This window comes from Pseudoalteromonas aquimarina, assembly GCF_049257255.1.
GTDB lineage: Bacteria > Pseudomonadota > Gammaproteobacteria > Enterobacterales > Alteromonadaceae > Pseudoalteromonas.
In genome coordinates, this window is record NZ_JBMMUG010000004.1 from 461,372 (window position 1) to 547,425 (window position 86,054).

Below are 86,054 nucleotides of genomic sequence, written 5' to 3' on the forward strand. Positions count from 1 at the left end.
CGCAGGTAAGGTAAGTTCGCGCATTGGACTTGCCGCTGATGCGTCATTGTTCTCACCTGAATCAAATCTAATTGATGAAATAGCCACCAAACATGCCATCAAAAAAATTGATTGTGTTTTAATTGATGAAGCGCAATTTTTAACTAAGAAACAAGTTGAAGAATTGTGTTTAGTGGTAGATAGATTAAAAATTCCTGTGCTGTGCTACGGCTTAAGAACCGATTTCTTAGGCGAATTGTTTGTAGGTGCACAGTATTTATTGGCGTGGGCAGACAAACTGATTGAACTTAAAACGGTTTGCCACTGTGGGCGTAAAGCTAATATGGTGCTTCGAACAAATGAGCAAGGTGTGCCTATTACACAGGGTGAACAAGTTGAAATAGGCGGTAACGATCGTTATGTTTCAGTTTGCCGTAAGCACTATTTTGAAGGCTTGGAAAATCAATTAGCTGTACCTAATTAATTTTTTACTTAGATGGGCTCAATTATTTATTGAGTCCATCTAGTATTTATCACAATCAATTCAGTTACACGTTAAATTGCCAACACAATAAGTGCATAAGTTTTTGCCCATGCGCTAAAGGTAAAACTTGATAACTGCAGTCATCTAACTTTTCTAACGCTTTTGTTAACAAAGGTAAATTTTCCTTCTTTGAAATCAGAGAAGTAAAAATACCTACTTGAGATTTAAACAATTCACTTTCTTTAATCATGTTACGTAAGAAAGAGAGCTCGCCACCTTCACACCACAATTCTGCTTTTTGCCCTGAAAAATTAAAGCCTTTAGTGTCGTTTTTATCTAAATTTCGCCACTTACGTTGATTAGCCTTTTTGGCATCTTCTAAAGAGCCATGAAAAGGGGGGTTACAGCAAGTGATATCAAAATAGTCATTTTCTTTAATAATGCCCCGAAATATACGTTGGGACTCTTTTTGTAATTTCAGTTTTATCGGCAATTGGTTAAATGTTGCAAGGTTTTTAGCCTGTTTTAATGAGTTATTATCAATATCACTAGCAGTTGCTTTCCAACCGTAAATTTTATGCGCCAAAATAGGGTAAATTAAAGACGCTCCCGTACCAATATCGAGTAAGTGAATTTTCTTGCCTGTTGGTATATCGCCACTATGCTTTGTTGCAAGTAAATCCGCTAAGGTATGGATAAGATCAGCACGTCCTGGCACTGCAGGGCATAAATTAACATCAGGAATGTCCCAAACAGCAACTTTATAATCTTCGACTAACAGTGCTTGGTTAAGCGCTTTAACAGCAATTGCATCGCTAAAATCTAGTGATGTTTTATCATACTCATTTTTAATTAATTGTGCTTTGAGCAAAGGGGAGTTCTTAGCTAAACGCTCTAAATCATAGCCATTAAGATGAATGTTCCGTGGATGGTGTTTTTTGGATGTCATAGTCGTTTCAGTCTTTACTGATAATCTCCCTATTTTAACACGCTCTTGCGTAACTCTTGCAAAAACAAGCTTAAGTTTTTAGTATTTGGGTGGTATGACCAGATAAAAGCAATAAATATGATTAAACAAGAGTCTCACCTAATAACGATGGCAAATGGCGACAAGGTTCATTTAAGGCAAATTTACACCAATGCTAAAGGACCTGTTGTGTTTTTTATGCATGGCGCTGTAGAAAATGGCCGAATATTTTATACCCATTCTAATAAAGGATTAGCACCGTTTTTAGCTGAATCAGGTTTTAATTGTTTTGTGGCAGACCTCAGAGGTAGAGGAAATAGCGAACCTAAAATTTCAAGTGACAGTAAAACTGGTCAACGAGATTCTATCGTCGAAGAAATACCTGCCATGCTGGATTTTATCGCAAAGACAACTAAGCAACCCATTTCCTATTTTTGTGCTCATTCTTGGGGCGGCGTTTTGCTTAATTCTGTGCTGGCACGTTTTCCACAGTACCAAAATGAGTTAAAAGCATGCGTCTATTTTGCATCAAAACGAACGATTTATAATAATCACCCAAGTAAATATTTACAGGCAAATTTAGTTTGGTATTTTATTTCGCCAATTTTAATCAGAATGTATGGCTATTTACCTGCCAAGCGTTTTGGTTTTGGTTCTGACGATGAAACACGTTTATCTCATAAAGAGGGCGTTGAATGGGTAAAAAGAAACCCTTGGGTATGCCCATTTGATGGCTTTGACTATAGCAAAGCACTGTCAGAACGAGCTTTACCGCCAACACTTCACATTGGTGCTGTAAATGACAAGGCTTTAGCGCAGAAAATAGATATTGAAGCGTTTATCAAAGAAAGTGGTCAAGGCAAACAGTTATTAAATATGTATGGTAAAAAACATAACCACTTAATCGACTACGATCATATAAATATATTAACGGCTACAGAGGCCAAAGCCGAAACATTCCAAGATACTTTAGAGTGGTTTAAACAACACTCCTAATACAAAGGAATTTAAATCAACAACTTTTTACAGAAATCGTTTATACCTTTTGTATTTCATGTGCGAAAATATATGTATGCGAACGATGAAATATTTCCATAAAGCACCTGTGCGTGTGCTTAAAATAAAACAACAAAGAAGCCGATTAAAAGTTCGTCGTCAAATGTTGCAAGTAAAACATGCACTCGCTCAAGAAAAAAAAGAAACGATTGATATGCTAATCACTTATCGTAATTATACGCAAGGTAAAGCGAGCAAAAGTGAATTGAAAGAAGCAAATCAACAGTTTCTTGATGTGCTAAAAGGGGTTGGATTAGGCATTTTTGCTGTCTTACCTTTTGCACCTATTACAATTCCGCTCATTGTTAAATTGGGCAAAATGGTTGGCGTTGAAGTACTGCCAAGTGCCTTTAACAAATCAGAAAATAAGTAAATTTCTTAACGTTTAAATCAGACATTCAATTCAAATGTTTGTTATGCTATTACGCATAATTTAAAACAAATGAAGGTCTTTAAATATGACGCAAGCCCTAGTTCACCAATCTGAAGGGACTCCGCTTACAATTCTTGCATCAAGCGAATTTAACGCTTGGCAACAAAGGCAAACCACCGTTATTCAAAATTGGCTTAATGCGATAAGTTTTGAAGGCAAAGGTGTATTACTAGTACCTAATTTTACAGATGGGAAATTGGAACAGGCAGTGTTCTTCACAAAAAGCACAGAGTCGCTTTGGGCATGTGGTGATCTTGCTAGCCAGTTACCTGATGGCACATATTTATTAACCAACGATAAAGATACTAGCAAACTAATCGCGACTAGTTTTGCGTTAGGCTGTTACGATTTTGCACCCTATAAGCAATCTAAAACCCAATCGGTAAAATTAGCAATCGCTGACAAAACTGTTTTCGATGAAGTAGTGACCTATGTGAAAGGAGTTAGCATTGTTCGCGACTTAGTAAATATGCCAGCGGGTGATATGATGCCACAGCATATGGCTGAATTTATGTCTGATATGGCCGATGAGTTTTCTGGTACTTTTTCACAAATTGTAGGTGATGAATTACTTGAACAAAACTATCCAACCATTCACGCTGTTGGACGTGCAAGCGCTAATAAACCAAGACTGCTCGACTTACGTTGGGGCGATGAAAATGCGCCTAAAGTTACTTTAGTCGGTAAAGGCGTTTGTTTTGATTCTGGTGGTTTAGATTTAAAACCTGCATCAGGCATGCGTTTAATGAAAAAAGACATGGGCGGTGCAGCGCATGTGTTAGGTTTGGCGCATATGATCATGGCATTTAAATTACCTGTTCACTTGCGCGTAATGATCCCTGCGGTTGAAAATGCGGTTTCTGATAATGCGCTACGTCCAGGCGATGTAATAAAAACACGTAAAGGCATTACTGTTGAAATTGATAATACAGATGCAGAAGGGCGCTTAGTGCTTTGTGATGCATTAGCTGAGGCTGTGAACGATAAACCTGATACACTTATTGATTTCGCAACTTTAACAGGCGCTTGTCGTATTGCATTAGGAACGGAATTACCAGGATTTTTCAGTGATGATAAAGCGTTAGTATCAGGCTTAGAAGCTGCTGCAGAAGATGTACAAGATCCAGTTTGGCACTTACCGCTTTATCAAGATTATAAAGATTTATTAAACAGCACAGTCGCTGATATGACGAACTGTGCGCCAGGTCCATTTGGTGGTGCCATTACTGCTGCTCTTTATTTACAAGAGTTTGTTGATGACAACATTTCATGGGTTCACTTTGATGTAATGGCGTGGAACTTAAGAAAGTTACCAGGCCGTCCTGTTGGTGGCGAAGCCTTTGGTGTGCGTGCTGTATTGAAGTACTTACAGGATAAGTATCAATAAATTTATTTAGTATCGATATGATCAAGTAAAGCATCTAAGCTGAGATCATCCCCTTGTGCAAGCTCGTTTATTAACAGTCTTAATATATAAGATTTAGATAAACCAGAATGTTTTGAGATCTCGTCTAGCTGCTTAATATGATCTGGCGAAAGGGTGAAAGTCGCATTTTTGAACTTTCGCCCTTTTTTAATATGTCTTTTATTATCATGGGTATTGGACTTACCTTGAGCATATAAATTAGCTTGCTCAATAAATTCATCCACCGAAATCTTTTCTTTTTGATTTCGTCCTTTATTTTTTTTTAAATCAATTAAACTCATGACCATGAACCACTTCCATTGTTAATAATTCATCAACAATGGCTTTAATTTCTTGAGCTGCTTTACCATCTGGATCGCGCTCGATAACAGACTGCCCGTTTTCTTCACTATCATCATATATGTTTCTGCTGAATGTAACAGCATTTAAAACTGGAATACCATAAGAAGCACATACTTCTTTCGCTTCGATAATGCGATTAGCCTGATTTGGCAGAGAAGGGCATTGAGTAATTACAAATGCCGCATTTAATTTTGGATTAACCATTTTACAAGTTGTTAAAATGTCTTCCATATGCGGTACCGTTTTGAGATCACGGCGTTTCGGTCTAAGTGGGATCAGGGTATGATCTGCAACTGACATGGCGGCACGTAACGCAAGATTATCTTGTCCGCCACAATCGACAATGACATAGTCATAATGATTTTCTAAACTAAGTAAATCATTTCTAATTTTGCCATAAAGCTGAACACAGTTAATACAAGGAAGTTGAGGATTAGTATTACGGGCTTGGATCCAATCCGATGAAGTTCGTTGCGGATCACAATCAACTATTAAAACTGTAAAATTTTGAAGTGTTAAATAAACAGCGACATTTTGCGCTAAACAGCTCTTGCCACTACCACCTTTTTCGCCTCCAACAAGAATAATCATTTGTCACCCCCTTGCTCGACAAATTCCATTGCAACATCAAACCAATCATGCACCTCAGTTTCTCTTATTACCTTTGCATAAACTGAGTTTGTGGTGCCTTGTTTATCTCGGAATGTAACTTTTACAGGATTTTCGGTATTGATAGGGCGGTCAATATTTACTTTTAGCCCACCATTGGATACATCAATACACATTGCTTGGCGTTTAATGATATTCCCATTTTCACATTGCCATTCTAAGCCGATAAGCTCTTTTTCCATGTCAAGTCGTAATGAGCGTCTTTGTTCTATTGCGGAAGTATGCTCATGCATAGTAGTACCCTTTAACATTCGCAAAATTGCAATCCATCACATGCGTTATGGCGCGTCTTAATATTTAAAGCGTAGTGTTAAAAGGAAAATTTGCAAATAAGAAAGCCTGCATAAATGCAGGCTTAATAAGAGGTTACTGACAATGTGCTATAGCATGTTGGATTAATTCAAGTCCAGTATGATCGCAATCTGATAATGTGTGTGAAGGAGCTGTTATAGGAGTCGTGCGCTCTCCCCATTGAATATAACTTGCAGCCCATGTTAAACCAGCACCAAATGCCGCTGAAATAATACTGCTCTTGGGTTTAATTAAACCACATTCAACTGCTTCACACAGCGCAATAGGAATGGTCGCAGCAGAGGTATTTCCGTACTTATCTATATTCACCATAACAGATTCATCAGGTAACTTAACTTTAGTTTGAATTGCTTGGATTATGCGTAAATTTGCCTGATGCGGGATAAGTACATCAATATCAGATATATCACTGCCTACTTGCTGCAATACATCATCCACTGCGGTTGTCATACCTTTTACTGCGCGTTTAAAGATTTCGCGCCCTTCAAATAAAATATCAGAAGGTCCTACTGCTTGGTATTTATCAATGTCAGTACCAAAATTACGAATATGAAGAATTTCACGGTCTTCACTATCACAGCCAGTTTTTGTTCCAAGTAGTCCTGATTTATCATCGCTTGCTTCAAGGACGACCGCACCTGCACCGTCACCGAATAATACAGCACTATCACGGCGCTGCCAGTTAACGTACCAAGTCATTCGTTCAGCACCAATTACTACCGCTTTTTTAATCATGCCAGCTTGAATTTGCGCCGTGGCATTTTGTAATGCATACAAAAACCCTGAACATGCGGCGTTTACATCACATGCAGCAGCCCCTTTGGCACCAATATTTTTTTGAACTTGCGAAGCGGTATTTGCAACTAGAGTTGTTGGTGTGCACGTCGCAAGCAGAACTAAATCAATATCACTTGCATCGGTAATGCCGGCACAATCAAGGGCATTACGTGCTGCTATAGTTGCTAAATCAGCGGTACTTTGATGAGAAATACGACGCTCTTTAATGCCAGTACGAGATGTAATCCATTCATCATTAGTTTCCATTATTTGGCTTAGATCATCATTTGTGAGTGTTACCGGTGGAATGCATTTCCCCCAGCCGGTAATTTTGGCATACTTCATTAGCAACCCTTACGTTCATTTCTTAGTGTGTTGAACTGGTTATACCAGATACAGTGCGATTTGTCTTTGTTTAAACGAGTTACATATGACTTTGCTTGCTAAATTTATTAGTGCAGAACCTTCATTAGCTTATCGAAAGCCAATTAGTCGATTATTATTTTTACGAACAGTATCAATTGCTATTCAATTGCTCAGTGTCATAGTGCTGCACTTTTCAATGGGAACGCATGATTATATTGGTGTATTGCTGTTGATTATTGCATTCGAAACCTTGTTTCACCTCTCAAGTATTGTTTATTTTTCGAGACTAAATGCGACGAACCTTGCACTTGCATTACAGATCCTGGCAGATATCACTTTCTTAAGTTTAATGCTGCTTTATAGTGGCGGGGCAACGAATGCTTTTGTTTCGCTATTACTTTTACCGCTGATTATTGCCGCAGTCTGCTTACCGTTACGCTGGCTAGCGCTTTGCTCTTTTACCGCTGTTGGATTTTACACGTTACTGGTATTTAACATGCCAAAACATGAAATGCACCATATGGATATGCAAGAACACTTCCTTGGTATGTGGCTTAATTTTGTTTTATCCGCTTTGGTAGTAACTACAACAATAAGCGCACTCGTTAAAGCAAATACCAATAAAGAAAGGCAAATGGCTATTCAACGTGAAGAAACGCTAAGAAGTGAACAGCTTATGGCACTTGGCACAGCAGCTGCTCAAGTAACACATCACCTTGCAACGCCGATTGCTAACCTGCAAATGATTTATGAAGACTTAGAAGAAGAAATTGGTGGTAATAATTCACTTGTGAAAGAGATGGCAGCGCCGTTATTGCAATGTACACAGCAACTTGCTTATTTTCGTGATTATGCAAGCCAGATTAAAGCGAATAAAATAGCACCAATTTTTATAAATAACTTACTTAATGAATTTTATGATGCCTGTTTATTGCATTTCCCAGAACAACAGATTGAGCTTAACAATCAAACCCGTCCTGAAAGTAAAATAAATGCGGATAGCTTACTTTTGTCGGCATTAATTAATGTAGTGCAAAACGCGGTTGATGCGAATAAACAAGCTGCCAAACAGACAATTCAAATTAATGTTTTTGAAAAGTCTGATTTGTTGAACATTGAAATAACCGATCAGGGTAATGGTTTTGATTTAGACTTACTTGATTCACTCGGGCACGAAACCATTAAAAGTCAAAAGGGAATGGGGATCGCACTTTTCTTATCGAATACCACGGTAAATAAACTCGGTGGTGAACTAATCATTGAAAATAACCAACAGACAGTTGAAAAACATGGCGCTAAAGTAACAGTAAGGTTACCTCTATTATGAATCTACTCATTGTTGAAGACGATGTTGCCTATGGGCAAACCTTGTCGCGAAGAATGCATAAGCAAGGCTTTAATGTCGAACTCGTATCAAGTGCAGACGAAGTACTACTAGCAGCTAGGCGATTTGAACCAAAGTACATATTACTTGATATGAAACTCGGCAATCAGACAAGCTTACCATTGATAAAACCACTACGTTCGCTGTTGCCAGAAAGTTCGATAGTGCTATTAACCGGGTTTGCCAGCATTGCCACGGCGGTAGAAGCAATAAGACAAGGCGCAAATGATTATTTAGCAAAACCTGTGGATACACAGTCTGTCGTTGCAACCTTAACAGGTAAAAAAGCGGTAGTGGAAGTGGATGAATCACCTTTATCTAGCGAACAGATGGAGTGGGAACATATTAATCAAGTACTTAAAACAAATAACGGTAATGTGTCCGAAACCGCGCGGCAATTAGGCATGCACCGTAGAACACTGCAACGTAAATTGCAGAAGAAACCACTATTGGTGAAAGTTGAACATTATGGCTAAACCAAATAAGCGTTTGCCGGAACGTGTAGTTGATATTATATGTGCGTCATGTAAAACACGCCTTTACAAGTACCATAAAAATGGCAAAGGTGCGTTAGTTAAATGTTTTAAAGAGCGTATTGCCAAAGACTTTTGCGATGTAAGTTGTATTTGCCCAACGTGTGGTCAAGAGTTTGCCCGAGAGCAAATGATTCGAGGTAGTGCGGCTTATAAAATAATTGGCGGTAAGGCCAAAACAAGTTAATTACTTTAACTCTATGTCAAGGACAAAAGTGTTTGCATGCGATTTTTAAATCATTAGAATAATCGCGACTGAGGGTTCTCCTCAACTACAAGCTGTTTCATGGAATGAAAATCGCCCTCCCCACGGACCGGGCCAGCATATTTGGGCGCATAAGCTTGGAGTTATCAATTGATCTCAATTATTTTCGATATTATCGGCATGACCGGTACATTTCTTGTTGTCGGTGCGTTCTTTTTATTGCAATTAGATAAAGTTAAACCCACAGGTATTGCTTATAATCTAATGAACCTGTCTGGCGCAATTCTTTTACTTATAAGTCTCTGTTATAATTTCAATTTAGCGAGTTTTGTAATTGAATTATTTTGGATTGCAGCATCATTAATTGGACTTTATAAATACTATAAAGCACCTAAAAAAGTTGCAATCTAGTAACTGACTAAGGAAAGGGAATGTTGTTAAACCATATGTATCGTGTAGGTTACTTGGTATTAATAACAGTCCCTTTTTTATCCTTTTCAAATTCTTCTGCCAATACACAACCAACGCCCAGTCAAATTGAATCGATAAGTGCTGAACTCAAAAATGAAGTCACTGAAAGTGCGACATTATTTCGTTCGCGTTTAAATACGCATATGCAAAATTCAGCGCAATGGCTTGATAAATTGGTTAAAGATGATAATGCAAAAGGGGATATTGCAAGTGCAAAAGGCTATATATCATTAGGTTTTGCACCCCGTGCAAGAGATCTACTCGATTTCGATAATCAATTCAAAGTGTCTTTAGATTTACCAAATTGGGAAGAGAAAGTGAGCCTGATTATCGATAACGATGAAGAGGAAGAAGATAGGCTACCCCTACAAAGTATTTCTACTGAACAAAATAATAACATTAACGCAGCGTTAAACTGGTATATGGTTCAGCGTAAGCGCTGGAATGTTGAGCATCGTATTGGTTTTAGCCGTTCAAACTTATTTGCCCAAACACGACTTAAATTCCGTCACACTATAAATGATTGGCGATTTTCAGTCAGTCCCAGTATTGAGTATTATTTAGAGGACGGTGTTGGTGCACGCCTGTACACTCGTGCAGATGTAAAACTAACACCACACCAAATATTAAACTTTGCATTTAATACGCGTTATGTTGAAAGTGAACCGACAAAGCGTGTATCCATTGGGGTGTTTCATAGCCAAACCTATAATCAGGATCAAGCCGGTGTAATTGGGGCTTGGGCAAATGACAGTTTTAGTGGAGAACGCAGTTACTACGCATCTTATCGCTGGCGCATGCGTTTTTTTGAACATTGGCTGTTTTTTGAAGCAGAACCATTTGTTGAATTTAGAGAGCGTTATGATTTTGACGATGAACCTGGAATTGCATTAAGGCTCATCGCTTACTATGGTGTTTAACGCTTTTATAACTAATCTATAACTTCGAGTAGTTCAATTTCAAAAATAAGTAATGATGCTGGTGGAATTTTCCCTACAGCACGTTTTCCATATGCCAAGTTATACGGAATAACCGCTTTGACTTTCTCACCCGTTTTCATAAGCTGAAGAACTTCAGTCCAACCCGGAATAACTTGATTCAGTGAAAAGGAAAGAGGTGTATTTCTTTCTACAGATGAGTCGAAAACAGTACCGTCAATTAATGTACCATGGTAATGACATTTAACCTTGCTTGTTTTTCTAGGTTGTTGCCCATTAGAATTAGTAACAAGCATTTCATATTGTAGGCCTGTAACAGTTTCAATCACGCCTGACCCTAGTTTGTTCTCTGTTAGATATTGATTTTGTAATTCAATGTTTTGTTTAGCTATTTTTGCATTGTTAAGTGAAGATTTAACAATTAAAAAAATGAGGGCAATTATGATACATAAAAGGAAAAGATTAAGCACAGGCGGTTTCCAAAAATAGAAACCATGCCTGTAAATAAGTTAAAAAGCAATTAGATGCGACGTTCATCACCGTAATATTTACCAGCTAGAATTTTTTGGTATAGTTCGTTGGCCTTTTCTTTTGCTTCTTCTACTTGCGAAGGAGACATTTTACGTTCATCTAACTTGCGACTGTGGCTTGCATCTTTATGGCCATTAAATTCAGCAACTGAATTCCAGATAAAAGACATTTCTAAGCTTTTATCTACGCCTTGTCCTTCGAAGTAGAGAAGCGCGAGGTTAAATTGTGCAGCAGCATAATTTTGTGCAGCGGCTTTTGTGTACCAGTCTTTTGCTTGGAAAAAATCTTGGATTACGCCAGTACCATTTGCATACATAACACCTAAATTAAATTGCGCAGCAGCAAGGCCTTTTTGTGCTGATTGTTCGTAAAGAGAAACTGCTTTTTGTAAATCTTTTTTAACCCCTTTACCGTCTTGATAAAGTGTACCTAAGGCGAACATGGCATCTTCTTCGCCAAGCGCTACCCCTTTTTCATAGAGCTCTGCTGCTTTTTTTGGGTCGCGAGCGATACCATATCCAAACTCATGCATTTGACCAAGATGATACATAGCGGGGCCATAGTTGTTTTCAACTAAATAGTTAAAATGATAAAGGGCAGTTTCAAAATCACCCTCATTAGCCGCATCGATACCTTGTTGTAAATCCGCTTTTGCAAAGAATGTGACGAAAACTAAGCTTATTATTAATGTCTTCAATGTGATTTTCATAAATGTGTTCCTACTATACGGAATGAAGTTTGGTTCTTGTTGCTGGTTCATTTTCAGGTAGCCAGATATTGGTACCTGTGGCTGCTATATGATTTAAATTTGTTCTTAATACTTTTGTGCCAACAGTATTGGATGTTTCAGGTTTAGATACAAGGTAACCCTGCACACATTGGATCCCCATTTTGCGTACAAGTTCAAATTGTTCTGCACATTCAACGCCTTCAGCTACAACTTTAAGGTTTAATTGATGCCCAAGTTCACTGATAGAATGAAGTATTTTATTATATTTAGGGTTGTCATTGGCTTGATCAATAAACAGTTTATCAATCTTGATAACATCGACCGGAAGCTCAGCTAATGTACACAATGAACTAAAACCTGTACCAAAGTCATCAATTGCAATGGTTATGCCTTCACTACGTAGTTTTTGAAGGCTTTCAATGGTGTTTTTTGATGCTTCAATAAAACATGATTCTGTAATTTCTAACATCAGCGCCTTAGGAGGTAAGCCCACTTTAGTTAGGGTATCCATAACCCATTCGTGAAGGTTTCGATGTTTTAGTTGCACACCAGAAATGTTCACAGATATTCTAACTCGTGTCATACCCGCATTATACCACGCTGACATTTGGCGGCATGCTTCAAATAATATCCAGTCACCTAGCTCTAAAATTAAATTTGATTCTTCAGCAATAGGGATAAACTCGGTTGGAGTAATTGTTCCCTCTACTGGGTGATGCCACCTAACTAAGCATTCAAAGTAATCAATACTACAATCATCAACATGAACAATAGGTTGAAACGAAAGTGTGAAATTATTACTACCAAGGGCTAAACGCATTTCTTCAAGTAAATAATGATAGCGTCGCATTTTACTGCCCATCTCTGGGGAGTAGACTCGAAATATGCCGCGGCCATCTGTTTTGGCGCGATACATTGCAACATCAGCCATTTGTAATAGGGCAAATGGACTTGAAGCACTATCTGGGTAAATAGCAATACCAATACTGGCGCCGATTTTTACCACTTTGTTGCCAAGCACAAAATCCCGTTCGATTTCATGTAATACGTTCTGGGCGACATTCACGGCAAGTGAAGGATCAATTAAATCATTTATAAATATTGAAAACTCATCACCACCAAGACGTGAAAGGTTTTGCTCAATACCGTTAATAGGATGCTGACAAGATAGGCTGTGATTGCGCACAATTGTGCGTAATCGTTCGGCTACTTGGATCAGCACTTCATCACCAAAACTGTGACCAAAAGAATCATTAACTTGCTTAAACCCGTCTAAGTCGATAAATAAAAGTGCCTGTTTTTTATCAGTCTTTTCTGCGTGTGCAAGTTGTTCTTTTAAGTGGCTTAAATAAGCATGCCTGTCAGCAAGCCCGGTTAATTTGTCTTGAAAGATACTTGTTTCGGTGTCGCGCTTATAACGTTCAACAGCTTCACTTAGTGAGTTTATTGAATGATTTAAGCGTGCAAGATTATTTTCTGTCTCATATTTAGGTAAATCGAGATTAAATGCACTTAATAGATTGTCGGTTTTACTATTTAAAATGGTAATCGATTTATTTAGTCTTTTTTGCTTTTTATTAAATACAAATAAGGGAATGATGAGTGTTAACGTTAACAAAAACAGTAACGGGAAATTCGAAAACAACAGCATTTCAGTTAACAGTGTTTTAACGGGAATTGCGCTAATTTTGTTATCTCTTTTTTCAACTTGAATATAGATTTTATCGCCGCTGTTAACAAAGTCGATGTAACTGAACAACGACGACATAACGGTGGCATTTTGAGGCTCTAATTTATTGGCATCAAGAATAACTTGGTTTATCTGTGAATCTTTGTGATGTGATAGTGCAACACCCTGAGTTAATGACAAGGCTAGTATTAAATAGATAGCAATAATAAACCCTATTGTAACCACAACAAATCGGGAAAAATTTTTCATATTTTGCACTTTATAATCCTGCTAAACCTTCGCAAAATTCCATAAGCTGACCTAAACAGTATAGTTTATGGACAAAGTGTTACCAGTTTTTATTTATGTCGAAAATACTATCACGGATCTAAAAATAAATCTTTAAGATCAGAGAGTTTATTGATGCACATTTCAAAAAGTGCATCAATACTAATGATTATTCTGAGCGCTCTTGGTGTATTTGAAACATCGCATTTTTAAGCGCATTTGCCCAGCTGCGATAAATAGTACGCACATCACTCCAATTAAATACTTGTGTATTTAAACGCCAATTATCATGTGCTGCCGCTCTGTCAATTGAGGTTGCAATCACTTCATTAGATTCACCGTCAAGTATGACTGCTTTAAGTACCATAGACCCAGCATTTTGCGTGTAGGAGCGACCATTAATGTTTTGATTTCTTCTTGATGACTCGATTGGAGCAGAGAGCCGAATATCAGTTATTTCTATATGTAAAACTAGGGTGTTTGCGTCCACACTATCTTTGTACTGCCAAGGCTGTTCATCATCAAAAGTGTTTTTTGCCATGGATATAAATTCAGCTTCAAGCTTTTTAAGGCCTGATTCTGGAATGTCAAAAGTTGCATTATACCCATCCCATTTTTTATCAATTTTTGGCGGCTTATAATTCTCTGGATGGTTGTTATCTGCTGTAATTTTTGCGATATGGATAGCATTGTACTTTTGCCAATCAACATTTCGCTTAACAAAAGACAGATCCATCTTGGAATTTTCGATTTTAATTAAATCACCAAATGCAATATCGTTATCAGCTTGTGACAGCGTTAAAGGCTTAGATGCACAGCCTAGCATTGCTGCAGCGGTTAAAAGGGGGAGTAAAGTACGCATGGTCATCCTTAATTTTATAATTAATTATTTACACTTAGGTAACTAGAATTAAATATTTGTGTCAAGCGGACATTTGACCTTATTATAGGAAAGCAGCAATCGGTAGTGTTAACTGCCTTTTTAAAAGTTTAATTTGCTAATATGACAACAATTCAGCAATTTGAATCGGCAATATCAGAATATACCGAACGCAAATCTTATCTAACAAGTGATGAAGTGACTCACTTAGCCTCTCTATTTGACACTAAAAAAAGCTTCTTTGATGTTCTTTTGAAATGGGTGTCTGGTTATGCAATCGCGCCAGTTTCAAACTTTCACGTTGCAGCACTTGCTCTTGAAGCAGGCGAGCAGGGGCGCTTATTTTTTGGTGCAAATTTAGAATTTAAAGATGAAGCATTAAGTCTTGTAGTCCACGGAGAGCAAAGTGCTATTCACAATGCATTAATCCATGGCGCTGCAAAAATTGAAAAACTAATTATTAATGCATCGCCTTGTGGTTTTTGCCGTCAGTTTATCAATGAGATCAAATTAGAGAATCAACCACAAATCTCAGTTGATGATACGACAAAATCAATCCAAGATTATTTGCCAGATGCGTTTGGTCCAAGTGATTTAGATAATAATGCACCGCTATTTTCAAAGCCCTTTAAACAAAGTGTGTCCATTGACGATTTTTTTGCCCAAAGTTATGCACCTTATTCTGGCAACAATGCAGCGTGTGAAATAACAACTTCGAATAATCAACAATACTTTGGTGTTTACTTAGAAAATGCAGCATATAGTCCAAGCTTATCACCTTTGCAAGCAGCTTTAAGTCAAATGCAATTGCATAATAGGCATTCGGGTATTAATGGTATTAAGTCAATCTTAATAAAACAGCGAAAAGACAAGGCTAATCAAAATGGGGTTACTTTAGCTGTGGCGAATAGTTTAGATAAAGCGATAGATGTGGTGTTTGAGGAAGTATAATACTTCCTCAAATTACCGCCTAAATGAGAATTTCAGCAGTCTTTAATACTGCTTTTACTGCAATTTTTTCTACTTTTTGATGATCGATATCAGGAATTTCACTGCGAGTTCTGTTAACTAAAACACCTGCAACACATGCCGCTTTTAGTCCAAGAGCAGAACACATGGTAAATAATGTTGCAGATTCCATTTCGTAATTCATTACGCCCAGTTTTTGCCATTCATCAAAACTTCCTTGGAACGCTTTTGTTACATAACCTGAGTAAGTGTCATAACGTTCTTGACCAGGATAGAAAGTATCAGAAGAAGCCGTAATGCCTAAATGATATGTTGCACCTAACTCATCACAGGCATTAACCATAGCTTGAGTTGCAAAAAAGTCTGCAACAGCAGGGTATTGAATTGGTGCGAAATGTTGACTTGCACCGTCTAAACGTACTGATGCATGACTAATTAATAAATCACCTTCATTAATACCAGGCTGAATAGCGCCTGTTGTACCAACGCGTAAAAAAGTTTGTATACCTAGCTGGGCTAATTCTTCAACGGCAATGGAGGTACTTGGACCACCAATACCGGTTGAACATACAACTACCGGTGTTTGTTTTAAAAAGCCTAAATAGACATGATATTCACGTGTTTTAGCCAGTGCTGTTGGGTTTTCAAGAAACTCTGCAATGCGTTCAGCGCGGGCTGGATCGCCTGGTACAATTGCAAGTGTAGCCCCTTGCAGTGCGTCTTTATCTAAACCTAAGTGAAATACTTTTTTCATCCTTAATGCTCATACTTAGCAAATATTAATAACAGTCTGAATTATGGCGCTAATTTGTAAAGGACAATGGTCCGTAAATTTGATAGTGTGCAGCAAATTTGAAGTTTGAGAACACTATGAAAGCAAAGCAAACATTGATGGTACAAGGCACAACATCTGACGCAGGAAAAAGTATCTTAGTTGCTGCATTGTGCAGAATTTTATCTAATCATAATGTTCGCGTTGCACCTTTTAAACCACAAAATATGGCGTTAAATAGCGCTGTTACAAAAGATGGTGGCGAAATAGGCAGAGCGCAAGCTGTTCAAGCGGAGGCTGCAAGAGTTGAAGCTAGTGTTGATATGAACCCTGTGTTACTTAAACCAAATTCAGACATTGGTGCACAAGTGATTGTGCATGGGAAATCAATAGGCAATTCCGATGCGGTTGATTACCATCAGATGAAGCCTAAATTATTAAGCGCTGTACTTGAGTCTCATCATAAATTAGCGAATCTATATGATGCTGTCATTGTCGAAGGTGCGGGTTCCCCTGCAGAAATAAACTTAAGAGATCGCGATATTGCAAATATGGGATTTGCAGAGGCGGCTGATTGCCCAGTCATAATTGTTGCAGACATTGATAAAGGTGGTGTTTTTGCACATCTAGTGGGTACATACGAATTATTATCTGAATCAGAAAAAGCGCGAATTAAAGGGTTTGTCATCAATAAGTTCAGAGGTGACATAGCGCTATTAAAACCTGGGAACGATTGGTTGGAACAAAAATTAGGTATTCCTGTACTTGCAACGATCCCTTATATTCCAAACCTTTATATCGAGCCTGAGGATGCGCTTGATTTCAACCAAATTGTAAACGCAGATACTGTTTTGCATGTTACTGTGGTTGTTTACCCTCGAATCTCAAATCATACGGATTTTGATGTATTACGTTTACACCCAAATGTAGAACTGAGTTACGCGCGTACTCCAAATGAAGTGAAAAAATGCGATTTGCTAATTTTGCCAGGCTCTAAAAGTGTGATATCAGACTTCAAATTTTTAGAACAAGAAAAATGGCAAGATCACATAGTTAAGCACCTACGTTATGGTGGCAAAGTGTTCGGTATTTGTGGTGGGATGCAAATGTTAGGGCAAGATATATTTGACCCAAATGGTATTGAGTCAACGTTACCCGAACAAAAAGGTTTAGGTTATTTACCAATTAAAACAACTTTAATGCCCATAAAAACACTCAGTAAAACGAATGCTAAATGTTTAAAAACAGAGGTTGCGGTATCTGGTTATGAGATCCACGCAGGTGTAAGTGAAGCTACTGAGCACTGTGATCGTTTATTTATATTAGATAATGGTGAATTTGAAGGTTTTAAAAGTGCTGATAATCAAATTCAAGCAACGTATTTACATGGTATTTTTGATAACAGCCAATACCTTACTGAAATCTTAACTTGGGCAGGTTTAAATGATGCTCAAACTTTTGATTATGCGAAGGAAAGAGATGCACAAATAGAAAAGCTAGCAAGTGAAGTTGAAGCTGTTTTATCTATCGAAACAATAAAAGATTTACTCTCTTTACCAAGGTAAACGCCTAAGTAAAATGTCGCGAAACATTAACCAATCGCAAACAAAACTGTATAGCGGGTATTGAAAGGTCGCAGGTTTGTTTTTTTCAAAAACAAAGTGTCCAATCCAAGCAAATAAATAACCAAATACTAAACCTAAAAAGATATAGTAGGGAACTTGTAAAATAATAGCAGCTGCCAAACATGCAAGCCCTAAAAGCGAGCCTACAAAGTGTAATCTGCGGCATACCGTGTTTTGATGTTGAGATAAATAAAAGGGATAAAATGCTTTTAAGGATGTGTATTTAGATGTCATTTTGCTTATGCACTAAAAGAGCAATTTCATTATTGTTGATTTTTAAACAGTAAATGAATTTGGCACTGTATGCAATTAATTGCTTCATCAACACTGTCTGCTTTGGTTGATACATTCATATAAGCATGAACGGCTCAATAAGTAATAAATTTCATTTTCAGCAACAGGGTAATGAGCCCTAACTGAATGTGATAGTCGACGTTTAACTTTTATTAATGCACAGGCTGTTAAGTTTTACTTGTTCATTTTGTTTTTCTTTAACTCACCTACAAACTACCATAATCACCAGCTTAAATTGCTTTCAATATATATTGTTGATATGAACACTGATGAACTAAATAGAGTAAATTCATAATGAGCGTTACAGACTGATTTGCTAAAAAAGATGTAAATAACATCAAAAATTAACTTGATAGCTTGGAGTATGAAAGCTTTGATTGAAATCTCTAACAGCAACTTAAACACCGTTAGAGAATTTTAAAAATTATTATTGTTGCGAATTGAAGTTCTTTGCTTTTTCAATGCGCTCTACAATGGCAGGGTGTGAACTTAGGTATTTAAAAATACTTTCTGCGGTATCTACTTTTTCTTCATTAAAACTTTCCATAGCATCAGCAAACGCCGCCGGTTCATAACCTAACTTTCCTAGGTGGCTAAGCGCAAAATTATCAGCTTCTGTTTCCATGTCACGAGAAAAATTGGCTTGAATAACTGCAGAACTTGCACCAACCATTAATTCACCAACCGTTTCTAAATCACCCAGCAATAGAGCAAACACAATGGCGTTTGATAACGATTGGGCAACTAACCTTAGACTATGTTTGGCTTCTACATGACCAATCTCATGGAGAATTATTGCCATTAGCATACTATCAAATGTGGCTGTCTTTTGTGTTTTTTCAAATTCCATTAACTGGGTTATTAGCCCATCAGTAACAATCACTGTACCGTTCGGAAGTGCTAATGCATTTGCGCCAAAGTAGTCACTTTGTTTAATTAATAATTGATAGTCTTCATTATTTAATTGCAGGGTTTGAAGCGCTTTATCGAACAGAGAATTTACACTATTTTTTGTATTGTCATCGAGTGTGGATGGCGATAGAAATGCCTCATCTATAATGGTGAATGATTGTTCGCCCATATAGGCTGGAATACTCTCAGGTAACCATTCAACACTTTTACTCGCAAGCGCTGGCATTGCAACCATAATCAGCCAGTAAACGAGAATGGGTGCTAAAATAATAGAAGAAACGACTGTTAGCCAATTGCTTTCCAGCTGACTTAACAGAGAGCCACTTTGTTTATTTAAACGCCAGTTTTTGTCGGCTGGAATAAACATATCACCATTAGGCAAGCGTATTTCGGCTGCTATACCTGGAATAGCATCGCTTAAGTTTACTTCAGTTAAGTTATATGAACATTGCTCTGTACCATTTGAAATGATGCTCAGATGATGCTCAGTTACAACTAATTGGGCAGCACACGCATGTGAGCTGCCCGAACCGTATAATGTACCATCAATGATCTGTGACATCAGGTAATCGCGATATCTAAATCAAATACATCAGCGATTTCTTCACCAATTGCTGATTTTTCGTCTGTCATATCATCAATAATATGATCTGCATTAGGGTGAATTTCAACAAAGGTACCATTCGCTAAATAACGTGCTTTACGAATTTTTGCCCATGGGTAGGCAAGACCAAGTGATAAACCAATAGCAATTAGGTTAAAGAACACTAAACGTGTAAATTGCATTTCAGTAATTGTTGATTTGAACTGAACAACGTCTTTAATTTCACTGTTAGCAAAGTTATGAGCACGAATACGAGACTGATAGATACCCGTAATTAAACTAAACATTCCCACATATAAAAGTGCACTTATTGGGCCCATAATAAACATCGCAGCGCTTAACCCATTTGGATCTAAGTTTGTTGTATCAACTGTTGCACCAAAAATCGCCGCACCAATACCAATCACAATGCCAAAACCAAACATTGCACCGACTGATATTGCAACTACCAGTAAAAAGGCAATGTAATAGTCAGTAGCCGATAAATCGGTTTCAATTTGACGATCACCATATGTAGTGTTGCCAATAATATATTCATTAACTTTTTTAATTACCCAAGGCATTAGCAAGTAAAGAGTGAATACCGCTAGTACTGGTAAAATAATAAAAACTAAAAATGCCTCACCATAACTACCTTTAAAGCCAAAGCGTACATTACGGTAACTGGTCATTTTATTTTGAAAACGCATACTGCGATTGATCACCCATGGCATTAAAAACATGGCAATTAGCATGATAAAAAGGCCTAGTATTGGCACAAATTGTACTGAACCCATGTAAATTATAAACAATACAACGGCAATAATACGACCAATTAATATTTGAATTGGGTTTGCTAAGTAAGTGAATTGATGGCCTTCAATACTCGTATTGCTATAAAAATAGCGATGAGTACGTACTTTGGCCCATGCTGAATAAATACCAAAAGTAAGGATTGTTAAAACGATATTAACTATCCAAATTTTGAAGAATTGTCCTGTCTCACCTGAAAATTGAACTTGTGAACGACGTATTTGCTCCGTTGTGTTTAGTTCCATTAAACTTTTCCTAATTATTATTTGTTTTAAGATTGCCATTGTAAATCATTTAGTTACAAAGTTGAACTTGAAGATTTTTGAAAGCCTATGCAGTTAGAGTGCATAGAATAACGTTTATATCCTGGTTTTAAGGGAGCAGAGATTTGACATTTAAATATGAAAACTCTATGTAAGGGACATGTAGATTAATGCTTTACCAAACAACTTTAAATAATCGTTTTATTTACAAAGCTTTAAACCGATTGGTTAAGACGCAACGAACTAGATTTATGATATTTACAAGTCGTTAAGTGATGTTTTTACGTAAAGCACGAATATAATTTTATAATGCATAATTATATTGAAGTTATGTTTAGCCAGGAGCAAATAATGAGCGACGCTAAGAACACCTTTATTGAAAAAGTTTCCAACTGTCTTTGTCCACCAGGTAACGGTGTTTTCACTGTAAATACAGCAAAAGAGAGAAAAGAAGCATTACACCAATCAATTTATGGACAAACAGAAAATATTGATGCTCTTTGGCGTGATAGCTTAGCCAACATTGATGCAAGTGAATATAAAGCGGTTACTTTAGGCATCAGCTCAGATTGTGGTGGTGGCATTTTACGTGGTGCAAACTGGGGTCCTTTGTTTCTTCGCAGCACGCTGATGGAGCAACAACCTAACTCGAAAACTTTTGACCTTGGTGATGTACGTGTAATACCGCATCTGCTTCATGATAAATATTTAAATGGTGGCACTATTTCGAATTGTCAAAAAGCACTTTACCAAGATGAACAAAGTGAATACCCAGTAAGCCCACTATCAATTACTGAAGATGTATGTGACGATTTTTATGCAAATTTCCCAACAAAGGGGATTTTTGGCATCGGTGGCGATCACTCAATCAGTTACCCATTAACCAAGTCTTACTTAAAAGCAAAGCGTGCAGCAGGTAAACGCACGGCTATTATCCATTTTGATGCTCACACAGATTTACTGGTTGAGCGATTAGGCATTGATCTGTGTTTTGGCTCTTGGTGTACGCATATTTTAGAATTTTTACCAGCGCCACATCACCTTATTCAATTTGGTATTCGCTCAAGCGGTAAAGATAAAACACATTGGGAATCAACCTTTGGTGTGAAACAACATTGGGCACATGAAATTCGCGAGCAAGGCGCGCAAGCAATTGTTGATGGTGTAATTGCCCAATTGAAAGCGGATCAGGTAGATGAGCTATACGTAAGTTTTGATATTGATGCGTTAGATGCAACGTTTGCAGCCGCAACTGGTACACCTGAATATGATGGTATGACGCCTGATGAAGCGGTACTCATTTTAAGTGCTCTTGCTAAAGAGTTTCCGATTACTGGTGCAGATATGATGGAAATTGCCCCATTTACGGATGCATCTCATAGTGGTAAACAAGCATCAGAAAGCACATTGCGTGAAGGTGCAAAAATATCAGCATTGTTAATAGATGCGATGAACAGTGTGAAATAATAGTACTGAGTAAAAATAAAAAAGGTGCCGCTTGGCACCTTTTTTATTTCATGAGTTTCTAAACATAAGAACACAGGTTACACTTAACATTATGAAAGGCCGCAAATTATAGAACAGGCGCTAATGTTTAATCGCTATACCGTATTTATTTCACTGATTGTGTTAATGCCGTTTATGGCATTTGGCAAAATAACGGTGTTCAGCGAAAACTTAAGTGGTTATCAATATCATAATGAACACGGCGAATTTGTCGGGCCAAACTTTGAGCGTGTAAAAAAAGCATTGGCCGAAGCTAATGTTGAGTATGATCTTAATGTACTTGCTTGGTCACTTGCATATAATGGCGTATTACGTGACACAAACTCGTGTATTTTCTCTCTCGCGCGCTTGCCAATGCGTGAACCAAATTTCCAATGGATTGCCAAGTTAAGCCGATTTACTGCCTACTTTTATGCGTTGCCAGAAAAACACATCGAATTAGATTCCATCAGTGCAGCTAAAAACTATAAAACTGCAGTTATCGAAAATAACTTTAGTCATCATTATTTAAAACAACACGGTTTTGAATTAGGGGCACAATTGTTAGTAATTGAGAATGTAGATAAGCTCTTTCATATCATGCGACAGCGTAAAAACTTACTGGACTTAATTGTACTTAACGAAACGCAGTACAAAACAAAACGCCAACTTGATACTACAACACCCCAATTAACAAAGGTGTTAAAAATTAAAGAAGATGCGACCAGTTTATATTTTGCTTGTAACAAAGATATGAATGAAGTAATGGTAAACAAATTAAAATTAGGGTTTACTAACACAAACCCGAAATAAGTTAGTTTTAATCGAATAAAGCGACGGTTTGTCTGCTCATTGCAATTAACTCTCCATCCTGATTATAAATATTTGCTTCCTCACACGCATAGCCATCTCGGCTGTGATGGGTAAATGCATCAAATGCAAGCCAATCATCAGCCTTTAATTGTTCATGTGGTAAAAACTCAATGTACCAAGACATTGAGCTTGCAGGAGCTACCTTTGAATACATTTGAAGCTGAGCTGGAGGCCATGCATCTGTTAGAGCAAGAATATGCGCCACTGAAAGTTCTTTTGGTGTTTCTTTTAAACGCATCCATCCAGCTAATTCGCCACTAAGAGATTTGGTAAAAGGTAATGCACCTTTTTGGATATTAAAGCTCATATGCTGAAAAAACTGTGGAGTAACGCCTTCAGTATAAGGAATTAGGTGATTCACATTTACAGGTGATAAAGGGCACGTTTGTTTATTTTCTACAATCACATTGGAATCACGCTTTATTGCAAAACAGCCAAGTGCAATTACAGCAACGTGATTATTTTGTAAAATACGTGCCTCTATCTGAGTTGCATTTTTACCTTCGCGCAAAATAGTCAGTGAAATATCAAAGGGTGTATCTGCAATTAAAGGACCAACAAAGTTAGTGCTTAAAGATAAGAGTTCACGTTCAGTTGATATCGCATTTCGCATCGCACTGAAAAGCATTGCTGCTGAAAGGCCACCAAATGCAGTTCTTCCTTGGCACCAGTTAGCAGGAAAAGACAAGTTATTAAGAGATTGAGATACCGTGTTTATTAGTTCATCAAAGTGCATAGGGAATTCTTATTTGTTTTATGTAAGGCGTTGTTTATAACAAATGTATCGTGGTATGACCAGTTGGCTGTGCTAAAAATGTTCGATTGCAAAAAAATTTCAATATTTTAAAAAAAATTTACGTTTTACAGTTGAATTGTCTTTTGGCCACCCCTATTAAGTAACCATCTAAACGAATTAATCATTTTTTGATACAGAATTAAAGAAGTAGGAGACGTTCCATGGGTAAGATTATTGGTATCGACTTAGGCACAACAAACTCATGTGTTGCAGTATTAGACGGCGATAAGCCACGCGTAATTGAAAACGCTGAAGGCGATCGTACAACCCCATCAATCATCGCATATACAGATGAAGGTGAAACGCTTGTAGGTCAACCTGCAAAGCGTCAGGCAGTTACAAACCCAACTAACACATTATTCGCAATTAAGCGTTTAATTGGTCGTCGTTTTGAAGACGAAGAAGTACAACGTGATATCGACATCATGCCATTCAAAATTGTTAAAGCAGACAATGGTGATGCATGGGTTGAAGCAAAAGGCGAAAAGCGTGCTGCACCGCAGATCTCTGCTGAAGTTCTTAAGAAAATGAAGAAAACAGCTGAAGATTTCTTAGGTGAAGAAGTAACAGGTGCTGTAATTACTGTTCCTGCATACTTTAACGATTCTCAGCGTCAAGCAACTAAAGATGCTGGTCGTATCGCGGGTCTTGATGTTAAACGTATTATCAACGAACCAACTGCTGCAGCACTTGCTTACGGCATGGATAAGAAGCAAGGCGACAATGTAGTTGCTGTTTACGACTTAGGTGGTGGTACATTCGATATCTCTATCATCGAAATCGATGAAGTAGAAGGTGAGCACACGTTTGAAGTACTTGCTACAAATGGTGACACGCACTTAGGTGGTGAAGATTTCGATAACCGTGTTATCAACTACCTAGTTGAAGAATTTAAGAAAGATCAAGGTATCAACTTAAAGACTGATCCACTTGCAATGCAGCGTGTTAAAGAAGCCGCTGAAAAAGCAAAAATTGAACTTTCAAGTGCACAACAAACAGAAGTTAACCTTCCGTATGTAACTGCTGATGCAACTGGTCCTAAGCACATGAACGTTAAACTAACACGTGCTAAGTTAGAATCACTAGTTGAAGATTTAGTAACACAATCACTTGAGCCACTTAAAAAAGCACTAGCTGATGCAGATCTTTCAGTAAGTGACGTAAATGATGTAATTCTAGTGGGTGGTCAAACACGTATGCCACTAGTACAAAAAGCAGTTACTGACTTCTTTGGTAAAGAGCCACGTAAAGACGTAAACCCTGATGAAGCAGTAGCTATGGGTGCTGCAGTTCAAGGTGGTGTTTTAGCGGGTGAAGTTAAAGACGTACTTCTACTTGACGTTATCCCACTTTCTCTAGGTATTGAGACAATGGGTCAGGTAATGACTGCGCTAATCGAGAAAAACACAACGATTCCAACTAAGAAATCACAAGTATTCTCAACTGCTGAAGATAACCAAAGTGCGGTAACAATTCATGTACTTCAAGGTGAGCGTAAGCAATCAAGTGCTAACAAATCACTTGGTCAGTTCAACCTAGAAGGTATCCGCCCTGCACAGCGCGGTGTACCACAAATCGAAGTAACATTCGATGTTGATGCTGATGGTATCTTACACGTATCTGCGAAAGATAAAGACACAGGTAAAGAGCAGAAGATCACAATTCAAGCGTCTTCAGGTCTGAGCGACGATGAAATCGAAGCAATGGTTCGTGATGCAGAAGCTAATGCAGAAGAAGATAAGAAGTTTGAAGAACTAGTGCAAGCGCGTAACCAAGCTGATGCAATGGTTCACGGTACACGTAAGCAAATCGAAGAAGCAGGTGATGATCTTCCAGCTGACGACAAAGCAGCGATTGAAGCAGCACTTTCAGAGCTAGAAACAGCAGTTAAAGGCGATGATAAAGCGGAAATCGAAGCTAAGACACAAGCATTAATTGAAAAGTCTCAAAAACTAATGGAAATCGCGCAAGCGAATGCACAAGCGCAACAAGCAGGTGCAGATGCGGGCCAACAGCAAGCTAAGCAAGATGACGATGTTGTTGATGCTGAGTTTGAAGAAGTAAAAGACGATAAAAAGTAATTTACTTTAACTAGGGCGCGCGGGTTTCGACTCAGACGCGCCCTTAGTGTATCTAAAGGTTTTATGAAATTGAGGCTAAAGACCCCGGTCGGGGCAATGCAAATGCAGTTAGCCAGTAAACGGGGAAAGCAGTAATTATGTCAAAACGCGATTATTATGAAGTATTAGGCGTCGCTAAGGACGCTAGCGATCGTGATATTAAAAAGGCATACAAACGCCTTGCAATGAAGTATCACCCAGACCGTACCGCAGGCGACAAAGACTTAGAAGTAAAATTCAAAGAAGTTAAAGAAGCCTATGAAATTCTAGGTGATAGTCAAAAACGCCAGACTTATGACCAATTTGGTCACGCAGCCTTTGAACAAGGTGGTGGTGGCGGTCACGGTGGCTTTGGCGGTGGCGCAGACTTTGGTGATATTTTCGGCGATGTTTTTGGCGATATTTTTGGTGGCGGTGGTGGCCGACGTCAATCACGTCAACAACGTGGTGCTGACTTACGTTACAACTTAGACCTGAGTCTTGAAGAAGCCGTTCGCGGTAAAGAAGTAGAAATTAAAGTACCTACTTGGGTATTATGTGAGCCGTGTGATGGTTCTGGTGCCAAAAAAGGTTCTAAACCACAAACATGTGGTACTTGTAATGGTCATGGCCAAGTTCAAATGCGCCAAGGTTTCTTCGCTGTACAACAAACCTGTCCAACATGTAATGGTCGTGGTCAAATTATTTCTGATCCATGTAATAAATGTCATGGTCAGGGCCGTGTTGAAAAGACTAAAACACTGTCAGTTAAAATTCCAGCAGGCGTTGATACAGGCGATCGTATTCGTTTATCAGGGGAAGGCGAAGCAGGGCAACATGGTGCACCAGCGGGGGATTTATACGTTCAAGTATCAGTACGCGAACACCCAATCTTTGTACGCGATGGCAGCAATCTTTATTGTGAAGTACCACTTAGCTTTACTACAGCAGCTCTTGGCGGTGAAATTGAAGTGCCGACACTTGATGGCCGCGCTAAACTAAAAATTCCATCAGAGTGTCAAACAGACAAAATGTTCCGCATGCGTGGTAAAGGCGTTAAATCTGTACGCGGTGGTGCTGTTGGTGATCTTATCTGTAAGGTGATTATTGAAACACCTGTCAACCTCAATGATCGTCAAAAAGAATTATTACGTGAATTAGATGAAAGTATGGGCGGTAATAGCTCGCGCCATCGTCCAAAAGAGCAAGGCTTTTTTGATGGTGTTAAAAAGTTCTTTGATGATTTAACTAAGTAATTCAGAACATTAAAAAAGAGCTCAAATTGAGCTCTTTTTTTTAACTAAAATTCTTTATCAATTAGTTGTTAACTAAGTCGCCAACTTCAAAAGATGTTTGCCAAGTTTTGCGATACTTCGCTAACGTCTTTCCGCTTTGAATACTAATTAGAGCCTGATGTTGAGGGTTCTTGAATGTTACGCGGTTGCTCTCATTTTGCACAAACTCAGTTGCTTGCCAATCTGCTCCTAAACAACTCGTTACTTTTTCAATTGCCCAATTAAATGATTCACGACTTTGTGATTCTTCATCGTATTGCTCTGAACATTTATAAGCCATTCTATTCGAATTAAATCCAATTATTTGGCAGCTATTACCAAGTAGGTGGTATTTTGGTGTCCAGACATCACTAAAATTATTTTGCACACGAGTTGCTTTTAAAGGCTCAAAGCCATTTGCAAAACTGTCAACTAGCCCTTGAATTTTTTCACAAGGTGTTAAATTGTCCACATACGCATTTTGCTCAGGGGATAGCGTTGAACCACACCCAGTAATTGCAATTAGAAGCGTTGCAGCAGAGATTTTACGTAACATAACTTTATCCCTAAAAATTTGTTTCAGCATAACGATAGTAAAATAAAAAATCCATGGAAATTAACGATTAGCCAAATAAATACTGACCATTTAAATAGGTTGAATAAAATCTAAACACAAATTTGCGTAACAATTGTTCTGGAAATAAGTATTCAGCAATTTTAAGAACAACATCTACACTTATACAACAGGTTAAGTTCATAAAGTAATGAACAAAAAACAGATATATAACGTATTAGTCAAAGTTTTATACCGTTATTAGTAGGTGTTTATCATGAATTATCCATGGATTGAAAAAGCAAACAGAATTTTTTCAGCCGTATTGATTGGTCAATTTATATTGACGCTAATTATTGCGTTTTTTACGCAGACCTGGCTTGAGGGGATCATCGTAGGCCTAATAATTATGGCGCTTCCTCTTTTTCTTATTCAAACGTCACCATTTGCTGCTGTAACACGGCATGCTGTAGCCATTGCAGTTCAATTATTTGCTGCACTTCATATTCAGCAAACGATGGGGCTGACAGAATTTCATTTTGAAATCTTTGTAATGTTAGCTTTTTTAAGCTGTTACAGAGATTGGAAAGTCATATTAACAAGTGTGTTGTTTGTTGCAGTTCATCATGTTTTATTTTTTGTAGTACAAAGTCAAAGTGCAGGTTTATATATATTTGAAGAAGGGCACCTTCATTTTTACATTCTGGTTATACATGCTTTGTTTGCCGTAACTGAAGGTGCAGTTTTAATGTATGTAGCAAAACATGCTCATAACGAGTCAGTTAAAGGGTTCGATTTATCGTCATCAGTGCATCAGATATTAAGTAAGGATGGTAAATTTGACTTAACTGCTTTCTCAAACAACCAAACGGATGATACTGATTTTAATAAATTAATGACATCTTTTACTCGGTTTATAAAACAAACAAAAGAAGTCAGCACGGGTGTACTTGACCGTTCACAAATAGTTGCTTCATTAAGTAATGAAGTTGAAAATGCAACTGAAGAAAATGTAAGTCAAATAAACCTTATAGCAACAGCAACTGAAGAGATGACCGTTGCTAATGCTAATGTTGCTTCACAAGCAAGCGAAGCCAATGACAGTGCTTCAGACGCCTTTACACGTACCGATAAAACTAAGCAGATTATTGATAATTCAACATGCAACATTGAAAACTTAAAAGGTGACTTATCAGCTACTTCACAAACTATTGGCGAATTAGCGCTAAAATGTAATCAAATTGAAGAAGTTATGAACGCTATTAAGTCTATTTCTGATCAAACAAATTTACTTGCACTTAATGCTGCAATTGAATCGGCGCGTGCAGGTGAGCATGGTCGTGGCTTTGCAGTTGTAGCCGATGAAGTTAGGCAACTTGCAATGAAGACAAGGCAAAATGCTGAGCAGATATCTGAAATCACAGCTGCGCTAATTAATGAAGCATCCTCATCAGTTGATCAAATGGATAAGTGTTTAATTCGTGCAGAAGATACTGTTACCCAGGCAAAAGAAGCATCATCTATGATGATGGGTGTTGTCGATAATATAGAGAGCATGGTTAACAATATGGCATCAGTTGCAAGTGCTGCGAGTGAACAAGCAACTGTGTCAGCAAGTATTTCAGAATCTACTCAAACACTGTCGCAAAACTCAGAACAATTAAAAGTAAATAGCAATGAGTCCAGTAAGCGCTTTCAAGAAATGAAACACGATATTGAAAATTTAAACAGTGAGCTTGCGCGTTTTGAATTATAAACCCCATTGGATCATTGTATGTGTATGGAGTGTGTTGTTATCGGTGAGTGTTTTGTTTTTATCTGTATTAAAAATTAATACTTTCGATAATTACGGCGAATTAACAAAACGTGCAATGGACACTAACTTTGATAAAGAGTTTGTTAAACAGCTAGCATCGATATTAGGGGATGTATCCGGTTCAGTGATCCATTTTGAAGCGGAAGATTGCTTTTGTCAGACTGTTGCAAATGACCATGTTAGCTCAGTTAAAAAATTAGCCATCAATCAAAATTTTAAAAATCATAACCTTGTAGTAAATAACACGGATGGATTATTTTTACCTTCTGTACCTGCAGTCGCAGTGATAAATAAACGAGGAGCGCTTAGTTATCTGGGTCCTTACGCTAGCGGTATGTTTTGTGCCGAGGGCAATGGTCTTGTTGAACCTTACCTTTTAAAGAAAAACCCCGAACAAAGTATGTTCGGGGCTACAATTTTAACAGAAGCCAAAGGCTGTTACTGTAATATTAGTTAAGTGTTATTTATGACGATTTTTAAGTACTGTGATAACTTCACTAATATCTAAGTTTTGGCGTTGTAATAATACAAGTAAATGATAAAGCAGATCAGCTGATTCATTGAGTAGCTCTACATTGTCATTTTTCATTGCAGCAAGGGCTACTTCAACACCCTCTTCACCCACTTTCTGACAGCTTCTGCTGAGCTCTTTGGCAAATAAACTTGCAGTATAGCTTTCATTTGGATCATCGTGCTTACGTTTAGCGATAACCTTATTTAAAGTGCCTAAAAAAGCTAAATCGGATGATGCATCAGCAAAACAACTTTGTGTTCCTAAATGGCATGTCGGGCCTTTGGGATTTGCTAACATAAGTAAAGAGTCTTGATCACAATCAGTGTGAACAGAAACCAACTCCAGGTAATTCTCAGAGCTCTCACCTTTAGTCCATAAGCGTTGTTTTGAACGGCTGTAAAAAGTAACTTTACCAATCTCAAGGCTGGTTTGTACTGCTTCAGCATTACAAAATCCTTGCATTAAAATCTGCCCGGTATGCGCATCCTGTACAATTGCAGGAATTAAATCACTTTTGTTAAAGTCCAGCGCTGAAATATTGGTTAAATCTATCTTCATAGTCTTACTGCTATTTCCTGTTTATTTAATTCGGCTTTAAGTTCGCTAATGTCTATTAGGCCTTTGTGAAAAACAGATGCTGCAAGCGCACCGTCAACATTGCTGAGTGTGAATACATCTGCAAAGTCTTGAATTTTGCCAGCGCCACCAGAGGCAATAAGTGGTACATCACATAATTCACGTATTTTACTCAGTTGGGCGTTGTCATATCCATTGCGAACACCATCTTGGTTCATACAATTAAGTACAATCTCACCAGCACCTAGATCTTGCACACGTTTAACCCACTCTTCAGTTTTATAACGTGTTTGACTCGCTGCATTTGGATCGCCTGTTAATTGATATACTAAATATTGATCAGTATCTTTATCATAAAAACTATCAATGCCAACTACGACGCATTGTTTTCCAAACTCATCATGCAGCTCTTTGATAAGTTCTGGTCGAGCGATAGCTGGGCTGTTTATACTAATTTTGTCTGCACCCATTTCGAGTACCTTAGCTGCATCAGCTACAGATTTTATGCCGCCTGCAACACAAAATGGAATATTAATATAACGCGCAATTTGCTCAACCCAAGCTACATCCAATAAACGTTTTTCGACACTCGCGGTAATTTCATAGAAAACTAATTCATCTGCACCTGCTTTTGAATAGGCCTCTGCAAGTTGTAAAATATCACCAACAATTTCATGCTCTTTGAATTTTACACCTTTAACCACCTGGTTATTTTTAACATCAAGGCAGGGGATTATGCGTTTTGATAACATGAAACCGCCTCCTCAGCTGTAAAGGCATTATCTAGTAAAGATTTACCTAAAATTACACCACCTACACCTAATGCCTTAAGTTGCTTAATATCTTCAAGGGAGCTTACGCCACCAGACGCTTGCACGCGAATGTCGTCAAACTTTGCAAGAATATCTTGGTATAAGCCAAAAGAAGGGCCTGTCATTGTACCGTCTTTACTAATATCAGTGCATAAGAAGTCTTTTACACCTAATGCTCTATAAAATTCGATAAATTCGAACAAGTCATAGGGAGATTTTTCTAGCCAACCATGGGTTGCAGGGCGCCATGTATCTGCGTCTTTATTGACATCCAAAGCAATGACAAATTTAGTCGCGCCAAATTTTTCTATCCAGCTCTTTACTTGGCTCTTGTCCGTCACTGCCTTCGAGCCAATCACCACTTGATGTACGCCGGCGTTCAGCCATGTGGATATGTCGGACTCGCTTCGAATGCCGCCGCCGATTTGAAAGGGTAGTTTGAGCGCGTTTGATGCTTCTTGAATGAACTGCCATTGCTTTTTATCCGGATCTCTTGCGCCTTCTAAATCCACGATGTGAATGCGTTCAGCGCCTGAATTAGCATACTCAGTTAAACGAGTTTTAAAGTCAAAATCGTAAAACTGTGCGGTGTCATACTTGCCTTGGTATAGTCTAACAATTCGATTTTGTAAAATATCTAATGCGGGAATAATCATCATTGTTCCTATAATGCTAAAAAGTTTTTAAGCAAGCGCTCGCCTACATCAGCGGACTTTTCAGGGTGAAATTGCATGCCTATAAAATTGTCTTTTGCGATTATGGCTGAAAATTCTGCACCATAGTCACTTGTTGCCAACGTATATTGGTTTGGCTGATGGGCAAAGCTGTGAACATAATAAACTTGATCATTCGCATCAATGCCATTCAAAATAGGGTGGCTAGATTTTAAATTTAAATTATTCCACCCCATATGTGGCAAGGTTAAATTATCACTTTTAAGCGCACCTAGCTTTCCAGGAATAAGGCCAAGTGCTGTCACATTTCCTTCCTCCGTCTCATCACACATTAATTGCATGCCTAAACAGATACCAAGAAGTGGTTTGTTAAAGTTTTTAATTGCGTCTTGCCAGTTATTGTCAATTAAGCGTTTCATAGCAACGGATGCGTGGCCCACGCCAGGTAACACTGCTCGTGGGAAATTTTTTAGTTTTTCGGGCTCAGTGATTATTTCAACCTGAGCGCCTAATCGTTCAAACGCAAAACGCACAGAGTTGATATTTGCACAACCGGTATTGATTATTGCAATCATAAACACCCCTTAGAACTTGCTGTGGTTTGCGAAGTATCTTTTGCGATGGCCATTCTAAGTGCACGTGAAAATGCTTTGAACAAGCCTTCAACTTGGTGATGGCAATTACCCTCAGACACACTCAAAATTAAGCTAATTGTCGCGTTGTCAGTGAGACTTTTGAAAAAGTGTTCCACCATTTGAACATCCATATCGCCCACTTTTTCTCGGCTGAAATTAGCATTTAACACAAAAGAAGCTCGGCCTGATAAATCAATTTGCGCTTCTGCTTTACACTCATCCATAGGTAATGAAAAACCATAGCGACCAATTTGTGCTTTAGCACCGAGCGCTTGTTTAAGGGCTTGACCCAGTGCAATGCCAACATCTTCAACAAGGTGGTGTTCATCAATATGTAAATCACCTTTGGCATTTACAGAAAGGCCAATGTTGCTGTGGGTACGAATTTGGTCAAGCATGTGGTCAAAGAAACCCAGCCCAGTCATTACCTCACCTTGTTTTTCAGAATCAAGGTTTAACCTTACAGAAATTTGAGTTTCGTTAGTGTTACGAACTACTTCACCAGTACGATTTTGCGTTGTTAATTTAGTAACAATTTCTGGCCAATTGCCAGTATATAAAATACCTTCACAAGATAGGTTTTCAGCGAGTTGAATATCGGTTTGACGATCGCCTATAACATAAGAATTGGCTAAATCTACTTTACCCGAGCGCATTAGCTCTTTTAGTAACCCAGTCTTTGGTTTGCGACAAGCACAGTTTTCATCATCAAAATGCGGACAGATTAGTACGTCGTCAAATGTAATGTTTGATGATGTAAACACTTGCATCATTTTGTTATGAGGTGCATCAAAATCAGCTTGTGGAAAGCTGTCAGTTCCAAGACCATCTTGGTTCGATACCATAACTAAACGGTAGCCTGCTGCTTGCAATTGTAATAGGGCAGGAATAACACCTGGTTCAAAGACTAATTTCTCTAACGTGTCTAATTGTTTATCAATGGCAGGTTCTTCAACTAAAGTGCCATCACGATCTATAAATAAGTAAGGAACTGCCATAAATTATCCGTTTATTTCCATTAGCCAATTGAATACAACATTAAGTTCTTGTTCTGAACCGATACTAATACGTAACCAGTCATCTTCCCCATAAAGTGTAAAGGGGCGCATAATTAAACCGCTTGCCATCGCTTTAGTGATATAACACTTATCACTTAATTTGATGGTGACAAAGTTAGCAAAACTAGGAAGTATCTTTACTACTTTGCTACAGTGTTTAAGTTTACTTATCAGCGTTTCACGATTGTTATTTAAAATCGTAACTTGACGTTTCATACTATTAATATTGCAAGGTGAGAGTGCTTGTTCTGCAATAGATGCAACAACAGTTGAAACAGGATAGGGCGCAAGTACTTTTCGCATTGTATTAATCAGTTTTTGATTACTTAGAACAAAGCCAGTGCGAAGCCCTGCAAGTGCAAACGCTTTTGATAAAGTACGTAACACGACAACATTCTCATGCGAATTGATCAGTGGCGTCGCACTAAGCTCATCACAAAATTCTATATACGCTTCATCCACAACCACAATTGCTTTATCTTTAAATGCTTTAGCAATTTCGTCTATACGCTTAAGTGGAACAACGCCGCCAGTTGGGTTATTTGGATTGCAAATAAACACTAGTTTGGCATTTAGCGCTTTCTCAACTAATTCAGTCGTTGATGCTTCTAGCAAATCACTTTGCGTTAGATTGATAAGCGCAACATTGGCGCTTTCAGCAGTTACTTTATACATACCATAGGTAGGAATAAACTGAGCTATTGCATCAACACCGCCTTGGCAAAATGTGCTAACGAGAAGTTCAATTCCTTCGTCTGCACCGCGCGTCATCAACACATTGCTAGTCGCTAAATTAGCGTAGTTCGCATATGCTGATATTACAGCCTCTGGTTGCGGATCAGGGTAACGATTAAGATTTGTTAAATTAAATTCAAACTCATTAGTAAAAGGGCTTTCGTTTGCATTTAACCATGTCGAACCACTAAGCTTTTCGCTTTTAGCTGAGCTATAAGCTGTTAATGAAGCAATATAGTCAGGTGTGTAATTATCACTCATTAACTTAACTCCTCTAGACGGATTTTTACTGCATTAGCGTGAGCATCTAAACCTTCGGCATCTGCCAGTGGTAAAATACTTTTCGAAAGTTCACTTAATCCTTTTTGCGAAATAGTCTGAACTGTATAAGTTCTAAAAAAATCCATTAAATTAAGTGCTGAATACACTTGACTGTAACCATAGGTAGGCAAAACATGGTTTGTGCCCGATGCATAATCACCTGCTGATTCAGGGGTATAATCGCCAACGAAAATGGAACCGACATTGTAAAATTTATCAACAAGATCATTAGCGTCACGCGTCTGAACAATCAGGTGCTCTGGGCCATATTGGTTTGATACTTCAATTGCTTGCTCTATGTTCTCAACGAGAATAAAAGGCGAATTTAATAATGCTTTTTCTGCGATATTTCGTCTTGATAACACTTGAAGCTGTTTTTCTACTTCTATCTTTGTTGCATTAATTAATGTTTCACTATCGCTAAGTAAAACCACTTGCGAGTCTTCACCGTGCTCTGCTTGAGATAACAGATCAGCTGCTACAAACCTTGGATTAGCGCCACTATCTGCGATTACTAATACCTCTGAAGGACCTGCAGGCATATCAATCGCAACACCATTGGCTTGTTGCGCGACGAGCTGTTTAGCCATAGTCACATAACTATTACCAGGGCCAAAAATTTTATTTACTTTAGGAACTGACTGCGTTCCAAATGCCATTGCAGCAATTACACCAGCACCACCAGACTTTACTAATGTAGTTACACCGCAGAGTTTTGCTGCGTAAAGAATGGCTGGGTTAATTTGCTCATCACCCTTTACTGGTGTTGCAAGCACGATTGTTTGTGCCCCACTTAATTTTGCCAGTGCACCTTGCATTAACACCGATGATGGCAATGGTGCAGTACCACCAGGTACATAAATACCAACCGCATTAATTGCTTGGTAACGAAGCTCGCACACCACACCAGGCTGTGTTTCTATGACTTTTCGCTGTGGTAACTGTGCTTTATGGAATGTAGTAATATTTTTAAATGCGATATCGATGGCTGCTTTAAGCTCTGTGCTCAATAGCGCTTCTGAATTTTGTATTTCAGTATTTGATACAATCAGTTCATCAGCATAATTATTATCAAATTCTTGATTGTATTGTAAAAGCGCTGTGTCACCATTAGCTTTTACATTATCAATAATTAATTGAACACGAGACTGTAATTGGTCTGACGCTTGTTGGGCAGGCCTTGAAAGCAGCAAGCCTTGTGCTGCTTTTGATAATTGAGACCAAGTTTCCACCGATTACTCCATCATTTTTTCGATTGGCATCACAAGAATTGAGCTTGCACCTTTCTCTTTAAGCGCTTCCATTGTTTCCCAAAATAATGTTTCGCTTGAAACCATGTGCAGCGCTACTAAATCATCAGTACCAGCGAGTGAAAGCACTGTTGGCTTGCCAGTACCTGGAAGCAATTCACAGATTTCATCAAGACGCGATTTAGGTGCGTGTAGCATGATGTACTTACTTTCTTTCGCTTGACGAACCGCTTTTAAGCGAGGCAGTAATGTTTCGAGAAGCGCCTGTTTTTGTTGGCTATCCATATTTGGGTTTTGAATTAAACACGCATTTGATTCTAAAATTGTTTCGCCTTGTAATAGGCCATTTGCTTCTAAAGTTGCGCCGGTAGATACAAGGTCACAGATTGCATCAGCAAGACCAGCACGAGGTGCCACCTCGACTGAGCCCGATAATAATACTGTAGATGCATTAATACCTTGTGATTTAAGAAACTGCTTTAAAATTTCAGGATAAGTTGTAGCGATTTTTTTGCCTTCAAACCAACTAAGTGGCTGTTGACCCAATTCTTGAGGCCATGCTAATGCCAATCTGCAATAGCCAAAATCAAGTTTAGCTAGCTTAGTGACGTTTGCATTTAGGTTTTGTGCTTTACGTTCAGCTTGGCTTTCAACTAACACGTTTTCACCTACGATCCCTAAGTCACAGACACCGTCCATTACAAGTCCTGGTATGTCATCATCACGAACTCGCAATACATCAATAGGCATATTGGTTGCGTGGGCAATTAATCGCTGTTCTCTTAAATTAAGTTTTACGCCAAGTTGTTTTAATAACTCTTGGCAGTCTTTAGAAAGACGCCCTGATTTTTGAATAGCGATACGAAGACGGTTGTTATCACTCATTTTTCTCATTCCCAATTAAATTTGTTTCAATAATTTAGTTTTGTTTAGGGCTAAAACAAAAACAGCCCGAGGATGTCCCCGGGCTGTTATGTAAAAATCTGTTAGCCAGAGGACGTATTTTCGGAATAGCCCTCCAGCGAAATACCTGAAAGCTACTCCGTTGTATGATGGTGGTGAATAGTGTTCAGTGTATTAAGCATTCGTTTATAACCTATATATGTAAAACATGTGCCAAATGGCTTGCGTATTTATAGAAAAACATGTTTTTTCAGGGTTTGCAACAAAAAACATAATTAAAAATGTGAATACTATATTTCAAAAAATAAAAGATATTAAATAACAATGACATATAGACTGTGTGTGCATGGCTAAAGTTAGCTTGTATAGGCCTGTATATACAAGTAAGACTGTGTTTTAAAGTGCTTTTTGTTTCTAAATTATGTCTAAGCCTTGTTTTTGCTAGTTTGGAGGTTTGAGGGCTTTTTAAATTACGCTGGGTGCTTTTATTTTTTAATGAAGCTAGGTATTTATAAATAAAAATCGGTTTTTGACTTATTGAGTGTAACGTTTTATGTAGTGATAAACATTTTGAATTAAGCATATAATTGTTAGGCTTTTACATTATTGGTTTTATACCACATTGTATCGCTCTTACTTACGCTAGTTCGGAACTAAAGAGTTTATAAAAATTGCCGTTAAATAGGTATAGTAGTGGAGTAGATTATGGATATTTTAACCCCTTTTTTGCCGCGGATAAATTTTATTCACCCAGTTGATAAATCGACATTATTTGTTGCTGGTGTAAGCGATAATAAAACCACCAAAATTCGTTTAAAGAAAAACGAAGCAACACTCTCTGAGTTAAAAAAACAAAAAGAGAATTCATCTTCTGAAAATCATGAGGAAGATGATAAAGATGAGCACATCGACACATGGGCATAGACTACCATTAAACCCGTCATATCGCCTTTAAGCATTATTTCTACCTGATTCGTTAGAATATTTATAAACTCCACTTAAATATTGATTGGAGTTAATAATGAACTGTGTATGTAAAAAACACACATTACAAGTGTGGAAAGGATACGGCGGGGTGGGATATGGTTGTCATTGTGGCATGTCATTTCTTCCGACTAAATATTTCGCTACGTTAAAGGGGCAAGGTACATTTCATTACGAGCAATTTATAAAGACACTAACTAGCGTGAAAGGAATATGCTCGGAACATAATTGCCCACAATGCAGAACGATTTTAAAACAAAAGGTAGTTGATAATATTGTTTTAGCACATTGTGACCACTGCCATGGACTTTTATTTTCTACCAATCAATCTCGTGCATTTTTTACTAAATACAAACTGCCTAAAAATGATGAAAACCTAATGGGCTTATTAATTGATTTACCATTTATTGGCTTATTATTAAGTTAAAGAACACATCATACTAAATGTATTGAAAAGTTAGTCGGGGCAACTGAGTTAAATTAAAGAGTAGGTAATCAAATAAGACGGGTGTATGGTTTATAACACATGCAGACAGAAACTATAGTAATTATTAAATTTGGTAAGGTTAATAAAAAAGGCCCAAGCTTGAGGTAATTCGGAATCTTAAAAGTTGGGCCTTTAGGGTTTAATTACTTACCTTGGTCGGGGTGGTAAACAGTAAAATCAAATAATAACAAAACAAGCTCAAAAAGGTTTGTCATAACTTTTTCAGTTTGTGAAAAAGTGTAGTAAATAATTAACCTGCTTTTTGGAGCTTAATAGGGTTATTCATATTTAACCAAATCAATCCAAAACCTATTAAGTAATTTTCTAGTTTATGTTTTTGTACAAGGTGCTTTAATGTACAAAATTCTGAGTCATTATCTGTAATTAGACGCAAAGTATCATCCAATACATTTGCGTTTAGATGATGATAACCATATAGATACATAGGTTTAGATGCTTTACCGTAAGCTGCATTTAACTTTATCTTTGTTGCAAGACCTGGATATTTTTCTGAAAAATTAAGCCCTTTTTTAAGTGGTTTTTGTGTTTTATCCCAAGGTAAATTAGCAAGCTTTGGTGATACGTCGGCAATAAATTGACGATGAAATGTGCTGTGCAGTTTAAGTTTTGCCGGAAGATGTAGCATGGTTTTAACTACATCATGATTAAGAAATGGATGCGAACGATTATAATAGCTATCTAGCAATTGTTGACCTGCAACAACCATTCTTTGACATCGTGTAGTCAAATAAAATATATCCGCTTGTTTTGTTGCTGGTAATAATGGGTTTATATAACGTTCGAAAACAGGTTCAATTTTTTCTTCGATAGATTTATGTCCAAGCAACGGTGCTAAAAGCGGGTGTGTTTGCTTTAAGAATTCTTCTTGTATATAACGCTTAATTCTGGGTGTCGACCAGTTGTTCAGTAAAGATAAGTCAAAAAAATTAAATCCAGGCATTCCACGGTCGTAATAAAATGCACGATAAGACTCAGCCCCCGTACCCGTAATAATGCTTCTACCTAGTGTTTTATTGAGAATTTTATCATCAATTAATGCGTGTGCATGATGAAAGGGAACTTCTCCCATACTCGCTTTGCTTACACGGTGTATGACTGAATCTGTTATATTTGTTTTTAAGTTTGTTGGGTGGTGAAGTATTAAACCACAACTGTTTGCAAGTAATTTTGCGTAGTTAACGTCGGTACTATTAGCAACCCCATAACATAAAGCATCTGGTTTTAAGTTAAGTAAATCGCATGCTGCGAGTATTGCTCGTGAATCAAGCCCACCTGATAGTGATATTAGAGGATTAATGCCGCTGTTAACACTCATTCGAACAGCTTCAATGAGTGCCTCTTTTGCATCGCTGTATTTAGTTTTCAGATTGCTGTTGAATATCTCATTTTTATTACTTTTTTGTGTAAAGTCAGAATTTTTAATAGTTAAAGTCGCTTGCGTATTGCCCATAAAGTGGGTGGTATTTTTTAATATTGAATTGCTTGAAAATAATTGGCCTAACACAACGATTTCTTTAAGTGAGTGTTTGTTAAGTTCAAGTGGTTTTTTTAAAGATTGATTGAGCGCTGTACGTGAACTTGCAAGTACAATATCGTTGTTATTTTTGTAATATAAAATAGGGAAGGCGCCGTAGGTATCGGTGGCAAAATTAATTATGCGCGATTTATTATTTATTGCTATCCAAGATCTTCCACAGTAACTCTCAAATCGATTATTTAAAATTTCTGAAGTTATCTGTCTATCTAGGTGACGATAAGCAATATCACCCCATATAAAAATGTCTAAGGTGCTAGTTGTATGACGTGTTACGCAAATACTTTGTCTAAAATCTTCAATATTTGCGTTGTACCAGGTGTCTGCTGAAAGCTCTTCTGTGTTAAATAGAATACTTAATTGCGCCATGATAAGGTCTCTAAAAGATAACTTTTCTTTATAGCAGCAAACAACGTGCCTTATTTAACTTGCTGAATTACATGTTTTATTTTACTTGTTGAAAGTTGTTTTTTGCAAAATGCAAAGCTTAATAGTAATTCATTGAGTTAATCACTTACGGTTAACAAGCGATAAGTATCATAGGCAAATTGATCAGTCATGTTTGCAATAAAGTCTTGAATTAACCTTGCTCGATAATAAAACTCAAATATGGGATCTGTTTGGTTACTTTGTATTTGAGAAACTGACTTTTTATAAACCGCTATATATTTAGATGAAATTCGTTTTAATAATCGCGATTCAATAGTGAAGCCTAATTCACCCTCTAATAATTTTGTGAATTCTGATTGTGACATATTTAATAAACACGAAAATTCATTAAGTAGGGTTGTTATTATTTTGTGACCCTGTATTTCTAATTTTTCAACTTCGTGATGGCTAAATACATGTTTAATAGCAATTGCTTTTAAGGTTTTGGTAATTGCATGATGATAACTGTTATCTTCTATCAATGGTGCATTGAAACTACCATGATATATATCCTCAATATTATCGCAAAAACGTGTCGCACTATGTTTAATAAGTGGATGAAGCAGGTTAACTCTTAATCGAATAAAAAAAGCGTTGTCAAAATTGAAGTCTTCTTTTGATGCGTGAAGATAAGCGTTTTCACATTTTTCACGCATAAAGTTAATTAGTTTTGTATCAGTAATATCAAAAGAATGAATAATTTTTTCATACTGTTCAATTAGTAACTGCTTTAGTAAGGTAACAGTAATAAGGCCTTTTTCCACCGCATCTTCGATATCAGCTAAACAATAGGCAATATCATCAGCTGCCTCCATAATATAACTTGCTGGATGCCGGTTACCTGGTGCTATATTTAGCACTTCGCAAATTTGGTTTATAAACTCAGACTCACTAAAGTAAAAACCTACTTTTTTCATTAGGTAATTGTTACTTTCAGGTATCTGCTGCTTTGGTAACGTACCACAACGGGTGTATTTTAAAATGCTAGCAGCCTGAGAGTAAGTTAAGTTTAACGCAAGTAGAGTATGAACATTACGAATTGCTTGAGCATTACCCTCAAAATTTGTGAGTTCAAATAACAGTGATGAGGTGAGCGATAGTGGCTCTTTTAATTCGTCATCACTAGGGAAATGTGTTTTAAAAATATCATGCTGCTTTAGATATTTTTCAAACCAATTATTAATTGCCGATTCACCAAAGTGACCAAAGGCAGGGTTTCCAATATCGTGCATTAAACACGCCATTTCAACGAGAGATTCGAATTCTCTTTCTAAGTTATTTAAACCACTTGCGGTTGTTACTTCATTTGGCAACATATTTAAAATGGTATGAACGATAAAGCGACCATTTTGCTGCACTTCTAAAGAGTGTGTTAAGCGAGATCTAACAGCTGCGTTTCGCTCTAAAGGAAACACTTGCGTCTTTTGTTGTAATCGTCTTATTCCAGCACTATTGATTATTCTGCCCCGATCACTTTCTAGAGCTGTTCGTACATTTGTGGTTTCATTAAATTGACGACGTGCATTAATTTTTTGATTAAAGTTCATGGTATCTTATTTTCTTGCTTATTAACGGGCTCGGACTATTTGGTATTTATAAAAGTTCTCAATACGAACAGTTCATAATACGTTCATTTCAAAAATATAATAATTAGAATACTTAATGAGCCACTCCGCAATTAAGTTTGTATCCCGAGTATTTATGAAGTTACATTAAAACAAAAACCCGCTGGGCTAGCGGGTTTTTTATTTCTTAATTTGTAACAGTTAAATTAACTTCATGCACTGTAAATGAACCGTTTCCATTATCAAGTTGGCATTTAACCCGGTTACTTCCAGTGGATTTAGCCGTTATGAATCCAGTGGATGAAAGCTCAACTATATTTGATGAGTAACCAAGCGCCCATTGTGCTTGTGTAGTTACATTAATACGTTGTTGTACTGAAGTATCATCAACTAATGCATAAATCGCATAGCAAGCAAGTTGCTTTGATTGACCAACGCGCATTGATATTGGATCAGGATCTATTTCCATAAAGTAGAGTGAAAACTCCGATACAGTTAATTTAGCTTGTCCAGAAACGCCATTAGCGCTTGCAATAACATTTGTTATGCCACGCTGTTTTGTTGTCACGCGACCATTAGCTGCATTTACAGTAGCAACTGTTTCGTCATCAACAGTCCATGTAACTGAATCGGTAATATCAAGCTCTGTTCCATTAGCATATACACCTTTGGCTCTGTATTGGATTGTTTGTGATTCAGGTACCACTTCATTATCTGGGGTGACAATGATTTCTTTAAGCTCAGATGCATATACTTCTACATCTGCACTATCACTCATCCCAGAATAATTGAATAGAAGTTGAGTGTTACCTTCACTTACACCGACCACAAAAATATTTGGTCCTTGCGTATTTACAGAAGCGATAGATTCATCAGCCATACGCCATTGCCCATCGAGAGTTACATCAATCGTATTGCCATCAGAGAATTCGGCATAAGCCTTAGCTTTAACTTCAGACTTACCGTCAGCACTCACATGAACTGAAAATAAACTAGGATCAATGTAAACATTTGATAATGTTGGGCCTGTTACGGTTACCATTGTGGTATCAAAGGCACCTTTAAAGCTCGCTTTAATTTCTGATTCACCTACTTTTAATGCACTGGCATTTCCGCCATCAACACCTGTAGGGACAATAGACACGACAGAAGCATCGGATGAAGACCAAGTTGCTTTTTCAGTTACATCTTCAATGTTTCCAGAAACGTAAGCAGCAATAACAGTAAAACGACCAATTGTTTCTACAGGTACTTCTGGATGATTTGGTGATACCTCAAGATATTCGATAGGGTCATCTAACACCGTTATCATCGCTGCGCCTGAAACCCCTTGATAAGTTGCAGTAACTTGGGTTTTACCAACTGCTGTACCGTTTACAAGTCCTGGTGTTGATATAAAAGCAAGTGATCCATCATCAATTGTCCAGTCACTGCTATTTGTGACATCTACTAAGTTAGTTACATCATTATCATAAACTGCATATGCGGTAAGTTTACGAGTGTCGTTGATATAAACACTAGAGTCGGCAGGTTCAACAAGTAAGCCTGTCAATTGAGGAGGAAGTTCTAACACAGTAAGTTGACCATTACCCGTTAGCCCAGCATAAGTGGCAGAAATTCTAGCAACACCATCATTATTACCGGTCGCGAGGCCGCCGTCTGCACCAGAGGTAATTACTGTAGCAACACCTGTATTATCCGATTGCCATGTAGCAAGTGTTGTAACATTGGTAAAAGAACCATCAGGGTGAATTGCTTGTGCTTGAAAGTTAAAGGTTTCACCTTCATTAATTTGTTTTAAGAATGGTGTAACAGATATACGGTCAATTGCTTTGCCTGTTACTGTGATATCTGCAAGAACAATTTCACCGTTATATTCAGCTTGTACTTGGGTGCTACCTTGCTGATTTGCTGTAACTAGACCTGATGGTGAAACAGTAGCAATAGAAGTATCTATGATTTGCCAATTCGAACTGTTAGTAACTTCCAAACTGGTACCATTTGAAAAATTTGCAAATGTTTTAAATTGTTTTGTTTCACTCACATTGAGCTCAGCGCTAACTGGCGAAATAGTTAAAGACTCAATAATTGCGGCTGTAACTATCAGCTCACCAGTAGATGTTAGCCCTTGATAATCAGCTTGAACGGTTGTTACACCTTCAACTAGTGTTGCAAATAAACCATTCCCATTATGAACAGCAATCGATTGTTCTAAAGATTGCCAAGTTACTAATGTAGTAACATCAACGTTGCTTGAGTCACTGAAATAAGCGTGCGCTTTGAACTGTATTTCTGTACCAGCAGGCGTTTCTTGTGGGGTAGGGTAAACAACAAGTCTTTCAATAATCGCTGGCCCTACACTAAGGTATGCATCATTGGATGTAATACCCGAGAGGCTTGCAGTGATAACAGCATTACCCTCTGATATACCAGACGCAATACCCCCTTTTTTAATCGAAGCTACAGAATCGCTATCACTAAACCAAGTTACTTGAGTTGTTAGGTCTTTACTGGTTGCATCACTAAAAATACCGAAGGCAGTATAGTTTACTTCACCGCCCACATATGTTGTTTCCTGAATGGGGGTTATTTTAATTTCAACAAGTTCAGCATCAGTAATAATGACATCAGCACTGTTACTCATTCCATCAAAACTAGCGTTTACTTTTGTTGTACCAACAGATACAGAGGAAGCGAAACCTGCATTACTCCCAGTTGCTTCAATCTGAGCAATACTAACGTTTTCTGATTGCCAAATTGATGACGTTGTAACGTCTTCAGAGTGTCCATCAGAGTAAAAAGCGGTTGCAATATATTGTCCTTTTGTACCTAAAGGCACAGTAACTGTGGCAGGACTTACTTGTAATCCAGTAACAATTGCATTGATAACAGTTAAGTTAGCATTGTCACTTAAGCCTTGATAACTTCCAGTTATTGAGGTGTTTCCTGAAGATAATGTATCAACAAGTCCAACAGAATTTACAGTTGCGATTGAGGTATTACCAACAAGCCAATTTGCGCTATTTGTTACATCAACGTCAGTGCCATCTGAAAAATAGGCAGTTAAATTATATTGCACAGTCAATCCAAGCGGGATTTCTGTTTGTTTCGGTGTTATTGCAACTCTTTCGATAACTGCATCAGTTACTATTACTTTAGCAATTCCTTGGAATCCGTTGTAGTTAGCTTGGATAATTGCTTCACCTTTGGATAAAGCGGTGACGTTTCCTGCCTTAGCACCATTTGCTACATGAGTAATGGTAGGTGATTCAGATAGCCAAGTTGTCAACTGCGTAACATTTTTTTCAGTTGAATCACTAAAATAAGCAACAGCTTGAAGATTGACCTCATGACCAACAGGGAGGCTAGTTGAGTTTGGAGTAACAATTAATTCGGTAATAATTGCTGATGTTACAATTAGCGTTGCATCAATTGAATTTCCATCTATTGATGCTGTAATGGTTGTTTCACCAACTAAAGACCCAAATGCAAGACCTTGGTTGTTGATTGACGCGATACTTGTTGCACTACTTTTCCAGTTTGCATCTAAGGTGAGGTCTTTAACAGAGCTGTCACTGTAAATACCGGTTAATGAATATTGTTGCGTAGTACCTGCAGGAATTTTGCTTGTAATAGGGCTGAGTATTAATTGCTCTAATGTAGCATCTGTAACAGTAGCTTTTGCTGTAGCAGTTAACCCTTGGAACTCTGCTGAAATTGTTGTGCTTCCAACGTTATCGGCAATCGCGACACCTGTATTAACTTCAATTGAAGCAATTGTATTATCTGCGGATTGCCATAATGCTGTGTTTGTTACATTTTCACTATGACCATCACTATAAAAAGCCGTAGCAGTAAATCTGCCAGTAGTTCCTTTTGGCACAACTACATCATTGGGGTTAACTTGAAGGTCCGTGAGTACGGCCTCAGTTACATTAAGTTGGGCTATATCATTGAAACCTAGATACTGAGCAGAAATGTAAGTGATACCTTGAGTATAAGTGTTTGCAATACCAGCGTTACTAACTGAAGCTACACTGACATTTGAACTATTCCAACTGCTTGATTTTGTAACATCAAGCGAAGAACCATCTGAAAAAACAGCATATAAACTGTATGATAGCGTTAATCCTGCTGGTAATGTTGATTGTTTGGGCGAGATAATTACTTGTTCAAGTACTGCGTCATTAACTTTAACATGCCCTTTATCAGTTAAGCCTCTATAAGACGCAATTACATCAGTCTCACCAAGATTATTAGCAGTTACTAATCCTGCTTTTATACCGCTTGCGGTAATACTTGCAATAGAGGTGTTTTCTGAATACCAAGTAGCATCCTCGGTTATATCTAGAGTTGAATTATCTGTAAAATACGCAGTTGCTGTTAATTGGCTAGTATGTCCATTGGCAAGTGTAGTCAATTTAGGAATAACAGTTATGTTGGTAAGCTCTGCACTTGTCACCGTTAGGTTTGCAACAGCCTGTTTTCCCACTACTGTTGCCGTAACTGTAACAACACCTTCATTATTACCAAATGCTATTGAGTTACTTGAAAAATACGCAATGTTGTTATCACTCGTTTGCCATGTTGCTTGTTTTGTCAGATCTTTTTGCGAGCCATCACTAAATTTACCAATAAGGTTGTAAGATTGTGAAGTCCCTTTAGCAATCACAGCATTAGCAGGAGTAATATATAAATCAACAAGAGCAGCATCTGTTATTGTGAGTGATGTAGAATCACTTAACCCTTCAAACTGAGCTGTTACCTGCGTTTTTCCTTTAGAATGTGAACTTGCAAAGCCTGAACTTGTAGCGGTATTTGAAATCGTTGCGATTGTTGTGTCCACTATCTGCCAAGAAGCTAATGTTGTAACATCAGTGGAATGTCCATCAGTATAAAATGCAGTCGCACTGTAATATCCATTTGTTCCGAGGGGGACTGAAATATTGCTAGGTGTTATAACTAATTTGTTTGCTGCTGCATCAGTAACGGTTAATAAAGTACACGCCTGCTTTGCTAAATAATCAATACAAATTGTCGAAGTGCCAGGGGTGAATGTATGAGCTATACCCGATAAGGCACCAGTAAAACCAATACTTGCAACAGTCTGATTACTACTAGACCAAGCACCTAAAGCGGTGATGTCTTGAGTTGAGCCATCAGTAAATCTTGCAAACCCTTGATAAACTACTTGGGTACCTGCAGGTGTTACATAATTTAGAGGCGCTAAAGACAGTTCAACTAACTCAGCACTCGTCACTTCAGCCGAGGTGAATGTTGATAATTGTCCAAATACAGCAGTTATTTTTGATGTTCCTACTTGAGTTGCTTTCGCATATCCGGCATTTTCACCTGATTGGATAATGGAACCAATATCATCAGCTAATTGCCATGAAGAAACCTGAGTAACATCTTCAACGTGGCCGTCAGAATAAAGTGCATATGCATGATATTGACCTTGACTACCCAGTGGGAATTTTCCGTTTTCTGGGGTGATAAGCATTCTCTCCGGTACTGCATCAGTTACAGTTACAGGGGTTTCATCAAATAATGTCAGTTCACCATATGAAAGTGATGCAGTTAGATTTGTAGTACCAACTTGTAATGCAGAGAAAACAAAGGTTTTATTAAATTCACCAATCGTGGAGTCAGCTATATTCCATTCAGCGAGTAATGTAACGTCGATGGTATGGTTATTTTCGAGCAGTAAATCTGCACGATATTGGTATTGAGTGCCTACAGGAAGAGATTTATTAACTGGTGTAATTAAAAGCGCCTTAGCATTACTTTCTAATACAACTAACTGTGCTTTAGCAGTTAGATTTTTAAATGCAGCCTCTATTAAAGACTTGCCTTGAGATATTGCAGTTACATGTTGATACTGGTTTTCGTCAATTTCAGCAATTGTTGCTACTTCAGGTTTTTCTGAAGACCATCCAGCTGAGGGGGTGACATCAAACTGTTGGCCATTATTATATTTTAGAAAACTTTTATACAAAACATTCAAACCGGTTACAGTCTGATGTTGAATTGGCGTTATTGTAAGACCAATAATATCACTATCATTTACTGTCAGTTCGGTACTTGCACTTACATTCAAACCATTTTCGTCGTTATAAATAGCTACAACTTGAGTAGTTCCAGCAGCAATAGTGGATGCAATACCATTAGATGATATTGAGGCAACTTGATTATCATCTGTTTGCCACTGTGATGAATTTGTAACATCGATTACTTCTCCATTATCTAAAGTAGCTAAAGCCGTATAAGGTACTGAAACACCTGAAGGTGCAATAATGTTTGTTGGCTTGATTTCAAGTGATATTGCATATGAAGGGCAAGGATTATCACCGCCACATTTACTTTTAGGAAACCCAGTGTTATCACCACCGCAGGCCGAAAGTAAAAAACTAAAAAAAATAAAACTAAATGTTTGAAAAAACCTAGTCATTTGCTGTTCCTTCTGCAATTTCAACTTCTATTTCAGATGTGACTAATGTGGCGCGTCTATTTAAGCGACGATTCTCTTTTGTTTCATTATTGGTTATTGGGTCTAACTCACCTCGATAGTTTATGGAAATACGGGATTTTTCAATGCCATGTTCAATGAGTGTTTGTTTTACATTCAATGCACGTCTTTCTGATAAAGCGAGGTTATATTGTTCGCTACCTAACGAGTCCGTGTATGCGGTTATTTCAACACTAGTTGTGGGGTATTGCTTTAAATGCTGAATTAAATTGATAAAATCAGAATGCTTATGAAACGCAGTGCTATCAAAATCAAATAAAACGGTCGTCGTTTGGGGTTTAATCACAACTTTTTTCGTTGTTATAGCAGGAATAATGCGCTCTTGTGGTTTTTCTTTGATAACAGGCGCTGGCTCAGCTGCTTTTATCGGTTTAGAATTTTTAAATAGGTAACTAATGCCGAGCCAACCAATATGACCATTGCTACTCCCTAGCTTGTTGCTACCAAGGTCATCAATATATTGATAGGCTATTCTTGCTTGCCATTTGTCTGCAATATCATATTTAAAACCAACAGAGGCAGTAGCAGCAAAACCATCATCTTTTATCTCAAATGAAGGTGAGCTGTTCTTACCATACCAATTAACTACACCAATTTTCGTAAATGCTTTAAAATTGTCAGTTAATGTTAGGTCATAGCCTACTGTTATGTCCCAAGCATTCATTTCCCCTTGATAAGGTACAAATAAACCACTTTCAAAATAGGTGGCATTTACTTCACCTAAATCGATTAATGAAGATTCAATAAACAACTCATCATTTAATTGATAACCGAAAAAACCAGCAAAAGCAGTATCACGCTTATCACAGCCAATAGCCCATGGTTCACAACCATGTTGATAGCGAATTGACCCAAACTTAGCGCCAGCATAAAAAAAGTCATGTTCAAATTGATTTTGATTTGCGAAAAGAATAGGGGTGTTTAAAGAAGTTAAAAACAGCGTTACAACAGATAACTTCCCTTTAGTTATTAGTGTTTTCATTTTAAAAACTCTATGCAATCCATTTGTTCCCATTTTTATATATTTTTTATTGAAAAACAAAGTGATTAATAAGTTTTCTTAAAAAAATTCAAATAAACACAACCTTTTTTGATCTATTCACGACTAATAGAGTAAATCGTTATTATAAATGGGATGATAAAATGGACTTAAATTACTTTCTTGCAAATTACGGCGACTTACTTAGCCTGCTTTTATCACCTGTTGCAAGTCTATGGCTGTGCTTTTTAGCAATTCAATTAGTCGTTAAGCCAGAGCAACAGGCACTTTAAGCTAATAATTTAAAACAGATCATTAAATTACTAACTTAAAATCAAATTTTTTAGATTTTTTGCTTAAAAAATGACAAATACGTATTGCCAAGCCTGAAAAAATGCATAACTATAGGGTCTGCAAAGGCAAAATAATAAAGATAGGAATCTATAATGAACAAAGCACAATTAGTTGAAAAAATCGCTGCAGACGCAGAAATTTCTAAAGCAGCAGCAGCTCGCGCTCTAGACGCATTCACTGGTGCAGTGTCTACATCATTAAAAGACGGTAACTCTGTAGCACTAGTTGGTTTCGGTACTTTTTCTGTAAAAGCTCGTGCAGCACGTACAGGTCGTAACCCACAAACAGGTGAAGAAATTCAAATCGCTGCTGCTAATATCCCTACTTTCAAAGCAGGTAAAGGTCTTAAAGACAGCGTTAACTAATTTGTAAAGTTATCATCCCAATAACTTTTAAAAAGGAGCTTATAGCTCCTTTTTTATTGTTTATAGAAAGGCGTTACCTATTTTGGACGTAACGCTTTATCTCCTCGGCTTAAACCAACAGCACCAGAGCGCACAACTTCTATTACTTCTGTTTCGTTTTTTAATGTATCAATGAATGACGCTAGCTTATCAACTGCTCCAACAAGTTGCAGTGTATAAGTGGTTTTGCCCATATCGAGTATTGAAGCACCAAATATATCGACAACACGTGTAACTGCTGCACGGTTTTTCTCTTCGTGTGCCATTACTTTAACAAGCAAAAGTTCACGTTCAATGTGACTAGCGTCACTTAAATCTATTACTTTATGAACATCAACAAGTTTGTTTACTTGTTTTGTTATTTGTTCAAGGATCCGGTCGTTGCCTGTTGTAGTAATAGTAATGCGTGATAGTGAATCATCATCTGTAGGGCCCACAGTCAAACTATCAATGTTATAGGCTCGTTGAGAAAATAAACCAACAATACGCGACAACGCACCAGGCTCATTTTCTAATAGGATACTTAAAATATGACGCATTATGCTTTTACTCCTTTTTTAAGCCACATCTCATCAACAGAACCATGACGAATTTGCATTGGGTAAACATGTTCGGTTTCATCAACGTTTATGTCGATAAATACAAGTCTGTCTTTATAAGAGAACGCTTCGTTTAATTTTTCTTCTAGTTCTGAAGGGTGATCAATGCGAATGCCGATATGGCCATAGCTTTCAGCTAATTTTACAAAATCAGGCAATGACTCCATGTAAGAGCATGAATGACGGCCTGCATAAATCATATCTTGCCATTGACGAACCATACCCAAAGATCGGTTGTTTAATGAAACAATTTTAATTGGTAGACCATATTGCATACAGGTGGATAGTTCTTGAATATTCATTTGAATAGAACCGTCACCCGTTACACAAACGGATTCCTTATCAGGAAAAGCGAGCTTTACACCCATCGCTGCAGGGAAACCAAAGCCCATAGTGCCAAGGCCACCTGAATTGATCCATTGACGAGGTTTATCAAATGGATAATATTGCGCTGCAAACATTTGGTGCTGACCTACGTCAGAACTAATGTAAGCTTCACCATTTGTTACTTTATATAAAGCTTGAATTGCCGCCTGCGGTTTGATTTTCTTAGAGTCAGTGTCATAGCTTAAGCAGCGTTGTTCACGCCAGTTATTAATTTGTCGCCACCAATCCTCTTGTGATGCGCGATCAATTTGGATATCACTTTTAGATATAGCCGTAAGTAATTGGTCAAAAACAGTTGCTAAATCACCAACAACAGGAATATGACAGTGAATTGTTTTTGATATTGATGTTGGATCTACATCAACTTGAACAATCGTTGCATTAGGGCAGAATTTTTTCACATTATTGGTTACACGATCATCAAATCGTGCACCTAAAGCAAGAATAACATCAGCATTTGCCATTGCTTTGTTAGCTTCTAAATTACCGTGCATACCAAGCATACCGATAAAATTAGGATGTGTGCCGGAAATGCCACCCAAACCCATCAATGTGTTCGTACAAGGGGCGTTTAGTGTTTCAACTAAATTTGTTAGTTGCTCTGATGTATCTGATAAAACAACACCGCCACCAGAATAAATAACTAAGCGTTTTGCGTTTAAAATTGCATTAGCCGCTTTTTTAATTTGTTTAGGATGCCCTTTAGTATTTGGGCTATAAGAGCGCATTGAAATATCGTCAGGCATTACATAATCAAAGGCAAGCGCTGGGTTAAGGATATCTTTTGGTAATTCAACTACTACTGGACCTGGGCGACCAGATGCAGCTAAATAAAACGCTTTTGCTAAAGTTTCCGGAATTTTTTCAGCATCGCGGCAGTTAAAGCTGTGTTTTACGATTGGGCGAGAGCAGCCTACAATATCAGTCTCTTGGAATGCATCGTCACCAATTAAATTGGTGGGCACTTGCCCAGATAGTACAACCATAGGAATTGAATCCATATACGCTGTTGCAATGCCCGTTACACAGTTAGTAGCACCAGGGCCTGATGTTGCAAGTACAACACCTACATCACCCGTTGCACGTGCGTAACCATCCGCCATGTGTGTTGCAGCTTGTTCGTGACGCACCAGAATATGGTCAAGTTCATTTTCTGCAAAAAGTGCATCATAAATATCGAGAACACTTCCACCTGGGTAGCCAAAAATATATTTAACCTTAAGGGCTTTTAACGCTTGTACAACAAGCTCAGCACCTGACATTTTATTACTGTCCATCCTCATTCCTCTGTGCAGTAGATAAAAAAAACCCCCGCTTTATTGCGGGGGTTTGTTAAATTCAATGTGACAAAATTAACTAATAACTCCCCGCTGGCGACTTAACTAAGACCAGGACGAAGACAGTTAGAAGTAGAAATAATGTCATTTAAATTTGCTCTAAAAAATTATTAACGTATTTGTATTATTTTTGTTAACTATTGTCAACGCTTAACACTTCAAAAAGCATAATTTATTTTGGAATAATCAAAATGCACGTAGTTTATGTTCGTTGAATAACTTTGTTTAGGGTTTTCTGAATTGAAAATGCTTTAAATTGAGATTGTATGCAAAATTTCGCGTAAGCAATATTAATAAAAAAAGGCCACTAGGGCCTTTATAATAAAGAAATTAAAATAAATATTTATTTAGTTTCTTCTTTTTTTGCTTTTAATTTTGCTGCATGGTCAATTTCATATGCTGGCATTTCAGTTTTGCCATCAAGTAAGTAATTATCCATCCAGCGCATTAAACGTAAACTGTAATCATATTTTGCAGCCATACGCTTATTGCCATGACCTTCACCTGGGTAGTAAATAAGGCGAACATCTTTGCCTTGCACTTTCATATAGCGGTAAAGTTCCATTGATTGTGCAGGGTGAACACGAGGATCATCTTTACCATGCATAATTAATAATGGTGTTTTAGACTGACCAGCCCAGTAAATTGGTGAGCGCTCTAAATACCATTGCCACTTATCCCAAGGATATGAACGTGCATGAACTAAATGCATTTCATTTGAAATATCGGTTGTACCAAATTTTGATAATTGGTTAGTTACACCTACAAACATAACTGATGTTGCAAAGTGTTCAGTTAGTTTTGTAGCAGCCCATGCAGATGCATAACCACCATATGAACCACCGGTGATACCAACACGTTTGGTATCAACTAAACCTTTATCAACAAGGTGTTGTTTAAAGCGCACAAGATCGTTGAACTCTTCACCTGCATAGTCATTTTGACCAAGCTTAGAGTAATCTACACCTTTACCAGTTGAACCACGGTAATTAGGGTAAAGTACGGCATATCCACGAGCTGCTGCCACCTGACCTGGACGAGAATAATTAGTTACCCAACCATCCTTATCATGACTCTCTGGACCACCATGTACTGACATGATTAATGGGTAACGAGTACCTTCTTGGTAATCTAATGGATAAACAAGTACACCATCTAAACGTGTACCATCTTGTGCATTAAAGGTGATGGTTTCTTGTTTAGCTAAACGTTTGTCACTTAACCAAGCATTTGAGTTAGACACGCGAATATCTTTTTTGCCGCGTAGCATAAATGCTTCAGTTGGATGTTTACGTGAGTGACCTGCAAATGCAACTGTCTTATCTGAGTCTGAAATTGATAAACGACCAGCAATTAATTTGCCACGTTTAAGTGTCGTTTTATACTTTGTTGATCCTGGTTTAATAGTGGCAATAAAGCTTTCAGTATCAATTTGTGCTACAAAATTCAACGTGTCTGACTTATTAGACCATTCGAAATCACTGACATGACCTTCGAAATTTGGTAGCCAATTTTCAATTTTGCCTGTTTTGGTATTCGCTATATATAAACGACCTGTCGCTGGATCGTGTTTGTCTTCAGCTCCTAGAATAGCAACAAAGTCACCGCTTGGTGAAAACTCAGCATCGCCTAATTTACCTTCTGTTGCAAATGACATAACTGTTTTTTGCTGTGCTAAATCATAAACGTGCCATGTAGATTTCATATACTTATCGTCGATAAGTGCAGAAGGCTGTGTTTTAACAAGCAACTGTTGAGCATCGCTTGACCAATTAACATCACTTACGTAAGTGTTTAGTGCCATTCCATCTAAAGTTAAAGCATCATCAGTTACTGCTAAATCAGTGATCATTAACTCTGAATTAGTAAGGCCAAGTTCATAGGTTTCAGCTTTAAAACCGAGTTCTTTTAATTTTTTATCAGATTTTGGTTTGGCAGGCTTTGCAATAATTGCAATCTTCTTATTATCAGGGCTTAAATCATATGAAGAAATTGAAGTGCCTTTAAGCGCGATAACTTTCTGCCATTGACCACCATCAACAGGAATACGGTAAAGCGATTTGAATTTGTCTTCTTTGAATTTTGCTAAGAAATAAACAAATTTACCATCAGCTGAATACTCTAGGCTTGAAATATTTACTTTACCCGTGATGAAAGGGCGTTCATTGCCTTTAGCATCAGTTAAGAAAAGTTCTGAATAATTAAAACCGTCTTTTTCAACATAAATTTCACGTGGCACTGAACGGGTAAATGCAACAGTATCGCCATTTGGGCTAATTACTGTTTGTCCTACAGATTGAATTTTAGTTAAATCTTCGAGTGTGAGTGTGTCATTAGCAATTGTTGCAGTTGCAGCCATGCTTAATGCAACAGTTAAAGCTGTTTTTATTAGTTTCATTGTGTCCTCGTTTACTGATTGTCAGCGAGAGTAGTCTAAAATGGCAGATTTAAAAGGCAAGAAAATGCGATAAAAAAAGGTGACTTACGTCACCTTTTTAAATTAAAGCGCTTCGATAACCGCTTGTGTGAAATCAGTTGTACCGTGGCTACCACCTAAATCACGGGTAGTACGATCACCTGTTTTAATAACATGTGCAATAGCATTTCTGATTCGCTCAGCTTTATCAGCTTCACCTAAATATTCAAGCATCTGAATAGACGCTAAAATTACAGAAGTTGGGTTTGCTAAATTTTTACCAGCAATATCTGGTGCGCTGCCGTGTACAGCTTCAAAAATAGCCGCATCTTTACCAATGTTAGCACCAGGCGCCATACCTAAACCACCTACAAGGCCAGCACATAAGTCAGAAAGAATGTCGCCAAATAGGTTAGTTGTAACCATTACATCGAATTCTTCAGGATTCATAACTAGCTTCATACATGTTGCATCAACAATCATTTCAGCAGATTCAATTTCAGGGTAACGCTCTGCAACTTCACGTGCTACTTTAAGGAAAAGACCTGACGTTGATTTAAGAATGTTGGCTTTGTGAACCGCTGTCACTTTTTTACGACCTTCACGCTTAGCAAGTTCGTATGCGAAAGTTACAATTTTTTCTGCACCTTCACGTGTGATTTTTGACATTGCTTCAGCTTCAGTACCATCTTCTGATACAACCTGACCTAAACCTGAGTACATACCTTGAGTATTTTCACGAATTGTAATGATATCGATATCATCGTAACGTGCTTTTGTACCTTCAAAAGATTTTACAGGACGAACATTTGCGTAAAGGTTAAACTTTTTACGTAACGTTACATTAATTGATGTAAAACCTTCACCAACAGGAGTTGTTAGTGGGCCTTTTAATGTAATTTTGTTGCGCTCGATTGCATCAAGTGTAGCTTGTGGTAGCAATTCACCTGTTTTTTCTAACGCAGTAAGACCTGCATCAACAAATTCGTATTCAAAATCGCAACCAACTGCATTTAGGATCTCAAGCGCAGAATCAATGATGCTTGGACCGATACCATCGCCTTTAATAACCGTAATGGTTTGCTTAGACATTAAATTTTCCTTTAACTGAAACATGACATCCGGCTGGATATCATTTTACGTGAGATTGTTTCGAACGAATATGACATTACTATTAACTGATTAGTTATTAATGCCATCTCGGATTATTATTCAACGGCTATTTATAGCAATTTTTAGTGGATTAATCCACAAAACACATAAAAATGACGGTATATGTTGCTATAAAAGCGGGTTAACAGGACTAAAGTCTAATAACTTGGCTAAATATTTATCTAAATCTTCTATGCCAAGCTGTTTTTGTGCAAATGTTAGTTGCTGTTTTTCATAGGCTGTTAATGTATTAAGTTGTTTACCTAGAAATACACAATTAAGTAAAACCATATGTAAATAGCATGCGCTATGTATAGAGCTTGCTTCGGTTAAATCAAACTTTGGCTGTGATATTTCATAAAACGGATTGCTTTGAACTTGTTCAGGTAAATCAATTTTATGCACACTATAAAAATTAACAGTGGTTGTAAGTAGATTTAAGCTTATGTTTGGTAAGGTGTTATTAATAGGTAATAACACCCCGTGAGGATAAATTTTAAACAAGAATGCTATGTACTTTAATGCAAAGTTAATTACTTTTTGGCAAGGGAAGTGAGGATCAACCGATTTATAACTTTCTATAAAGGTAATTAATAATTTAATGCGCGTGGCAACGCTTTGCCAATTGAGCTTTCCAATCGCATCAAGGCGCTGTACTAACTGTTGGTTTTCTAGTAAATCTGGAAGTTGTTCAACGCCAACAAGTGCAATTGCATGTCTAACATCGTTAATTTTAGAAGATGAAAAGCGTTCACTTAAATTAAAAATAAGCATTTGCGCATTTGGGTTTTTATTAAGCTCAGAAATGAGTTTTCCCATGCTGAAATACGCTGCTTTTCTGATGGTAATGAGGTCCTGACGAGAAAAATATTCATCGATAAAGGGTGGGCTAATAACCGGTAATAGTTGAGGTAGTTTTTCCCATAATTGATAGTAATCTGATGATTTAGCAAAGCTATTTTGAGGCGATTTGATTGCTTTAACTGTGTTTCTTACTTCAATAAATGCGCTATTGATAACGTGATAGCACAATAGTTTTTTTTCTGATACTGAACCCAACACAAGATACTCAGCACCTTCAAAATGAACATATTCACCAGGAATTGGCTGGTTAAACATATTTGCCATTAATGTTAGCAGGTTTTTCTCATAAGCATTAGCAAGTTTAAAATAGACCTTACTAATACACTGCTTAAATGAATGAGGTCGTTTTGATTTTGAGTGGGTGCTTCGCTTTGCAAGGGCAAAACTTAAACGTACGATGGCAGAATGCTGAGAGTAAACAGGGCGTTTTTTTATAATGTTTACCAACTCTGTTTGTACCAAAGGCAGCTGTGAAATATGCGACTTTAAAAAGGCATAACTTTGACGGAAACGTGCATGATAAGATTTACGTTGTTCAACAGTTAAAGTTTTTCCTGCACCTACCGTATTTAATTCTTCTCTTACTGAAACTAGCTGAGAAATAGCACTTTGTAATAATTTAACAGTCGCGATTCTATTTAAACCAATTAACTTTGCAAGTATACAGATTATAAAGCACTGTCGTTTAAGCAAATTTGTTGCATAATCAAAATTGCCATCATAAATTGCAAGGTCAGCAATCGCGACATGTTGATGTTGATGAAAGAAAGCTTCAAGTTGTGTAGCAGAATTGACTAATTGTGGGTAAGCAAGGTGCCATTGTTGTTTCGTTGAAAATAGTTGGAAGATCTTTTCAAAACTTTGACAGCATTCTTCTAATTTTTTAGCTATTGTCACTCACAAATCCGTTAAATATATTAATGCACTTTTTCATAGGCAATTTCTGCGCCAGGTCCCCATGCAACCAGTTGTTCATTCTTAAAGAACATCCCAGTACACTCATCTTTGGTAGTGATACCATCAGAATGTTCATGCTGAGTGCGATAATATATGATTTGGAAGACATCTTCACCTGAACGTTTTGCAAATGTTAGGTCAGGAGAGCCAAGATTATTGAATACTTGATCTAAAAATACGGGCGTATCAACTTTAAGTTTACTTAAATAGCGTTTGTTAAAAGACTCTCTATCTTGCCAATACATGCCTTGAGGATCATCTTTATAAAAATTTATAATTAGTCCAGCTGCAATTGCATAAACGCCCAGACCTAAGACTATGTATTTAAGTATTTTATTATTCATATTGGAAGCTCGGTAAACGTAATGCTTTTAGACTGAAACCAAGATGGATATCTTGACGCAAACTTACCAATAGCTTAGCACGAATATAATCTTCATGATTGCCATTCAACTTGTTGAAAACACGTTTTAACTCATCTGGCGGCGTTTCACAGTCAAGGGCATTTTGTACATTTTGAAATGTCGTTAAAAGATTTATCGCGCCTTGTTTCCCAATACCAGGTACACCTGGTATATCGTTAGTTTTATCGCCATTTAAAGCCCAAAAATCAACAAGCTGATGATGTTTGATAGAAAACTTAGTTACAACATCAGATGGGGTAATAAAAACACTTTTGAAATAGTCATAAACAAAGATGTGTTCATTTAAGAAAGGGAGAAACCCTTTATCAGTCGAAACAATCGTACTTTGTATGTTATTTTCTGATGCTTTTGAGGCGAGGGTAGCTATTACATCGTCTGCTTCATCATGCTCTGGTACATACACAGTTATACCAAGGTCTGAAAACGCTTTATAAATTTCAGGTAATGCCTTAGCAAGTTCAGATGGCATTGGTTTACGTGATTGTTTATAGCCAGAATAATAATGATAACGCCAGCTTTCTTCCCCATCAAAAACAGCTATGGCATGAGTTGCTTGGCTCTGCTTTAACAGTTTTCTTGTGGCATTTTGCACACGAAAGAAAGTATTTTTTATTGCAAGTTCAGGGCTATTACCTGATTGTTGACTATCTACAGCATAAATTCTACGAATTAAATTTAATGCATCAATTAACAGCAGATGTGTAGCCATGGATAACCTAACAACCTTAATGAATAGATGTCTTTTTATTTTGAATTAAATAAAAAGGCGCGATTAACGCGCCATTTTACATACTTTTAGCGAAAAACTTAAGTTTCAATCTTATAGCAGGGAGTATATACAGCACCTGGGAGCTTCATTCTTCCTTGAGCTACAAAAGCAGAAAGCAATTTATCCATCTTTAACATCAGCGACTTGTCGCCTGAAAGTGAAAATACCCCGTGACGCTTAATGGCTTTGATTCCTTCATCTTTTACATTACCAGCAACAATGCCTGAAAAAGCACGGCGCAAGTTAGCTGCGAGTTGTTCTTTCGGCTGGTTAATTTCTAGGTTTAAATTTGCCATATTTTCATGCGTAGGCATAAAAGGTAGCTGAAATTCAGGTTCAATTTTTAATGACCAATTATAATGGTAAGCATCTCCACGTTCTTTACGGTATTCGCGAACACTACTCATATTTTCGGTAAAATATTTCCCAACCGCTTCAGGATCATCAATAATCACCTTAAATTTAGCTAAAGCTTCATCCCCTAAAGTGTCTTTTACAAATTTTACGAGTTCATCAAAATATGCTCTTGCAGATTCAGGCCCAGTAAGCACAACGGGTAACACCTGTTTCGCGTTCTCAGGGTGAAGTAAAATGCCAAGTAAATATAACAGTTCTTCTGCGGTACCTGCGCCCCCAGGAAAAATGATAATACCGTGTGCTGTTCTCACAAATGCTTCTAAACGTTTTTCAATATCAGGCAATATGACTAGTTGATTTACGATAGGGTTAGGGGGCTCAGCCGCAATAATGCTTGGTTCAGTTAATCCTAAATAACGGCTTTGTGTAAAACGCTGTTTTGCGTGGCCAATTGTTGCCCCTTTCATAGGACCTTTCATTGCACCTGGGCCACATCCTGTACAAATGTTTAAATTTCGTAAGCCAAGTTGATAACCCACTTCTTTGGTATATTTATATTCTTCTTCTTTGATTGAATGTCCGCCCCAACACACAATCATATTTGGGTCTTCACTTGGCTTTAATACGCGTGCATTTCGTAGCATATCAAATACCACATGGGTTATATGAGACGAGCTAGTTAAGTTAATTTTACCGTCTTGGTATTTATCTTTAATAAACAGAATATCGCGAATTACAGCCAGCAAATGCTCATTAATACCAGTAATAATTTTACCATCAACAAAGGCATGTTCAGGTGGGTTAAGTAATTCCACTTTTATGCCTCTTTCACGGCATAGCAGGTTTATATCAAAATTTTTATATTTATCGTAAATTTCAACACTAGAGTCGGTATGACTGCCAACATTTAAAACGGCGAGCGAACAATTACGAAATAAGCGATACAGTTCGCTTGTGGAAGAGCGTTTAAGTGCTTCAACTTCTAGTTGAGAAAGTAAATCGAGCGCACCAGATGGATTGATCTGTACTTGCATAGGCGTCTCCTTGTACGTCTAAAACTAATTTAGAAATGTGCTTATTGATGGATTATCAATAAGCACTTAATTTAAATATAGTTTTTATCAGAGACTAAACAAGTTATTTTTTTAATACAATACGGTCTCGACCTGAGTTTTTAGCTTCATATAACGCTTCATCTGCGCGGTCAAAAGCCTCTTGCATCGAGTCACCTTCTCTTAATTGGGTTGCGCCAAAAGAAATAGTGATAGAAACCGATTTTTGTTTAAATTTAAATGGGATTGTTTTAATTGCACGACGCAATTTTTCAAGCGGTACGCTGATCTGTTCAAGTTTGCTATGTGGCATGATTAAAACAAATTCTTCACCGCCAAAACGAGCAATGAAATCAGTAACACGTATTGCCTTTTTAAGCGCTCTAGCTACGACTTGGAGAGTTTTGTCACCCGCACTATGACCATAGTTATCATTGATAAACTTAAAATGGTCAATGTCGGCAACTACGATACATAAATCATGACGATCGCGGTTGAATGTGTTGTATTCAAGGGCGTAACGTTCGTCAAACGCAGCACGATTGGGTAATTGTGTTAGGCTATCTTGTAAACTTTTAAAGCGCTGCTCAGCCAAGCGTTCTTGGTAATGTTCCGTTTCTTTCTCAAGCTTGTTAACACGTTCGCCCATGTCTTTTAAGGTTTTAACAAGTTCTTCGCGTTCTTGTTGTTCGAGCTTTTCTTTTTCAGCTAAATCACAGGTAAGTGATTCCATTTTTTCTGCAATTAATTGCTTTAGCGTATTGATGTTTTGAGCGGCGTCCACATCTTGGCTAATATTATTCATTTTTTGTTGGATTTGCTTATTTAAGCTTTCCATTTGTGAATTAATTTTACTAGAGCGCTTAACCGATTCCATTAAGCTTTCTTGCAATAAAGAGAGAGTCTCATTTATCGCAAATAGGAATTTTTGAGCTGAGGCGCGCTCTTGTGAAATTGTTTCAACAATAATACGAATAATTTCAACGCAGCATTCTAATAATACAGCTAGGTTAAAATCACTTGAAATTCGTTGTTTAATGGCATCAATGCGTTTTCCACTTTCACCTTCAAAAGCAAGCTCACTCATTAAATTTTGTAATTCTTGCGCAAGTTCTGGTGATTCAATGCTATTTGCAGGCGCATTACTTTCTGCTTTCTTCTCAAGTACCAAATGATAGATTTCAACTAGCCTTGTAAGAACGGGTATGAATTCAGTTGTTGCTTTTACGTTTTCTAAATCATTGGTTAGTAATACACGAAGATTACGACGCAGTTCGTCTGGTAAACCTTGGCGCTTTTGTAATTTTTTACCCGCAGTTTCAACACTTTGATGCAGTGCTTTTAGGTTGGTTTCTGCGCGATTTGCTTGATCTTTGAAAAGTTTAGAAATTTCTTCTAGTAGGGGGACAAGGTGCTCATAATCTACACCTTTTTGAATCGTACTGCGATACTTAGCAAGTCGATTATCTAATTCGAGATCTAATCCTTTACAAACGAGCGATAATTTAGCAATAAATTGTGTTAAATAGTCAATTTGAACTTTATATGCATGTTCGAGTTGTTTACGCCCTTTAATAGCCGAATCTAACTTCGTGCGTAGTATACTAACTTGCTGAGACACCGTGATTTTTACCTATTTCTTTTAAGCGCTTAAAGTTTATCTCAATGTACCACTAATTTCGACCCCAAATATCGCTATATTTAAGCATAGTTCTATTTACGAATTTAATCGCTAAAAGTAGCGCTCATTTGCTGAAATTGTTAGGGTTTATAAAATTTCACTTTATAAGTATCAGAATGAAATCTTATCTATCTCCAATTTTGCTATTAGCCACGAGCGCGTTTAGTTCAGTGTCTTTTGCTGATGTAAATTACCACCTTACTATTGAAAATGGCTCTCATCATATTGGCAAAGTTGATGTTATTTTTCCAAGCGGAAACAACACACTCGAAGTTTCTTTACCCTCTTGGCGCACAGGCCGTTATGAATTATTAGATATGGCCAATGGGATTCGTTTATTTGAAGCTAAAGATGATAAAGGCAATGCTTTAAACTGGCGTAAAATAGATTCAAACACATGGAAAATTGACGCTTTGCCAACTTCTAAAGTTACTATCTCTTATGAAGTTTATGCTAATGAATTAGCCATGCGTTCGCGTCATATTGATGACAGTCATGCCTTTATTGATGCCTCAGGTTTCTTTATGTTTTCAGAACAATACCGAGATGAAAATGTAACAGTTGATTTAAACGTGCCTGATAATTGGCGCAGTGTATCAGGTATGGAAAATGGGAAGCATGAGCACCAATTTGTTGCAAAAAACTATGATGTTTTAGTCGATTCACCGATTGAAACAGGCATCAACAAATTGTTCAAATGGCAAGTCGATGGCCGCGACTATGAACTTGTTATTTGGGGGGAGGGTAATTATGACACAGATAAAATGATTACTGACTTAAAAAAACTTGTGAAAACAGGCACAGATATTTGGCACGCTTATCCATATAGCCGCTATGTATTTATGGTGCATGCAACCAGTGGTGCACGTGGCGCTACTGAGCATTTAAATTCAACCATAATACAAAGGCAACGTGATTCCTTTTTTGAACGAGATGATTACATAGGTTTTATTACTACTGCATCTCATGAGTTTGTTCACACATGGAATATAAAAGGATATCGTCCAAAAGGGCTCACGCCTTATAATTATACAGACCATAATTACACCGATTTACTTTGGATTGCTGAAGGCTCAACAAGTTATTTTGATGATTTACTGCTTATTCGTGGCGGTATTATAACGCTTAAAGAGTATTTCAAAGGTCTATCAAAAAATATAAATAAACACCTTGAACGCCCTGGTAGAGAAATTCAATCGGCTGCAGACACTAGTTTTGATAAATGGATTAATCAAGGCGGCGATCATGATATTAATTATTCCACTAATATTTACAGCGAAGGGGCGCTTATTTCTTGGGCGCTTGATGCAAAATTAATTGAAGATAGTAAAGGAAAGGTAAGCTATCGCGACGTACATAAAACACTGTATAAAGACTTTCCATTGCCTAAAGGTTTCACAAATCAGGATGTTAAACAGATTTTAAAAACCGTATCAGGTAAAGACTACAATTCATGGTGGCAACAGAATGTTGATTCCCCAGCTGAACTTAATTTTGAACAGATGCTAAATACAGTTGGACTAGTTTTTGAATATCCTAAAGATGTTACCTTTGAAGCCCAAGCTGAAATGTCAGGTAAGTATGAAAATGGTCAATTATTTGTAGAACGCGTTAAGAGAAACGGTGCTGCATGGCAAGCTGGATTAACCACGGGTGATATTGTTATTGCGGTAAATGGTAAGCGTATTAGTGAATCATTTGATAAATACATTAAACGTTTTAACGCTGGCGAACAAATCGAAATCAGTTACTTCCGTCGTGATACTCTAAATACAACTCAACTTACATTGAGCGAAAAAGCAAACAAACCTAAAAACATACGTTTAGCGAAAAATCCATCACGTCGACAAAAAGCCTTATTCAAAGTTTGGCTAGGTGTTGATTACCCAAAAAGCCTTTAATTTTTTTGAGGTACTAACTCTGTGTTAGTACCTCTTCTTACACTTTAACTAAATTTTTTATTTACTTATCCTTGTTTAAAATAAAAAATATTAGCTAACTCAATACACATTAAGGAACAATAGTGTTAAAAAATTTACTCATCACCTTTCTTTTTATTCCTTTATCACTTGTTGCTAAGGATTACAGCTCCCTTTATAACAAACTTGATAAATCAGTCGTTATTATTTATTCAGACACCCAAGAGGTGCGTGCCGAAGCAAACCAGTTAGTCACTAAAACAGCAAGCAGCTTAGGAACTGGCACGCTAATTAATAAAGAGGGGTTAATTTTAACTGCTGCGCATGTTGTAAATAGTGCAGATGAGTTAACTGTTAATGTAAAAAACCGTGGTGAGTACAAAGCGAAGGTAATTGCTAGTTTTCAGGCTGCTGATATTGCGCTTATTAAATTAATCACAAATGACAAAAATTTCCCTTTCGTTAAATTAGGCGATTCAAATAAAGCCCAAATTGGCAATGAAGTATTTGTTATCGGCACTCCTTATGGGCTTGAGCATACTTTAACAGTGGGGCATTTAAGTGGTCGACGTATTCATCAACACCCAAGCTTTAACGAAATTGAATTTATTCAAACTGATGCTGCAATCAACCAAGGTAATTCAGGCGGGCCTCTATTTCTAGCCAGCGGCGAATTGATTGGGGTTGTAAGTTACATTCAGTCTCAATCTGGGGGAAATGAAGGTCTTGGTTTTGCGGCAAGTACCGCTATGGTAAAGAATATTTTAATCGACCAACCTATGGTCTGGTTTGGTATTGAATATAGCTTTTTAACTCCAGTAATGGCAGCAGCGCTAAATGTACCGCAAAGAGCAGGGCTTTTAATTGAAAAAGTGGCAACACAAAGTTTTGCTGAAAAACTTGGGTTAAAAGGTGGCGTTATTCCTGCTGTTATCGATGAAACACCGGTTATTTTAGGTGGCGATGTAATTTTAGCGATAGGACCACACATTTTAACAGGTGAAGAACAAAATTATTTGAACATTCTAAAATATACCAAATCACTTAAAGGCGGTGAGAAGATAAAGTTTAAAGTATTAAGAATGGGACATGAATTGGAATTGGAAGCCGAATTACCAAATGTTAAAATAAAACTACTTTAAACAGTTAAATACAGAAAAGAAGTGGTTAGCACTTTCTTTTCTGCTAGTTTGTACATATTATTAACCTTAGTTTAAAAGGAGTTTAACTATGGCCAAGTCAGCTGACAAAGGTACTTTACATAAAGATATTATTTTGTACTTTATTTTAGTGATTGCTATTGCTGCAATACCCGTGTTGTATTTTCAATTTATTCAATAAACAGTATCCACTCGAACACTACCGCCAACTAGGTAAACAATTCTAACACTGTTATCTTTATAAAATTGCATGTTGTGGTCGACATCTTGAACGACCATAACACGCTGTTTATCTTCGGTTAAAATGAATAATTCAATCAGTTGTAAGCGCTTTTCTTTATAGCGTGACGAGTGATTGTTAGCAATTGAAGCTCCAATTAAAGAGCCTAATACGGTAGCAGCAACTTGACCGCTACCATCACCAAATTGATTACCAATGACGCCGCCAATAACTGCACCACCAAAATGATGCCAACCTGCTGATTTATCGCGAACAAGCTCTGTTTCTGTAATTCTACGTACAGACTCAATCTTGCCATAAACGACTTTTTCAACAGGCACAGCTTTATTGCGTTCATATGCATCTACTGATGAACTTATAGTAAGCAAAAAAAATGAACAAATAATGACAAATATTCTTATCATCCTATATTTACCAGCCTATACGTTTCTTTTCACGATTTTTACGGATCTCAGTTTCATCGGCCCATTCTACTAATCCTGTTTTTAAATCCATCAAACGCATTGTAAATTTGTAATAAACATCTTGTTTATCTTTATTGAACTTAACGATACTTGAGAGATTGCCGTAAAGCATATATTCAGCACCTACATGTTGGCCAAATGCGATTGCTGAATTAGCGTCGACCATACCGCCGTCTTGTTGATAGGTTAATTGTTCGCGAGCAGCTTCAACGCGTGCCATATCAACAAAGCGTACGCTTCCCGAACGTAACAATTTAGTCGAAATAGAATCAGTAATTGATTCTGTATCGATATGTTCACTGGTTTTATTTTTAATTCTTTCAACAAAGAAAATAGGGCGGCCATTTTTACTAAACTCAGCCATAGCAGGTGAAACTAATAAAGAATCAGTCATCTCTGCAGCGACTTTTTGTAAATCGGTTGAACCAAAACCAATATCAACCGTTTCAACTTCGGTTGCATCTCCATATGTAACAACTTCACGGTTGGCACAACCTGTTAGTGTCAGCATTGTTAATATAGAGGTTGCTAATAGTGTCTTTTTCATAAAATACCTTCAAAATTTTATTGGTTATGCATTAAAAACGGTAAATAGTTTCGTTAACTTCACGCACATATAACGTAAATTTTGCAACGTTTTTTGTTGGGGCGATTGCACCTAAGTTAACTACTTGATGGCCATGGAGCGCTAATGATTTCCACGGCTCTTTACCTTCTTCGATAACAAAACCATCTTTATCAAACCAATTAAAATGATATTGTAAGTTTTGTGTTTTCTTATAACTACTTGTTAATTCTAAGTTTACATCGAGCAAACCATTTGTTGAACGGGTTAAAACGTTGGAAATATATAAACGTTGCCCAAGTTCTTTATTATCCACTCGTAGATGTTTTTGCCATGAATCATTAAGTGCAATTTGGTCACTTCCTGTACCTGATGTGACCGGTTTGTTGGCACATCCTTGTAAAAAAATTAGTAAAATAAAAAGCGCGATAGTATGTTTCATAACTTCACCTATATCGTATAAACAGAAGTGTTAAAGGTTGAGCCAATAGAGACAACTTTAATTAAAACCGACTGTTTGGCTTGAGAGTTAATCGTGATGGAGCGTGTTTGCCCATTAAAATCAATATTTAGAATATGCTCACCGTAAGGTAAGTAGGTTTTAGCAACTTGGTAATTATTTGCCAGTGTTAGCCACGAACGCGTATCAGCACGTTCGCTTGCGAGGTTGTAAAGCGTAGCAATAATATTTCCTATATCGCCACCGTTTCTTGCTGCACTTTGGCGAAATTCTTCTTTTGCTATTAAGCGGGTAATTTGCCTTGCAACAATTCCTGGCATACGATCTTTTAAATCTTTAGCAGCAAGGGATGACAAATTAACAATAGGCTCTGTCGTCATGTTATTTTTTTTAACATTAACCACTGCTGATCTTTGCTGTGAAAAACCCTCGCTATAACTTGGCATTGCTACACTGTAAAAACGCATATCATTTTTTGATGTGAATATAGGTAAATCAATGCGTGATTCTACTTTTTCCGGAATCAGTCCTTGCTCAAAAACAATGAGAACCGGGCTTAGCTTAGAATGATTGCTTTGAGAGGTTCGATTAAATTGTTGCTTGAATAAATGATATTCATCATCAAAAGATAAATATTTGGCTAATCGTAATAAATCATCCTGCAAGTAGGTATTATTTGGAAATATTTCAATGGCACGTTTGTAATCTATGTAAGCTGAGTTGTATTCTCCTACAGCTTCGTATAGAAATCCTGATAAATAGAACGTAAAGGCGTTTTGAAATCCATTTTTAACATCACCAATGAGTGTGTCCATACTCGGGTAACTGTCATACAGCTCATTTAAATCAATATTTGCATTAAGTGCGGCTTTCTCTAGTGAACCAACATTTACCTTTAGTGCTTGTTCTTGAACTAAATTGGCCCTTCTTATTTCAACTAATGCAGCTTCAATGTCATTAAGCGCTATAAAATTAAGTGCCTGTAAAGTATGAACCATGGTTTGTTCATAGTAGGGGACGAAATATTCTCGAACATTATCGTTTGTTAAAAATGACGCCGTGGTTTCTAACCCTTTGCTTATTTCGATTGATGCAGCAAAATTCTGCGCATCTATGTGTGTTAGCGCAGTATTAAAATCATCTTTGCTCTGTTCAAATTGATGATTAAGTTGCATTACACGACCTTTTTCAAGCTGATTTAGCGTAAAAGAAACATTATTGTCTGAAAGTGCAGGCAATAATGATGGTGCATTAGCTACATCATTACGTGTGAGCGCACTTCTGACAGGCGCAATTTGCTGATTATAATTTGTGAATAATTGGCTTCCTGAGATACTGCTACATGCATTTAATGTGGCAATGAATATGGAACCAATGGTAAAACGAGCTATAAAACGCAAATGTTACCTTAGTTAATTTACTAATCTTTGTGTTTTATAGTATGTGATGATAACGCTGTGTTTTCACGTTTTTTGTTGTTGAAATTTGTAAGTATTCCATAACAAAAAAGCCATGCAATGCATGGCTTTTTTCAGAATAAAAATACGTTACTAGTTAAAAGTAGGTACTGAACGTTCTTCTCTTCTAGGCTTGCTTGTTTTCTTTTTAAACGTTTTCATTGAACGATCATCATTAAAACGTTCACGTTTACGAGCTGGACGTTTACCACGATTGTCAGAATCGTAGCCAGCATTAAGTGCCGCGCCTTCAACTAAGCTTGGGTTGATTTTATGACGACGAATTGTAACATTCATCAGCTTTTCAAAACCTTGGCCTGGTAACGTTTTTGGTAATTCAACATGACAGTGATTATCAAACAATTTAATGTTACCGATTTCTCGTGAATTAATACGCACTTCGTTTGCAATTGCGCCAACGATATCACTAGGTTTAACACCTTGTGCACGACCAACAGCAAATTTATAAGTAGCAAAATCACCTGGGTTACGACGTTCACGACCACCTTCACGGCCGCCATCACGACCACGACGCTCGCCACGATCACCACGTTCATTGCGCATGCCATCACGACCGCGACGTTCACCACGCTTATCAATTGGATCAGCTTGCGGGAATAACGGTAACTTTTGCTGTAACTGATATAGCATCGCTGCAGCAAGTTGCTCTGTCGTGATTTCAGTTTCTTCAGTGAATTTTGCCAACACTTCTGCGTACTTATCAAGATTCGGGCTTGCAGCTACGTTTACAAGCTTTTCTTTTGTCTTTTCAATACGGTGTTTGCTTAACTGGCTTGCATCAGGCATTTCAAACGGTGTGATTTCACCTTCTGTTGCACGCTCTAAACGGTTTAATAAACGCATTTCACGGTGCGAAGCAAATAAAATCGCTTCACCTTCACGGCCTGCACGACCTGTACGACCAATACGGTGAACATATGATTCGCTATCAAATGGTAAATCATAGTTAATTACGTGACTGATACGAGGAACGTCTAAACCACGCGCTACAACGTCTGTTGCAATAAGAATATGGATACGACCATTCTTAAGTTGATCAACAATACGCTCACGATCTTGTTGTTGCATATCACCATTTAGCGCTGCTGCTTTGAAACCTTTATTTACAAGGTGCTCACTTAAAATAAGCGTATCGTTACGAGTACGAACGAATACGATCATTGCATCGTAATCTACAACTTCTGCAATGCGCTCAAGACCAGCTGTTTTGCCGATTGCACCTACACGCCATGCGCGCTGTGTAATGTTTGCTTTCGCTTGTTTTTCAACGGCAATCTTTACGTGTACAGGATCAGTTAAGAACTGAGAAGTAATCTTTTTGATTGGCGCAGGCATAGTTGCAGAGAAAAACGCCATTTGCGTATCTTCTGGAACATGATCTAAGATCCACTCGATATCGTCTAAAAAGCCCATGTTAAGCATTTCATCAGCTTCATCTAATACACATGCTTTTAGATTATCTAGGTTTAAACGGCCTTTTTCGATGTGGTCCATCATACGACCAGGTGTACCAACAACAATTTGTGGGCCACGTTTTAAGTCGCGGTTTTGAATTGTATAAGACTGACCACCATAAACAGTCGCAACATTAATGCCACGAATGTTTTTAGCAAAATCTGTAATTGCTTCAGCTACCTGAATAGCAAGCTCACGTGTAGGACATACCACAAGCAGTTGTGGTGCATTTACATTTTCATCAATACGTGCAAGAAGTGGTAAACCGAATGCGGCTGTTTTACCAGTACCTGTTTGTGCTTCACCAAGTACATCATGACCTGCAAGTAACGCCGGAATAGACTGTTGTTGAATCGGGGTTGGCTCTACAAAACCTAGTTCTGTAATCGCACTTAGAATAGGGGTAGGAAGGGCTAGTTCTTCGAATAAAATTTTGTCGTTTGACATCTACTACTCAACTTTTTTGCGGCTTTCGCCTAATTAAGATACACGGAGGTAGAGGCCAAATGTAGAAATATACATGGCAGCATATAGCACCAATGAACATTGAGCTCATCAATTATGTTTGGTCTTTACCTCGTCACACAGTAAACGCATTTAAAGCGTTAATTCCGACGAATGGCTGATAAAGTCCCAAAACACAGCGCTTGCCGGAGAGGGTGCACTATACAGTAATAAATCCGTATTGCAAGTTATTTAGCGTGGTCTAGAGAATTATTGTAATACTTTAATTGGTCTAAGAGCCATTTTTTGGTAGTAATTTCTTCTGAATTAGGGCATTTCATTTTATAACTTATGCCTGTCCATGAACTTTTGCTCGCAAGATTGTTTATAAAATCATCGCCATTTTTTGCGTAGCGTTTTCCATTGTTATATTTCAATGTGAGATGATTTGCTGCGTCTTTGGCTGTATACGCAGTACCATTTCTGAAAAAAGTACAGTCACTACTTTTTACTTGCTCTATTAAAAATTGAATGTCCTTAGGCATTACGGCCAAAACTTTAAATGAATAAAGAAATATGAATAAAAGAATTAGCTTAATTAGGGTCATAAATAAGATCCGCAATGACAAATAAATGGTCAGATAAACCAGCGCCAACCGTTTTATACTGTTTAAACTTAAAATGATGAGAGACAATGATCCAATCGATACGCTTATCACCAAATGTGTTTAACGTGTTTGACTCGGGCTGAAACAAGGTTAAATCAAAATCTTCGCTCAGTGTCTTTACTACTGAGCTTTGCCAGCGCCAATCAGTGTTAAAGTCACCCATAATAATGAGGGGTTTTTTATTTTGTTTTAGCTGTTTTGTTAACTCAGTTATTTGTTGAGTTCTCACAGATACCCGCGAAAAATCCAAATGCAGCGACACTAAGCCTATAAGTTGGTCGTATCCCAAATCTATTTCGGCATAACTGTATCCTTTATTTGTCGTTGGAAAGCTAGGTGCAAAGGTAAACCCTTTGCAGTTTTGTAAGGGATAGTTAGACAATATTCCAGTGCCATACTTACCCCACCAAGCATCAACATGATTAGTAACCATATAATAGCCAAAAGATGTGTTCTCAACTAAGCGTTTTGCATGATCAAAATTACCGCTCCACCAAGAGGGGGAATCAAGCTCTTGGAGTGCAACGATGCTTGGCTTATGAAAATTAATGTGTTCGGATAGCGCATCTAAATTTTGTTTTATTTCTTCTGTTGATGTTGTTAATTGCGAGAAATTAGTAGCGCGACCATGTGCAACATTTGCTGTCATCACTCTAATAGTCATGTTTTTGTTATTTATAGTTTCAGTTTGCTGTGTATTTAAACAACCAACGTTTGAATATCCAAAACCAGAAAAACAAATTAATAATACTAACCACATCCGATTTACTTTCATTTTTACGCGTTTTCCTTATCAACAAAAAGCGTGTTTTGCTAACAAACTGTTGCAAATGTGAGCTTAATGTACACTGAACTAGATTAATTTGTAGACAGTTTGATTTTGGCTAATATTTTCATTGTTAAACAAAAAACAGTGTATATAATTCGCTCAAAATTCATTTAGGAGCTATATTATGCTAAAGCTAGTAACAGTACTTTCTCTCACTGCGTCATCAGTTGCCTTCGCAAGTAACGATGTTGCACCAAATACATTTTATACTTCAGTATGTAATGTAGCCAAAGCAGATGGATTTCAAGCGGCTAAGTCGTTCGCAAAATCACAAGGCGTGTTTATCAGTAAACATTATTCAGACATTGAATGTAATGGTGTTGCACTTAAACAATTTGCTAAAGCAAAAGAAGCAGCAAATTTATCAACGGAAAAGTTTGAATTAGTTGATGACAGCAGTGCGACACAGTTATGTGCAAAAGCTGCTAGTTTAGGTGTTAAAGCGGTAGCAAAACGTTCAGCTAAAGTAAAAGCTTTGAAATGTAATGGTGTGCCGGTTGTTGAATTTGTAAAGAGTGTTCAAACTCAAAGCTAAGTTTTAAGGGTGTGATAATCAAGTTATCACACCCATTTTTATCCTGCCAAAAACTCAGAACGTGTATTGGTATTTGTTTTAAAAATACCCCCTAAAGCAGTTGTTGACGTATCTGAGGTTGCATCCATCACACCACGACTTTTAACACAGTAATGTGTTGCATTAATTGAAACCGCAACATTCTCTGTCTCTAATAACGTTTGTAATGCAATGAGTATTTGTTGTGTAAGGCGCTCTTGAACTTGTGGACGCTTTGCAAAAAAACGCACAATACGATTGATTTTAGATAAGCCAATTATCTTTTCACTTGGAATGTAAGCAACTTTTGCGTAACCATCAATCGTCACAAAATGATGCTCGCATGTACTAGTCAATGAAATGTTATTCACTTTAACCATTTCATCAACTTTCATTTTATTTTCAATCAATGCGATTTTTGGGAAATTTTCGTAATCCAGCCCAGCAAAGATTTCACGAACATACATTTTAGCAATACGGTGAGGAGTTTCATTTAGGCTATCATCTTCTAAATCTAAACCAAGCGTATCAACTACCTCTGTAAATAAGTCTTTAATTTTTTCATATTTTTGCTCTGGACTTAAACCTACATCTTTAAGTGGGGTTTCAAGGCCACTTGCTATTAAGGCTTGCTTTACGAGTTTGGCTTCATTGGAAATCATGTTACTTCCTAAATGTTGGCTGTATAGAGCCAGATTTCACTTTTAACAATTAAAAGTGAAGATTAACGACGCATGTAAAGCGCCATATTGTAGAGATTTTAGTGAAATTGACAATCAGAAAAGTAATTTGAATCACTGCCAGGCATGCCTTTGCCTAAAATTCACTCTAATCACACGCGTGAAGGTAATTTTTTACAAAGCATTAAAGGCTTTTTACCTTAATACTTATATCTAATTTACATATCTATTTGTTTTATCGTTATAACTAGAATTGAAATTCAAAGTAGGGTAGTTTTGAATTATCTATGAATAAATAGTCAGTGCTTTTCCATGAAAATACTTGTTTTATTATCAGTGGTGTTTCTTTTTGTTTTACTTTTAAACTTGTTTGGTCGCTTTTTAGCTAAACGTGCAGATAAAAATAAATAGTAAAATGGTGACGCTTCTTGATAGAATAAAATCACTATTAGTAAAGAAGTATATAGTATGGATCTAGTACAATCCCTTTTTAATTACGCATGGCAAATTGTGGTTTACCTATTTTTGCTGTGGCTTGTATATTATTTCTTTACAAATACTTCTCGTATTACCAAAGTTACGGTTTCCCTTATTTCAATTTTAGTTGTTGCTGTCGGCATTAGTACTGGAGTTCTTGAAGAACAATTTAATGATATTGACGCAGCCTCTGAACAACACATCATTCATATTAAAGCGATTCAAGAAACGTACGATTCTTAATGCTTAAAAAATAATGAACTCAATAAAGGTTTTGTGCTTAGAAATGCAAAACCTTTTTTATTATATTAAGACTAAAATAAACCTATCAAAAATATCCAAAGATACAATATAAATACCTATAATGTACGATGTGTAAAAAAGGGGAAATGTGAATATTTCCCTTTTTTATTAGTCAGTTATTAGCTTTAATTGAATTGTCATATTGCCATTTGTTACGAATCACTCTTAAACAGTTTGTTAGGCTAAATGCCAAAGTGTGCGTTTCTGTGACAATTGGGGCACAAAGCAATTGTATTTTCCAACAAATCATCCCCACCTTCAGCGAGTGGAATAATGTGATGTACTTCTAAGTAAGGTGACTTATCTTTTTTGCGTACAAATGGGGCTTTGTTTTTGCATTTTTCGCAGATCCCATTAGCTCTAACTAATGTTTCTACAATAACATCAGGGTCTCGTATATAGTATGTTGTCACGACATTTACACGCTTTGGCTTACCATTGGAAAGTTTAATCCTTTCTTTTCTTTCACTACTCGTCGATTTTAATGCCTTAGCGATTTGCTTTTCTAGTGATTCTTCAAGAGATGAGTAACTTTGTAATGATACTTGAAAAAGTTTTGGGTCAAATACTCGCAGACCGACTTCCCTTTGTTTTTTAGTACACGCACCTAAACCATTATGTAGATCAAAGCCATTCAGTTCATTAAATAGATTAAACAAACGCTCTGAATAATTTTCAGCCGTTCCTCTGCTCATTCCCACTCGATCTGCAAAATTCGCTATTCTTTTTTTATTTGATAGAAGGCTCACTGAGTACAAAGTACTGATGCCACGTTTGTAGTTTGATAAATAAATATCAAATACTAATTCACCCAAACCAAAGTGGATATCTTCACTGTACTTACTCAACCTTCCCTCCTTTAGCCTAACACCGCCAGCAGAGGCGCAGCTATGCTGCGACCTGCTGACTGGCCATGTTAGCAATTGTTTGTTCAATCATTAGAGTTTATGCAAAATAAAACAATTTTTAATGCATAGTTGAATTCATAATTACTTCTAACTCTTTAAACAATTCATTAAAAGTTTCTTCCATTTTAGCAAGCTCTTTATCAAGTTTAGCTTTGGAACCAATGCCACCTTTAATAGCTAATTGCTTGTGCAGTTCCGCAAAACTCTCTTTAATTTTTTTCATACAATTGAGTGTTGTATTGAAATATAATCCAGCTAACATTTCCGTTGAATGTAACTTATTAGAATATTCATTGCTTAAATCAGCAATTTTACTATCAGGGTCCTTTAATAAACCAGATGCATAATTGCCTTTTCTAGCTAATTCATATCCCTTTAAGAACTCAATATATATCAGCCGATTAAGTTCACGCAAACCTATAACACCAGCATACATCTCTTCTATTTTGTCTATTAGTTTTTCTTTACGTGATCTCCTAGAGTTAAACCATTGATTAAGTAACACTACAGCCACCGCAATAATAGCGGCAATTATTGTCGTAACTAATTTAGCTTGATCGCTATTTTCAGAAAATATGTTGATAAGGTAAGACATGGATACTCATATGCATAAGAATTTAATATCGATCCAATGGGTCGTTTCTACCGAACCACGGGTTGTTTTAATCATTATACCAGTTCTATCATAAAGACTAACCTGTTGCTAGATATATACTTTTATTCATTATGGAAATTATGATTAAAGGATAAACTCATAGCAAATGAGCATATAATCAATGCTGAAATATAATATTCTAATGACTGATATGCGCTAAAAGAAGAGCTTAAGCAAATATCCTGCAAGGTTCGATGTGTAAAAAAGGGGAAATGTACATATTTCCCTTTTTTATTAGTCAGTTATTAGCTTAAATTGAATTGTCATATTGCCATAAGAATCAAATCAAAATTAGAATATGTAACGATTTCAGTTATTCGAAACGCCTCAATAATGGACTTGAAAATGCTTGGCTAAAATTCGCGAAGAATGAGCGCAAGCCAAGCGTTTTGCGTCAATTTGATTGACTTTTTATGTCTCGGTCTTAACTTTGGTTCCAAGTGTCATAAACCAAAGTGGTAAAAATGCAAAAACTGCATATTTAGCTGCCCTGATATAAAAAGACCTTGGGTGTTCAGCCAGAGTATAAAAATTACCTCTACGATAAAATGAGCCTGTTTCGATTAACTCCATTAGAGCATTGGTGTAATACACTACCAAAAGTAAACAGAAGCATCTTATAACCCATATAGTTGTACGTCTCGCTTCAATGAGCACTAACCCATATCTTTTTTTCACGTTTACTCACCTATTTACGAATCCGTTCGTCTTAACGCTGCGTTAAGTAGTGAGCAACATTACCACCTAACCTAAACCATTGTGCCGTAAACACTAAATTCAAAGCAAACCATAAATGCCTAGCGTTGCGAATCTGCCTTAAACGCCTTGTTATATTTGTACTCAAAGCTAGCCTTGAGGTAAGGTTACCCACCCAAGAGCAAGCAAAACAGCATAAGTTAAAACACCCCCTGATGCTGCAATTACAACAAGCCCTAGTGGCTTTTGATACCATTGAAAGTTTTCTGGCTGATGATGTTCTAATGCTTGTAACGCTGCGCTAACTCTTGGAATGTAAGTATTAGGTGGAGAAAAAACAGTCTGGCATTTTAAAAAGAACGCTTTAGTCTCTTGGTACTCTTCCTTTGATAAATCCGCACGATTTGCAATAGCAATGTACCTTTCAAGTTCATCTGTCGTTATTTTCATATTGTTTGATTTCCTCCAAAAATATAACGCCTTACTAATAGGCGCATAAATGCTTGGCTAAAATTAGCGACGAAGGAGCACAAGCCAAGCGTTTTGCGTCCTTTTGAGTAACTTGTTATGTGTATTGTTACTCTTTGTACCATCCGTTTCTATTGCTGCCATGATAGGTGTCAGCAAAAAGTTTAAACCTAGCTTTGCAATTAGAACATTCGAAATAATTTAGAATTATGTCCGACCATGGAGCTTTATTTGGCACTAGCCGAAACTCTTCTTGGAATCCATCTTCTATTGGTGGAAGTGCGATCAGCTTCCCTTCATTCACATCCGATCTTATTCGCTTTATCAGCGTTGATAGCTCTGATGGGTTCTTAACTAATTTATTGCTTTTCCAAGAGCGACATTGTTCACAGTTTTTCTTCTTTAGAAAATTAAACACTAGACTCTCTCAATACACATAACAATTTAATATCGACCCAATGGGTCGTTTTTCTACCGAGCCGCGGGTTCTTTTAATCATTGTACCAGTTCTATCATAATTACTAACTTGTTGCTACATATATACTTTTAATCATGATGCAAATTATGAATAAGATAAAAACGACCAAATGGGTCGTTTTCCTGAATACTAGAGAAACTTATAGAACTGGACATAAAATCAGTGATAAAAAATGATATTCTAATGCCAGATGTGCGCTGAAAGAAAACATCAAATTACAACCTGTAAGGATCGATGTGTAAAAAGAGAGGATAGAAAAGTTTTCATCTTTTTTATTAACAACATACGTATGGATTTTTAGTTCTCAATATTATATTTATATCGTGTTATATTGAGACTAATTAAAATACTGAAAAGAAAGGTAATGAGGTGAATATTAAAAAGAGTTTATTCCAAATTTGGTGTTTTATTTCCATCATGGCAGTATTAACAACTTATTGGGCAATAAGTACCTATATGTCTGACTTCGATAATTTCTTTCCTATCGGTTATGAAAGAGATGCTTGGGGCTCTTTAGGTGACTTTTTAGGTGGAATATTAAATCCAATTTTAGGATTCACTACCATTCTGATATTAATCACAACAACATTTATTCAAAAAAAACAGCACGAAGATGTTATTAAACTCACAAAATTAGATTTCAAAGAAAATAGAGATCAATATAAGAGAGAGCAAGTAATTTCAGCATTAGATAAACAATTTTTGAGAATACAATTATTTTTAGATAAAGAAAGAGAGTTTGAGTTCAGTAAAAAAAACATAAAAATGAAGTTATCAGACATACCACTTAAAGAATTAGGAGAAATATCAAGCAAAATTCAAAGTATTCATAAAAAGGAAGAGTTAGAACATAAATTAAATGGAAATGAAAAACATTTATATGTAATGTCCCTGCAGCTTTTCCAAGTATTTCTACCTACAGAAAAATTGCTAAAAAGGTTGGTTGAACTAAATAGTGATCAAGTTGTAGTTAATCATTATGCTGCTTCAATACTTGAAGAACTAAATATATGTAGTCAAATAATCAAGCATGACAAAAGTTTTGAAGAGTTTGTTTGTTGTTTAGCTGAGGTATCAAATGGTGAGATATTGGTAGATAGTGCAAAGTCGATGCTGAGATATAGGGAATTATTTGATAAATAATTTAACATTCTAATGGGTGCTATACAGTGGGAAGCGTTAAACTAACCAGCTATAAATATTAATGTAAAAAATTAAATCTATTTGTTTACTGTTTGGGCTAAATTTATAAATTTCATTTTGGCATGTTGTAGAAATTTCTTGAAGCGTCACAGTACATCTTCATTTTAGTTGGATTTTTTTTCACAGCTGGCAACTGACAGATTTTATCAAAATAAGCTTGAGCAGCTTTTAGACATTCTTCATATATTTTGTTATCAGATTTTTGTAAATAACAAACGCTATTTAAATTAAATTGACCATTCTTTGGACGAATAAGTGAAATTTCAACACCTTTATGTTTAATTGTGTCGAATTGATCAGGTGAATATTGAGTCTGAATTGATGAAAAGGAAAAATTAGAAATAAAAATATATGACAAAAAATCCATTTAAATGAAAAAAAGTTAGGTAAGCATTAACCTAACTTAAAGTATTTTAACCAGTTTTTCTAGCTAATTTAGCAACAATCTCTAAAAGTGCATCTTGGATTTCATCGCTATTTGATAGCTGTTCTAACTCTGAGATCCTTTTTCTGGCATTTTTAAGTTGCTCAGTGGCTCTATGTGCAGCCCACTTGTAATTATGCAAGTATGCTAAATCACCAGATGTAGCCTTTCCGTAAGGTGTATGCATAATTCCATCTTTATCTATAAAGGCATCATGCCAACCATTCGAGTTTGGTAAATATCCTCGATACATAATATCAACAAGAATCTTTATAGTAGGGCACACGCGACCTGTATCTATGTAGCGTCTTATTTGCCTTGGTGATTTACCAAGCTGTTTAGATGCCAACTCATAATCTAAGCCGAATAGTGAATAGAATTGACTTTGAAAGTCTACCTTAACCATTGTCTAACTCCTTATATTTCAGTGGTTAAGGTTTTGAGTAAATATTCTAGGCATTTTGTATACAATCATAGTCTGTAAACGTTTGTAATGTGTTTATGTGCATAGTCGGTTAAATTTTTGCTCCCCCCCTATTAGTATTAGGGGGGAGGGCTGATACATCAGCGTTAAATTAAACATTTTTTTGGTTTAGCAAGGGGCGAACCAGCCATATTTATACAAATATAGCGTGTTTTGCCCTTGTCGAAATGATGTACGGGTATTGATTTGTGCATGTTGGCTTTGCATCAGGGGCAAGCCCCTAATAACCCCAAACGAGTGAAATTAAGCTTTATCTTTATCAGCTAAAGCTTCTTTAAGCTTAAATAATAGGCATGAAAGAACGTCATACACTATTAACGCCATAAGAACTGCTAACATAATTTCAAAAATCGTTAGCGGTAAAATTATCTCAATAATTTGTTTATCGTTCATATTAATACCTATTGGCTTGTTAGCTCGTTACGCTCAGACTTCGCTTGACTCGCTACCAATGCCAAACGGTTGTAATTCTATTGTTGATTTATCTTGGTCTTGTTGTTGATTGCTTATAGGTCTTGGATTACATAAAGCGCGATATTCGTATTTTTGGGATTGTAAAAGTACATTACATTCATTTATGTATTTAGTTGTTATTCCCATTCCAAGTAGTTCAACATTGGTTAGTGATATAGATCCGAAATCAGGCGTTAATAGTTCAAAAATGATGTGCCTAGAAAATGCCGCACCATCTTTTTTTGTGACAATACCAGAAACAAAAACCTGTTTAGCATTATATGGAAGCTCTAAAAGAACATTAGTGCGAGTAGATACCGAATTGTTATCATCACTATTATTAACAACAGCAGTCTTGTAAACACTTTCAACAGGAACTTGCGCGGCTTGGCTGTTATTCTCCACAACGTCTTTATCGGCAAAGAAATACCATAGTAAAAAGCCGATACTACAAAAGAATAAAAGGGTAACAATAAAAAGCTGAGGGCTGAGAATGAAATTCTTACCTTTTCCTTCCGTAATACTTCCGGTAGCGGTTGATTTGTAGCACTTGTGGACATCCAACGGGACTTTTTTCCAGTTGATTGTTTCGTTTTTGTTTGGCTTTTTTCCGTCAAATTTGGGGTTATGCTCATGGATTCTTGGCCGCCTGTAGTAATACGGGATTTTTGAAAGTCCATCGAAGTATTTATGCGCGTAGGCGTATTCGGTGACAGCTCTAATGTACTTGTGGACGCTTCCGATGTCGGGAGTGCAACAGAGGATATCCCAGTTATATTTTCGGTGTCGCATGTATGCTTCTTTGAGGGTCTTTGGATAAATAACGTGGCCATATTCATTAAACCTTTCTATTCCTAAATCGTCGGTGTCTGCATCTGTCAAATCTTCTGGTTTTATTTCTTCAAGCTTAGCCATATGATAATCGTACATATATTCGGGTAGAACGCCTTTATATGTTGATATGTGCTTGTAATCGCATGATTCAGGCTTGAATCTTGATTCAATTGGATAAATGTCTTGTACCTCATCCATTACAACTAAAGCACCTACAGGCATCCAGTGGAACCAATTGCGCCATAACATTTCGCCTATATCATTTTGGCTGGATAAACGCCATAACTGCGCTGATTCGGGGAATGTCTCACCTAGTTCATTTTCTATTGTTTCAAGCGGTAATATTCCCTCGATATTAGTTACAACTAAGCGGCCTTTGCGTAGAGCTGGGAGAACTTCAAACCAAGTAGCAGAAGCTGTTTTGAAAGAACCAGGTGCGCCATGAAATAAATAAGTACTCATTAAATTATCCTTAAAATAAATCGAGTAACTAAAGCGTTTAAGTAAATGTTTAATCCATCAAAAAACCGACAATCAACCAAAGCGGCCTTTACGTCATTAGGTAAAGCATTTGCAGCACTAGCGATTTGCGAACCCACTTGAAAGCTTTCTAAAATTTCTTTAGCAATAAACCACGCGAATTTGATAGATTCTAATTTCATTTCAAAATAAAACTTTACTGCCCAAACAGTAATATAAGACCAAAATCGGTCTATAAAATTGGGAACGTCAGTTTCAAAGAACCCCCAAAAATCTGTGAAAAAATTCCCTTGCATTTGTGCTGCGCCTTGCTCACCCACATAGGTATCAGCAAGCAATAGGCAAGGAAATAAAAGCAATAATAGAAATATAAATCTAAGCACGGACACCCCCTAAAACAGCGTATAAAGCCAAACAAGAAAAAATAAAAAGTACGATAGGTGCTAATTGCTGCCAAAATGTAGCAAAACGACCCATGCCGTATTCAATAGTTTGCCCTTTGAGCGTCATAGTTCTATTTTCATAAACACCAGTGGCATTAATTTGTAAATCAAACATACCTTTGATTTCAGTTTGAATTTGCGAGTAATAGTCTTTTAAATCCTGTTTTAATGTATCTCTATCACCCTCTAAAATTGCTAACTTTTCAGCGCTGAAAAGGTCATTTAATCCGCCCGTTTTTCGTTCAGCAGACATTGTGATTTGGTCGGGTTCTTTTTCTACAGCGTCTTTTATGTCTGATAAAATTCCGTTTGTATCAAACGTGTTTTGTTTAACATCAGATAGCAAAGAATTACTGTTTTGTGTTTCATCAACTAATTGATCCAATCTATCTGAAATGGCCTTATTACCCTCGCGCATATTATCGTTAATTACAGACAAGTTATCGTTTACTTGATTTAGCGCTTGTATTTCAGTTGTTGCGTCTGTGTTGTCAGCATCCGTTCCATCACCTAAAGGGTCTGGGTCTGTTGTCGGGTCAGGGTCTGGTTCTGGGTCAGGGTCTGGGTCTGTTGTCGGGTCAGGGTCTGGTTCTGGGTCAGGGTCTGGGTCAGGGTCTGGTTCTGGGTCAGGTAAACATTCAACAGATTCTTGAGAGCCGTAAATGTAAGGCTGAAAAAATGACCCGTCAGTGTCAGTTGTAATTTTACATTGCGTACCGTCAGGATTGTTATAACAGACGTCTCTTTGACCTCCACCAACAGATGATATGAAATAATCGTTTGCGCTTGGTTCAGGGCAATCATCACTACGCAATTTAATTTCTAAACACCATTTTGTTCCGTTATCGTCTTCATATTCTGCTGTGTGATTTGGATGTTGTTCGTCTGGACAATAGCCATTTGTTCTATCTGTTTTTAAATACGTTCCAAGAGTTGTTGTAGGGCAAGAACGAGATGAATTCATAACATATTGATAGTAAAAACCACCTTGGCCATTATCATATGGAGTAACATCACAGTATTGATTATCAACATGATCTTGAATTACTTTTGCACAATCAATGACGCGCCCCTCTTGCATATCAACTTTATTAAATCCGTAGGTACATTCCCAGATTGGTTTTTGCAATTGTTCAACGCGAGTATCCCAATTTAATTGTGGATTCAAGCCAGCTGGAGGTGTTTCAGCCAATGCTATAAATGATGATGTTAAAAGGAGTAGAATAGATATGTAGCGCATAAATCACCGATAAAAAAGGCGGTATAAAACCGCCATTTATTAACTAGTACGGACTCCGCTGGTAAATCCCTCGGCAAAGACCCATACGAAGAAACAAGCTAAGCCAATACTAGTAACCATTAGTTTTTAAGCTTGCTGATTACGAAGCCAACACCGAAACCAACAGCGGCAAGACCTAAAAGACCAAGAACTACAGCGGTATAGTTTGCTGTACCTTCTGTAACAGCCGTACCAATAGCAGCTGTGTGGTCAGTTGCAAAAGCAGAAGCAGAAGCAAGAACAGAAGTACCAACGATAGCTAGTTTAGTTTTAAGTGATTTCAACATTTGAAATTTCCTTTTTGAGTGAGTAAGTAATAAATATTTAAGCTTTGCCCATAGTTCGAACTACACGCCCGATACTATGACCAACAATAAAAGCAACAAAGCAGCTTGCGTTTATCATGCTGAATGTTGCCAAATCAAAAGCGAATAGTTCAGTTAACAAATTCGCTAATCCTTGCATGCCGAGGTTTAAATATTCCTCATGCGTAACAATTACAAAATCGCAGCTTGTGCTACTGGCCTGTAATGTGCCGTCTTGTAAAATCGTTACGCACTGCATAATTAGTCCTTAGCTAAAGTAATATCAGTGACGATGTTACGAGCTGGGTTTTCTGGGTCTGGTGAAAGGATTAAATCAACTTCACAAACCCCATGCTGGACACTTAATTTTTGAACTTTGTTAAATAGTTCGGTGTTGTGCTGCATGTTTACTGACTTTTTATCAAAGCCGCATTTATCAATGTTGTGGTCTCCAGCGTGATAACTACTTGCTGGCACAATGTAATCAATAGATGCAATTGAGTATGGTTTTGGTGTACCAGATTTTGTGCTGATACCGTTGCCTAAAGTGGCACCTAATAAAACTACTTTTAATGACATGGGATGTTCTCCGATTGTTTAAAATTCGGTGGCATAACGAGCGTTTGCCTTAACTTGGTTGGCATATCATCAATCGCCAATCCTTTGGTTAATTGTTTAACTATTTCACTATCTGATAGCTGTAAAATCTGTTTCATGTAGTTAACGCACTTACCATAAGCAAGCTTGTGATATTTAAATAAGCGTTGCTCAGTAGCGTCATGTTGTGCGCGTATATCGACTAGTTTTGAATCTTGTTTTTTGCGTTTTGTGGTTTCGATAACTAGGCGTTTTTCCGAAATAAAGGCTAGGGCAGGATAGGCCGCAGCAAATACCGCATCTGTATTAATAAGTGCATCAAGTGGAATAGTGCGGTCAGTTGCGCGTAACTCTAATTCAGCACGTACCCAATTAGGTTGATTAGTAGATTCCATTTGGCGGCCTTTTTCATAGGCTCTAAACATTTTGCCGTTTGAGCGGGAACCAACGTAAAGCGTTGAACCAGCGTTAGGCACTAAGTCGTATTTTTTTTGCCATCCGTGTTTTTTCTTAAAATCAGCTTGTTGTTCTTTGGTAAGTGATACGTATGTACCACCACAAATATATGACCAGTTAGGCATTTGATTGGTAAGTGCAAAGTTACCCATTTCATACTGGCGTAAGTATTCATCAACAGGAATTTCGCCCTCGTAATCATCGTATGCAATATCAAGACGTGTGATTTTTGCGTGAGGCATACGTGATAATAATTTGTGCAAAAGGTTTAAATCTAAGCCTTTGCAACCAGTACCCGAAAAAGAAACCATACAGCCAGCATTGTTAGCGCCCCAAGCAACTAAACCGCTGTTTACACCGTGGCGATAAAGAGTTGCTGAATGGTCATAAGTAAACATACCGCCTTGGTTTTGGCGAATAGTCCACGGTTGTTCATCTGGGTTCATTCGGTCTGCATCCTTAGCTACTACTGTATTTAATAGTGTTAAGAAATGCTGAAATTCACCTTGAATAAGATTCTCTAATACTTTGTATTTCTGTGTTTTTTTGACAACAACCTTACATAGAGCCATTTTGTCGTCATAAGGCATATTGTTTGAATAGCGCTTGTTGTTATCAAATAAATCGTTATAAGCTTTTTCTGATTCATCAGTATAAAAAGGTGCTGTAGTGCGTTTAGTTACATTAACTAAATCAAAGTCGTCAGTACCATCTTCACTAAAGATTTCAGCACAGATTAGAGCATTGTAAGCTTCGCGGTAATGTTTATATTCACCCGTTGAAACGTGCCATTTAGCCATAGTCTTTAGGCGTTGAATTTCAGCAGGGCAAAAAGTAACGGTTAGGTAATCGACCTTAGTTACGTTCTGGTATTGTGGCTTAGGCGCAAGTTTCATTAGTCAAACGCCCCCGACATAAGCAAATCTTCGCGGTTGTTTTCGTCGACTTCTACTAGCTCAAATTCCGCACCTTGTTGGTAATCAATTATCCAAGCAATCATTTCAGCTTTTGAATAAAAGGATAAATACGTATCTAGGCCACTAAACATAAGGCCGTATTCATCTTGGTTTGGGATTTCTTGCCAGTAGAATTTCATTATCTAGCAACCTTTGAAGCTTTAAGAACAAATGCAGTTGCTTCTAGTGATGTTTTAACGATAGATACATCACGTTTTTGTAGATTTGATTTGTAGTTGATTAGCTCGTAACAGATTTTGTGTAAATCAGCTATTTCGAGATCCATTTGTTGCAGGATACCGTTTTGAACAACACCAGTTTGAATAGAACGAATGTATGCTTTTTCTCTAATTTCGTTATTAACGATGTGAGTTAACACGTTTAAAGTTTTATCTGAAAGCATAATTATTTCCTTATCAAATCCGTCTTTTTCCAAATGACAAACTGTCAAAGTTGGAAGTTGTGATAAAGTCTAGCTTACAGTTTTGACAGTTGTCAACTTTTTATTTTCCAAAATTGACAACTATAATGTGGTACGTAAGGAGATTATTATGAATTTTAGTTACCAACTTATTGAAAAATATAAAGCTTTCAAAGGCTATTCACAGGACAAGCAAGTCATAGCAGACATGCCAAATATTAATTCTGGTAACATGACGCAAATTAAAAAAGGCGACAGACACCTAACAGCAAACCAAGTTATTTTTCTTTCAGAAGAAATTGGAATGGATGTTAAAGAGGCTTTACTACAGCTAGCTTTGGAAAAATCTAAGTCTAAAGAAGAATCTAAAATATGGACTGATGTTATAAAAAAGATTAGTGCTGCATGTGTGGCTATATCGTTATGTGTTGGACTTGCAGCAGAACCTAACAAGGGCGCATTAGCGCAATCATAATAACCTCTAATGTACG

General features: G+C 37.2%; 85 protein-coding genes (1 of these 85 cut by a window edge). 27 read left to right on the forward strand and 58 right to left on the reverse strand.

Annotated features, from left to right (window positions below; translation table 11 throughout):
* Positions 1–463: the 3' portion of a thymidine kinase gene (locus tag AAEU29_RS12815; protein ID WP_274759997.1), read on the forward strand. The gene continues 134 nt to the left of window position 1, outside the view; only the last 463 of its 597 coding nucleotides appear in the window; its start codon lies beyond the left edge, outside the window; the stop codon is at positions 461–463.
* A 64-nt stretch (positions 464–527) separates the two neighbouring features.
* Here the strand turns inward: AAEU29_RS12815 and rlmF are convergent, their stop codons facing one another.
* Positions 528–1,412 carry a 23S rRNA (adenine(1618)-N(6))-methyltransferase RlmF gene (gene rlmF, locus AAEU29_RS12820; RefSeq protein WP_421973713.1) on the reverse strand — a complete coding sequence of 295 codons (885 nt, stop codon included), beginning with the start codon at positions 1,410–1,412 and terminating at the stop codon, positions 528–530.
* 117 nt (positions 1,413–1,529) lie between these two features.
* Here rlmF and AAEU29_RS12825 point away from each other — a divergent pair, with 117 nt between their 5' ends.
* From AAEU29_RS12825 to AAEU29_RS12835, 3 genes are all read left to right on the forward strand, one after another.
* Positions 1,530–2,426 carry an alpha/beta fold hydrolase gene (locus tag AAEU29_RS12825; protein ID WP_421973714.1) on the forward strand — a complete coding sequence of 299 codons (897 nt, stop codon included), beginning with the start codon at positions 1,530–1,532 and terminating at the stop codon, positions 2,424–2,426.
* 76 nt (positions 2,427–2,502) lie between these two features.
* Positions 2,503–2,859: a hypothetical protein gene (locus tag AAEU29_RS12830; RefSeq protein WP_421973715.1), complete on the forward strand. Its 357-nt coding sequence runs from the start codon at positions 2,503–2,505 to the stop codon at positions 2,857–2,859.
* Between the two features lie 85 nt (positions 2,860–2,944).
* The gene (locus AAEU29_RS12835) at positions 2,945–4,306 is read left to right on the forward strand and encodes a leucyl aminopeptidase family protein (protein ID WP_421973716.1); all 1,362 of its coding nucleotides are present in this window, start codon (positions 2,945–2,947) and stop codon (positions 4,304–4,306) included.
* A 2-nt stretch (positions 4,307–4,308) separates the two neighbouring features.
* Here the strand turns inward: AAEU29_RS12835 and AAEU29_RS12840 are convergent, their stop codons facing one another.
* The 4 genes from AAEU29_RS12840 to AAEU29_RS12855 form a co-directional block, all read right to left on the reverse strand.
* Complete coding sequence (locus AAEU29_RS12840) at positions 4,309–4,626, reverse strand: ribbon-helix-helix protein, CopG family (RefSeq protein WP_421973717.1); 318 nt, start codon at positions 4,624–4,626, stop codon at positions 4,309–4,311.
* A complete protein-coding gene (locus AAEU29_RS12845) occupies positions 4,613–5,278 on the reverse strand; it encodes an AAA family ATPase (protein WP_274760003.1) in 666 nt (221 codons plus the stop codon). Before AAEU29_RS12845 ends, AAEU29_RS12840 begins: the two co-directional genes overlap by 14 nt.
* Positions 5,275–5,589: a PilZ domain-containing protein gene (locus tag AAEU29_RS12850; protein WP_421973718.1), complete on the reverse strand. Its 315-nt coding sequence runs from the start codon at positions 5,587–5,589 to the stop codon at positions 5,275–5,277. Before AAEU29_RS12850 ends, AAEU29_RS12845 begins: the two co-directional genes overlap by 4 nt.
* A 133-nt stretch (positions 5,590–5,722) precedes the next feature.
* Positions 5,723–6,790 (reverse strand): ketoacyl-ACP synthase III, encoded by a 1,068-nt coding sequence (locus tag AAEU29_RS12855; RefSeq protein ID WP_421973719.1) that lies wholly within the window; start codon positions 6,788–6,790, stop codon positions 5,723–5,725.
* 85 nt (positions 6,791–6,875) lie between these two features.
* Between AAEU29_RS12855 and AAEU29_RS12860 the strand changes: the two genes are divergently transcribed.
* From AAEU29_RS12860 to AAEU29_RS12880, 5 genes are all read left to right on the forward strand, one after another.
* Complete coding sequence (locus AAEU29_RS12860) at positions 6,876–8,138, forward strand: sensor histidine kinase (RefSeq protein WP_421973720.1); 1,263 nt, start codon at positions 6,876–6,878, stop codon at positions 8,136–8,138.
* Positions 8,135–8,671: a response regulator transcription factor gene (locus AAEU29_RS12865; RefSeq protein ID WP_421973721.1), complete on the forward strand. Its 537-nt coding sequence runs from the start codon at positions 8,135–8,137 to the stop codon at positions 8,669–8,671. The genes AAEU29_RS12860 and AAEU29_RS12865 overlap by 4 nt, the downstream gene beginning before the upstream one ends.
* Complete coding sequence (locus AAEU29_RS12870) at positions 8,664–8,915, forward strand: hypothetical protein (protein ID WP_421973722.1); 252 nt, start codon at positions 8,664–8,666, stop codon at positions 8,913–8,915. The genes AAEU29_RS12865 and AAEU29_RS12870 overlap by 8 nt, the downstream gene beginning before the upstream one ends.
* A 168-nt stretch (positions 8,916–9,083) precedes the next feature.
* Positions 9,084–9,344 (forward strand): CBU_0592 family membrane protein, encoded by a 261-nt coding sequence (locus AAEU29_RS12875; protein ID WP_372769516.1) that lies wholly within the window; start codon positions 9,084–9,086, stop codon positions 9,342–9,344.
* Between the two features lie 20 nt (positions 9,345–9,364).
* Positions 9,365–10,324 (forward strand): hypothetical protein, encoded by a 960-nt coding sequence (locus AAEU29_RS12880; protein WP_421973723.1) that lies wholly within the window; start codon positions 9,365–9,367, stop codon positions 10,322–10,324.
* 11 nt (positions 10,325–10,335) lie between these two features.
* Here the strand turns inward: AAEU29_RS12880 and bamJ are convergent, their stop codons facing one another.
* The 4 genes from bamJ to AAEU29_RS12900 form a co-directional block, all read right to left on the reverse strand.
* Positions 10,336–10,812, reverse strand: coding sequence for a BamJ family beta-barrel-assembly machinery protein (gene bamJ, locus AAEU29_RS12885; protein ID WP_421973724.1), 477 nt, complete (start codon positions 10,810–10,812; stop codon positions 10,336–10,338).
* A 50-nt stretch (positions 10,813–10,862) separates the two neighbouring features.
* The gene (locus AAEU29_RS12890; protein ID WP_421973725.1) at positions 10,863–11,582 is read right to left on the reverse strand and encodes a tetratricopeptide repeat protein; all 720 of its coding nucleotides are present in this window, start codon (positions 11,580–11,582) and stop codon (positions 10,863–10,865) included.
* 13 nt (positions 11,583–11,595) lie between these two features.
* A complete protein-coding gene (locus AAEU29_RS12895; protein WP_421973726.1) occupies positions 11,596–13,542 on the reverse strand; it encodes a putative bifunctional diguanylate cyclase/phosphodiesterase in 1,947 nt (648 codons plus the stop codon).
* Positions 13,543–13,729: 187 nt separating this feature from the next.
* Positions 13,730–14,422 carry a DUF3313 family protein gene (locus AAEU29_RS12900; protein WP_421973727.1) on the reverse strand — a complete coding sequence of 231 codons (693 nt, stop codon included), beginning with the start codon at positions 14,420–14,422 and terminating at the stop codon, positions 13,730–13,732.
* Between the two features lie 141 nt (positions 14,423–14,563).
* On the opposite strand from AAEU29_RS12900, the gene cdd reads away from it, so the two are divergent.
* Complete coding sequence (gene cdd, locus AAEU29_RS12905) at positions 14,564–15,391, forward strand: cytidine deaminase (protein WP_421973728.1); 828 nt, start codon at positions 14,564–14,566, stop codon at positions 15,389–15,391.
* A gap of 19 nt (positions 15,392–15,410) precedes the next feature.
* Here cdd and udp read toward each other — a convergent pair whose 3' ends face one another.
* Positions 15,411–16,163, reverse strand: a complete 753-nt coding sequence (udp, locus tag AAEU29_RS12910; RefSeq protein ID WP_421973729.1) for a uridine phosphorylase — start codon at positions 16,161–16,163, stop codon at positions 15,411–15,413.
* Positions 16,164–16,279: 116 nt separating this feature from the next.
* Here udp and AAEU29_RS12915 point away from each other — a divergent pair, with 116 nt between their 5' ends.
* On the forward strand, positions 16,280–17,746 hold the full coding sequence (locus AAEU29_RS12915) for a cobyric acid synthase (protein ID WP_421973730.1): 1,467 nt from the start codon (positions 16,280–16,282) through the stop codon (positions 17,744–17,746).
* Here AAEU29_RS12915 and AAEU29_RS12920 read toward each other — a convergent pair.
* From AAEU29_RS12920 to AAEU29_RS12930, 3 genes are all read right to left on the reverse strand, one after another.
* Complete coding sequence (locus AAEU29_RS12920; protein ID WP_421973731.1) at positions 17,735–18,040, reverse strand: Mpo1-like protein; 306 nt, start codon at positions 18,038–18,040, stop codon at positions 17,735–17,737. The genes AAEU29_RS12915 and AAEU29_RS12920 overlap by 12 nt on opposite strands.
* A 487-nt stretch (positions 18,041–18,527) precedes the next feature.
* On the reverse strand, positions 18,528–19,574 hold the full coding sequence (locus tag AAEU29_RS12925; protein ID WP_421973732.1) for a M48 family metallopeptidase: 1,047 nt from the start codon (positions 19,572–19,574) through the stop codon (positions 18,528–18,530).
* Positions 19,574–20,653 (reverse strand): YjgN family protein, encoded by a 1,080-nt coding sequence (locus AAEU29_RS12930; RefSeq protein WP_421973733.1) that lies wholly within the window; start codon positions 20,651–20,653, stop codon positions 19,574–19,576. Before AAEU29_RS12930 ends, AAEU29_RS12925 begins: the two co-directional genes overlap by 1 nt.
* A 369-nt stretch (positions 20,654–21,022) precedes the next feature.
* Here AAEU29_RS12930 and AAEU29_RS12935 point away from each other — a divergent pair, with 369 nt between their 5' ends.
* The gene (locus AAEU29_RS12935; protein ID WP_421973734.1) at positions 21,023–22,138 is read left to right on the forward strand and encodes an arginase family protein; all 1,116 of its coding nucleotides are present in this window, start codon (positions 21,023–21,025) and stop codon (positions 22,136–22,138) included.
* Between the two features lie 123 nt (positions 22,139–22,261).
* Complete coding sequence (locus AAEU29_RS12940; protein WP_421973735.1) at positions 22,262–22,969, forward strand: transporter substrate-binding domain-containing protein; 708 nt, start codon at positions 22,262–22,264, stop codon at positions 22,967–22,969.
* Between the two features lie 7 nt (positions 22,970–22,976).
* On the opposite strand, the gene AAEU29_RS12945 is transcribed toward AAEU29_RS12940, so the two are convergent.
* The gene (locus tag AAEU29_RS12945; protein ID WP_421973736.1) at positions 22,977–23,765 is read right to left on the reverse strand and encodes an acyl-CoA thioesterase; all 789 of its coding nucleotides are present in this window, start codon (positions 23,763–23,765) and stop codon (positions 22,977–22,979) included.
* 221 nt (positions 23,766–23,986) lie between these two features.
* On the opposite strand from AAEU29_RS12945, the gene dnaK reads away from it, so the two are divergent.
* Both dnaK and dnaJ read left to right on the forward strand, forming a co-directional pair.
* Entirely contained in the window at positions 23,987–25,906 is a 1,920-nt protein-coding gene (dnaK, locus tag AAEU29_RS12950; RefSeq protein WP_421973737.1) for a molecular chaperone DnaK, read from the forward strand.
* Between the two features lie 137 nt (positions 25,907–26,043).
* Positions 26,044–27,180 (forward strand): molecular chaperone DnaJ, encoded by a 1,137-nt coding sequence (dnaJ, locus tag AAEU29_RS12955; RefSeq protein WP_421973738.1) that lies wholly within the window; start codon positions 26,044–26,046, stop codon positions 27,178–27,180.
* Positions 27,181–27,241: 61 nt separating this feature from the next.
* Here dnaJ and AAEU29_RS12960 read toward each other — a convergent pair whose 3' ends face one another.
* Positions 27,242–27,754, reverse strand: coding sequence for a hypothetical protein (locus AAEU29_RS12960; protein ID WP_421973739.1), 513 nt, complete (start codon positions 27,752–27,754; stop codon positions 27,242–27,244).
* Positions 27,755–28,028: 274 nt separating this feature from the next.
* Here AAEU29_RS12960 and AAEU29_RS12965 point away from each other — a divergent pair, with 274 nt between their 5' ends.
* Together AAEU29_RS12965 and AAEU29_RS12970 are read left to right on the forward strand one after the other, a co-directional pair.
* Positions 28,029–29,507 (forward strand): methyl-accepting chemotaxis protein, encoded by a 1,479-nt coding sequence (locus tag AAEU29_RS12965; RefSeq protein ID WP_421973740.1) that lies wholly within the window; start codon positions 28,029–28,031, stop codon positions 29,505–29,507.
* The gene (locus AAEU29_RS12970) at positions 29,497–30,024 is read left to right on the forward strand and encodes a DUF6436 domain-containing protein (protein WP_421973741.1); all 528 of its coding nucleotides are present in this window, start codon (positions 29,497–29,499) and stop codon (positions 30,022–30,024) included. The genes AAEU29_RS12965 and AAEU29_RS12970 overlap by 11 nt, the downstream gene beginning before the upstream one ends.
* Positions 30,025–30,027: 3 nt before the next feature.
* Here AAEU29_RS12970 and hisIE read toward each other — a convergent pair whose 3' ends face one another.
* From hisIE to hisG, 8 genes are read right to left on the reverse strand one after another with little or no spacing between them, the layout of a single operon-like run.
* Complete coding sequence (hisIE, locus tag AAEU29_RS12975; protein WP_421973742.1) at positions 30,028–30,639, reverse strand: bifunctional phosphoribosyl-AMP cyclohydrolase/phosphoribosyl-ATP diphosphatase HisIE; 612 nt, start codon at positions 30,637–30,639, stop codon at positions 30,028–30,030.
* The gene (gene hisF / locus AAEU29_RS12980) at positions 30,636–31,409 is read right to left on the reverse strand and encodes an imidazole glycerol phosphate synthase subunit HisF (protein ID WP_421973743.1); all 774 of its coding nucleotides are present in this window, start codon (positions 31,407–31,409) and stop codon (positions 30,636–30,638) included. The genes hisIE and hisF overlap by 4 nt, the downstream gene beginning before the upstream one ends.
* Positions 31,391–32,125 (reverse strand): 1-(5-phosphoribosyl)-5-[(5-phosphoribosylamino)methylideneamino]imidazole-4-carboxamide isomerase, encoded by a 735-nt coding sequence (gene hisA / locus AAEU29_RS12985; RefSeq protein ID WP_421973744.1) that lies wholly within the window; start codon positions 32,123–32,125, stop codon positions 31,391–31,393. Before hisA ends, hisF begins: the two co-directional genes overlap by 19 nt.
* 8 nt (positions 32,126–32,133) lie before the next feature.
* Positions 32,134–32,718: an imidazole glycerol phosphate synthase subunit HisH gene (gene hisH, locus AAEU29_RS12990; protein ID WP_421973745.1), complete on the reverse strand. Its 585-nt coding sequence runs from the start codon at positions 32,716–32,718 to the stop codon at positions 32,134–32,136.
* Positions 32,715–33,776, reverse strand: coding sequence for a bifunctional histidinol-phosphatase/imidazoleglycerol-phosphate dehydratase HisB (gene hisB, locus AAEU29_RS12995; protein ID WP_421973746.1), 1,062 nt, complete (start codon positions 33,774–33,776; stop codon positions 32,715–32,717). The genes hisH and hisB overlap by 4 nt, the downstream gene beginning before the upstream one ends.
* 3 nt (positions 33,777–33,779) lie before the next feature.
* Positions 33,780–34,832, reverse strand: a complete 1,053-nt coding sequence (gene hisC, locus AAEU29_RS13000) for a histidinol-phosphate transaminase (protein ID WP_421973747.1) — start codon at positions 34,830–34,832, stop codon at positions 33,780–33,782.
* Complete coding sequence (gene hisD / locus AAEU29_RS13005) at positions 34,832–36,124, reverse strand: histidinol dehydrogenase (RefSeq protein WP_421973748.1); 1,293 nt, start codon at positions 36,122–36,124, stop codon at positions 34,832–34,834. The genes hisC and hisD overlap by 1 nt, the downstream gene beginning before the upstream one ends.
* A gap of 3 nt (positions 36,125–36,127) precedes the next feature.
* Positions 36,128–37,027, reverse strand: a complete 900-nt coding sequence (gene hisG, locus AAEU29_RS13010; protein ID WP_421973749.1) for an ATP phosphoribosyltransferase — start codon at positions 37,025–37,027, stop codon at positions 36,128–36,130.
* A 723-nt stretch (positions 37,028–37,750) separates the two neighbouring features.
* Here hisG and AAEU29_RS13015 point away from each other — a divergent pair.
* Both AAEU29_RS13015 and AAEU29_RS13020 read left to right on the forward strand, forming a co-directional pair.
* Positions 37,751–37,969, forward strand: coding sequence for a hypothetical protein (locus AAEU29_RS13015; RefSeq protein ID WP_421973750.1), 219 nt, complete (start codon positions 37,751–37,753; stop codon positions 37,967–37,969).
* 97 nt (positions 37,970–38,066) lie between these two features.
* The gene (locus tag AAEU29_RS13020) at positions 38,067–38,456 is read left to right on the forward strand and encodes a hypothetical protein (protein ID WP_421973751.1); all 390 of its coding nucleotides are present in this window, start codon (positions 38,067–38,069) and stop codon (positions 38,454–38,456) included.
* A 310-nt stretch (positions 38,457–38,766) separates the two neighbouring features.
* On the opposite strand, the gene AAEU29_RS13025 is transcribed toward AAEU29_RS13020, so the two are convergent.
* The 4 genes from AAEU29_RS13025 to AAEU29_RS13040 form a co-directional block, all read right to left on the reverse strand.
* Entirely contained in the window at positions 38,767–40,440 is a 1,674-nt protein-coding gene (locus AAEU29_RS13025; protein ID WP_421973752.1) for a hypothetical protein, read from the reverse strand.
* Positions 40,441–40,577: 137 nt separating this feature from the next.
* A complete protein-coding gene (gene dgt / locus AAEU29_RS13030; protein WP_421973753.1) occupies positions 40,578–42,047 on the reverse strand; it encodes a dGTPase in 1,470 nt (489 codons plus the stop codon).
* 205 nt (positions 42,048–42,252) lie between these two features.
* Positions 42,253–48,516, reverse strand: a complete 6,264-nt coding sequence (locus tag AAEU29_RS13035; RefSeq protein ID WP_421973754.1) for a beta strand repeat-containing protein — start codon at positions 48,514–48,516, stop codon at positions 42,253–42,255.
* Complete coding sequence (locus tag AAEU29_RS13040; RefSeq protein ID WP_421973755.1) at positions 48,509–49,576, reverse strand: OmpA family protein; 1,068 nt, start codon at positions 49,574–49,576, stop codon at positions 48,509–48,511. Before AAEU29_RS13040 ends, AAEU29_RS13035 begins: the two co-directional genes overlap by 8 nt.
* A gap of 161 nt (positions 49,577–49,737) precedes the next feature.
* Between AAEU29_RS13040 and AAEU29_RS13045 the strand changes: the two genes are divergently transcribed.
* Entirely contained in the window at positions 49,738–49,866 is a 129-nt protein-coding gene (locus tag AAEU29_RS13045; RefSeq protein WP_421973756.1) for a hypothetical protein, read from the forward strand.
* A gap of 153 nt (positions 49,867–50,019) precedes the next feature.
* On the forward strand, positions 50,020–50,292 hold the full coding sequence (locus AAEU29_RS13050) for an HU family DNA-binding protein (protein ID WP_010559147.1): 273 nt from the start codon (positions 50,020–50,022) through the stop codon (positions 50,290–50,292).
* Positions 50,293–50,369: 77 nt separating this feature from the next.
* Here the strand turns inward: AAEU29_RS13050 and ilvN are convergent, their stop codons facing one another.
* The 9 genes from ilvN to AAEU29_RS13095 form a co-directional block, all read right to left on the reverse strand.
* On the reverse strand, positions 50,370–50,870 hold the full coding sequence (gene ilvN / locus AAEU29_RS13055) for an acetolactate synthase small subunit (RefSeq protein WP_421973757.1): 501 nt from the start codon (positions 50,868–50,870) through the stop codon (positions 50,370–50,372).
* Positions 50,870–52,594, reverse strand: a complete 1,725-nt coding sequence (locus AAEU29_RS13060; RefSeq protein WP_421973758.1) for an acetolactate synthase 3 large subunit — start codon at positions 52,592–52,594, stop codon at positions 50,870–50,872. Before AAEU29_RS13060 ends, ilvN begins: the two co-directional genes overlap by 1 nt.
* Positions 52,595–52,997: 403 nt before the next feature.
* On the reverse strand, positions 52,998–55,052 hold the full coding sequence (locus AAEU29_RS13065) for a S9 family peptidase (protein WP_421973759.1): 2,055 nt from the start codon (positions 55,050–55,052) through the stop codon (positions 52,998–53,000).
* Between the two features lie 102 nt (positions 55,053–55,154).
* Complete coding sequence (locus AAEU29_RS13070; protein ID WP_421973760.1) at positions 55,155–56,162, reverse strand: isocitrate dehydrogenase; 1,008 nt, start codon at positions 56,160–56,162, stop codon at positions 55,155–55,157.
* Between the two features lie 189 nt (positions 56,163–56,351).
* The gene (locus AAEU29_RS13075) at positions 56,352–57,983 is read right to left on the reverse strand and encodes a hypothetical protein (protein WP_421973761.1); all 1,632 of its coding nucleotides are present in this window, start codon (positions 57,981–57,983) and stop codon (positions 56,352–56,354) included.
* A gap of 20 nt (positions 57,984–58,003) precedes the next feature.
* Positions 58,004–58,387, reverse strand: coding sequence for a DUF3192 domain-containing protein (locus AAEU29_RS13080; RefSeq protein WP_274760400.1), 384 nt, complete (start codon positions 58,385–58,387; stop codon positions 58,004–58,006).
* Positions 58,380–59,177: a flap endonuclease Xni gene (gene xni, locus AAEU29_RS13085; protein WP_421973762.1), complete on the reverse strand. Its 798-nt coding sequence runs from the start codon at positions 59,175–59,177 to the stop codon at positions 58,380–58,382. Before xni ends, AAEU29_RS13080 begins: the two co-directional genes overlap by 8 nt.
* Before the next feature lie 98 nt (positions 59,178–59,275).
* Positions 59,276–60,628: a nucleotide 5'-monophosphate nucleosidase PpnN gene (gene ppnN, locus AAEU29_RS13090; protein WP_421973763.1), complete on the reverse strand. Its 1,353-nt coding sequence runs from the start codon at positions 60,626–60,628 to the stop codon at positions 59,276–59,278.
* 103 nt (positions 60,629–60,731) lie between these two features.
* A complete protein-coding gene (locus tag AAEU29_RS13095) occupies positions 60,732–62,267 on the reverse strand; it encodes a diguanylate cyclase (protein WP_421973764.1) in 1,536 nt (511 codons plus the stop codon).
* Positions 62,268–62,443: 176 nt separating this feature from the next.
* Here AAEU29_RS13095 and AAEU29_RS13100 point away from each other — a divergent pair, with 176 nt between their 5' ends.
* Entirely contained in the window at positions 62,444–64,228 is a 1,785-nt protein-coding gene (locus AAEU29_RS13100; RefSeq protein ID WP_421973765.1) for a M61 family metallopeptidase, read from the forward strand.
* Positions 64,229–64,350: 122 nt separating this feature from the next.
* The gene (locus tag AAEU29_RS13105) at positions 64,351–65,388 is read left to right on the forward strand and encodes a S1C family serine protease (RefSeq protein WP_421973766.1); all 1,038 of its coding nucleotides are present in this window, start codon (positions 64,351–64,353) and stop codon (positions 65,386–65,388) included.
* Between the two features lie 192 nt (positions 65,389–65,580).
* Here the strand turns inward: AAEU29_RS13105 and AAEU29_RS13110 are convergent, their stop codons facing one another.
* The 7 genes from AAEU29_RS13110 to AAEU29_RS13140 form a co-directional block, all read right to left on the reverse strand.
* Positions 65,581–66,051 (reverse strand): outer membrane lipoprotein, encoded by a 471-nt coding sequence (locus AAEU29_RS13110; protein WP_421973767.1) that lies wholly within the window; start codon positions 66,049–66,051, stop codon positions 65,581–65,583.
* 7 nt (positions 66,052–66,058) lie between these two features.
* The gene (gene lpoB / locus AAEU29_RS13115; protein ID WP_421973768.1) at positions 66,059–66,658 is read right to left on the reverse strand and encodes a penicillin-binding protein activator LpoB; all 600 of its coding nucleotides are present in this window, start codon (positions 66,656–66,658) and stop codon (positions 66,059–66,061) included.
* Positions 66,659–66,689: 31 nt separating this feature from the next.
* A complete protein-coding gene (locus AAEU29_RS13120; RefSeq protein WP_421973769.1) occupies positions 66,690–67,118 on the reverse strand; it encodes a YcfL family putative periplasmic lipoprotein in 429 nt (142 codons plus the stop codon).
* 8 nt (positions 67,119–67,126) lie between these two features.
* Positions 67,127–68,536, reverse strand: coding sequence for a COG3014 family protein (locus AAEU29_RS13125; protein ID WP_421973770.1), 1,410 nt, complete (start codon positions 68,534–68,536; stop codon positions 67,127–67,129).
* 150 nt (positions 68,537–68,686) lie between these two features.
* The gene (locus tag AAEU29_RS13130; RefSeq protein WP_421973771.1) at positions 68,687–70,516 is read right to left on the reverse strand and encodes a DEAD/DEAH box helicase; all 1,830 of its coding nucleotides are present in this window, start codon (positions 70,514–70,516) and stop codon (positions 68,687–68,689) included.
* A gap of 245 nt (positions 70,517–70,761) precedes the next feature.
* A complete protein-coding gene (locus tag AAEU29_RS13135) occupies positions 70,762–71,121 on the reverse strand; it encodes a DUF5329 family protein (RefSeq protein ID WP_421973772.1) in 360 nt (119 codons plus the stop codon).
* Positions 71,108–71,941: an endonuclease/exonuclease/phosphatase family protein gene (locus AAEU29_RS13140; protein WP_421973773.1), complete on the reverse strand. Its 834-nt coding sequence runs from the start codon at positions 71,939–71,941 to the stop codon at positions 71,108–71,110. The genes AAEU29_RS13135 and AAEU29_RS13140 overlap by 14 nt, the downstream gene beginning before the upstream one ends.
* Before the next feature lie 193 nt (positions 71,942–72,134).
* Between AAEU29_RS13140 and AAEU29_RS13145 the strand changes: the two genes are divergently transcribed.
* Positions 72,135–72,545, forward strand: a complete 411-nt coding sequence (locus AAEU29_RS13145; RefSeq protein ID WP_421973774.1) for a hypothetical protein — start codon at positions 72,135–72,137, stop codon at positions 72,543–72,545.
* Positions 72,546–72,583: 38 nt separating this feature from the next.
* Here AAEU29_RS13145 and folE read toward each other — a convergent pair whose 3' ends face one another.
* A complete protein-coding gene (gene folE, locus AAEU29_RS13150) occupies positions 72,584–73,225 on the reverse strand; it encodes a GTP cyclohydrolase I FolE (RefSeq protein ID WP_421973775.1) in 642 nt (213 codons plus the stop codon).
* A 486-nt stretch (positions 73,226–73,711) separates the two neighbouring features.
* Here folE and AAEU29_RS13155 point away from each other — a divergent pair, with 486 nt between their 5' ends.
* Entirely contained in the window at positions 73,712–73,963 is a 252-nt protein-coding gene (locus tag AAEU29_RS13155) for a hypothetical protein (RefSeq protein ID WP_421973776.1), read from the forward strand.
* A gap of 242 nt (positions 73,964–74,205) precedes the next feature.
* Here AAEU29_RS13155 and AAEU29_RS13160 read toward each other — a convergent pair whose 3' ends face one another.
* The 3 genes from AAEU29_RS13160 to AAEU29_RS13170 all read right to left on the reverse strand — a co-directional run bounded on the left by AAEU29_RS13160 (position 74,206) and on the right by AAEU29_RS13170 (position 76,732).
* Positions 74,206–74,871 carry an HNH endonuclease gene (locus AAEU29_RS13160; protein ID WP_421973777.1) on the reverse strand — a complete coding sequence of 222 codons (666 nt, stop codon included), beginning with the start codon at positions 74,869–74,871 and terminating at the stop codon, positions 74,206–74,208.
* Between the two features lie 118 nt (positions 74,872–74,989).
* The gene (locus AAEU29_RS13165) at positions 74,990–75,526 is read right to left on the reverse strand and encodes a hypothetical protein (RefSeq protein ID WP_421973778.1); all 537 of its coding nucleotides are present in this window, start codon (positions 75,524–75,526) and stop codon (positions 74,990–74,992) included.
* A gap of 906 nt (positions 75,527–76,432) precedes the next feature.
* A complete protein-coding gene (locus AAEU29_RS13170; RefSeq protein ID WP_421973779.1) occupies positions 76,433–76,732 on the reverse strand; it encodes a hypothetical protein in 300 nt (99 codons plus the stop codon).
* Between the two features lie 865 nt (positions 76,733–77,597).
* Here AAEU29_RS13170 and AAEU29_RS13175 point away from each other — a divergent pair.
* Positions 77,598–78,371, forward strand: coding sequence for a hypothetical protein (locus AAEU29_RS13175; RefSeq protein WP_421973780.1), 774 nt, complete (start codon positions 77,598–77,600; stop codon positions 78,369–78,371).
* A gap of 473 nt (positions 78,372–78,844) precedes the next feature.
* Here the strand turns inward: AAEU29_RS13175 and AAEU29_RS13180 are convergent, their stop codons facing one another.
* The 11 genes from AAEU29_RS13180 to AAEU29_RS13230 form a co-directional block, all read right to left on the reverse strand.
* Positions 78,845–79,261: a hypothetical protein gene (locus tag AAEU29_RS13180; RefSeq protein ID WP_421973781.1), complete on the reverse strand. Its 417-nt coding sequence runs from the start codon at positions 79,259–79,261 to the stop codon at positions 78,845–78,847.
* A 321-nt stretch (positions 79,262–79,582) separates the two neighbouring features.
* Positions 79,583–79,732, reverse strand: coding sequence for a hypothetical protein (locus tag AAEU29_RS13185; protein WP_421973782.1), 150 nt, complete (start codon positions 79,730–79,732; stop codon positions 79,583–79,585).
* 33 nt (positions 79,733–79,765) lie between these two features.
* On the reverse strand, positions 79,766–81,088 hold the full coding sequence (locus AAEU29_RS13190) for a zonular occludens toxin domain-containing protein (RefSeq protein ID WP_421973783.1): 1,323 nt from the start codon (positions 81,086–81,088) through the stop codon (positions 79,766–79,768).
* A complete protein-coding gene (locus tag AAEU29_RS13195; protein WP_421973784.1) occupies positions 81,088–81,489 on the reverse strand; it encodes a DUF2523 family protein in 402 nt (133 codons plus the stop codon). Before AAEU29_RS13195 ends, AAEU29_RS13190 begins: the two co-directional genes overlap by 1 nt.
* Positions 81,482–82,789, reverse strand: a complete 1,308-nt coding sequence (locus tag AAEU29_RS13200; protein WP_421973785.1) for a hypothetical protein — start codon at positions 82,787–82,789, stop codon at positions 81,482–81,484. The genes AAEU29_RS13195 and AAEU29_RS13200 overlap by 8 nt, the downstream gene beginning before the upstream one ends.
* A 119-nt stretch (positions 82,790–82,908) precedes the next feature.
* Entirely contained in the window at positions 82,909–83,115 is a 207-nt protein-coding gene (locus tag AAEU29_RS13205; protein WP_421973786.1) for a hypothetical protein, read from the reverse strand.
* 37 nt (positions 83,116–83,152) lie between these two features.
* Complete coding sequence (locus AAEU29_RS13210) at positions 83,153–83,392, reverse strand: hypothetical protein (protein WP_421973787.1); 240 nt, start codon at positions 83,390–83,392, stop codon at positions 83,153–83,155.
* Between the two features lie 2 nt (positions 83,393–83,394).
* A complete protein-coding gene (locus tag AAEU29_RS13215) occupies positions 83,395–83,712 on the reverse strand; it encodes a CTX-RstB family phage integration protein (protein ID WP_421973788.1) in 318 nt (105 codons plus the stop codon).
* Positions 83,703–85,082, reverse strand: a complete 1,380-nt coding sequence (locus AAEU29_RS13220; RefSeq protein WP_421973789.1) for a replication initiation factor domain-containing protein — start codon at positions 85,080–85,082, stop codon at positions 83,703–83,705. The genes AAEU29_RS13215 and AAEU29_RS13220 overlap by 10 nt, the downstream gene beginning before the upstream one ends.
* The gene (locus AAEU29_RS13225; protein ID WP_421973790.1) at positions 85,082–85,282 is read right to left on the reverse strand and encodes a hypothetical protein; all 201 of its coding nucleotides are present in this window, start codon (positions 85,280–85,282) and stop codon (positions 85,082–85,084) included. The genes AAEU29_RS13220 and AAEU29_RS13225 overlap by 1 nt, the downstream gene beginning before the upstream one ends.
* Positions 85,282–85,545 carry a hypothetical protein gene (locus tag AAEU29_RS13230; protein WP_421973791.1) on the reverse strand — a complete coding sequence of 88 codons (264 nt, stop codon included), beginning with the start codon at positions 85,543–85,545 and terminating at the stop codon, positions 85,282–85,284. Before AAEU29_RS13230 ends, AAEU29_RS13225 begins: the two co-directional genes overlap by 1 nt.
* 148 nt (positions 85,546–85,693) lie before the next feature.
* On the opposite strand from AAEU29_RS13230, the gene AAEU29_RS13235 reads away from it, so the two are divergent.
* Positions 85,694–86,038 carry a hypothetical protein gene (locus tag AAEU29_RS13235; RefSeq protein ID WP_421973792.1) on the forward strand — a complete coding sequence of 115 codons (345 nt, stop codon included), beginning with the start codon at positions 85,694–85,696 and terminating at the stop codon, positions 86,036–86,038.
* Positions 86,039–86,054 lie beyond the last annotated feature (16 nt).

What these genes read in the sequence shown, in the direction of transcription:
- rlmF (WP_421973713.1), bottom strand. Translation starts at nt 1,412, where the DNA reads ATGACATCCAAAAAACACCATCCACGGAACATTCATCTTAATGGCTAT.
- AAEU29_RS12825 (WP_421973714.1), top strand. Translation starts at nt 1,530, where the DNA reads ATGATTAAACAAGAGTCTCACCTAATAACGATGGCAAATGGCGACAAG.
- AAEU29_RS12830 (WP_421973715.1), top strand. Translation starts at nt 2,503, where the DNA reads ATGCGAACGATGAAATATTTCCATAAAGCACCTGTGCGTGTGCTTAAA.
- AAEU29_RS12835 (WP_421973716.1), top strand. Translation starts at nt 2,945, where the DNA reads ATGACGCAAGCCCTAGTTCACCAATCTGAAGGGACTCCGCTTACAATT.
- AAEU29_RS12840 (WP_421973717.1), bottom strand. Translation starts at nt 4,626, where the DNA reads ATGAGTTTAATTGATTTAAAAAAAAATAAAGGACGAAATCAAAAAGAA.
- AAEU29_RS12845 (WP_274760003.1), bottom strand. Translation starts at nt 5,278, where the DNA reads ATGATTATTCTTGTTGGAGGCGAAAAAGGTGGTAGTGGCAAGAGCTGT.
- AAEU29_RS12850 (WP_421973718.1), bottom strand. Translation starts at nt 5,589, where the DNA reads ATGCATGAGCATACTTCCGCAATAGAACAAAGACGCTCATTACGACTT.
- AAEU29_RS12855 (WP_421973719.1), bottom strand. Translation starts at nt 6,790, where the DNA reads ATGAAGTATGCCAAAATTACCGGCTGGGGGAAATGCATTCCACCGGTA.
- AAEU29_RS12860 (WP_421973720.1), top strand. Translation starts at nt 6,876, where the DNA reads ATGACTTTGCTTGCTAAATTTATTAGTGCAGAACCTTCATTAGCTTAT.
- AAEU29_RS12865 (WP_421973721.1), top strand. Translation starts at nt 8,135, where the DNA reads ATGAATCTACTCATTGTTGAAGACGATGTTGCCTATGGGCAAACCTTG.
- AAEU29_RS12870 (WP_421973722.1), top strand. Translation starts at nt 8,664, where the DNA reads ATGGCTAAACCAAATAAGCGTTTGCCGGAACGTGTAGTTGATATTATA.
- AAEU29_RS12880 (WP_421973723.1), top strand. Translation starts at nt 9,365, where the DNA reads ATGTTGTTAAACCATATGTATCGTGTAGGTTACTTGGTATTAATAACA.
- AAEU29_RS12890 (WP_421973725.1), bottom strand. Translation starts at nt 11,582, where the DNA reads ATGAAAATCACATTGAAGACATTAATAATAAGCTTAGTTTTCGTCACA.
- AAEU29_RS12895 (WP_421973726.1), bottom strand. Translation starts at nt 13,542, where the DNA reads ATGAAAAATTTTTCCCGATTTGTTGTGGTTACAATAGGGTTTATTATT.
- AAEU29_RS12900 (WP_421973727.1), bottom strand. Translation starts at nt 14,422, where the DNA reads ATGCGTACTTTACTCCCCCTTTTAACCGCTGCAGCAATGCTAGGCTGT.
- cdd (WP_421973728.1), top strand. Translation starts at nt 14,564, where the DNA reads ATGACAACAATTCAGCAATTTGAATCGGCAATATCAGAATATACCGAA.
- udp (WP_421973729.1), bottom strand. Translation starts at nt 16,163, where the DNA reads ATGAAAAAAGTATTTCACTTAGGTTTAGATAAAGACGCACTGCAAGGG.
- AAEU29_RS12915 (WP_421973730.1), top strand. Translation starts at nt 16,280, where the DNA reads ATGAAAGCAAAGCAAACATTGATGGTACAAGGCACAACATCTGACGCA.
- AAEU29_RS12920 (WP_421973731.1), bottom strand. Translation starts at nt 18,040, where the DNA reads ATGACATCTAAATACACATCCTTAAAAGCATTTTATCCCTTTTATTTA.
- AAEU29_RS12925 (WP_421973732.1), bottom strand. Translation starts at nt 19,574, where the DNA reads ATGTCACAGATCATTGATGGTACATTATACGGTTCGGGCAGCTCACAT.
- AAEU29_RS12930 (WP_421973733.1), bottom strand. Translation starts at nt 20,653, where the DNA reads ATGGAACTAAACACAACGGAGCAAATACGTCGTTCACAAGTTCAATTT.
- AAEU29_RS12935 (WP_421973734.1), top strand. Translation starts at nt 21,023, where the DNA reads ATGAGCGACGCTAAGAACACCTTTATTGAAAAAGTTTCCAACTGTCTT.
- AAEU29_RS12940 (WP_421973735.1), top strand. Translation starts at nt 22,262, where the DNA reads ATGTTTAATCGCTATACCGTATTTATTTCACTGATTGTGTTAATGCCG.
- AAEU29_RS12945 (WP_421973736.1), bottom strand. Translation starts at nt 23,765, where the DNA reads ATGCACTTTGATGAACTAATAAACACGGTATCTCAATCTCTTAATAAC.
- dnaK (WP_421973737.1), top strand. Translation starts at nt 23,987, where the DNA reads ATGGGTAAGATTATTGGTATCGACTTAGGCACAACAAACTCATGTGTT.
- dnaJ (WP_421973738.1), top strand. Translation starts at nt 26,044, where the DNA reads ATGTCAAAACGCGATTATTATGAAGTATTAGGCGTCGCTAAGGACGCT.
- AAEU29_RS12960 (WP_421973739.1), bottom strand. Translation starts at nt 27,754, where the DNA reads ATGTTACGTAAAATCTCTGCTGCAACGCTTCTAATTGCAATTACTGGG.
- AAEU29_RS12965 (WP_421973740.1), top strand. Translation starts at nt 28,029, where the DNA reads ATGAATTATCCATGGATTGAAAAAGCAAACAGAATTTTTTCAGCCGTA.
- hisIE (WP_421973742.1), bottom strand. Translation starts at nt 30,639, where the DNA reads ATGAAGATAGATTTAACCAATATTTCAGCGCTGGACTTTAACAAAAGT.
- hisF (WP_421973743.1), bottom strand. Translation starts at nt 31,409, where the DNA reads ATGTTATCAAAACGCATAATCCCCTGCCTTGATGTTAAAAATAACCAG.
- hisA (WP_421973744.1), bottom strand. Translation starts at nt 32,125, where the DNA reads ATGATTATTCCCGCATTAGATATTTTACAAAATCGAATTGTTAGACTA.
- hisH (WP_421973745.1), bottom strand. Translation starts at nt 32,718, where the DNA reads ATGATTGCAATAATCAATACCGGTTGTGCAAATATCAACTCTGTGCGT.
- hisB (WP_421973746.1), bottom strand. Translation starts at nt 33,776, where the DNA reads ATGGCAGTTCCTTACTTATTTATAGATCGTGATGGCACTTTAGTTGAA.
- hisC (WP_421973747.1), bottom strand. Translation starts at nt 34,832, where the DNA reads ATGAGTGATAATTACACACCTGACTATATTGCTTCATTAACAGCTTAT.
- hisG (WP_421973749.1), bottom strand. Translation starts at nt 37,027, where the DNA reads ATGAGTGATAACAACCGTCTTCGTATCGCTATTCAAAAATCAGGGCGT.
- AAEU29_RS13015 (WP_421973750.1), top strand. Translation starts at nt 37,751, where the DNA reads ATGGATATTTTAACCCCTTTTTTGCCGCGGATAAATTTTATTCACCCA.
- AAEU29_RS13020 (WP_421973751.1), top strand. Translation starts at nt 38,067, where the DNA reads ATGAACTGTGTATGTAAAAAACACACATTACAAGTGTGGAAAGGATAC.
- AAEU29_RS13025 (WP_421973752.1), bottom strand. Translation starts at nt 40,440, where the DNA reads ATGGCGCAATTAAGTATTCTATTTAACACAGAAGAGCTTTCAGCAGAC.
- dgt (WP_421973753.1), bottom strand. Translation starts at nt 42,047, where the DNA reads ATGAACTTTAATCAAAAAATTAATGCACGTCGTCAATTTAATGAAACC.
- AAEU29_RS13035 (WP_421973754.1), bottom strand. Translation starts at nt 48,516, where the DNA reads ATGACTAGGTTTTTTCAAACATTTAGTTTTATTTTTTTTAGTTTTTTA.
- AAEU29_RS13040 (WP_421973755.1), bottom strand. Translation starts at nt 49,576, where the DNA reads ATGAAAACACTAATAACTAAAGGGAAGTTATCTGTTGTAACGCTGTTT.
- AAEU29_RS13045 (WP_421973756.1), top strand. Translation starts at nt 49,738, where the DNA reads ATGGACTTAAATTACTTTCTTGCAAATTACGGCGACTTACTTAGCCTG.
- AAEU29_RS13050 (WP_010559147.1), top strand. Translation starts at nt 50,020, where the DNA reads ATGAACAAAGCACAATTAGTTGAAAAAATCGCTGCAGACGCAGAAATT.
- ilvN (WP_421973757.1), bottom strand. Translation starts at nt 50,870, where the DNA reads ATGCGTCATATTTTAAGTATCCTATTAGAAAATGAGCCTGGTGCGTTG.
- AAEU29_RS13060 (WP_421973758.1), bottom strand. Translation starts at nt 52,594, where the DNA reads ATGGACAGTAATAAAATGTCAGGTGCTGAGCTTGTTGTACAAGCGTTA.
- AAEU29_RS13065 (WP_421973759.1), bottom strand. Translation starts at nt 55,052, where the DNA reads ATGAAACTAATAAAAACAGCTTTAACTGTTGCATTAAGCATGGCTGCA.
- AAEU29_RS13070 (WP_421973760.1), bottom strand. Translation starts at nt 56,162, where the DNA reads ATGTCTAAGCAAACCATTACGGTTATTAAAGGCGATGGTATCGGTCCA.
- AAEU29_RS13080 (WP_274760400.1), bottom strand. Translation starts at nt 58,387, where the DNA reads ATGAATAATAAAATACTTAAATACATAGTCTTAGGTCTGGGCGTTTAT.
- xni (WP_421973762.1), bottom strand. Translation starts at nt 59,177, where the DNA reads ATGGCTACACATCTGCTGTTAATTGATGCATTAAATTTAATTCGTAGA.
- ppnN (WP_421973763.1), bottom strand. Translation starts at nt 60,628, where the DNA reads ATGCAAGTACAGATCAATCCATCTGGTGCGCTCGATTTACTTTCTCAA.
- AAEU29_RS13100 (WP_421973765.1), top strand. Translation starts at nt 62,444, where the DNA reads ATGAAATCTTATCTATCTCCAATTTTGCTATTAGCCACGAGCGCGTTT.
- AAEU29_RS13110 (WP_421973767.1), bottom strand. Translation starts at nt 66,051, where the DNA reads ATGATAAGAATATTTGTCATTATTTGTTCATTTTTTTTGCTTACTATA.
- lpoB (WP_421973768.1), bottom strand. Translation starts at nt 66,658, where the DNA reads ATGAAAAAGACACTATTAGCAACCTCTATATTAACAATGCTGACACTA.
- AAEU29_RS13120 (WP_421973769.1), bottom strand. Translation starts at nt 67,118, where the DNA reads ATGAAACATACTATCGCGCTTTTTATTTTACTAATTTTTTTACAAGGA.
- AAEU29_RS13130 (WP_421973771.1), bottom strand. Translation starts at nt 70,516, where the DNA reads ATGTCAAACGACAAAATTTTATTCGAAGAACTAGCCCTTCCTACCCCT.
- AAEU29_RS13135 (WP_421973772.1), bottom strand. Translation starts at nt 71,121, where the DNA reads ATGACCCTAATTAAGCTAATTCTTTTATTCATATTTCTTTATTCATTT.
- AAEU29_RS13140 (WP_421973773.1), bottom strand. Translation starts at nt 71,941, where the DNA reads ATGTGGTTAGTATTATTAATTTGTTTTTCTGGTTTTGGATATTCAAAC.
- AAEU29_RS13145 (WP_421973774.1), top strand. Translation starts at nt 72,135, where the DNA reads ATGCTAAAGCTAGTAACAGTACTTTCTCTCACTGCGTCATCAGTTGCC.
- folE (WP_421973775.1), bottom strand. Translation starts at nt 73,225, where the DNA reads ATGATTTCCAATGAAGCCAAACTCGTAAAGCAAGCCTTAATAGCAAGT.
- AAEU29_RS13155 (WP_421973776.1), top strand. Translation starts at nt 73,712, where the DNA reads ATGGATCTAGTACAATCCCTTTTTAATTACGCATGGCAAATTGTGGTT.
- AAEU29_RS13165 (WP_421973778.1), bottom strand. Translation starts at nt 75,526, where the DNA reads ATGTCTTACCTTATCAACATATTTTCTGAAAATAGCGATCAAGCTAAA.
- AAEU29_RS13170 (WP_421973779.1), bottom strand. Translation starts at nt 76,732, where the DNA reads ATGAAAATAACGACAGATGAACTTGAAAGGTACATTGCTATTGCAAAT.
- AAEU29_RS13180 (WP_421973781.1), bottom strand. Translation starts at nt 79,261, where the DNA reads ATGGTTAAGGTAGACTTTCAAAGTCAATTCTATTCACTATTCGGCTTA.
- AAEU29_RS13185 (WP_421973782.1), bottom strand. Translation starts at nt 79,732, where the DNA reads ATGAACGATAAACAAATTATTGAGATAATTTTACCGCTAACGATTTTT.
- AAEU29_RS13190 (WP_421973783.1), bottom strand. Translation starts at nt 81,088, where the DNA reads ATGAGTACTTATTTATTTCATGGCGCACCTGGTTCTTTCAAAACAGCT.
- AAEU29_RS13200 (WP_421973785.1), bottom strand. Translation starts at nt 82,789, where the DNA reads ATGCGCTACATATCTATTCTACTCCTTTTAACATCATCATTTATAGCA.
- AAEU29_RS13205 (WP_421973786.1), bottom strand. Translation starts at nt 83,115, where the DNA reads ATGTTGAAATCACTTAAAACTAAACTAGCTATCGTTGGTACTTCTGTT.
- AAEU29_RS13210 (WP_421973787.1), bottom strand. Translation starts at nt 83,392, where the DNA reads ATGCAGTGCGTAACGATTTTACAAGACGGCACATTACAGGCCAGTAGC.
- AAEU29_RS13215 (WP_421973788.1), bottom strand. Translation starts at nt 83,712, where the DNA reads ATGTCATTAAAAGTAGTTTTATTAGGTGCCACTTTAGGCAACGGTATC.
- AAEU29_RS13220 (WP_421973789.1), bottom strand. Translation starts at nt 85,082, where the DNA reads ATGAAACTTGCGCCTAAGCCACAATACCAGAACGTAACTAAGGTCGAT.
- AAEU29_RS13225 (WP_421973790.1), bottom strand. Translation starts at nt 85,282, where the DNA reads ATGAAATTCTACTGGCAAGAAATCCCAAACCAAGATGAATACGGCCTT.
- AAEU29_RS13230 (WP_421973791.1), bottom strand. Translation starts at nt 85,545, where the DNA reads ATGCTTTCAGATAAAACTTTAAACGTGTTAACTCACATCGTTAATAAC.
- AAEU29_RS13235 (WP_421973792.1), top strand. Translation starts at nt 85,694, where the DNA reads ATGAATTTTAGTTACCAACTTATTGAAAAATATAAAGCTTTCAAAGGC.